At 70.2% G+C, this 115,343-nt stretch carries 98 protein-coding genes (2 of these 98 only partly in view); 56 read left to right on the top strand and 42 right to left on the bottom strand.

Going from position 1 to position 115,343, the window contains the following annotated elements; all coding sequences use genetic code 11:
* Nucleotides 1–205: the 3' portion of a LacI family DNA-binding transcriptional regulator gene (locus UA75_RS24155; RefSeq protein ID WP_075744147.1), read on the top strand. 854 nt of this gene lie to the left of the window's left edge; 205 of the gene's 1,059 nt are visible here — the last part of the coding sequence; its start codon lies beyond the left edge, outside the window; its stop codon occupies nt 203–205.
* 970 nt (nt 206–1,175) lie between these two features.
* On the opposite strand, the gene UA75_RS24160 is transcribed toward UA75_RS24155, so the two are convergent.
* Entirely contained in the window at nt 1,176–1,652 is a 477-nt protein-coding gene (locus UA75_RS24160; protein ID WP_075744148.1) for a histone-like nucleoid-structuring protein Lsr2, read from the bottom strand.
* Nucleotides 1,653–1,974: 322 nt separating this feature from the next.
* Here UA75_RS24160 and UA75_RS24165 point away from each other — a divergent pair, with 322 nt between their 5' ends.
* Entirely contained in the window at nt 1,975–2,316 is a 342-nt protein-coding gene (locus tag UA75_RS24165) for a histone-like nucleoid-structuring protein Lsr2 (protein ID WP_075742219.1), read from the top strand.
* 997 nt (nt 2,317–3,313) lie between these two features.
* Here the strand turns inward: UA75_RS24165 and UA75_RS24170 are convergent.
* On the bottom strand, nt 3,314–4,369 hold the full coding sequence (locus UA75_RS24170) for a LacI family DNA-binding transcriptional regulator (RefSeq protein ID WP_075742220.1): 1,056 nt from the start codon (nt 4,367–4,369) through the stop codon (nt 3,314–3,316).
* A gap of 178 nt (nt 4,370–4,547) precedes the next feature.
* Here UA75_RS24170 and UA75_RS24175 point away from each other — a divergent pair, with 178 nt between their 5' ends.
* Together UA75_RS24175 and UA75_RS24180 are read left to right on the top strand one after the other, a co-directional pair.
* Nucleotides 4,548–5,705, top strand: a complete 1,158-nt coding sequence (locus UA75_RS24175) for a dihydrodipicolinate synthase family protein (RefSeq protein WP_075742221.1) — start codon at nt 4,548–4,550, stop codon at nt 5,703–5,705.
* Nucleotides 5,702–6,526: a sugar phosphate isomerase/epimerase family protein gene (locus UA75_RS24180; protein WP_075742222.1), complete on the top strand. Its 825-nt coding sequence runs from the start codon at nt 5,702–5,704 to the stop codon at nt 6,524–6,526. Before UA75_RS24175 ends, UA75_RS24180 begins: the two co-directional genes overlap by 4 nt.
* A 357-nt stretch (nt 6,527–6,883) precedes the next feature.
* Here UA75_RS24180 and UA75_RS24185 read toward each other — a convergent pair whose 3' ends face one another.
* Nucleotides 6,884–8,113 carry a family 1 glycosylhydrolase gene (locus UA75_RS24185; protein ID WP_157434409.1) on the bottom strand — a complete coding sequence of 410 codons (1,230 nt, stop codon included), beginning with the start codon at nt 8,111–8,113 and terminating at the stop codon, nt 6,884–6,886.
* Nucleotides 8,114–8,715: 602 nt separating this feature from the next.
* On the opposite strand from UA75_RS24185, the gene UA75_RS24190 reads away from it, so the two are divergent.
* The 5 genes from UA75_RS24190 to UA75_RS24210 all read left to right on the top strand — a co-directional run bounded on the left by UA75_RS24190 (nt 8,716) and on the right by UA75_RS24210 (nt 12,503).
* Complete coding sequence (locus UA75_RS24190; protein WP_404799949.1) at nt 8,716–9,348, top strand: class I SAM-dependent methyltransferase; 633 nt, start codon at nt 8,716–8,718, stop codon at nt 9,346–9,348.
* The gene (locus UA75_RS24195) at nt 9,345–10,160 is read left to right on the top strand and encodes a DUF1295 domain-containing protein (RefSeq protein ID WP_075742225.1); all 816 of its coding nucleotides are present in this window, start codon (nt 9,345–9,347) and stop codon (nt 10,158–10,160) included. Before UA75_RS24190 ends, UA75_RS24195 begins: the two co-directional genes overlap by 4 nt.
* A complete protein-coding gene (locus tag UA75_RS24200) occupies nt 10,157–10,636 on the top strand; it encodes a peroxiredoxin (RefSeq protein ID WP_075742226.1) in 480 nt (159 codons plus the stop codon). Before UA75_RS24195 ends, UA75_RS24200 begins: the two co-directional genes overlap by 4 nt.
* 145 nt (nt 10,637–10,781) lie before the next feature.
* Nucleotides 10,782–11,576 (top strand): DUF427 domain-containing protein, encoded by a 795-nt coding sequence (locus tag UA75_RS24205; RefSeq protein ID WP_075742227.1) that lies wholly within the window; start codon nt 10,782–10,784, stop codon nt 11,574–11,576.
* A gap of 291 nt (nt 11,577–11,867) precedes the next feature.
* Nucleotides 11,868–12,503 carry a helix-turn-helix transcriptional regulator gene (locus tag UA75_RS24210; RefSeq protein ID WP_075742228.1) on the top strand — a complete coding sequence of 212 codons (636 nt, stop codon included), beginning with the start codon at nt 11,868–11,870 and terminating at the stop codon, nt 12,501–12,503.
* A 207-nt stretch (nt 12,504–12,710) separates the two neighbouring features.
* Here the strand turns inward: UA75_RS24210 and UA75_RS24215 are convergent, their stop codons facing one another.
* Nucleotides 12,711–13,538, bottom strand: a complete 828-nt coding sequence (locus UA75_RS24215; protein WP_075742229.1) for an SGNH/GDSL hydrolase family protein — start codon at nt 13,536–13,538, stop codon at nt 12,711–12,713.
* Between the two features lie 500 nt (nt 13,539–14,038).
* Here UA75_RS24215 and rocD point away from each other — a divergent pair, with 500 nt between their 5' ends.
* On the top strand, nt 14,039–15,331 hold the full coding sequence (gene rocD / locus UA75_RS24220) for an ornithine--oxo-acid transaminase (protein ID WP_083690884.1): 1,293 nt from the start codon (nt 14,039–14,041) through the stop codon (nt 15,329–15,331).
* A 414-nt stretch (nt 15,332–15,745) separates the two neighbouring features.
* Here rocD and zapE read toward each other — a convergent pair whose 3' ends face one another.
* Nucleotides 15,746–16,816 carry a cell division protein ZapE gene (zapE, locus tag UA75_RS24230; protein WP_075742231.1) on the bottom strand — a complete coding sequence of 357 codons (1,071 nt, stop codon included), beginning with the start codon at nt 16,814–16,816 and terminating at the stop codon, nt 15,746–15,748.
* A 35-nt stretch (nt 16,817–16,851) separates the two neighbouring features.
* On the opposite strand from zapE, the gene UA75_RS24235 reads away from it, so the two are divergent.
* The 9 genes from UA75_RS24235 to UA75_RS24275 all read left to right on the top strand — a co-directional run bounded on the left by UA75_RS24235 (nt 16,852) and on the right by UA75_RS24275 (nt 23,966).
* The gene (locus UA75_RS24235; protein ID WP_083683548.1) at nt 16,852–17,667 is read left to right on the top strand and encodes a pyrimidine reductase family protein; all 816 of its coding nucleotides are present in this window, start codon (nt 16,852–16,854) and stop codon (nt 17,665–17,667) included.
* Nucleotides 17,668–17,945: 278 nt separating this feature from the next.
* Entirely contained in the window at nt 17,946–18,428 is a 483-nt protein-coding gene (locus UA75_RS24240) for an Asp23/Gls24 family envelope stress response protein (protein WP_083683549.1), read from the top strand.
* 154 nt (nt 18,429–18,582) lie between these two features.
* Nucleotides 18,583–18,897 carry a hypothetical protein gene (locus tag UA75_RS24245; protein WP_075742232.1) on the top strand — a complete coding sequence of 105 codons (315 nt, stop codon included), beginning with the start codon at nt 18,583–18,585 and terminating at the stop codon, nt 18,895–18,897.
* A 29-nt stretch (nt 18,898–18,926) separates the two neighbouring features.
* Nucleotides 18,927–19,112 (top strand): hypothetical protein, encoded by a 186-nt coding sequence (locus UA75_RS24250; protein ID WP_075742233.1) that lies wholly within the window; start codon nt 18,927–18,929, stop codon nt 19,110–19,112.
* Nucleotides 19,109–19,615, top strand: coding sequence for an Asp23/Gls24 family envelope stress response protein (locus UA75_RS24255; protein WP_075742234.1), 507 nt, complete (start codon nt 19,109–19,111; stop codon nt 19,613–19,615). Before UA75_RS24250 ends, UA75_RS24255 begins: the two co-directional genes overlap by 4 nt.
* A gap of 84 nt (nt 19,616–19,699) precedes the next feature.
* Nucleotides 19,700–20,236: a DUF6286 domain-containing protein gene (locus tag UA75_RS24260; RefSeq protein ID WP_075742235.1), complete on the top strand. Its 537-nt coding sequence runs from the start codon at nt 19,700–19,702 to the stop codon at nt 20,234–20,236.
* On the top strand, nt 20,233–20,829 hold the full coding sequence (locus UA75_RS24265; RefSeq protein ID WP_075742236.1) for a hypothetical protein: 597 nt from the start codon (nt 20,233–20,235) through the stop codon (nt 20,827–20,829). The genes UA75_RS24260 and UA75_RS24265 overlap by 4 nt, the downstream gene beginning before the upstream one ends.
* Nucleotides 20,830–20,906: 77 nt before the next feature.
* Complete coding sequence (locus UA75_RS24270) at nt 20,907–22,004, top strand: ATP-dependent DNA ligase (RefSeq protein ID WP_075742237.1); 1,098 nt, start codon at nt 20,907–20,909, stop codon at nt 22,002–22,004.
* 393 nt (nt 22,005–22,397) lie between these two features.
* Entirely contained in the window at nt 22,398–23,966 is a 1,569-nt protein-coding gene (locus tag UA75_RS24275) for an alpha/beta hydrolase (RefSeq protein WP_075742238.1), read from the top strand.
* Between the two features lie 1,218 nt (nt 23,967–25,184).
* Here the strand turns inward: UA75_RS24275 and hisS are convergent.
* On the bottom strand, nt 25,185–26,474 hold the full coding sequence (gene hisS / locus UA75_RS24285) for a histidine--tRNA ligase (protein WP_075742240.1): 1,290 nt from the start codon (nt 26,472–26,474) through the stop codon (nt 25,185–25,187).
* Between the two features lie 301 nt (nt 26,475–26,775).
* Nucleotides 26,776–27,804: a non-homologous end-joining DNA ligase gene (ligD, locus tag UA75_RS24290; protein ID WP_075742241.1), complete on the bottom strand. Its 1,029-nt coding sequence runs from the start codon at nt 27,802–27,804 to the stop codon at nt 26,776–26,778.
* 119 nt (nt 27,805–27,923) lie between these two features.
* On the opposite strand from ligD, the gene UA75_RS24295 reads away from it, so the two are divergent.
* The 3 genes from UA75_RS24295 (at nt 27,924) to UA75_RS24305 (ending at nt 29,462) form a co-directional block, all read left to right on the top strand.
* Nucleotides 27,924–28,274 carry a hypothetical protein gene (locus tag UA75_RS24295; protein ID WP_232237392.1) on the top strand — a complete coding sequence of 117 codons (351 nt, stop codon included), beginning with the start codon at nt 27,924–27,926 and terminating at the stop codon, nt 28,272–28,274.
* Nucleotides 28,275–28,351: 77 nt separating this feature from the next.
* Complete coding sequence (gene msrB / locus UA75_RS24300; protein WP_075742243.1) at nt 28,352–28,777, top strand: peptide-methionine (R)-S-oxide reductase MsrB; 426 nt, start codon at nt 28,352–28,354, stop codon at nt 28,775–28,777.
* A 157-nt stretch (nt 28,778–28,934) separates the two neighbouring features.
* Entirely contained in the window at nt 28,935–29,462 is a 528-nt protein-coding gene (locus UA75_RS24305; RefSeq protein WP_083690886.1) for a hypothetical protein, read from the top strand.
* A 108-nt stretch (nt 29,463–29,570) separates the two neighbouring features.
* On the opposite strand, the gene hemQ is transcribed toward UA75_RS24305, so the two are convergent.
* Genes hemQ through hemE form a run of 3 tightly spaced genes read right to left on the bottom strand, consistent with a single transcriptional unit; the run spans nt 29,571 to nt 32,855 of the window.
* Entirely contained in the window at nt 29,571–30,263 is a 693-nt protein-coding gene (gene hemQ / locus UA75_RS24310) for a hydrogen peroxide-dependent heme synthase (RefSeq protein WP_075742244.1), read from the bottom strand.
* A gap of 4 nt (nt 30,264–30,267) precedes the next feature.
* The gene (hemG, locus tag UA75_RS24315; RefSeq protein ID WP_075742245.1) at nt 30,268–31,737 is read right to left on the bottom strand and encodes a protoporphyrinogen oxidase; all 1,470 of its coding nucleotides are present in this window, start codon (nt 31,735–31,737) and stop codon (nt 30,268–30,270) included.
* The gene (gene hemE / locus UA75_RS24320) at nt 31,734–32,855 is read right to left on the bottom strand and encodes a uroporphyrinogen decarboxylase (RefSeq protein WP_075744153.1); all 1,122 of its coding nucleotides are present in this window, start codon (nt 32,853–32,855) and stop codon (nt 31,734–31,736) included. The genes hemG and hemE overlap by 4 nt, the downstream gene beginning before the upstream one ends.
* A 299-nt stretch (nt 32,856–33,154) precedes the next feature.
* On the opposite strand from hemE, the gene UA75_RS24325 reads away from it, so the two are divergent.
* The 6 genes from UA75_RS24325 (at nt 33,155) to UA75_RS24350 (ending at nt 40,757) form a co-directional block, all read left to right on the top strand.
* On the top strand, nt 33,155–33,709 hold the full coding sequence (locus UA75_RS24325; protein ID WP_075742246.1) for a DUF3000 domain-containing protein: 555 nt from the start codon (nt 33,155–33,157) through the stop codon (nt 33,707–33,709).
* Between the two features lie 944 nt (nt 33,710–34,653).
* Entirely contained in the window at nt 34,654–35,370 is a 717-nt protein-coding gene (locus UA75_RS24330) for a response regulator (protein WP_035272912.1), read from the top strand.
* A 153-nt stretch (nt 35,371–35,523) separates the two neighbouring features.
* Entirely contained in the window at nt 35,524–36,768 is a 1,245-nt protein-coding gene (locus UA75_RS24335) for a ribonuclease D (RefSeq protein ID WP_075744154.1), read from the top strand.
* 161 nt (nt 36,769–36,929) lie between these two features.
* Complete coding sequence (locus UA75_RS24340) at nt 36,930–37,208, top strand: PLDc N-terminal domain-containing protein (protein ID WP_075742247.1); 279 nt, start codon at nt 36,930–36,932, stop codon at nt 37,206–37,208.
* Nucleotides 37,209–37,425: 217 nt separating this feature from the next.
* Nucleotides 37,426–38,646, top strand: a complete 1,221-nt coding sequence (locus tag UA75_RS24345) for a thiolase family protein (RefSeq protein ID WP_075742248.1) — start codon at nt 37,426–37,428, stop codon at nt 38,644–38,646.
* 35 nt (nt 38,647–38,681) lie between these two features.
* On the top strand, nt 38,682–40,757 hold the full coding sequence (locus UA75_RS24350; protein ID WP_075744155.1) for a 3-hydroxyacyl-CoA dehydrogenase NAD-binding domain-containing protein: 2,076 nt from the start codon (nt 38,682–38,684) through the stop codon (nt 40,755–40,757).
* 562 nt (nt 40,758–41,319) lie between these two features.
* Here the strand turns inward: UA75_RS24350 and UA75_RS24355 are convergent.
* Nucleotides 41,320–43,197: a penicillin-binding transpeptidase domain-containing protein gene (locus tag UA75_RS24355; RefSeq protein ID WP_075742249.1), complete on the bottom strand. Its 1,878-nt coding sequence runs from the start codon at nt 43,195–43,197 to the stop codon at nt 41,320–41,322.
* A gap of 557 nt (nt 43,198–43,754) precedes the next feature.
* Here UA75_RS24355 and UA75_RS24360 point away from each other — a divergent pair.
* Nucleotides 43,755–44,198 carry a hypothetical protein gene (locus tag UA75_RS24360; RefSeq protein ID WP_075742250.1) on the top strand — a complete coding sequence of 148 codons (444 nt, stop codon included), beginning with the start codon at nt 43,755–43,757 and terminating at the stop codon, nt 44,196–44,198.
* 199 nt (nt 44,199–44,397) lie between these two features.
* On the opposite strand, the gene UA75_RS24365 is transcribed toward UA75_RS24360, so the two are convergent.
* The 4 genes from UA75_RS24365 to UA75_RS24380 form a co-directional block, all read right to left on the bottom strand.
* The gene (locus tag UA75_RS24365) at nt 44,398–45,486 is read right to left on the bottom strand and encodes a mandelate racemase/muconate lactonizing enzyme family protein (protein WP_075744156.1); all 1,089 of its coding nucleotides are present in this window, start codon (nt 45,484–45,486) and stop codon (nt 44,398–44,400) included.
* 235 nt (nt 45,487–45,721) lie between these two features.
* Nucleotides 45,722–46,654, bottom strand: a complete 933-nt coding sequence (locus UA75_RS24370; RefSeq protein WP_157434413.1) for a 5-dehydro-4-deoxyglucarate dehydratase — start codon at nt 46,652–46,654, stop codon at nt 45,722–45,724.
* A gap of 95 nt (nt 46,655–46,749) precedes the next feature.
* Entirely contained in the window at nt 46,750–47,637 is an 888-nt protein-coding gene (locus UA75_RS24375; protein WP_075742251.1) for an NAD-dependent epimerase/dehydratase family protein, read from the bottom strand.
* 48 nt (nt 47,638–47,685) lie between these two features.
* Nucleotides 47,686–48,837: a Gfo/Idh/MocA family protein gene (locus UA75_RS24380; RefSeq protein WP_075742252.1), complete on the bottom strand. Its 1,152-nt coding sequence runs from the start codon at nt 48,835–48,837 to the stop codon at nt 47,686–47,688.
* A 234-nt stretch (nt 48,838–49,071) separates the two neighbouring features.
* Between UA75_RS24380 and UA75_RS24385 the strand changes: the two genes are divergently transcribed.
* The 5 genes from UA75_RS24385 (at nt 49,072) to UA75_RS24405 (ending at nt 54,043) form a co-directional block, all read left to right on the top strand.
* The gene (locus tag UA75_RS24385; RefSeq protein WP_232237394.1) at nt 49,072–50,370 is read left to right on the top strand and encodes an ABC transporter substrate-binding protein; all 1,299 of its coding nucleotides are present in this window, start codon (nt 49,072–49,074) and stop codon (nt 50,368–50,370) included.
* Between the two features lie 63 nt (nt 50,371–50,433).
* Entirely contained in the window at nt 50,434–51,399 is a 966-nt protein-coding gene (locus UA75_RS24390; RefSeq protein WP_083683554.1) for a carbohydrate ABC transporter permease, read from the top strand.
* A complete protein-coding gene (locus tag UA75_RS24395; protein WP_083683556.1) occupies nt 51,400–52,305 on the top strand; it encodes a carbohydrate ABC transporter permease in 906 nt (301 codons plus the stop codon).
* 11 nt (nt 52,306–52,316) lie between these two features.
* Entirely contained in the window at nt 52,317–52,895 is a 579-nt protein-coding gene (locus tag UA75_RS24400; protein WP_157434414.1) for a hypothetical protein, read from the top strand.
* Nucleotides 52,892–54,043 (top strand): Gfo/Idh/MocA family protein, encoded by a 1,152-nt coding sequence (locus tag UA75_RS24405; RefSeq protein ID WP_075742255.1) that lies wholly within the window; start codon nt 52,892–52,894, stop codon nt 54,041–54,043. Before UA75_RS24400 ends, UA75_RS24405 begins: the two co-directional genes overlap by 4 nt.
* A 277-nt stretch (nt 54,044–54,320) precedes the next feature.
* Here the strand turns inward: UA75_RS24405 and UA75_RS24410 are convergent, their stop codons facing one another.
* Both UA75_RS24410 and UA75_RS34980 read right to left on the bottom strand, forming a co-directional pair.
* A complete protein-coding gene (locus UA75_RS24410) occupies nt 54,321–55,706 on the bottom strand; it encodes a polysaccharide lyase family 1 protein (RefSeq protein WP_083683557.1) in 1,386 nt (461 codons plus the stop codon).
* A gap of 49 nt (nt 55,707–55,755) precedes the next feature.
* On the bottom strand, nt 55,756–55,878 hold the full coding sequence (locus UA75_RS34980) for a hypothetical protein (RefSeq protein ID WP_257787486.1): 123 nt from the start codon (nt 55,876–55,878) through the stop codon (nt 55,756–55,758).
* Nucleotides 55,879–56,209: 331 nt separating this feature from the next.
* Here UA75_RS34980 and UA75_RS24415 point away from each other — a divergent pair, with 331 nt between their 5' ends.
* Nucleotides 56,210–57,199: a polysaccharide lyase family 1 protein gene (locus tag UA75_RS24415; protein WP_075742256.1), complete on the top strand. Its 990-nt coding sequence runs from the start codon at nt 56,210–56,212 to the stop codon at nt 57,197–57,199.
* A 150-nt stretch (nt 57,200–57,349) separates the two neighbouring features.
* Here UA75_RS24415 and UA75_RS24420 read toward each other — a convergent pair whose 3' ends face one another.
* From UA75_RS24420 to UA75_RS24430, 3 genes are all read right to left on the bottom strand, one after another.
* The gene (locus UA75_RS24420; RefSeq protein ID WP_083684143.1) at nt 57,350–59,056 is read right to left on the bottom strand and encodes a glycoside hydrolase 43 family protein; all 1,707 of its coding nucleotides are present in this window, start codon (nt 59,054–59,056) and stop codon (nt 57,350–57,352) included.
* Nucleotides 59,057–59,248: 192 nt separating this feature from the next.
* Complete coding sequence (locus UA75_RS24425; protein WP_157434415.1) at nt 59,249–60,529, bottom strand: ABC transporter substrate-binding protein; 1,281 nt, start codon at nt 60,527–60,529, stop codon at nt 59,249–59,251.
* Between the two features lie 358 nt (nt 60,530–60,887).
* A complete protein-coding gene (locus UA75_RS24430) occupies nt 60,888–62,861 on the bottom strand; it encodes a DUF2264 domain-containing protein (RefSeq protein WP_075742259.1) in 1,974 nt (657 codons plus the stop codon).
* Nucleotides 62,862–63,194: 333 nt separating this feature from the next.
* Here UA75_RS24430 and UA75_RS24435 point away from each other — a divergent pair, with 333 nt between their 5' ends.
* Nucleotides 63,195–64,502 (top strand): ABC transporter substrate-binding protein, encoded by a 1,308-nt coding sequence (locus tag UA75_RS24435; RefSeq protein ID WP_198044203.1) that lies wholly within the window; start codon nt 63,195–63,197, stop codon nt 64,500–64,502.
* A 306-nt stretch (nt 64,503–64,808) separates the two neighbouring features.
* Here UA75_RS24435 and UA75_RS24440 read toward each other — a convergent pair whose 3' ends face one another.
* From UA75_RS24440 to UA75_RS24460, 5 genes are all read right to left on the bottom strand, one after another.
* Nucleotides 64,809–66,311, bottom strand: coding sequence for a rhamnulokinase (locus UA75_RS24440; protein ID WP_232237395.1), 1,503 nt, complete (start codon nt 66,309–66,311; stop codon nt 64,809–64,811).
* Nucleotides 66,312–66,917: 606 nt separating this feature from the next.
* Complete coding sequence (locus tag UA75_RS24445) at nt 66,918–67,193, bottom strand: LuxR C-terminal-related transcriptional regulator (RefSeq protein WP_075742260.1); 276 nt, start codon at nt 67,191–67,193, stop codon at nt 66,918–66,920.
* 114 nt (nt 67,194–67,307) lie between these two features.
* Entirely contained in the window at nt 67,308–69,362 is a 2,055-nt protein-coding gene (locus tag UA75_RS24450) for a bifunctional rhamnulose-1-phosphate aldolase/short-chain dehydrogenase (RefSeq protein ID WP_075742261.1), read from the bottom strand.
* 113 nt (nt 69,363–69,475) lie between these two features.
* Nucleotides 69,476–70,657 carry an L-rhamnose isomerase gene (rhaI, locus tag UA75_RS24455; RefSeq protein WP_075742262.1) on the bottom strand — a complete coding sequence of 394 codons (1,182 nt, stop codon included), beginning with the start codon at nt 70,655–70,657 and terminating at the stop codon, nt 69,476–69,478.
* Nucleotides 70,658–70,716: 59 nt separating this feature from the next.
* A complete protein-coding gene (locus tag UA75_RS24460) occupies nt 70,717–71,040 on the bottom strand; it encodes an L-rhamnose mutarotase (protein WP_075742263.1) in 324 nt (107 codons plus the stop codon).
* 266 nt (nt 71,041–71,306) lie between these two features.
* On the opposite strand from UA75_RS24460, the gene UA75_RS24465 reads away from it, so the two are divergent.
* Nucleotides 71,307–72,332: a LacI family DNA-binding transcriptional regulator gene (locus UA75_RS24465; RefSeq protein WP_075742264.1), complete on the top strand. Its 1,026-nt coding sequence runs from the start codon at nt 71,307–71,309 to the stop codon at nt 72,330–72,332.
* A gap of 54 nt (nt 72,333–72,386) precedes the next feature.
* Here the strand turns inward: UA75_RS24465 and UA75_RS24470 are convergent, their stop codons facing one another.
* Both UA75_RS24470 and UA75_RS24475 read right to left on the bottom strand, forming a co-directional pair.
* Nucleotides 72,387–74,474 (bottom strand): beta-galactosidase, encoded by a 2,088-nt coding sequence (locus tag UA75_RS24470; RefSeq protein ID WP_075742265.1) that lies wholly within the window; start codon nt 74,472–74,474, stop codon nt 72,387–72,389.
* Between the two features lie 101 nt (nt 74,475–74,575).
* Nucleotides 74,576–75,904, bottom strand: coding sequence for a Gfo/Idh/MocA family protein (locus tag UA75_RS24475; RefSeq protein ID WP_232237397.1), 1,329 nt, complete (start codon nt 75,902–75,904; stop codon nt 74,576–74,578).
* 478 nt (nt 75,905–76,382) lie between these two features.
* Between UA75_RS24475 and UA75_RS24485 the strand changes: the two genes are divergently transcribed.
* Nucleotides 76,383–76,922, top strand: a complete 540-nt coding sequence (locus UA75_RS24485; RefSeq protein ID WP_075742267.1) for a hypothetical protein — start codon at nt 76,383–76,385, stop codon at nt 76,920–76,922.
* A 143-nt stretch (nt 76,923–77,065) separates the two neighbouring features.
* Here UA75_RS24485 and UA75_RS24490 read toward each other — a convergent pair whose 3' ends face one another.
* Entirely contained in the window at nt 77,066–77,641 is a 576-nt protein-coding gene (locus UA75_RS24490) for a TIGR03086 family metal-binding protein (RefSeq protein WP_075742268.1), read from the bottom strand.
* Nucleotides 77,642–77,834: 193 nt separating this feature from the next.
* Here UA75_RS24490 and UA75_RS24495 point away from each other — a divergent pair, with 193 nt between their 5' ends.
* From UA75_RS24495 to UA75_RS24520, 7 genes are all read left to right on the top strand, one after another.
* Complete coding sequence (locus UA75_RS24495; protein WP_083683564.1) at nt 77,835–78,695, top strand: helix-turn-helix domain-containing protein; 861 nt, start codon at nt 77,835–77,837, stop codon at nt 78,693–78,695.
* Between the two features lie 254 nt (nt 78,696–78,949).
* Nucleotides 78,950–79,273, top strand: a complete 324-nt coding sequence (locus tag UA75_RS24500; protein ID WP_075742269.1) for a YbaB/EbfC family nucleoid-associated protein — start codon at nt 78,950–78,952, stop codon at nt 79,271–79,273.
* Nucleotides 79,273–79,581, top strand: coding sequence for a YbaB/EbfC family nucleoid-associated protein (locus UA75_RS24505; protein ID WP_075742270.1), 309 nt, complete (start codon nt 79,273–79,275; stop codon nt 79,579–79,581). The genes UA75_RS24500 and UA75_RS24505 overlap by 1 nt, the downstream gene beginning before the upstream one ends.
* A complete protein-coding gene (locus UA75_RS24510) occupies nt 79,578–79,898 on the top strand; it encodes a hypothetical protein (RefSeq protein WP_075742271.1) in 321 nt (106 codons plus the stop codon). Before UA75_RS24505 ends, UA75_RS24510 begins: the two co-directional genes overlap by 4 nt.
* A 31-nt stretch (nt 79,899–79,929) precedes the next feature.
* Nucleotides 79,930–80,598 carry a hypothetical protein gene (locus UA75_RS24515; RefSeq protein ID WP_075742272.1) on the top strand — a complete coding sequence of 223 codons (669 nt, stop codon included), beginning with the start codon at nt 79,930–79,932 and terminating at the stop codon, nt 80,596–80,598.
* Between the two features lie 280 nt (nt 80,599–80,878).
* On the top strand, nt 80,879–81,202 hold the full coding sequence (locus tag UA75_RS33415) for a hypothetical protein (RefSeq protein ID WP_157434416.1): 324 nt from the start codon (nt 80,879–80,881) through the stop codon (nt 81,200–81,202).
* 368 nt (nt 81,203–81,570) lie between these two features.
* Nucleotides 81,571–82,368, top strand: coding sequence for a pectate lyase (locus UA75_RS24520; RefSeq protein ID WP_075742273.1), 798 nt, complete (start codon nt 81,571–81,573; stop codon nt 82,366–82,368).
* A gap of 622 nt (nt 82,369–82,990) precedes the next feature.
* On the opposite strand, the gene UA75_RS24525 is transcribed toward UA75_RS24520, so the two are convergent.
* Together UA75_RS24525 and UA75_RS24530 are read right to left on the bottom strand one after the other, a co-directional pair.
* On the bottom strand, nt 82,991–84,298 hold the full coding sequence (locus tag UA75_RS24525) for an exonuclease domain-containing protein (protein ID WP_198042847.1): 1,308 nt from the start codon (nt 84,296–84,298) through the stop codon (nt 82,991–82,993).
* A 1,006-nt stretch (nt 84,299–85,304) separates the two neighbouring features.
* Nucleotides 85,305–86,552 carry a helix-turn-helix transcriptional regulator gene (locus tag UA75_RS24530; RefSeq protein ID WP_075742274.1) on the bottom strand — a complete coding sequence of 416 codons (1,248 nt, stop codon included), beginning with the start codon at nt 86,550–86,552 and terminating at the stop codon, nt 85,305–85,307.
* Nucleotides 86,553–86,640: 88 nt separating this feature from the next.
* Between UA75_RS24530 and UA75_RS24535 the strand changes: the two genes are divergently transcribed.
* Both UA75_RS24535 and UA75_RS24540 read left to right on the top strand, forming a co-directional pair.
* Nucleotides 86,641–90,015: a S8 family serine peptidase gene (locus UA75_RS24535; protein ID WP_083690888.1), complete on the top strand. Its 3,375-nt coding sequence runs from the start codon at nt 86,641–86,643 to the stop codon at nt 90,013–90,015.
* Between the two features lie 428 nt (nt 90,016–90,443).
* Nucleotides 90,444–92,096: a hypothetical protein gene (locus UA75_RS24540; RefSeq protein WP_075742276.1), complete on the top strand. Its 1,653-nt coding sequence runs from the start codon at nt 90,444–90,446 to the stop codon at nt 92,094–92,096.
* A gap of 120 nt (nt 92,097–92,216) precedes the next feature.
* Here UA75_RS24540 and UA75_RS24545 read toward each other — a convergent pair whose 3' ends face one another.
* From UA75_RS24545 to UA75_RS24590, 9 genes are all read right to left on the bottom strand, one after another.
* Nucleotides 92,217–94,280, bottom strand: coding sequence for an alpha/beta hydrolase family protein (locus UA75_RS24545; protein ID WP_075742277.1), 2,064 nt, complete (start codon nt 94,278–94,280; stop codon nt 92,217–92,219).
* Between the two features lie 747 nt (nt 94,281–95,027).
* Complete coding sequence (locus tag UA75_RS24555) at nt 95,028–95,693, bottom strand: response regulator transcription factor (protein ID WP_075742279.1); 666 nt, start codon at nt 95,691–95,693, stop codon at nt 95,028–95,030.
* Nucleotides 95,690–96,964 carry a sensor histidine kinase gene (locus tag UA75_RS24560; RefSeq protein ID WP_075742280.1) on the bottom strand — a complete coding sequence of 425 codons (1,275 nt, stop codon included), beginning with the start codon at nt 96,962–96,964 and terminating at the stop codon, nt 95,690–95,692. The genes UA75_RS24555 and UA75_RS24560 overlap by 4 nt, the downstream gene beginning before the upstream one ends.
* 34 nt (nt 96,965–96,998) lie before the next feature.
* Nucleotides 96,999–97,223: a hypothetical protein gene (locus UA75_RS34115; protein WP_075742281.1), complete on the bottom strand. Its 225-nt coding sequence runs from the start codon at nt 97,221–97,223 to the stop codon at nt 96,999–97,001.
* Nucleotides 97,220–98,245: a DUF418 domain-containing protein gene (locus UA75_RS24570; RefSeq protein WP_075742282.1), complete on the bottom strand. Its 1,026-nt coding sequence runs from the start codon at nt 98,243–98,245 to the stop codon at nt 97,220–97,222. The genes UA75_RS34115 and UA75_RS24570 overlap by 4 nt, the downstream gene beginning before the upstream one ends.
* A 193-nt stretch (nt 98,246–98,438) precedes the next feature.
* Complete coding sequence (locus UA75_RS24575) at nt 98,439–99,284, bottom strand: ABC transporter permease (protein WP_083683568.1); 846 nt, start codon at nt 99,282–99,284, stop codon at nt 98,439–98,441.
* Nucleotides 99,268–100,308 carry an ABC transporter substrate-binding protein gene (locus tag UA75_RS24580; protein ID WP_075742284.1) on the bottom strand — a complete coding sequence of 347 codons (1,041 nt, stop codon included), beginning with the start codon at nt 100,306–100,308 and terminating at the stop codon, nt 99,268–99,270. Before UA75_RS24580 ends, UA75_RS24575 begins: the two co-directional genes overlap by 17 nt.
* A 56-nt stretch (nt 100,309–100,364) precedes the next feature.
* Nucleotides 100,365–101,189, bottom strand: a complete 825-nt coding sequence (locus tag UA75_RS24585; protein ID WP_075742285.1) for an ABC transporter permease — start codon at nt 101,187–101,189, stop codon at nt 100,365–100,367.
* Entirely contained in the window at nt 101,186–101,983 is a 798-nt protein-coding gene (locus tag UA75_RS24590; RefSeq protein WP_232237399.1) for an ABC transporter ATP-binding protein, read from the bottom strand. Before UA75_RS24590 ends, UA75_RS24585 begins: the two co-directional genes overlap by 4 nt.
* Nucleotides 101,984–102,285: 302 nt before the next feature.
* On the opposite strand from UA75_RS24590, the gene UA75_RS24595 reads away from it, so the two are divergent.
* The 8 genes from UA75_RS24595 to UA75_RS24630 all read left to right on the top strand — a co-directional run bounded on the left by UA75_RS24595 (nt 102,286) and on the right by UA75_RS24630 (nt 109,451).
* Nucleotides 102,286–103,074: a nucleoside phosphorylase gene (locus tag UA75_RS24595; protein ID WP_083683570.1), complete on the top strand. Its 789-nt coding sequence runs from the start codon at nt 102,286–102,288 to the stop codon at nt 103,072–103,074.
* A complete protein-coding gene (locus UA75_RS24600; protein ID WP_083690889.1) occupies nt 103,071–104,108 on the top strand; it encodes a dihydroorotate dehydrogenase in 1,038 nt (345 codons plus the stop codon). Before UA75_RS24595 ends, UA75_RS24600 begins: the two co-directional genes overlap by 4 nt.
* Entirely contained in the window at nt 104,105–104,908 is an 804-nt protein-coding gene (locus UA75_RS24605) for an IclR family transcriptional regulator (RefSeq protein WP_083683573.1), read from the top strand. Before UA75_RS24600 ends, UA75_RS24605 begins: the two co-directional genes overlap by 4 nt.
* The gene (locus tag UA75_RS24610; RefSeq protein WP_075742286.1) at nt 104,905–105,468 is read left to right on the top strand and encodes a hypothetical protein; all 564 of its coding nucleotides are present in this window, start codon (nt 104,905–104,907) and stop codon (nt 105,466–105,468) included. Before UA75_RS24605 ends, UA75_RS24610 begins: the two co-directional genes overlap by 4 nt.
* Before the next feature lie 65 nt (nt 105,469–105,533).
* A complete protein-coding gene (locus tag UA75_RS24615; RefSeq protein WP_075742287.1) occupies nt 105,534–105,980 on the top strand; it encodes a hypothetical protein in 447 nt (148 codons plus the stop codon).
* Between the two features lie 38 nt (nt 105,981–106,018).
* On the top strand, nt 106,019–107,323 hold the full coding sequence (locus UA75_RS24620; protein ID WP_075744169.1) for a Zn-dependent hydrolase: 1,305 nt from the start codon (nt 106,019–106,021) through the stop codon (nt 107,321–107,323).
* Nucleotides 107,320–108,183, top strand: coding sequence for a dihydroorotate oxidase electron transfer subunit (locus UA75_RS24625; protein WP_075742288.1), 864 nt, complete (start codon nt 107,320–107,322; stop codon nt 108,181–108,183). Before UA75_RS24620 ends, UA75_RS24625 begins: the two co-directional genes overlap by 4 nt.
* Nucleotides 108,180–109,451, top strand: coding sequence for a dihydroorotase (locus UA75_RS24630; protein WP_075742289.1), 1,272 nt, complete (start codon nt 108,180–108,182; stop codon nt 109,449–109,451). Before UA75_RS24625 ends, UA75_RS24630 begins: the two co-directional genes overlap by 4 nt.
* Before the next feature lie 318 nt (nt 109,452–109,769).
* On the opposite strand, the gene UA75_RS35045 is transcribed toward UA75_RS24630, so the two are convergent.
* The 3 genes from UA75_RS35045 to UA75_RS24645 are packed head-to-tail and all read right to left on the bottom strand — an operon-like array spanning nt 109,770 to nt 112,307.
* Complete coding sequence (locus UA75_RS35045) at nt 109,770–111,158, bottom strand: hypothetical protein (RefSeq protein WP_075742290.1); 1,389 nt, start codon at nt 111,156–111,158, stop codon at nt 109,770–109,772.
* A 12-nt stretch (nt 111,159–111,170) separates the two neighbouring features.
* The gene (locus UA75_RS24640; RefSeq protein WP_083690891.1) at nt 111,171–111,797 is read right to left on the bottom strand and encodes a DUF3558 domain-containing protein; all 627 of its coding nucleotides are present in this window, start codon (nt 111,795–111,797) and stop codon (nt 111,171–111,173) included.
* Between the two features lie 27 nt (nt 111,798–111,824).
* The gene (locus tag UA75_RS24645; protein ID WP_157434417.1) at nt 111,825–112,307 is read right to left on the bottom strand and encodes a hypothetical protein; all 483 of its coding nucleotides are present in this window, start codon (nt 112,305–112,307) and stop codon (nt 111,825–111,827) included.
* A gap of 543 nt (nt 112,308–112,850) precedes the next feature.
* Between UA75_RS24645 and UA75_RS24650 the strand changes: the two genes are divergently transcribed.
* Nucleotides 112,851–115,343: the 5' portion of an AAA domain-containing protein gene (locus UA75_RS24650; protein ID WP_198044204.1), read on the top strand. 2,208 nt of this gene lie beyond the right edge of the window; the window shows 2,493 of its 4,701 coding nt (coding positions 1–2,493); the start codon lies at nt 112,851–112,853; its stop codon lies beyond the right edge, outside the window.

Raw genomic sequence — 115,343 nt, forward strand, 5'->3', positions numbered from 1 at the left:
GGGCTTCGACGATATCGCCACGCTGCGCGACGTCACGCCTGCGCTGACGACGGTGCGGGTTCCGCTGGAGGAGCTGGGCGCCATGGCGGTGAGCCTGGTGCTCGATCCGGAACCCGCCGAGCCTCGCACTCGACGAGTCCGAGGCGAGGTCGTGATCCGGGCCAGCACGCCGAAGGCCGGTCCGGGCACCGACATCGAGGCGTGAGGCGCCTCGGCAGAGGACGACAGCCTGCTCACGATGGAACTCCGGCCGCACGGGCCCGGACTGCGCCGTCCAGGTCGCCTGAGGCCTTCCTGGTCTCCTTACGGGCGGCGGGTGAGGCCGGGCAGCCGGGGTCTCATCGGTTCTCGACGGACGGCGGCTGTCGGTCCACTGGCCGCAGAGCCCCCGAGGCGGTGATCCACGGGCCGCCGCGGAGCGGTCCAGTCGGCGGGGCGGAGCTCGAATGCCGCGCGATTCAGACACCGACTTCCTTCGATCGACCGCATAGGTCCACCGTCATGCCGACGGCCGGTGAACCAGCACTCCGCAGGCAGCGACGGCCACAGACGACGAAGGACTCGGTCGGCGCCACAGTCGCACGGTCTGCCTCCTCAGACCCCGACTCGACGCACGACGTCCCACCCGGTGCGAGTGGCACTCGACAGGCCGGATCGGCCGGGGCCACACCGTTCAGAGGCCGTTCGGGTCATTGCCCGCGTCCGCCGGACCGGCGATGCCGTCCTGCCTCGAACCCGGCGCCGCCGTTCAGGAGAACCGGAGTAGACGGACCGGGACGGCTACCGCTTACCCAGGTGGCGGTCGATCTCGGCCCATCGTCCGGAATGGACGGCAGTAACCGACATTGGGGCGCTACGGGACACCCTGTCCACACAAGAGTGACAAGAAACGCACGTATCGAGTGAGAGAGTGACGGAGCGGTCACCGAGGTCTTCTCCGTCCGGAGATCAGTCTGCCTCCGAAGATGTGCGCCGGGCGGCTTGCGCCGTTCGCCACGCGTCGGGCAATACCGCACGCACTCCACACGGTCGGCTCGAGAACCCGCCGAAGGCCGTCCGACCATCATTCACGGTGCCGGAGATCACCGAGTACAGCTCTCGCGAAGTGCCGCCGGGTCGACGCCGCCGCGCCGCCTCGTGCCGGGAGGTGCGGCCTCCCGGCACGGTTCCCCACGTCAGTTGTTCGCGGAGCTGAATCGCGGGAGGGACACCGCAGGCTTGGACTCCTCCACCTGTGCGGGCTCCTGCGCAGGCTTGGCGACCTCGAGGTTCAATGCGGACACGTCCAGCGGGATCTCGCCGCGTGCCGCCGCCCGTTCCTCGGCCACCCGCCTGACCTCGGCCTCTCTGGCCGCCGCAGCCGCCTCCAGCCGAGCCCGGTGCTGCTCCTTGGAACGCTGGGCTACCGCGCGAATCTGGTCGGTGACCTTCTTGCGCTCGACTCGCTCCTGCACCGGGTCCTCTGTCTCGACGCGGTGTGAGACCGGACGACCGTGCGTGATATAGGGAGCCAACAGTTCGCGCAGCGAAGTAGCGTTGCGTTCGGAGAGGTCGATTTCGTAGTTAACCCCGTCCAAGGCGAACTGCACCGTGTGCTGGGCAGGCTCTCCGTCGAGGTCGTCAACCAGTTCGACGCAGACACGCTCGGCCATGATCACCTAGTCTTTCCCGTGGTACCACGTAGCCGCCGCTTGCGACCTGCGGCGACGTCCCTGATTCTAACCTAATCGACGGGGGCGACCGAAACCGCCGCCGCCACGCTGAGCAGGGTGGAAGTATGCCGCCTCGGCGACCTATAGGCACACCCGCCCGGCGAGCGTGCGACGACCCCGATAGCGGGCTTACACAAGCGGTGAAGCGACATCAGCACCCGACCATGTTTATGATTGTCGCCAGTGGGATACCTTGACGCGCGCGGACCTCACGGTCAACGCATAGGCATCCGAATGACAGACGAACATTTAAGGAGTCCCCGTGGCGCAGAAGGTCACCGTCCAACTACTCGACGACATCGACGGCACCGTCGCCGAGCAGACGGTTAAGTTCGGACTTGACGGCATGGAGTTCGAGATCGACCTCTCGACCACCAACGCCGACAAACTCCGCGAGACTTTGACCCCGTTCATGGACAACGCTCGTCGTACCGGCGGCCGTAAGCGGCCGGGTCGCGGCCGAGTCGCGGGCGCGCCGTCCGGGCAGGCCGACCGGGAGCGCAACCAGGCTATTCGGGAGTGGGCCCGGACCCAGGGTCTCAAGGTCTCCGATCGCGGTCGCATCCCGGCGGAGGTCATCGAGGCATACGACAAGCAGAGCTGAACCAGATTCCAGCAGCGCCCGTCCCGGCACCAGTAGGACATCGCTCGGCCAGCACCAGTGCCGGGACGCGGGCGAGTAACAGGCGTCGCGCGCATCGAGTGACGATCAAACGGCTCCGCCGCATCACGCTGATCCGCTCGCCTGCGGGCAATGATCCGGCGCGGGTAGAGCAGTCGAGCGTTACTCCAAGACGAGTAGCCAAATGAGCGACAGGTAGGCACAGACAAAGCGGACGAGATAAGCCGATCTTCATTGCAGGCCGGTGTCCGCGAGTTCATAACCGGACTCGGTGACCGGTTCACCACCCCACGCGGACTTTGTGCTACATCACACAAGCCCGGTTTCGCGGCCCGCTCGATCGCTATCGGCTAGGCATTGCCTACCCACCGCGATCGGCGGCGGCGGGTGGTGATTGGGAAAATCCCGAGCCCGCCCGAGTGATCTCGTCGCGGCCGGGACCACCGGCAATACAGGGTGCAGGCCGCCGATCGGCTCCGGTTCGACGACAGGCCCATCCGTACCGGGTTCGCCGCCACGCCGGACATCTCTGGCGGCGTGCCGTCGCCGCGAGTGCCCGGCCGTTGGGTTCAGCCGCAGGAGACACGATCGCGGGCCCACGACCCGACGTCGATCGCGATCCCGCCTCGGCCGAGCGCCGGGCGCGCGGTGAGCACTGCGCCTTCGCAGGCGGTGAACATCGTGCCTTCGCAGGCGGTGAGCACTGCGCCTTGTGCAGGGGTCGAGCCCCACAGGGACCTGCCGCCCGGCCGCGAAGCGCCTGCAAGACGCCTCGGGAGACACCGGGCCCGTCAGCGCGCGCAGGCTCGCGGAACCCGGCGCGGGCACCGGGTTCCGCCGCCAGGACACCGACCGACGCACGCCGTGCTCGCACCGGGACGAGACGTGTTCCCCGCCCGCACGCACCGGGACGGCCGGGGATCACCGCCACACCGCGCACGACAGTCCGCAGCCGGGCCGCGCCGTCGTGCCGCAGGGATCACGGCCGCTGTGCCGAGGAGAGTCCTCGTCCCGGCGGGCCAACCGATTCGCGGACGATCAGTTCGGAAGACAGCCACACCAGCCCGTCCGGACCCGGCATGTCGTCCGCCCCGATGGCGAGCTTGCCCGCCCGCGCCGCCGCCTCGCGCAGCGGAAGCCGCACCGTGCTCAGCGCAGGCGCCGCGTCCAGCGCGACGGGCAGATCGTCGAAGCCCGCCACCGAGACGTCCTCCGGCACGCGCACGCCCTGCTCGCGCAACGCGGCCATCACGCCGAGGGCGGTGAGATCGTTGCCCGCCACCACCGCAGTGCAGTCCACGCCCCGCCGCACGAGTTCCATGCCTGCGGCGAAACCCGAGGCGCGCGAGAAGTCGCCGCGCAGAGCCGCCCCCGCCGCCGGGTCGAGCCCGGCGGCCAGCAGCGCATCGCGGTGCCCGGCCGCCCGCGCGCTGGTGGTGGTGTTGGCCTCCGGACCGGAGACGTAAGCGATCCTGCGGTGTCCCATCGCCAGCAGATGCCGGGTGAGTGTCCGCGCCCCTCCCCTGTTGTCGAACAGGATGCTGACCGCCTCGCTGTCCGGCGGGGCCTGCCGACCGCAGAAGACGACGCGGGCGCCGCGTTCGTGACACTGACGGATCAGCTGTGCGACGCGCTCGGCATGGTCGGGGTCCTCTCGGCCGCCGCCGGTGAGGACGATGGCCCTGGCCCGCTGTCGCAGCAGAAGCTGCATGTACTTCAGTTCGTCCTCCGGCGACCCTGCGGTGTTGCAGATCACCGCGAGCAGTTCGGCCCCGCCCGCCTCCCATTGGATCCCGCTGGAGAGAATTCCGAAGAAGGGGTCCGAGACGTCGTTGACGATCACGCCGAGCATGTCCGAACTGGCCGCGGCCAAGGCCCTGGCCGGACCGTTGACCACATAGTCGAGCTCGTGCAGTGCGGCGAGCACCCGAGCCTTCGTCCCCGGCGAGACCGGGTAGTTGCCGTTGAGCACACGAGAGACGGTGGCGGTGGAAACCCCGGCTCTCGCAGCGACATCGACCAACGTCGGCGCCACGCTCGACCTCCGATCACGAACAGTGCCCGCTCGTCCACGCGGTGCGCAGGCTATTGACAGCGCGTACTGGCGCGCTTAGTTTACGGTCACAGTAAGCGCTTTCTATAGCCTTTGTCTCGGTCCTTTTCGCCAAGGAGGCCCCGGGGCGTGGTGACGACGTGGACATGGAGCGGACCCTGTGACTCTGAAGCTGCCCACCTCGACCGGCGAGTTCCTCGACTACGTCCCCAGATCGACGGGCGCCCTGGACGCCAGAGGCCCGAGTCCGACGAGCCGGGTCCTCTACGCGGCCGCGCACGTCGTGGCCGACCCGCTCGCCGACAACACCCCCGGCAGGCCGGCTCGGCCCGACTGGGAGGCGACGATGGCCTTCCGCCGACACCTGTGGGCACACGGGCTCGGCGTCGCCGACGCGATGGACACCGCACAGCGCGGCATGGGGCTGGACTGGCCCACCGCCGCCGAACTGATCCGCCGCAGCGGCGCCGAGGCCAAGGAGCTGGGCGGGCTGCTGGCCTGCGGCGTCGGCACCGATCAGGTCCGTGAGGACACCACGAGCCTCGACGACGTCATCGCGGGCTATGTCGAGCAGGCAGCGGTCGTGCAGGACGCGGGCGCCACCGTGATCCTCATGGCGAGCAGGCGGCTGGCCGCCGTCGCCCGGGGGCCGGAGGACTACCACCGGGTCTACTCGACACTGTTAGAACAGCTCGACTCCCCCGCGATCCTGCACTGGCTCGGCCCGATGTTCGACCCCGCGCTCACCGGCTACTGGGGTTCGACGGACCTGGACCTGGCCACCGAGGTCTTCCTCGACGTGATCAAGGCGCACTCCGACAAGGTCGACGGCGTCAAGATGTCGCTGCTGGACGCCGATCGGGAGATCGGAGTTCGACGCAGGCTGCCCGACGGAGTCCGCTGCTATACCGGCGACGACTTCCACTACCCCGAACTGATCAAGGGCGACGACCAGGGACACAGCGACGCGCTGCTGGGCATCTTCGATGCGATCGCCCCGGCCGCCGCCGCCGCGCTGCGCAGGCTGGACGCAGGCGACGTCGAGTCCTACGACCAGATCATGGCGCCCACCGTGCCGTTGTCCCGGCACATCTTCGGCACGCCCACGTACTACTACAAGACGGGCATCGTGTTCCTCGCCTGGCTGGCGGGACATCAGGAGCACTTCCGCATGGTCGGTGGTCTGGAGAGCGCTCGGTCGGTCCCGCACCTCGCCCGGCTGTACGTGCTGGCCGACGAGGCCGGACTGCTGCCGGACGCGGAGCTGGCGGAACGTCGGATGCGGCAGTTCCTCGATCTGGCGGGAGTGCCGCAATGAGCGACCTGAGCCGACTGAGCCTCAACCAGGCGACCATCAAGTACGCCGGAATGGAACAGGCGGTCAGCGCCTGCCTGCGCGCGGAGATCCCGGGAATCGGGCTGTGGCGCGAGCCGGTCGCCGAGTACGGACTGCGCAAGACCGGCGCGCTGCTCCGGCAGGCGGGCCTGACGCCGACCTCGATGTGTCGGGGCGGATTCTTCACCTCGCCGGATTCCGACCAGCGGATCAAGGACCTCGCCGACAACCGGGCGGCGGTGGACGAGTGCGCCGAACTGGGCGTGCCAGAACTGGTGCTGGTCTCCGGCGGACTCCCCGAGGGCAGCCGGGACGTCGACGGGGCGCGGTCGCTGGTACTGGACTCGCTGGCCGAACTGGCTCCGTACGCCGGTGAGCGCGGGGTGCGGCTGGCGATCGAGCCGCTGCACCCGATGTTCTGCTCCGACCGCTGCGTCGTGGCGACACTGGCCCAGGCTCTCGACCTCGCGAGTCACTTCCCCGCCGAGCAGGTCGGCGTCGTCGTGGACACCTATCACATCTGGTGGGACCCGACCGTCTATCAGGCGATCGAGCGGGCCGCGGGTCGGATCTCGGCGTTCCAGGTGTGCGACTGGATCACGCCGCTGCCTGCGGGTGTGCTCCTCGGTCGCGGAATGATGGGCGACGGCTGCATCGAGCTGCGTCGGATGCGCAAGGCCGTCGACGAGGCGGGCTACGCCGGACCGATCGAGGTCGAGATCTTCAATCAGGAGATCTGGGATGCCGACGCCCTCGAGATCGCGGAGCTGACGGCGGCCAGGTACATCGAGCACGTGCTCTGATCCGCCGCCTGGCCGACGACGCCCGAAAAGGGGCGCACTGGGCGGGTCCGACGGCCGCCACCGTCGGACCCGCCGCAGGTTCCGCTGCACTTCGTCAACGCCCACGGTATGGAGCCGTGATCGGGCTCGACCGGGCCCGCGGCCCGAACGAGCCGAGCGCCGGACCCGTCTGACGTCCAGATCCTCCTCAGCGCCGACGCCGAGCCCCGGGCCGTCGAGGCGATCCGCATCCGCGTTGCGCTCCCCGTGGCCCCCGATCTGGCGGACCGCCGACGCAGCCGCCGCTGCACCCCTCGCGCGGCCTGGCCTCGGCCGCCACCGACCCGGTGCCCCGCCCGTCGGTGGTCCGGGCCGGGCTCAGCCGATCAGCTCGCGCAACACTCGCGCCGACGATCGCTCCCGCCGATGAGCGTCCAACACCCCGAACGGCACGTCATAGCCCGCCAGCCACTCATAGTTGTCGATCGGCGTCCACAGATACGCGCCCGTGAGATTCATGCCGCGCGCCCGTGCCGCACGCAGCTGTGTGTCGACGGCCCGCAGGTACTCCCCTCGCGCGGCGTCGTCGTTCCCGCCGTACCCGACTTCAGCCATTACCAGCTCCCGACCTGGCAGCGCGGTGTGCAGCCGATCCAGCACGATCCCCAGCCCGTCTGCCCAGGGCACGTACCCCAGTGGCCCCGGCGCCCGATCCGCGGGCCACGGCCGCAGCGATCCGTCCCCGGCGATCGCCGCACCGTAGTAGTAGGAGAATCCGATCTGATCAAATGCGGCAGCGGCAGGCAGCCAGGACCACAGCAACGCGTCGAACCGCGCCGTCGCCGCTACGGCCGCCGCGCTGTCGTCCGCAGGCCACAACGGCGCCAACGACTGGTTAGAGGTCACCGGCAGTCCGGTCGCCTCCCGCAACATCACCGCGGCCTGCGCATCGCATCGATGCATGACCTCCAGCGCCCGCGCGAACACCTCCAGGTCCCGCACCCCGGGCGGGAACGTCCCGTTCAGGTATGCCTTCATCGCGTAGGAGCCAGGATTGTTGATCGGCATCCAGCCGTCGACCTCGCCGCCGAAGTCCGCCGCGACCAGTTCGACCCACTCCCGCCACCGAGCCGCCGCGGTCGGCCCGGCGAACCCGCCCTCCTCGGCGAACCACCTCGGTATCGCCGAGTGCAACAGCGTCAACCACATCTGCAGACCCGCCTCCCGCCCCGCGGTCAGGACCCGCCGGACGTGCTCGACCTCCGCCCGGTCCACCCGACCCGGCTCCGGAACCACTCGAGCCCACGACACCGACGTCCGATACCGCGTCACCCCCAGTGACCGGATCAATCGCAGGTCCTCGCGGTACCGCTCCCGGAACCCGGTGCCCGCCCCGGACGCCGGGGCCTTCCCTGCCTCCTCCCACCGAGACCAGTCGTCCCGAGGCGAGGCCCCCTCATCCTGCACAGACGACGAGGCCGCACCCCACCACCAGCCACGATCGCCCGCGACCTGAGTCGTCTCGCCCACCGCCATACCTGTCGCCTCTCCCGTCACCATCCCCGCGACCACCGCCGCAGCACCACCTAGCACAGTCCGTCGCCGCACCGTCACATCGTGACATCGTGCGACGACACGTCCGGCGGCCCCGCCTGGCTCCTACGGTCGTCTGCGTCGTGCAGATCGTCTTCTGCTGCCAGGCGATCCCGTTGGCTCAGTGCTGGCCAACGGACCGTCGAGAGCGAGAGCACCGAGACGACGTCGTGTTGTCCTCCGTAGCCGATCGCCGCCGACAGAGCCTCAGCGGCTCGGCCCCGTGGCCACCGAACGATCCGATCCGGGTCGTGTCCCGAACGTCTTGGAGACGAGACGAAGGAGACGACGTGGTGAACGGCGCGGTGACGACTGGACAGGACTCCACGGCACGACGCATCCGCATGCTGGTCGAGCGGCTGATCGGCACCGTGCCCCCGCTGCGCATTCGCGCCTGGGACGGCAGTGAGACCGGCCCGACCGGGACTCCGGATCGATCTCCGCCGCGCGGGCGACGACCGACGGCGACATCGCCGCACCGGCCGTCGCCCCTACCCCCGACCAGGCCGAGGCCGCGCTGGAGCAGGACCAGTACGACAAGCTGGAGCTGGCCTGTCGGAAGCTGGGGCTCGCATATCCTGCACGCCGCGCGATGGCATGGCGTGCACGTGACCGGCGTGACGCTGTCTCTGTCACAGTTCGATCACGTCGGGGGACAGATCGTCGAACTGGGCATCACCGTTCGGGTGACTGTGCGGCCCCAGGACTACCGGGAGCTTGCTGATCAGCCCTACGATTCCGTCGCCAGCATCGAGATGGGTGAACACGTCGGCGAGGACCAATACCCCGTGTACGTCACCACGCTGCATCGCCTGCTGCGGCCCGGCGGCAGGCTGCTCCTCCGACAGATGAGCCGGGGCGCGAACGCGCCGGGAGGCGGTGCCTTCATCGAGTCCTACATCACGCCGGACATGCACATTCGCCCGTCGGGCAGCACGATCGGACTGTTGGAACGGGCCGGACTGGAAGTGCGCGACGTCGAGTCGCTGCGTAAGCACTACGTCACGACGGTCGACGCCTGGGCCAGGACCTTGGAGACGGACCGGGCTCGGGCGACGCGACTGATCGGGCCGCAGAGCTGCCGAGTCTGGCGGTTGTACCTCGCAGGCGACGGCCTCGCCTTCGCCGAGAACCAGATGGGTGTCGATCAGATCCTCGCGGTGCGGCCGACCCCCGCAGGGGACGGTCTGATGCCCGCCGATCGACGCGATCAGCTGGTGCCGAGCCTGGAACGGGGATTCGCCGCATGAGTCCGGAGGCGGTGGGCCCGCTGCTCCTCACGCTCGGGGTGAACGCGGCCGTCATCGCGGCGGTGATGCTCGGCGCCTTCCTGATCGGCCTGCGGCGCGGACGCCACGACGGCATCGACGTCGTCTGGGGCGCGGGCTTCGTCGTGATCGCACTGGTGACCTTCGCATCGTCGCGGGGGCACGGCGAGGAGCTGACCCGCGTTCTGTCGACCGTGCTCACCTCCGTCTGGGGTCTGCGACTGGCGACGCACATCGCGCGGCGCTCCCGAGGCGAGCCAGAGGACCGGCGCTACGTGGAGATCCGCGAACGCGCGGCGGGCGATCCGCGCCTGCATCTGCTGCGGGTGGTCTATCTGCCACAGGGTCTGGTGCTGTGGCTGGTCTCGACGCCGGTTCAGGTCGGGCAGTTCCTGGCCGATCCGATGACGCCGTTGCTGGTCGCGGGCGTGGTGCTGTGGCTGATCGGCTTCCTCTTCGAGACGGTCGGCGACCACCAGCTCACCCGCTTCCGATCAGACCCGGCCAACGCCCACCAGGTGCTGGACACCGGTCTGTGGCGGTACACCCGACATCCGAACTACTTCGGCGACGCCACCGTCTGGTGGGGACTGTTCCTCGTCGCCTGCCAGGGCTGGCCCGCGCTGCTGACCCTGCCCGCCCCGTTGCTGATGACCTTCCTCCTGGCCGGCGGGACCGGCAAGCCGCTGCTGGAGCGACAGCTTCGCCTGCGTCGTCCCGGCTACGCCCACTACGTCACCACCACGAGCGGCTTTCTGCCGCTGCCGCCGAAGAGAAAGCGAGTCGACAGGTGAACACCGGAGACCTGGTACCTGATTTCACGCTTCCCGACGAACAGGGCACGGCACGCTCCCTGACCGAGCTGCTCGCAGACGGCCCGGTGGTGCTCTTCTTCTACCCGGCGGCGATGTCGAGCGGCTGCACGACCGAGGCCTGTCACTTTCGCGATCTGGGGGCGGAGTTCCGCGAGGTGGGTGCGGTGCGGGTGGGAATCAGCGGCGACTCGGTGAGCAGGCAGCAGGAGTTCGCCGCGAAGCACACCTTCGACTATCCGCTGCTCTCCGATGCCGACGGCGACGTGGCGCGCCTCTTCGGGGTCCGCCGCCGGTTCGGTCCGATGGACATCAAGCGGCACACGTTCGTCATCGGCGTCGACCGGCGGGTGATCGCCGTGGTGAAGAGCGAGATCCGCATGTCGGTGCATGCCGACAAGGCGCTGGCGGCTCTGCGGGCTCACGCGCAGAGCGGGAGTGCACCCGAGGAGAGCTGATCCCCGCTGTCGGGTTCACGACGGGCCGTCGACGCCGCAGGTGCGGCGGCTTTCTGTCGTCCCTATACCGCCGCAGCCGCGTCGTCCCGGCGATTCGCCCGTCGCGAACCGGACAGGAGACCCCTCGGTCACTATCGTCGATCACATGTCACTCACTATGGGCAACGGTCCGTTCGCGAAGCCCCTCGCAGGCGAGTTGAACTTCGATCTGAGTGCCGCCGCGCCGGGACACGTGCTCTACGTGCATGATTTGGATCGCCGGATCAGAGGCGAGTTCGCCGGGCAGATCGTGGTGGACACCGTCCGCGCCAGGATGCTGCACGAGACGAGGCTGCTGCCGCAGTGGTACCTGCCGATCGAGGACGTCGCTCCCGGGGTGCTGGTCGAGAGCGAGCACCGGACGCGGTGTCCGTTCAAGGGCGACGCCCGGTACTGGCACCTGCGCGTCGGCGATCGGGTGGTCCACGACGCGGTGTGGTCCTACCCCGAGCCGGTGCCGGGCTGCCCGGACCTCCGAGGGCTGGTCGCCTTCTACCATGATCGGCTCGACGCCTGGTTCGAGGAGGACGAGCGGCTCCCGGCACACCCGCGCGATCCGTTCCACCGAGTGGACGCACGGAGGTCAGGCAGACGGGTGACGGTGCGCATCCACGACGTGCCGGTGGGCGAGAGCACCGATGCCGTCGTGTTGTTCGAGACCGGACTGCCCGCTCGCTGGTATCTGCCCGCCGATGACGTGGCGACCGAACTCCTGGCCCCCTCCGAGACCGTCACGACCTGCCCGTACAAGGGAGAGGCGAGCTACTTCCACTTCCGGGCCGATGCGGGAGATGCCGACGACGTGGCGTGGAGCTATCCCGAGCCGCTCGCGGAGGCACGACCGGCTGTGGGCATGCTGAGCTTCGCCGGCCCGGCGGTGTCGGTGACGGTCGAGACGTGACCGACGCGGCCTGACCAGCGAACCGGCCCGCACCGACAGCGCCCTTCGACCGGGCCCGACACGATGTCCACCCGCGGTCTGAGCAGCTTCTCGGGCCTGCCCCCGCCGAGCCGTGGAACGACGGCCGAACATCTGGCCGCCGTCAGGCGCAGTGCATACGTCCGACACCAGCCGATTATTTACCGCCGCTTCCTAGTGTCAGGGCCTAACACGGGTTCACGCCGTGTTCGCGGACGAGGCGGGGACGAGGAGTCCTCGGACGCCGCGATTCGATGCGGCCGGGAGGCGCGGGTGTCCGAGACTGCTGTCGTCAACACGAATGCACCGATCACTGTCGTGATCATCCATGACGAGCCCGCGATCACTGCGGGTTTCGCCGCCTGGTACCAGCTCGCGAGCCCCGCGATCTCGGTGGTGGCGGGCGGGCCCGACCCGTCGGTCGCCTGGACCGGTCCGGGACTCAGCGCCGAGGTCGTGTTGTTCGGCCTGCAGCACGGCGAGCCGACGGCACGCGCGGCCGAGGTGCGGCGACTGGCACAGGCGGGACGGCGAGTCCTGCTGCACGCGGGCACCTGGCCGTGGGCCGAGACGGACTCGGCGAGCGTGCGGTGTCTGCCGCGCAGGGTGACCAGGGGCCAGCTGGTGAGTGCCACCCGGCTGGCGGCGCGCGGCGGCACGACGTCGCAGCTGCCGGTGGTCGCGATCCCGGCGCTCTCGCCTCGCGAGGTCGACGTCCTGCGTACCTGGCTGCGCTGCCGGTCGAAGTCCTCGGTGGCCACCGAACTTCAGCTCTCGGCTCGAACGGTCAGCTCCTATCTGGAGCGGATCAGGTTCAAGTACGAGCACGCGGGCAGGCCTGCCTCGACCAAGACCGACCTGCTCGCCAGGGCCCTACAGGACGGGTTGATCAGCCTCGCCGAGATCTGAAGGCAGCGGCGCCTTCGCCCGTCGGACGTCTCATCAGGTGCGTTCACCGAGGCCATGGCGCCGGAGCCCCACAGTAGATCGCGCGAATGTGCCGTCGGCTCCGGTAGCGGAGCCCGACGGCACGTTCCGGCGGTCACGACGGTGGTGGTCGGCGAGGTCGGTCGTTGCCGTCCGCTCGGTGCGTCCTCTCGCTACGTCGTCGCCGGGTCAGCCCGCTGCGAGGACGGCGGTCGAACTCGGCGCGACACTGCTGAACGCGGGCAGGTAGGCCTGGGCGTGTCCGACCGCGTTCGGGTGGAAGGACTCGTTGATCGGCCAGGCGATCGAGTTGATCCACGGAGTGCTCGCGCACACGCCGTGGCCGTCGAACTGGGTCCGCACGTCGGCGTAGGTGAAGCCCGCCGCCCCGGCGCGGGCCGCAGTGACGTCGGCGAGCAGGTCGGCCGTGTCGTTCAGCAGTGCGCGCGACGCCTGGGAGAGGATGCAGGCCCCGGTCGGGTGGAAGAGGCGCGGGTAGCCGAGCACGACCACCGAGGAGTTGGGCGCCGCGCTGCGGATCGCCGCGTAGGTGGCGTCCAACTGCGCGGGCAGCTCCGTCTGGATGTAGGCGTTCGCCTCGGCGGCCGCGTCGCGGCATCCTGCGGTGCCAAGGATCGTGCAGGTGGTGATCACCTCCACGAATCCGGCGTCGTTGCCGCCGATCGAGATGCTCACCAGGTCGGTGTCGGCGTCCAGACCGCCGAGCTGGTTGGCGACGACGTCGTCGGTGACCGCGCCGGAACAGGCCGCGAAGGTGAAGGAGGAGACCTCGTTCGCCGCGGCCCAGAGTTCGGGATAGGCGCCGGGGCTTCGCAGACACGAGCCGCTGTCCGGGTCGTAGTCGCCTATCCCCGTTCCCGAGGCATAGGAGTCGCCGAGGGCGACGTAGTCGACGGGGGCGGCAGGGGCCGTCTCTTCGGCCGACGCGGCCGGTGCCCCCAAGGAGACGGCGATCAGCGCACCGGCAAAAGCGCTGGCTATGCGAGCAAAACGCACGGTTACCTCCGAGTAGATACGTGAGATCACTACGTACCACGCACCTATTCGGGGAGGAAGTTTCCGACACCATGTCTGACCGTCTGGACCAAGGACCACCCGGCCAGGCAGAGATCAGGCGGCGAATCGACCGACAGTCGGTGACACCGCCCCGCTAGGCCTCACCCGTTGAGGGGCTACCTGACTGGGCCATGTGTTGGCAATGTGAAGAGATTATGACAATTGCGGCGGACCCGGATCGGGAACGCCGAGCGGTTCATGCGACACCCGCCGACGGGACCACGGCGATATTCGGCAGGCGCCTGCCCTGCAGGATCGCCTGCGGCGCACCACAGCACCCCCACCGCGGACCGGACGACCTCGCCGAAGCGATCTGCATCGCCGCACGAGCCGATCACACAACAAGGCGTCGCTGAAACGGATGGATACGCAACAGACCGCGCAGGTCAACCGGGATTCGCGAACTGATATTCGCCCGTGCGGCCTCTAGCCTGAGGCGCATGACGGCCACCACCGAGAACTCGGCGATCAGTCCCTCCGGGACCGGCGCCGCCGAGACGCACTCAGCAGCAGCGGGCACCGCCCAGGCAGGCCTCGCCGCCGCCGAGCACATCGCCCTCGACGAGCAGTGGAGCACGCACAACTACCACCCGCTGCCGGTGGTCATCGCCGAGGCACAGGGCGCGTGGGTGACCGACGTGCACGGCAGGCGCTACCTCGACCTCCTGGCCGGCTACTCCGCGCTGAACTTCGGCCATCAGCACCCCGACCTCGTCGCTGCGGCGGTCGAGCAGCTCGGCCGGGTCACACTCACGAGCCGCGCCTTCCACCACGATCAGCTGGGCCTGTTCTGCCGTGAGCTGGCCGAACTCACCGAGACCGAGCTGGTCCTGCCGATGAACTCCGGCGCCGAGGCCGTCGAGTCGGCCGTCAAGGTCGCCCGCAAGTGGGCTTATCAGGTCAAGGGCGTGCCGGACGGTCGGGCCGAGATCATCGTCGCCGGGTCGAACTTCCACGGCCGCACCACCACGATCGTCTCCTTCTCCACCGACCCGACGGCGCGCGCCGACTTCGGGCCGTTCACCCCGGGTTTCGTGGTCGTCGACTACGGCTCGGCGCAGGCAGTGGCCGAGGCGATCACCGAGCACACCGCCGCCGTGCTGGTGGAGCCGATCCAGGGCGAGGCGGGCGTGGTGGTCCCCCCGGCGGGCTATCTGGCCGAGCTGCGCAGGATCTGCGACGACAACGGCGTGCTGCTGATCGCCGACGAGATCCAGTCGGGGCTCGCCCGCACCGGCGAGCTGCTCGCCAGCTCCGCCGACGGGGTTCGCGCCGACCTCTACACCCTGGGCAAGGCGCTCGGCGGCGGGATCGTGCCCGTCTCCGCCGTGGTCGGGCGCCGGGAGGTCCTCGGCGTCCTGCGCCCCGGCGAGCACGGGTCCACCTTCGGCGGCAACCCCCTGGCCTGCGCCGTCGGCCGGGCGGTCATCCGCCTGCTGGCCACCGGCGAGTACCAGCAGCGGTCCCGCGAGTTGGGCGCGCACCTTCATCGGCGGCTCGGCGAGCTGGTCGGGCACGGGGTCAGCGCGGTTCGCGGCCGAGGCCTGTGGGCCGGGGTGGAGATCGCCCCGGAGGGCCCCGCCGGACGGGCGGCGACGGCGGCGCTGCTGGAGCGTGGCGTGCTGTGCAAGGAGACTCAGGACACGACCCTGCGGATCGCGCCGCCGCTGGTCATCACCGAGTCGGAGCTGGACGAGGGCGTCGACGCCGTCGGCGAGGTCCTGTCGCGCTGATCGCGGGAGTGGGGGCGGGCGGGCGAAGCCAGGTTCGGTCGAGTACTGCCGCGCTGCGGCGCAGCCGGTATGCCACTCGATCGATATCTTGCCAAGATCGAACACCTGTTCGATCATCGAATCATGACTGCTCGCCGCCTTCTTCGACTGTTCGACACCCTCCGCACCACGACTGCTGCAGCGGCGGCGCTGATCGCCAACCTGGCGGCTCGCGCGTCGCGGTGTGCGGCTGCGCACCGAGGCGCGACCGCGACAGCGCCGCCCCGCCGGAGAACGCATTCCGACGACCGTCGTCACGATCACCGCCCGCCGCCGACGGCCGAGTCGGGCGGACCGCTGCCCGCCCGACCAGCATCGCCGAGCCGAGCCGCCCTGCCTCGGCCGCGCGCCGATCAGCGGCCGCCGATCCGCCGATCAGGCAGGCCTGCTCCGCCGGGCCAGTGCGGGCGCCGCGTCCTGATCCAGATCGGTCGAGGCCCGAGACAGCGCGATCAGCCTGCTGATCGCCCGCAGGTACTTCTTGCGGTAGCCGCCGCGCAGCATCTCCTCGGTGAACAGCTCGGAGACCGGCACGCCGGAGACCACCACCGGCACCGCCCGGTCGTAGAGCCGGTCGGCGAAGGACACCAGCCGCAGCGCCACATCCTGGCCGGTGGCGGGACGCACGCCCCGCAAGTGGACGACGCTCACGTCGTCGACGAGCCTGCCGTATCGAGAAGGGTGCAGCGTGCCGAGGTGCGTGCACAGCTCGTCGAAGTCGTCGATGCTCGCACCGGCCAGGGCGTCGGCCCGCTCTCGCAGCACGGCATCAGACACCGGCGACGGGGCGTCGGGCAGGCCGCGGTGCCGATAGTCGGCGCCGTCGACCCGCACGATCTCGAAACGCTCCGCCATGGCGTGGATCTCCCGCAGGAAGTCGCCTGCGGCGAAGCGCCCCTCGCCGAGACGGTCCGGCAGCGTGTTGGAGGTCGCCGCCACGCAGACCCCGCCCGAGGTCAGCTCGGCGATCAACCTGGTGACCAGCATCGTGTCACCGGGATCGTCCAGCTCGAACTCGTCGATCGCGAGCAGGCTGTACTCCGAGAGCCTGCGCACCGTCTCGCCGAAGCCCAGCGCTCCGACCAGGTGGGTCAGCTCCACGAAGGTGCCGAAGGCCTTGGGCTCGGGCACCTCGTGCCAGATCGCCGCAAGCAGGTGCGTCTTGCCGACGCCGAAACCACCGTCGAGATACAGTCCTGGCCTGCCCGCCTGTGGCCTGTCGGCTCCGGTGAGCGCCTGCCACCACGACCGGCGCGCGCGGCCCGCACCGACTCGGCCTGCGAACTCGCGGCAGGCCGTCAGCGCCGCCGACTGGCTCGGCTGCGCCGGGTCGGGCAGGTAGGTGTCGAAGCGGACGCCGTCGAATCTCGGCGGCGGACACATCGCCGCCACCAGCTCGTCCGGTCCGACCTCAGGGGAGCGGTCGGTCAGATGGGTGGCGGGCATGCCCTTGAGCCTAATCCTCGCACCAGGATGGAATCGTGCAGAGCCTCTTCATCGCCACGACGGAGACCCCCAGCACCACAGTCGGGCCCGGCGCCGCCCAGGCCGCCGAGCCGGGCCGGGCACTGTCGGAACTCGACGTCGAGGCCGTCTACGCCTATCCGGAGCCGCTGGACCGGCCCTGGCTGCGGGTCAACTTCGTCACCAGTCTCGACGGCGCCGCCAGCGCGGTCGACGGCCGCTCCCGCTCGCTGTCCAGCCCGGCCGACCGCCGGATGCTCGCCCTGCTCCGTGACCTCTCGGACGTCATCCTGGTCGGCGCCGGGACCGCCGTGGCCGAGGGGTACCGGGCGGTGCGGCCGCAGGAGAGCCGGGCCGAGCGACGCGCCAGGCTGGGGCTTACCTCCCTCCCGCCGATCGCCGTCGTCACGGCCACCGGTGATCTGGACCCGGCGAGCGGGCTGTTCGGCGACGCCTCGGTCGACGCGCCGACGATCGTCTTCACCACGGACGCCGTCGGGCGGGACCGCCGACGCGCGCTGACGAGCGCGGGCGCCGACGTGGTGATCGTCGGGGACCAGGCCGTCGACCTTGTCGCCCTGCTGGCTGAGCTGGACGGGCGAGGCCTGCGCCGCGTCTGCTGCGAGGGCGGTCCTCGGCTGTTCGGCTCGTTGATCGCCGCCGACGTCGTGGACGAGCTGTGCCTCACCGTCGCACCGCTGTTGGAGGGCGGCACCGCGCCCCGGATCTCGGCCGCCGCGCCGACCGTCCGGCCGCCGAGCGCGATGACCCTGCGCTCGGTACTGCACGCCGACGGCCAGCTTTTCCTCCGCCACGCGCGGACTCAGGGCTGATCCGGCCGTCGGCTCATCGCCTCGCCCGGCGCGGCTCGATGCCGATGCCGATGCCGGGCAGCCGGCCTCGCCCTGGGACACCGCCGGCCGCTTCGCAGGCGCCCTTCGGACGGGTGAGTCCGGGACCACCCGATGGGGTGGGGTCGGGTAGGTCTGGTCCCTCGCGGGCACCACGGGCGGACAGACCATGCGCGCCCTGCCTCGGTGGAAGACCGGTGTCAGCCCGGCCCCGGCGAGGCGGCACCGGGGCGCGGTCGGGCGACGAAAGGACCACTGCCATGGCAGCGAGCAGCGGGGTGACTCGCAACGACGAGCCGGGCACGATCGATGTGAGCCTGCTGTCTGGGCCGACGCATGCCTGGGCGGCCGGCGAGCGACAGGCGGGCAAGACCAGCATCTCCCCCGCCGTGGTGCAGAAGGTGGCGGGCATCGCGGCCAGGGAGATCGCAGGCGTGGCCGCGATGGGCGGCGGGGTGTCCCGTGCGTTCGGGGCGCTGCGCGAGCGGATTCCCGGCGGCGGCACCTCGGCCACCGCAGGTGTGCAGGTCGAGGTCGGTGAACGGCAGGCGGCCGTCGACCTGGACATCATCGTCGAGTACGGCATGTCCATCGCCGAACTGGCCAGGGCGGTGCGTCGCAATGTCGTGACCGCCGTCGAGCGCATGACCGGGCTCGACGTGATCGAGGTCAACATCGCGGTGAACGACATCCGGCTCCCCGAGGAGGAGAGGCCGGAGCCCGCCTCTCCCCGAGTCGAATGACCGGGCCGTCCGCCGGGCCGCCCGCTGCAGCGCCATCGGCATCGCACCTGCGACGCGCGGATCGAGCGGACGGCTCGACCCGGCGCCGACGAGCGGACGACGGTCCCGGTGGTGCGCCGCCGTCCGAGAGGCCCAGAGCCGATCGGAGCCGCCGATGACCGCCCGGCGGCCTGCGTCGGCGGAGCGGGCGGCACTCCGCGCGTTCGTCCGCGAGCACCATCCCGACCTCGGCGGCGATCCCGACCGATTCGCCGAGGGCCTGCGCAGCCTCCAGGAGGCCCGTCGCCGGGCCGAACTCGGCCTCGAGGCGTCCGGACGTCATCGCGCCGACCCCGCAGGCAGGCCCTCGCCCGCTGATCGCTTCGACGCCCCCATCGTCGTTCGCAGGCGCGACACGGCCGGCACCAGGCTGATGCGTCGCCTCCGCTGCTGGGCGGGCAGGCGACGGCGCCCGTCCCGCGTCCGATGAATCCGGTCCCGCCCGTCAGGAGGCTCCCCATGACCACCACCCATACCGGGCTGATCGCCGGCCTGGTCCTCGGCCTGGCCGGTTCCCTCGGCGGCTTCTCGGCATTCGTGATCTGCCTCGTCGTCGGGGCCATCGGCCTCTTCGTGGGGCGGGCCCTCGACGGGGAGCTGGATCTCCGGGAGATGCTCGGTCGGGATCGAGGCGAAGAACGGTGAGCACCGTCGCGAGCCGAGGCGACGGGCGTCCGGTCCGGCACCCCGTGCACCGGGATGCTGGCCGCGACGACACTGGGTCGGCGGGCCTGCCCGGCGACCGAGGTGCCCTGACGATCGCTCCGGTCGTCTTCCGCAAGCTGGTCAGGCACGCCGCCGAGGAGATCCCCGAGGTCCTGCCCGACCGCCACGGGAATCGAGGCGTGCGGGTCCGGCACCACGGCGGCCCGGCGGCCGGTTCCCGTGGACGACGCGGCGGCAGGCGTGATCGACGTCGAACCGCCGCCCCGTCGCGCGGCGGCGACGGCCCGCGCACCGAGGCAGCCGACGCTGTTCGAGTTCGACTGAGCCTGGCGCTGCGGTATCCGTGCTCGATCCGCGAGACCGCCTGGCGAATCCGAGAACGCGTGATCGCCGAGGTCGGCAGACTCACCGGAACCCCTGTTCATTCGGTCGACATCATCGTCCACGGCCTTCGCGGCAGGACCGTCCCCCGAGTGCGCTGAGCCGACTCGCCCAGCCTCCGTCCGTCGCCGACGTCGGACGAGGCCGTGCACCGCCGAAGACCTCGACGCTGGGAGGCCTGGTCGATGCGACTGCTCGTGCGACTGCTCGCCACACTCGTCGGGCTGGGGCTCGCCGTCGCGGGCGTGCTGCTCGTCGTCGAGGTCAGCTGGTCCTGGCTGCGGCCGGGCAGCGCGCCGCTGCTTGTGCCCTGGCGGACCTGGCTCGAGCACGGCACCCGGCTCGACTGGGCCGATCGGGAGGTGCTGGCCGGTTCACTGCTGACGATCACGGCCGGTCTGCTGCTGTGTACGGCGGCGTCCGCCGCGCGGCGACGCGAGCTGCCGCTGGCCGATCTGCGTCCGGAGGTGTCGGTCACCACGTCGAGTCGGTCGGTGGCGCGGCTCATCGTGCATCGTCTCCGCGCCGAGGGCGACGTCGCGGACGTCGCGGTGCACGCCGACCGCCGCCGGATCAGGGTGCGGGTCGTCGGCTCCCGGCCGGGGTCGCGCGAGCTGCGCCCCCGACTCCTCGACGTGACCCGCAAGCTGGTCGCCGACCTCCCGCTGCGAGAACAGCCTCGGATCGCGGTGGACGTGCGCGGCGAGCGGCAGCCCCGATGAGCCGTCGACGAGGTCCGCTCGACGCCTGGTCGGCGGACTGGGAGCGCGCCGTCGTCTGGACTGCGGGACTGCTGGGCGTCGCGATCGGTCTGATCGCTCTGCTCACGGGCGGCGGGCTGTTCGGCGTCTTCCGGGGCCGACGACCGCTGGCCGATCCGCTGGCACTCGACTGGCTCGGCGCGCACCCGACCGGTGCCAGGACGGCGGCGATCCTGCTGGGACTGCTGCTCCTGCTGACCGGCGTCGGCGCGGTCTTCATCGCCCTGCGGCCCGAGCACCATCCCGACCTGGTGTTCACCGACGACAGCCGGGACCGGCTCGTGATCACCGCCTCCGCCGTCGCCGAGGCCGTCCGCGCCGACGCAGAGGCGATCCCCGGTGTCAGTCGGGCGCGCGCGGCCGTCGTCGGGAGCACGCGCCGTCCCACGCTGCGCCTGACGCTGGCGCTGCGCGAGGGCAGCGACCTGCCGACGGTCTGGACCGAGCTGGATCGTGGCGTCGTCGAGCGGGCTCGCCGTTCGCTGGGGGTGAGCGTCCTGCCTGCGGCCGTCCACCTGGAGTTCGACGCGGCACCGGTCGCCCGCGTGACCTGACCAGGCACGAGGCGAGGTCGTCGACCACGGCGTCGAGTCGAGATGCCAGGCGCCGTCCGCCGGGAGACGATGTCGGGATGGCACTGCCGTTGAGGTCGCCGATCCAGCCGATGCTGGCGAGTCCCGCCGCCGAACTGCCCGCCGGTGACTGGCTGTTCGAGCCGAAATGGGACGGCTTCCGCTGCCTGGTGTTCCGCGAGGCGGACGAGATCCTCCTGCAGTCTCGCACCGGCCGATCGCTGAACCGCTACTTCCCCGAGGTGATGCGGCGTCTCGTCGAGATCCTGCCCGAGGAGATCGTCCTGGACGGAGAACTGGTGGTGGCCAGAGGCGGCAGGCTCGACTTCGACGCGCTCGGCGAACGAATCCATCCCGCCGACAGCAGGGTCCGCATGCTCGCCGAGACGACGCCCGCCGAGTTCCTGGCCTTCGATCTGCTGGCGCTCGGCTCGCGCGATCTGCTCGCCGCTCCGCTCCATGAGCGCCGCGAACTGCTCGTGGAACTCGGATCGCGGGGAGAACCCGCCGGACTGCGGATCACGCCCGCGACGACCGACCCGGACACCGCCATGACCTGGTTCGACCTGTTCGAGGGCGCAGGCCTGGACGGGATCGTCTGCAAGTTGTTGGACGGCGCCTACACACCCGGCCGCCGGACCATGATCAAGCTCAAGCACGAGCGCACGGCCGACTGCGTGGTGGCCGGGCTGCGCTGGCACGCCAAGACCGAACCGGGCACCTCGGTGGGCTCGCTGCTGCTCGGGCTGTACGACGATCGGGACGTCCTGCATCACGTCGGCGTCGTCGGCGCCTTCACCGGCGCCGTCCGGCGCTCGCTGGCCGCCGAGCTGGCCGAGCTGCACGTGGCCGACTCCGAGGAGCATCCCTGGCTCGGCGAGCAGGCCGCCGACGGGCAACGGGTGCCCGGGGGCGAGAGCCGCTGGCGCAAGGCGAGCGCCGACTGGGTGCCCCTGCGGCCGGAGCGCGTGGTGGAGGTTGCCTACGACCACACCGAAGGCGCCCAGCCCGCCCGCTTCCGCCACACGGCCCGGTTTCGTCGCTGGCGCCCGGATCGTGATCCGGCATCCTGTCGATACGATCAGCTCGACGAGCCCGTCCGCTACGACTTGGCCGGAGTGCTCGCGGGCGAGGTCCGGCAGCCGGGTTCTCCCTGAGCCTGCGTCGGACTTCGGAGCGGACTCCGCCTGCATCGTCACCGACTGCCCAGCCTCCCGACGGCCCGCCGTGCGGCTGCTCGACGGCGGCGCTGATCACATGACCATCGGCCGTTATGCGCGCCTCACGAGGAGACAGGCAGGCTGACTGCGTAGCCTTGGGCTCGGACGAGTCCGAGCCCGCCGAGCCGACCCGGAAGACAGCGGTGTCGGCAGGCCGAGTGCCGCAGCTCGGCGCCGCAGCCAGGCTGAAGCAGCCGCAGGGTCCGGCCGCCCCGTGCGACCGGCCGAGACCGACGACGACACCCGACCGACGTCAGGCGAGGTCCGGGCACCTCCCGACATCGCCGAGATCCCAGACCTTGACGACCGCCTCGAGAGCAAGGAGACGCCGTGCCGCGCATCGACCGGACGGTCGCCGTGCTGTGCGCCGCGCTCGCCGTGATCCTCACCGCCGCCTCCTGCACGGCGGGCGGCTCCGAGCGACCGCCGGTGCCGCTGTTGATCGAGGGCTCGGACGACGCGCCCGACGCCGCAGGCCCGGACGGCCAGGTGCCCGTCCCCGAGCTGGAGACGCCCGCCGGCATGCTGGCGTGGTCGGACTGCACGGCCGCGACCGTCGACCGGCTCGGCACCGCCGCAGGCACCTCGGCGGAGTACCAGTGCGCCCAGCTGGTGGCGCCGCTGGAGGCGCCGGGGGTTCCCGGTCTCGGCTCGACCCCGGTGAACCTGCTGCGGGTCGGCACGGGTCCGACGCCGCTGGTCGTGGTCAACGACGCCGCAGGCGTGCCAGGCACGCTGTTCGCGGCACAGCTGGCCGAGAGCCTGTCTCCGGAGATGCTGACGACCTTCTCGCTCATCGGCGTCGACCGGCGCGGCACCGGGACGTCCTTCGACACGAGCTGCGTCCGCCCGCAGGACCGGGAGACCGTGCTGTCCTACGACCCCGCCGCGACCACCACCGAGGAGCTGCGAGCTCTCCAGTCGGCCACCGAGAACGCGGCCAAGGAGTGCACCCTCGTCCTGGATGAGCTGACCAGGGCGTTCGACGGGTTTCGCACGGCAGGCGATCTCGAACAGCTGCGCGGCGAGCTGGGCCTGGAGAGACTGCACGCCATCGGCCGGGGCGAGGGGTCGCAGACGTTGACCACCTACGCCCAGCGCTTCCCCGGATCGGTGGGGAGGCTGGTGCTCGACGGCGTGCCGGATCCGAATCTCGATGCCGTCGGGCTGGCCGAGGAACAGGCCAGATCCGCCGAGTCCGCGCTGGACGCCTTCCTGACCGACTGCGCGAACGGCCCGGACTGCGCGCTGGGTCCGGACCCTCGGCAGACACTCGACGCGCTGCTCGACGAACTCGCCGCGAGCCCGGCGCCGACCGAGGGAGCGCCGCTGACCCGAGGTCTGGCGACCAACGCGATCCTGCTCGGGCTGGCCGACCGAGCAAGCTGGCCCGAGCTGGCCGACCGGATCGCAGGCGCGGTCGACGGGCGAGGACAGGACCTGGCTGCGCTGGTCGAGCCGCTCCTGACGTCGGCGGGCGGCGATCAGCCCCGCTTCGAGGCGATGCTGATCAGCGGCTGCAACGACACCCGGGACCGCATTCCGCCCAACCGGGTGGCGGAGCTGGCCTCCGAGTGGACGCAGCGCCATCCGTACTTCGGCGGTCTGGCGGCGCAGCGCCTCATGCTGTGCAGCTCCTGGCCGATTCCCACCGACGAGCCCGAGTCGCCGGACGTGGACGGCCTGCCGCCGATCCCGCTGATCGCGACGGCGCTCGACCCGGTCACTCCGGGGCTGGGCAGCGCGAAGGCGGCCGAGGCGCTCTCGGGTTCCGTACTGGTGGACTGGCAGGGCGCGGGACACGGCGCACTGGGCGTCTCCACCTGTGCCACCAGGGTCGCCGAGGACTATCTCCTGCACGGCGAGGTGCCTGCGGACACGGTGGTCTGCCCGCCGTGACGGTTCGGCGCCCACGACGGGTCACGACATCGCCTGCCTCGGTCGGCGGCCGGCTCCGGGTGAGGAGCGTCGACCATCGTGCGTGGTCCAGTCGAGCCCTTCGGGTGTCCCCCCGAAGGCACTCGATCCGCGACCCGGCGCGCAGCAGATCGGGGACCTCGGAGTCGCAGCGGGCGGGGACGAGACCACCGCACGGCACGAGGCCGCCGGGTATGAGCGATCCGTCTCCTCGGCCCTGACACCGCCCGGCGGGCGGCGAAGCCGGAACCGAGGCTCACCGCCGTCGAACCGGGGCAGGCGGTGAGCGCGGGAAGGGCCGCGCCCGCCGCCACGTCTCGTCCGGGTCCGACAGCAGGCCTGGCGCGGGCTCGCGGTCGGAGACAAGTCGGCCGGCCGGTCAGCAGCCCTTGCAGCAACCGCAGCCGGGTCCGGTGCACCCGGAGCAGCATCCGCATCCATCGAGACCGGGCGGCAGGGTTCGAACACTCTCCATGGTGACCTCCTGGGGACGCTGGTGTGCCGGACGCCTGTCGATGCTGCTGTACGCACCGAAGGCCCCGGCACCACCGCCAGATTGAAGAGGTGCCACGTCGGAGTCGTCGAACCTGCCACACACCGTGACATCGCCCCGCCCCTGCCGTCTCACCATTCGGACGCAAGGTCGAGCCGCAAAGCAGGCCACGATGTCGGATCAGCGCGTTGAACTGGCCTTTCGGCGTCAGCGTGATCCACCGGACCGGGTGGCGATACGGGCCATCAGCTTATGCGTATGAGTGAATGCGGGGCGGGATCGATCACCGAGCGCGCGGGCCTCGGCAGGCAGGGTCGCGGGCCAGCGACGAGGCCCGACCGGGCCGCAGAACGCGCCGGAGCAGCGTCCTCCGCCTGCCTGCCGATGATCGCGAACCCGGCTCGGCGTTCGAGGAGGCAGGGCGGCGGGAGGGGCCGACACCTGTCGTCGCAGGCTCGATCGGTGCGGGCGAGGTGTAGCGCGAGGCGGCCGCCCACGCTCGGCACCACACTCGCGGCCGCCGGACCCGACCCGCCTTGTCCTCGATGCGTCGCACCGTGCCGAGTCGGCTCCGCCGGACTGTCGGGACAGGCGACCGGCCACCTCGACGCGACCGGGCGCCGAGCGGGCGGCCTCGCGCCGGTCGCCAAGGCTGGCATGCCCGGCCCGCCCGACAGTGCGGATCGGGCGGGCCGGGCCGGGCCGAGTTACCGGTTCTGCTGTTCGCCGAGCGACCGCTCCGCCAACGGCGAATCGGGGTCACGACGGCTGCCGAGGTGCACGAACGACGTGAATCCCCATTCGGTGAGTCGGTCGAGCTGGGCACCGAACTTGCCGCGCCTGCGGACCGGAGCGGCCGGTCTCCCCGCCGCCCGCAGCTCGCGCGCGACGGCCAGCACCTCGGCCGACTGGACCTCCGACTCGTGCAGCACCGCCACCTGCTCGCCACGCCGGGCCCCGCCGAGCAGGTCCACGATCCGTTCGAATCCGATGGAGAAGCCGCAGGCGGGCACCTCCCGGCCGAGCGACCGTCCGATCAACCGGTCATAGCGCCCGCCGCCCGCCAGCGACGACGCGCTGTCCGGGTGCACGATCTCGAAGACCTGCCCGGTGTAGTACCCCATCCCCCGGACCAGCGTCGGGTCGAACTCCCAGGTCGAGCCGGACGACTCGGCCAGCGGGGCCAGACCCGCGATGGTCGTGCCGAGGTCGGCCAGGGTCTGCTCGGCCAGGGCCGGCAGGGCGTCGGCCAGGGTGTCCACCACGCTGTCGATGGGCACGGACTTCAGCCGCTCGATCTGGGTGCGCACCACCCCGACCGCCTCGGCCGCCAGGCCACGGGACTCCACCAGTTCGGCGGTGACGCCGTCCCAGCCGATCTTGTCGAGCTTGTCGAGGGTGATGAAGAAGCCGTCCCAGGTCTCCGGCGGCAGCCCGACGTGCTCGGCCAGGGCGGCGAGCAGCCTGCGGTCGGAGATGCGGACGGTCGTGCCCGCCAGGCCGATCGCGTCCAGCGCCGCCACGGTCGCCTCGATCAGCTCGATCTCGGCGAGCACGCTCTCTTCACCGATGATGTCGATGTCGCACTGGTAGAACTGCCGGTAACGGCCCTTCTGCGGCCGCTCCGCCCGCCAGACCGGCCCGAACTGGAACGATCGAAACGGCAGCGGAAGCTGGGCGTGGTGCGCGCCGTAGAAGCGGGTGAGCGGAACGGTGAGGTCGTACCGCAGCCCCAGGTCCACCAGGTCGGCCAGCCCGACGCCCTCGGCGAGCGGCTCGGCGAGGCCCCGCCGCAGCACCCGGTAGATCAGCTTCTCGTTCTCGCCGCCCTGCCCGCCGGTGAGCCTGCCGATGTCCTCCAGCGCCGGGGTCTCGATGCGGTGGTAGCCGTGATGCCGGTAGACCTCCGTGATGGCCGCCAGCACATGATCGCGATCGGCGACGGTGGCGGGAAGCAGGTCACGGGTGCCCCTCGGGGGGCTGTTGTCAGATTTCACCGATCATCCTTGCGCTACGAACCAGGTCATGGCGCCTGCCGCGACACCGGGCGGGCACCGCGCTGAATCCTAGGCCCTGACGTCGGCGCTCCCTCCGTGGCGAGCACGCAGCGGCGGTCGCCGAACCCTGCCGAACCCGCCGGGCCGCCCGTCGGCGGAGACGGGGCGGGGGCAGGCGATGCGGGAGACGGACCCGATGCACCGGCTGCCGCCGACGGCGCGGCGCTCGTGGTCCGCAGGCGGGCGACTGCTCACGACGGCGACCGCCCGGCCCGGCCGCGTGCTCGGCCTCGGGCGCGGGTCAGCTCTTCGGCGGGCGACGCTCCCGGCTCGGCTGCACCCTGGGCGGCTCGCCCGGCATCTTGGGGTGGTCGGGCGGATAGGGCAGGTCGCCGAGCCCGTGGTCTCGGGCATCACGATCCGCCCACTCCAGCAGGGTGTCGATGGCCTGCGGGTGATCATCGAGGTCCGCATGCGCGTCGCCGTGCTCGGCCAGCCAGTCGGGCACGGTGCGCAGCGTGAAGTCGGCAGGCTGCACCGAGTCGAGCTGATCCCAGCGCAGCGGCGTGGAGACGGTCGCACGCGGGGTGCCGCGCACCGACCAGGCCGAGGCGATCGTGCGGTCCCGTGCCGTCTGGTTGAAGTCGAGGAAGACCCGGCGGCCCCGCTCCTCCTTCCACCAGGAGACGGTGGCCAGGTTCGGAATCCGCCGGGTGACCTCGCGCGCCAGGGCGATCACCGCGCGGCGGACTCCGACGAAGTCGTGCTCGGGACGAATCCTGGCCAGCACGTGGACGCCCCGGCCGCCGGAGGTCTTGGGATGGCCGACGACGCCCGCGTCGGCGAGCACCTCCGCCAGTACCAGCGCCACCCGGACGGCGTCGTCGAAGGTGGTGCCGGGCTGCGGATCGAGGTCGATGCGCAGCTCGTCCGGGCGGTCCACGTCGGAGCGGCGGACCGGCCAGGGGTGGAAGTCGAAGGTGCCGAGGTTGGCGGCCCAGGCGAGCACGGCGGGCTCCGTCGGGCACACCTCCACGGCGGTACGGCCCGAGGGGAAGGTGATCTCCACGCCCTCGATCCAGCTCGGCGCGCCCTTCGGCACGCGCTTGGCGTAGAAGGGCTCCCCTTCCACTCCGTCGGGGAACCGTTTGAGGGTCGTCGGCCGATGCAGCAGCGCGGCCAGCAGCGGCTCGGCGACCGTCAGGTAGTAGTCGACCAGCTCACGCTTGGTGATCCCCGGCTCCGGGAAGTACACCTTGTCGGGGTTCGTCACCCGCACGCGTCGGTCCCCCTGCGGCCCTGGGACGACGATCTCGACGGCATCGGCCATCCGGCCAGCGTAAGTGCGGTGTGCGCACCGCGCGCCCGGAGCGGGCGTCCCCCGCCGTGGAACGGAGGAGCCGGTGCACGTGGCGGGCGGGAAGCGGCGAAACCGCTACCGTGGGAGGCATGGGTGAGAGCAGTCGGCCGAGGGACTCCGACGACGGCGGTCGCCGCGAGATGAGCGCGGGCGGCCCGACGACACCCTCGGACCGTTTCACGGAGGACCTGATCGGACTCGACCCCCACGATCCGGAGGCGAAGGCCTTCGCCGCACATCTCGACCGGATGGAACGCGACCGGCCGAGCATGACGATCGAGGGCTCGCTGGCGGCGCTGCGGGAGTTCACCGACTCGGCCAATCGGGTCGGCGGCGGCAGACGGCTGGTCGCGGTGGTCGTGGTCACCCTGATCCTGACGGCGTTCCTGCTGCTCGTCTGGCACATCCTGGTGCTCGCCGCCACCGTCTTCCTCGGGTGACCTCGGCCTGCCTCGGGTGACGACCACCGCAGCCGCGTCACGCGCCGACCGCGGCCGGACAGGGTTATTTTGTAGGCATGGAACCAGTCCGGGGCACCACTCCCAAGGTCGTGAAGTCCGACGAGGAGTGGCGGGAGGAACTCACGCCGGTCGAGTACGCGGTGCTCAGACAGGCGGGCACCGAGCCCGCCTGGACCGGCGAGTACACCGAGACCAAGACCAGGGGCGTCTACGTCTGCCGTGCCTGCGGCGCGGAGCTGTTCCGCAGCGAGACGAAGTTCGAGTCCAACTGCGGCTGGCCCTCGTTCTACACCCCCTCGGACGCCGACCACGTGATCCTGCGGGAGGACCTCAGCCACGGAACCCGCCGCACCGAGGTGCTGTGCGCCACGTGCCACAGCCACCTCGGGCACGTCTTCGAGGGCGAGGGCTACCAGACCCCGACCGACCAGCGGTATTGCATCAACTCGGTGTCCATGCGGCTGCTGCCCGAGGGCGAGTAGTCGCCGGGTAGGACCCCGCCGGACGGCGCGACGCCGCGTCGAGCGCAGGTCGCCGCCGCCGGCCGGACGAGCCCGCTCGACGGCAGGACCGGCGAGCGCGAAGGTCGAAACCCGCTCCCGATGCAACGAATCGACGCGGCGGCCACGTCTGACCTCCATGAGGAGATCGTCTCGGCCGCTGCTCGTCGCGCTCGGCCTGATCGTTCTGACCGGCTGCGGTGCGCCAGGTTCGGGCATCGGGATGGAATGCACGGCCATCGGAGCCCGCACCGGCCTAGGCCTGGACATCGCCGCCGAGCTCGCCCCGGACGTCGACGCGGCGGCGGTGCGGCTCTGCCAGGACGACGATTGTACGGAGACCGACCTGCCCGCCTGCGGGGACGACTGCGAGATCGACGGTCTGCGGCCCGGCACGGACACGGTCGACCAGGGCTGTGCGGACGGCGTCTGCTCGGCTTCCTCGGTGCCCAACGGCGAACTGCACGGCTTCGTCGAGCTTCCCGAGCTGGTCTCGGGGCCCGCGGAGGTGTCGGTGACGCTCCTCGACCAGGCAGGCACGGAGGTCCTGACCGAGAGGATCACGGTGACCGTCGAGGACGTCTACCCCAATGGTCCCGAATGCGGCGTCGGCGGCGCGGCCGCCGGGGTTCGGGTCACCGAGGAGCACACGCTGGTCGAGGTCTGAGCGCGAAGCGCCGCCGGACCGCGGCGCCCGTCAGACATTCCCGCCCGAACAACGCTCCGCCGGAGCAGCCCCGTGCCGCACTCGCACGGGACCACTCCGTGGTGCAGATCAGGGCAGCCGGTCGACCAGTTCGCCGACGGAGACGCGGACGCCGGTGTAGAAGGGCAGCTCCTCACGGACGTGCCGACGTGCCTCGGTGGCTCGCAGCTCCCGCATCAGGTCGACGATCCGGTGCAGCTCGGCCGCCTCGAAGGCCAGCAGCCACTCGTAGTCGCCGAGCGCGAACGAGGACACGGTGTTGGCCCGCACGTCCGGGAAGGGCCTGGCCGCCTTGCCGTGGTCGGCGAGCATCGTGCGCCGCTCGTCCTCCGGCAGCAGGTACCAGTCGTAAGACCGCACGAAGGGGTACACGCACAGGTACTTCTGCGGCTCCTCCCCCGCGAGGAACGCGGGGATGTGCGACCGGTTGAACTCGGCGGGCCGGTGCAGCCCGACGCTGCTCCACACCGGCTCGCTGGCCTGACCGAGAACCGTGCGCCGCAGGCCGGTGTAGGCCGCCTGCACGGCCTCGACGTCCTCGGCGTGCCACCAGATCATGAAGTCGGCGTCGGCCCGCAGCCCGGAGACGTCGTAGACGCCCCGGACGACCACTCCCCGTCCTTCGAGCCCGGCGAGGTACTCCTCCGCCTCACGGGCCGTCTCAGCCCGATCGACGGGCAGCGCGCCCTGTTCGATACGGAAGACCGACCACATGGTGTATCGGATGGACGAGTTGATCTCAGCCACGTTCACGCCAGACATGGGCTCATCCTCGCACCGGGTCGCGCAGGATCGTCGTGGAGGTCAGCTCCGCCGCCAACGCGGCGGCGGCCCGGCGGGCGCCCCCCACACAGGCGGCCAGGCCGATGCCGTCGAAGGCGGCCCCGGTGACCTCGAGGCCTGCCAGCCCGGCGACCTCGGCCCTGATCCGCCGCACCAGGTCGATGTGACCGACGCCGTACTGCGGCAACGCACCGCCCCAGCGCGTCACCAGGGTGTCGACCGGTTCGGCACGGGCGCCCGTGAGCTCGGCGAGGTCCGCCCGGACCGCGCCGATCAATTCGTCGTCGTCGCGCTGCATAGTCTCGATCTCGCCGAACCGGCCGATGGAACCGCGGACCAGCAGCGGCGCCGAGGGATCGCGGTCGGCGCCGAGGTGACCCCATTTGCGGCTGGAGAAGGTGAAGGCCTTCGCGGTGAAGTCGGTCCCGTCGTCGTGCCGTTCGCCTCGGGCGATGAGGACCCCGCTGGCGTCGGGCAGCGGCACGCTCGGCGGCAGCGCCAGGCTGACCACGACGGTGGAGGCGACGTCGATGGCGCTGTAGGCGGTGGCGGCCGCCGGGGCCGTCACCGCGAGCAGCCGCCGGGCCGCAGGCGGCGGCACGGCGAGCAGCACGGCGTCGACCTCGAGCAACTCCGGGCTCGGCACCGCGCCGAACGCCAACCGCCAACCGACGTCGCCCCTGGTCAGCGCGTGCACCGGCAGGCCGAGTCGCACCGTCGCGCCCGCCGCCTCCGCCAACCGGTCGATCAGCCGGATCAGTCCGCCGCGCAGCGTGCCGAACACCGGCTTCCGGACCGCGCCGGACGGCAGGGCGGGCGGAAGCAGGGTGGCGGCGGCGTGCAGGACCGAGCCGCCGCCCTCGTCGATGGCGCGGGCGAGAGCAGGCATCGTCGCGCGCAGGCCCAGCCGGTCCGCGTCGCCCGCGTAGACCCCGCCCAGCATCGGATCGACGAGACGGTCGGTCAGCTCGTCACCGAATCGCGCCCGCAGCATCCTGCCCAGCGAGACGTCACCGCCGCCCAGCCGCAGCGGCGGGGCGGCAGGCTCCTCGGCCACCGTCGCGAGCGCCTGCTCCGACAGCACGCCGTGCAGCGCCTCCACCGAGCCGGGCACGCCCTGCACGGTGCCGCCGACCGGCATCGGCACGGTGCGGCCGCCCGCCCGGACCGTCGGTCCGGCCGTCGTGGGGTGGACCATCTCGCTCATGGCGCCCAGGTCGCCGAGGAGATCGAGAACCTCCGGCCTGCGCACCAGGAAGGCCTCGGCCCCGACGTCGAAGGCGCCGCCGCCGAGCTGCGCGGTGGAGAGCTTGCCGCCCAGACGACGGCTCTGCTCCAGCACGGTGATCCTGGCGGCTCGACCGAGCAGCCTGCGCAGTTCGTAGGCGGCGGTGAGGCCGGACACCCCGCCGCCGATCACCGCGATGTGCGGTACCTGCTGCGGTCTGGTCACCGAGTTTCGGCTTCCACGCCCGCCCCGTCGGACTCGACCGAGCTGACGCCGCGCTCATGAACCAGCTCGACGACCCTGGTGATCATGTCCGGGTCGGTGTCGGGCAGGACCCCGTGCCCGAGGTTGAAGACGTGCCCGCCGGTCCGCCGTCCTTCGGCGAGGATTCGGTCGACCTCGCTCTCGATCGCGGGAACGCCCGCGAAGAGCACGGCCGGGTCGAGGTTGCCCTGCACCACCGGAGCGGGTTCGGCGGGAGCCGCGGCGACCAGCCTGCGCGCGGCGGCGTCCAGCGGCGTCCGCCAGTCGACGCCGACCACGTCGGCACCCGCCTCGCGCATCGCGGGCAGCAGCTCACCCGTGCCGACGCCGAAATGGAACCGGGGCACGCCTGCCTCGGCCAGCCCGCCGAGCACCTTGGCCGAGTGCGGGAGGACGAACTCGCGGTAGTCGCGTTCGCTCAGCGCACCCGCCCAGGAGTCGAAGAGCTGGACGGCGTCCACGCCTGCGGCGATCTGCGTGCGCAGGAAGCTCAGGGTGAGGTCGGCAAGCCGGTCGAGCAGGGCGTGCCAGGTCTCGGGCTCGGCGTGCATCAACGCCTTGGTCCGCTCGTGGTTGCGGCTCGGGCCGCCCTCCACCAGGTACGAGGCCACGGTGAACGGAGCGCCTGCGAACCCGATCAGCGGCGTGCTGCCCAGCTCGGCGATGACGAGCCGGATCGCCTCGGCGACGGGCGCCACCTGCTCGTCCTGCAAGACCGGCAGCGCGGCGACGTCGGCGGCCGAGCGCACCGGATCGGCGATCACCGGGCCGGTGCCTGGCACGATGTCCAGGTCGACGCCTGCGGCGAACAACGGCACCACGATGTCGCTGAACAGGATCGCGGCGTCGACGCCGTGCCTGCGGACCGGCTGAAGAGTGACCTCGCAGGCCAGCTCGGGGGTCAGGCACGCCTCAAGCATCGGGATCCCCGCGCGCACCTTGCGGTACTCGGGCAGGGATCGACCGGCCTGCCGCATGAACCACACGGGCGTACGGCTGGGACGACCGCCCTGTGCGGCGATCAGAAACGGGGCATCGGAGAGGTCCCTACGAGCGGGCACCAGCGCAGCGTTCGTCATCTCGCCGACCATTTTCCCACGAGGCGTCCAGGCCGTGCGGCACGACCGGCACCGAATGTGAGGTAGGGCGCTCACCCGCGTGACGCGCGGGCCCGCGCGCCTGCGCGCAGGCCCGCGCCGGGCGGACCCGACCGTGTTCGGGTGACCAGGGGGCGATTCGGGGCGGACCGGCGGTTCTCGGCCACCCGATGCCGATGAGATCGCGAGGGGCGTTCCGCCGCGGTCCGCCGAAGATCGACGGGGTCCCTTCGGCGTGGCGAACCCCGCATCATCCCCGATTGCCTCTACAGTCGCGATTCGTGACCGGGATGACTCCAGTACCTGAGGTGTTCCGGCACGCCGTGAGCACCTTGAAGTCGGTCCGACCTCGGTCGGAGTTGACCTTCGAGGAGGTCCGGCCGCCGCAGCGACTCGCACCGTGGGCCTATGCGTTGAGTGCCGAGGTGACGGGTCCCACCAACGAGTTCGCCTCCGGCAGGCTCGTGGTGCTCCATGATCCCGACAACATCGATGTCTGGAACGGCGAGCTGCGCGTGGTGGTGTACCTCCAGGCGGAGCTGGACTCGGAGTTCGCCAGCGACCCGCTGCTGCCGCAGGTGGGCTGGTCATGGCTCACCGACGCGCTCGAAGGCTGCGGGGCCCGCTGGACGACCTTGGGCGGCACGGTCACCGTGACGTCCTCCGCGCGATTCGGCGAGATCGACGGCCCCGCCCACACCCACGACCTGGAACTGCGGGCGTCCTGGACGGCGTCGGACTCCGAACTGGCCGCGCACGGCGAGGCGTTGTGCGAGGTGCTGGCCAGTGCGGCAGGTCTGCCGCCGATCGGCGTGGTCGAACTCCGGCCCCGGTAGGCGGCGGAGAACATCGCTCGACGTCTGGTGCATCCGCGAGCGCGCGGCGCAGGCTCGGGCGTCGAATCTGCGGGATGGCGGTGGTCCCGACCGGCGATGGCGCAGCCGCGCGAGAATCACGACACGTCGACGGGTGCGGCCGAACGGATCGATCCCGGACCTGATCCCGACGGCCTCTTCTGATCGCTCGGCCGGGCTGCCGCACCGGGCCGTTCTCCTCCCGACTGCGATCCATCGGCGTCGTTGATCAACGACTGCGGTGATCAGTGACTGCGGTTGATCAACGACGGCGGCTGATCAACGACAGTGACCGATCAACGACGGCGACCGATCGGCGGACGCCCCGACGGCTCCGCAGCGGTGGACGATGCCTGCCGCCTGCGACCCCTCGGACGCCGCCCTGCCCCGACGCGGAGAGCCGCTCGGCCCGCCGTGCCCCGTCATCGACGGTCGGCCGACCGCCACGGGCGCCCGGACGGCCCTGCGTGCGGCAGATAGTCGGCTGCATCACACTCGGCCGACCGGCCTAGCGAAGGAGCCTGCTGCTGCCGATGGTTCCTACAGGGCGCGAGTGGACGGGCTGCGACGACAGACGCCGAGGTCACTGGTCCGGTCGGCGGAGGCCCGACTGGGCTCATCGGGTGGCCGCCAGGACTCCCTGCGGACCGTTCTCTTCTCAGGTCTGAACCAATGCCAAACCCTGAATGTCGCATGAACACTGCTCGGTGTTAGCAAGCCACGGGCTTGTACCCCGATCGTGTTATCACAAGCCACCCTTGTGACAACCCGATCGGGATAGATCGCACATTGATCGTCCCGCTGGCGCCGTTTGGCGGCTACGCTGCCCCAGTCGACACCACTTTCGGTCGATCAGTGGCGCGGCTGATTGTCCGAGAGTCCCGGTGCCGGTCGGGGGGCACGACCGACTCCAGGGAGGTAGTGACGTGGCTGCCGTCGGCTTAGGTCAGGCCGTTCGTACCACGCCAGCCGGTGCTTTGCCGGCCAACATGGTCCCGCACCCGCGGGAAGAGCTGTTCTCGGTATTGGTGGTAGACGACCATCCGCTACTCCGAGAGGCGATTGCCGCTCGGTTGCAGCAGATGGGCGCAGGCACCGTGCACGAGGCCGCATCGCTGGCCGAGGCCAGGGCGCGAGCCCTGGCGACAGGTCCGTGCGACCTCGCGATCCTCGATCTCGGGCTCCCGGACGGGAGTGGCATCGACCTGGTCACGGAACTCCGTGGCCACGGTTGGCCGCGGATCGTGGTCCTGGCATCCTCCGACGACCCCTATGCGGTCCGGGCGGCGTTTCAGGCAGGCGCTCAGGCGTACCTGCTGAAGTCCGCCTCGCCGATGGTGGTCACCGACGGGGTGCGCAGGGTCCTCGACGGCGGCGTCTATGCCGACCCGAGCGTGGCACCGGTCCTTGCTGCGGGCACTCGTGTGCCGGGCACGGACAACACGCCGCGTGAGCTGTCCGCACGCGAGGTCGAGGTGTTGCAGTTAGTCGCCGACGGTCGATCCAACAAGGAGATCGGCGAGGCGTTGAATCTGTCCGCACTCACAGTGAAGAGCCATCTGTCGCGGATCGGCCGGAAGCTGGGCACGGGAGACCGTGCGCAGATGGTCGCTCTGGCAATGCGCGCAGGTGTCATCAGATAAGTCCGGCGCCTTCTGGAGTCCGTGCGGTGTCACGCGACTCCAGAAGGTGCTCGCACCTCGTGTCGATCGACCTTGCGCGCCGTCGTCGACGACTTCGACGTAGGGTCAGCGGCCGTGGATGCACACCGTTCCGAACCCGCCGCCGAGCCCGAGATCGAGCCTGGGCGGGACGTCCGGGAAGTCCCGGGGGTCACCGAGCTCACCGCGCCCGCCGAGGGCGTGCCGCCGGTGGTGACCGACCCCGCCGCGTTGCGAGTGGCCGCCGAGGCCCTCGCGGCAGGCACGGGGCCGATCGCGGTGGACACCGAGCGTGCGTCCGGGTACCGGTACTCCGCTCGGGCCTACCTGGTGCAGCTGCGCCGGGCGGGCGCGGGCACGGTGCTGGTCGACCCGATCCCGTTGCGCGGCAGGCTTGCGCCGCTGATCGACGCCATCGGGGGCCAGGAGTGGGTGCTGCATGCGGCGTCCCAGGATCTGCCGTGTCTTGCCGAACTCGATCTTCGTCCCTCCGCGCTGTTCGACACCGAGCTGGCGGGCAGGCTCGCCGGCTATCCGAGGGTCGCGCTCGGGGCACTGGTCGAGCAGCAGCTCGGGTACCGATTGGAGAAGGGCCACGGCGCCGCGGACTGGTCCCGACGTCCACTGCCTGCCGACTGGCTGAACTACGCGGCCCTGGACGTCGAACTGCTACTGCAGCTGCGGGAGTCCCTGGAGGCCGAACTCGTGGCTCAGGGCAAACTCGACTGGGCATTGCAGGAGTTCGAGGCCGTGCGCACCGCGCCGCCGCCGGGACCGAGGCCGGAGCCGTGGCGACGCACCTCCGGCATCCACCGGCTCCACGCACCTCGCAAGCTGGCCGCCGTCCGTGCGCTGTGGCAGGCGCGGGACGAGCTGGCCAGGACCAGGGACATCGCGCCGGGCCGCGTGCTTCCGGACAAGGCGATCATCGAAGCGGCCCAGACCCAGCCCGCCGACTCCACGGCGCTGGTGGCGCTGCCGATCTTCGGCGGCCGGGCCCAGCGTCGTCGGGCCGACGTCTGGATGGCGGCGCTGCGCGAGGCGGCCGAGCTGCCGAACTCTGAGCTGCCTGCCTCCTCGCCGCCCTCCGACGGCCCGCCGCCGCCCAACCGGTGGGCCGATCGTGATCCGGAGGCCGCCGCGCGGCTGTCGGCGGCTCGAGCGGCGTTGACCGCCTTGGCCGAACGACACACGCTGCCCGTGGAGAACCTGCTCCAGCCGGACCTGGTGCGTCGGACGTGCTGGACGCCGCAGGAGGACCGCTCCGTCGAGGGCACCGCCGCCGCGCTGCGGGCGGGCGGCGCACGCCCCTGGCAGATCGAGCTGGCCGCCGAGCCGCTGAGCACGGCGCTGGCGGCCCCTGCACCGCCCGCCGCCTGATCTTCGCACCGCCGTCGACGGCACGGGGCCGCCCGGCAGGCCCCTCCGAGCGGGGCGGCCTGCACGCTGGTGGGGCATGGACCTCGCGGACCGTTTCATGATTGTCTCAGCGGGGTAGACATCAAGGTCAAGACCACGGTGTCCGGTACACAGACGATGCCGTGTCCGAACACGTCGACGGGAGAGTCATCGTGGACACCTCGGCACTCGTGATCGCAGGGCTGGTCAGCGCAGGCGGCGCGCTGATCATCCTCGCGCTGTTGATCGTCATCACGACCGATCGATGGAACGTGCTGCAGACGTTGATCTGGGCGCTGGTCGTGCTGGCCGTGCCGGTGATCGGCGCGGGAGTGTTCCTCGTGGTCGATCATCAGCAGAAGACGGCGCGCCGGGAGGCAAGACGGGGTGAGGCCGTGGGCGACGTCTCGACACCAGGTTGACCCTCGTCACGCAGGACCCTCGTTCGACCTGCGGAAAGCCTCAGAGCTCACGGTGGTCGGCGCGGGGAGTCGTGGAATCTCGACTGCCCCGGGTCCAGCCACTGGTTACCAGTCGGTAGCAGCGGCTAGAGTGATTGTTACCGGCGGGTAGCACAGGTGGCCTCGGTCGCGGTGCCGTCCGCCCAGCCGACCCCCGAGCTTTCAGGAGGAGCACGCCGTGGCCGCAAACGTCGCAGGACGTGCACTTCGGGACGTGGTCTTCGTCGACGGCGTGCGTACGCCGTTCGGCAAGGCAGGCCCGAAAGGCATGTATGCGGAGACCCGAGCCGATGACCTCGTCGTCAAGGCCATCAGGGAACTGCTCCGCCGCAACCCCCAGCTTCCGCCGGAGCGCATCGACGAGGTCGCCGTCGCGGCGACGACGCAGATCGGCGATCAGGGTCTGACCATCGGCCGCACCGCCGCGCTGCTGGCCGGGCTGCCTCGGTCCGTGCCGGGCTTCGCCATCGACCGGATGTGCGCCGGGGCCATGACGGCCGTGACCACCACGGCGGGCGGCATCGCGCTGGGCGCCTACGACATCACCATCGCGGGCGGCGTCGAGCACATGGGCCGTCACCCGATGGGCGAGGGCGTCGACCCCAACCCCCGGTTCCTCGCAGACAAGCTCGTCGACCCCTCCGCGCTGGTCATGGGACAGACGGCGGAAAACCTGCACGACCGCTTCCCCACCATCACCAAGGCCCGCACGGACGCCTACGCCGCCGCGAGTCAGGAGCGGTTCGCCGAGGCGGTCAAGGCCGGGTCGATCAGCCAGGACCTGGTTCCGGTCGCGACCCGCTCGGCCGAGCTGGGCTGGGGCCTGGCCACCGAGGACGAGTCGCCCCGCCCCGGCACGACGGTGGAGGCGCTGGCCACGCTGCGGACGCCCTTCCGGCCGCACGGCCGGATCACCGCGGGTAACGCCGCAGGCCTCAACGACGGCGCCACCAGTGCCCTGCTCGCCGCCGAGGACGTCGCACGCGAACTGGACCTGCCGGTCGGGATGCGACTGGTCGGCTACTCCTTCGCGGGTGTCGACCCGGAGGTCATGGGCGTCGGGCCGGTCCCCGCGACCGAGAAGGCGCTGTCCCGTGCCGGTCTGAGCATCGAGGACATCGGACTGTTCGAGATCAACGAGGCCTTCGCCGTCCAGGTGCTGGCCTTCCTCGACCACTTCGGCATCGCCGACGACGATCCGAGGGTCAACCAGTGGGGCGGCGCGATCGCGTGCGGCCACCCGCTCGCGGCCTCGGGAGTTCGGCTGATGACGCAGCTCTCCCGCCAGTTCGCCGAGCGCCCCGACGTGCGCTACGGCATCACCACGATGTGCATCGGAATCGGCATGGGCGGCACCGTGATCTGGGAGAACCCGGCCTGGAACGGGGGCGACAAGTGAGCACCACACTGTCCATCGAGGACCTCAAGGCCGCGATGCCCGACGAGGTGGTCACCAGGGCGATCACCCGCCTGGTGCGCGTACCCGGCCTGGAGAAGCCGATCGCGCTGATCACGATCGACAACGGCCACGACCACACCAGGCCCTCCACGCTCGGCCCGCAGGGCCTGGTCAGTCTGAACGACGCGCTGGACACGGCCTTCGCCGCCGAGCCCGCCGCGATCGCGGTGACCGGAAAGCCGTTCGTCTTCGCCGCAGGCGCCGACCTCTCGGGGATCGGCAGGCTCACCGCCTGGGAGCAGTCGAACTGGATGGCCGAGACCGGCCACGCCGTCTTCCGCAGGCTGATCGACTCCGCCGTGCCGACCTTCGCCTTCGTCAACGGCGCGGCGCTGGGCGGCGGCCTCGAGCTCGCGCTCTCGTGTCACTACCGCACGGTGGCCTCCAACGCGGGCGTCATCGCCCTGCCGGAGACCTTCCTCGGCCTGTTCCCGGGCTGGGGCGGCACCCAGCTCCTGCCGAACCTGATCGGCCCGGACGCGGCCGTCACCGTCATGGTGGAGAACGCCCTCAACCAGAACCGGATGCTCAAGCCCGCCCAGGTAGCGAAGCTGGGCATCGCGGACGTGCTGCTGGACTCCGCCGACTACCTCGAGCAGTCGCTGTCCTGGGCGGCGCAGGTGGTACGCGGCGAGATCACGGTCGAGCGGCCGGAGATCGACCGGGGCGCGGGCTGGGACGCGGCGGTGGCGCGAGCGCAGGCCCTCGTCACGGGCAAGACCCAGGGCGCCGCACCCGGCCCTCAGCACGCCGTCGACCTACTCACGCTGGCGCGGGAGAACGATCTCGACGCCGGCTTCGCCGCCGAGACGCGGGCGCTGTCCGACGTCCTGATGTCCGACGAGACCCGCGCCGGGCTCTACTCCTTCGACCTCGTGCAACGACGGGTGAAGCGTCCCGCAGGCGCGCCGGACAAGTCGCTGGCCCGCAACGTCAGCAAGGTCGGCATCGTGGGCGCGGGCCTGATGGCCAGCCAGCTGGCGCTGCTGTTCGTGCGACGGCTGAAGGTGCCGGTGGTGCTCACCGACGTCGATGCGGCCAGGATCGACAAGGGCGTCGGCTACGTCCACGCCGAGGTCGACAAGCTCCTCGGCAAGGGCCGTGTCTCCCCCGACGAGGCGAACCGGCTCAAGGCGCTCGTCTCCGGCTCGCTGGACAAGGCGGCCTTCGCCGACGCCGACTTCGTCATCGAGGCCGTCTTCGAGGAGCTGTCGGTCAAGCAGCAGGTCTTCGCCGAGCTGGAGGAGCACGTCTCCCCCGAGGCGGTCCTGGCGACGAACACCTCCTCGCTGTCGATCACCGAGATGGCCGCCAAGCTCCAGCACCCCGAGCGGGTCGTGGGCTTCCACTTCTTCAACCCGGTGGCCGTGCTGCCGCTGCTGGAGATCGTCCGGGGCGAGCGCACGGACGACGCGGCGCTGGCCACGGCCTTCGCCACCGGCAAGAACCTGAAGAAGTCCTGCGTCCTGGTGAAGGACGCGCCTGCCTTCGTGGTGAACCGACTGCTGACCCGGTTCCTCGGCGAGGTCATCAAGGCCATCGACGAGGGCACCCCGTTCGACGTCGCCGATCGCGCCCTGGCGCCGTTGGGGCTGCCGATGAGCCCGCTGGTGCTGGTGCAGCTCGTAGGTCCCGCCGTGGCCACTCACGTCGCGGGGACCCTGCACGAAGCCTTCCCGGAGCGCTTCGGCGTCAGCGAGAACATGCAGCGGCTCGTGGCTGCGGGCAAGGCCGCCGTGTGGACCTGGGACGAGCAGGGCACCCAGCGCATCGACCCCGAGGTCGCCGATCTCTGGCAGCAGGGCTCGACGGTGCTCACCGAGGAACAGGTGCGGGACAAGGCGCTGTCCGCGCTGGCCGAGGAGTCCCGGATCATGCTCGACGAGGGTGTGGTGGCCGAGGCGCAGGACCTCGATCTGTGCATGATCCTCGGTGCGGGCTGGCCGTTCTGGCTGGGCGGCATCACGCCGTATCTCGACCGGAGCGGCATCGCCGAGCAGGTCAACCAGGCTCGTTTCCACGCGCCGGGGGTGGCGTCGGCCGCAGGCTGACCCACGCATCGCGCCGTCGCCGCCCGGATCGGGTGGCGGCCGGACTGCCGAGAAGCCCCGTCCCCGCCCGAGATCGTGGTGGGGCGGGGCTTCTCGCCGTCTCGGCACCTGATCCTGGGCACCTGTTTCCGCTGCGTCGGGGGGAGCCGACGGGTAGCGGGCCGAGGCAGGGGGTCGGCCGCAGGCAGGCGGCCCCGCTGGTCCTCGGGCGGTTCGTCCCGCGGAGTCGCGAGCGGCTGGCGGTGGATGCGGCCGGTCGCGAGCCGGTCGGCGACTCGGGCCTGGATCGCAGGCGCCGTGCGCGCTCCGCGGACCGGCCTCCCTCGAATCAGCGGCGCACGGCCGACCGTCAGAGCGTCCGAGCCGCCTCGAAGTCGTACCAGGGCGGGAGCCGACAATCCGAGCGCGCCGAGCCCGACCGCCCCGCCGCGCGGACGGCGGCAGGCCCTCTCGACCCGACTGCCGGCGCTACCAGACACCGGGTGGCCTGCTCACCGCAGCGACCGCGCCTGCGGCCGGCCGTCCCCTCAGCTCGGTGCGTCCCGCTGTCCCGTCCCGATGGTCATTCGTTGAGGTCGCGCAGGAAACGTTCCGCCGCAGCGGTCGCGGGCCCGCCCGCGTCGCCGCCGTCCTCGACGAAGCTCGCCAACGCCACGTCGCCCTGCCAGCCGACGAACCAGCTGTGGCTGCGCGGCGGGTCCTCGGTGCCGTACTCGGCCGTGCCGGTCTTGCCGTGCACCGGGTCGCCGGGCACCTCGGCCAGCCGCGTCGCGGTGCCGTCGGTGACGACCTCGCGCATCATCGTGTGCAGGGCGTCCACCGAGTCGGTGTCCAGCGGCTCGCGGGTCTCTACCGGCGTCTCGGCCTGTTCCGGCTCGACGACCAGCCTCGGCTGCTTCCACTGTCCCGCGGCGACTCCGGCGGTGGCGGCGGCCATCGTCATCGGGCTCACCGTGGTCTGGCCCTGGCCGAAGGCCGAGGCCGCCTGTGCCGACGCGCCGTCCGCCGGGGGCACCGATCCGGTGGAGACTCCCACCCCGATGTCCCAGTCGCCGCCGATGCCGAGCTTCGCCGCCGCATCGGTGAGCCCGTCCGAGCCGAGGTTCGGCGCCAGCGCGACGAAGGCGGTGTTGCAGGACCGGGCGAAGTTCTCGCGGAACGGCACCTCGCCCAATGCCTCGGGGAAGGCGTTCTTGACGGTGTGTCCGTCCACCTCGATCGTCGACGGGCAGTCGACGGGCTGGTCCAGCGTGACGTCGCCCCCGTCGAGCAGCGCCATCGCGCTGACCATCTTGAACGTGGAGCCCGGCGGAACCCAGCCGTTGAGGGCGACATCGCCGCTGCCGCCGTCCGGCCCGCCTGCGACCGCGAGAACGTGGCCGTCGCTGATCCGCACCGCCACCAGTGCGCTGGCTCGGGGTTCCGCCGCCAGCGCGCGATCGGCGGCGTTCTGCACGGCGGGGTCCAGCGTCAGCGTGACCGTCTCCCCCGGCACGGGCTCTGAGCTGAACAACTCGCGCTCGGTGCCGTCGATGACGACCGCGACGCCCCCGGTCCCCCGCAGCCGGTCGTCCAGAGTGCGTTGCAGGCCGCTGAGGCCCACGATGTCCCCGACCCGATATCGGCCGGGGTCGTCGTCCATGATCTCCTGGGTGACCGGGCCCGCGCTGCCCAACAACGCCCTGGCGAACTCGCGGGTCGGGGCCAGCTCCCTGGTCTCCTCGCGGAAGACGGTGCCGGGCAGCTCGTAGACCTGCGGGCGCACCTCCTGATAGCGCTCCTCCCGCAGGGTGACGACCTCGACGAAGTCGTCCGGGCCCGCCGCTGCGATGCGATCGGGCAGCCCCGAGGTGTCCACCCCGTCGTCGGCCAGCGCGCTGCCCAGGGTCTGGGCGAGCCCGGCCGGGTCGGTGACGTTGGCCGGCTGCACGCCGACCACGACCACCGGCCGGGCGGTGACGATGGGCTCGCCGTCGACGTCGACGATCTCGCCGCGCTGCGCGGGCGTGTGCCTGCTGCGCAGCGTCTCGCCCTCGACGAGATCGGGGTGCACGGCGCCGGGATCGAGGACCACCTGCCACTGGTCGCCCTGTTGACGCAGGTCCAGTGTGGTCTGGTACTCCCATTCGTCGCCCGAGGCCAGCTCCCAGGAGACGTCGAGCCGGGCCTCGCCCGCCGCGTCCTCCACCGTGACCTCGCCGACGGTCACCTCGCGGACCTCGCCCGCCACGCCCTCGGTGATCCCCGTGTACCACTCCTGGGCCTCGTCGCCCGAGACTTCGGCATACGAGATCGTGCCGAGGTCGCCCGACTGCCAGGCCTGGGCGAACTCCGTCGCCGCCTCCTCGGCGGCCGCCCGGCCGTTCGAACAGGCGGCCAGGCTGCTGCCGGCCAGCACCGCGACCCCGAACAGGACCGCTGTCCGTCTTCCGATGCGCATGTGGACCTCTCCTCGACAGCCGGATCGCCAAGGCCGTGCAGTGGCCGGATTCCGGTCATGCAGGCCGCTATCGTGGATCGCCCCCGAGCGAAAGCACGATCTCCCTGACAAGCACTAGACGCGCGGGACCGACGACCGGTGGGCCGGGCCAGGGTTACCTGTACCACATCTGATCGGACGTCGAGCCGGTTGCGCGTCACCTACGTTAGCGAGCCGGACGGGTCCAGAACGGATCGCCACGGCGGGCAGGCGGTGGCCCGATGCGGTGGGCGGACCGGACGCGCCACGACTCGCGAGGACTGCCGCCATCATCGTCGAGGCGCGACGGCCCCGTCAACGCACCCGTTCTCGCCTGCCGCCGACCCGGTGACGAGTGAGGGCGGCAGGCGGCGCACGATGCGCGCGGCGTCCCGGCAGGCAGGGCAGGCCGCCGGTCGTCGAGATCATTCCCGAGCGCAGCCGGAGTCACGGCCGCCAAGCTCGGAGGGAACGGGCTCCGCACCACGGCGGACGACGACGGCCCTAGGCTGGGCCGTCAATCGAGCAGAGGACGTGGCATGGCAGAGCAGTGGTCGACTCCCGACGCGATCGCGACCGCCAGGGGCCTGCTGGAGCAGGCACTACCGGGATGGCGGCGCCCCGCCGCATACGGCCTCGGCCACCTGGTCGACGGGGACGCCGTGTTCCCCGTGGTCAACGTCGGAGAGCACTTCCTCCCGGCCGTGGTGCTGGCCACGGTGTGCGGGCACTCGGCGGGCACCGCGGTGTACGAACTGGACGCGGCCGGCCTGGACGAGGCGATCATGATGCTGAGCCCCGCAGAGGCCTGCTCCGACTACGACCACCCCAATCTCGCCGCGTGGCGCGACATCCGAACGGATCTGGCGCACAACGACGGCCAGGCGATCGCGGTGTTCGTCGGCGACCTCGAGGATCCGACGGTCGACGACCGCGATGAACGATTCCGGGCAGCGGTGAAGTCCGCAGGCCAGGACGGCTGACCGGACGCACCCGCCGACGACGGTCTCCTGGCGGCCCGCTTCCCCGGCCCGGCCTGCGCCACCACGCCCCGCGTCGGACCTCGCCGGATCTGCGGAAAGGTCCGGCGGGAAGGCCCCGCCGCGGGCGAACCGACCTGCGCGCACTGCGCCGTGGTCTGCGACCTGGCCCGGCGACCCGACGCGGCGACCCGGCCGGGCGCTAGCCGACGAGCGGCGTGAGCTTCTCGGTGGCGAAGACGAGTCCGTGGCCCGGTGCGGTCGCGGTGTGCGCCGACGGCGGCTCCAGGCGGACCCCGCTCGGCTCGGCCAGCGCGCCGAGCGCGCCGAAGGAGGCGCGATCGATGTCCTCCACCATGGACACCGAGCCCACGCACATCGCCAACTGCGCGGACAGCTCCGGCAGCAGGTGCGGGGCGGTCGGCACGCCGAACGTCGCGGCCAGCTCGGCGATCCGCAGGAACGGCGTGATGCCGCCGACCCGGACCGCGTTGGGCTGTACGAAGTCGACCGCGCCCGCCGTCAGCGCATCCCGGAACTGATACACGGTCCGCAGGTTCTCGCCGACCGCGATGGGGACGTCGACGGCCGCGCGGAGTCGGGCCAGCCCCGGCAGCTCGTCGGCGAGCAGCGGCTCCTCGATCCAGTAGGGGTCGTAGGCGGACAGGGCACGGATCGCTCGCACCGCCGTGGGGTGGTCCCAACGCTGGTTGGCGTCGATCATCAGCAGGCGGTCCGGACCGAGGATCTCGCGCACCGCGGCGACCCGTTCGAGGTCCCTGGCCAGTTCCGGGGAGCCGACCTTGATCTTCACCGCCCGATGGCCCGCCGCGACGAACCGGCGGACTTGGTCCGCAAGCTCGTCGAGCTCGTAGAAGAGGTTGACGCCGCTGCCGTAGATGCCGACGGTCTCACGACGCCTACCGATGAAGTCGGTCAGCGGCAGTCCGGCGGCCTTCGCCCGCAGATCCCACAGGGCGATGTCGACCGCCGCGAGGGCCATGCCGGTGATGCCGCCCGAGCCGCCTTCGTGCAGACCGGCCCACAGGCGGTCCCACCACACCCCGGCGGGAGCCGTCTGTCCACCCACGATCAGCCTCGGCAGATCGTGCTCCAGCATGGCGAGCACCGCGTGCGCCCCGACCAGCGGCGTCCAGCTGAATCCGGTGCCGGTCGAGCCGTCCTCGGTGCGCAGGGTCGTGACGATCAGGTGCTGCTGGTCGACCCCGGGCCCCCAGGGCCGGTCCAACGGCACGGTGAACGCCTCGCTGGTCAGCTCGGTGATGCGCATCGGATCGCGTTCCCTTCCTTCTTCTGGCCCGTCCGCCCGGCGTCGTCCCGGTGCGACGGGCTTCGTCATGTGCTCGGCGGCGGTCGAGGAAGCCGGCTGCCGACACGCCGGCGACCGGCCGGGACCGACGGCCCGGCCTGCTGCGAGCCTCGGGGGCAGCGAAGCGGATTCGGCCGACGCCACGCCGGTCATCGAGACAGCGGCAGCCGGCCAGGCGGCAGGATCGTGCCAGGACTCACTCCGGCTGCCTCGGCCGAGCGTCCACCAGGTCGAGTCCGGTGGCCAGGATGGCGCGCAGATCCTCGAGGTGTGCCTCGGTGAGGTCGACCAGCGGCGGCCGAACGCCCCCGACGTCGAACCCGCGCAGTCGCTGGCCCGCCTTGACCAGGGCGACCGCGTAGCCGGGCACGGCGTCGCGCAGTCGCCCCAACGGCTGGTAGAAGCCGCGTAACAGCGCATCCACCTGGGCCGATCCGGCGGCGAGGGCCCGCTGGAACGCCGAGGCCACCTCGGGGGCGAAGGCGAAGGCAGCCGAGGAGTAGAGCTCGACGCCGATCCCCCGGTACGCCGCGGCCGTCAGCTCGGCGGTCGGCAGGCCGTTGAAGAACAGGAAGTCGGGTCCCATCGCCGCTCGGACGGCGATGACGATCCCGTGCATCCGGTCGAGATCGCCGACCCCGTCCTTGATGCCGATGACGCCGGGGATGCCTGCGACGGTCACCGAGGCGGCGACGGAGAGGACCGCGTTGGCCCGTTGATAGAAGATCACCGGCACGGGACTGGCCTCGGCCACCGTCCGCACGTAGGCGATCAGACCGGCCTCCGGGCCCTTGACCAGGTAGGGCGGCAGCAGCAGGATCGCATCGGCGCCCGCCCGCGCGGCATTGCGTGCCTGAGCGATCGCGACCGGCAGCGGTCCGCCCGCTCCGGCGATGACCGGGACGGCCGCCGCAGGTTCCTCGCCCGCCACCGCCACGGTGGTGCGGACGACGAGTTCGTGTTCCGCCACGGTCAGCGCGTGCAGCTCGCCGGTACCGCAGGCCGTGAAGATCCCGCCTGGTCGGTGGGCCAGCCCGGCACGCAGGCTCTCCGCGAGTCGCTCGGTCGCGACCGTGCCGTCGGCGTCGAACGGGGTCGTCGGGAAGAAGAGAACGCGCTCCAGCCTCACCGTGATCTCCTCCTCAGTCCGCGACATCCGTCTGCCGGGCTCGGTGGGCGGCCCGGTGCCGAGCGCTCGTCCCACCGTTGCGGGGTGGCGAGGGCTCACCGAAGCTCGGTGCGCCAGCTCCGCTTCGCCCGCCAGCCGAGCAGTCGCTCGGCCTTGGCACTGTCGAAGGCCGGGCTCGACCCGGTCAGCCCCGCCGCCTGCGCGGCGGGCACCCCGGCGTGCTCGACGAGCAGCTCGGCCAGCGGCTCCCTCGCCATGGCGTCCGGTGCCCCGACGAAGAAGACCTCACCCGGCGGGATGTCTTTGGCCCTGCCCAGCAACGCGGCGACGAAGTCGCCTGCGTCTCGGGCGTCGAGATAGTTGAAGAGGGACACGGCGGCCAGTTCGGGCCGATCGAGTCGATCGAGGATCGTGTCCCCGGTCTGGGTCGGCGCCCCGTCCCACTCCTCCGGCGAGACCACGAAGCACGGACGGAACGCGTGGCAGGCGATCCGGTCCGGCCAGCGGCGTGCGAAGGCCTGGATCGTCTCCTCCGCGACGACCTTGGACAGCCCGTACGCGTGCCACGGCCGCGTCGGGTGTGCCTCGTCCAGCGGCAGGTAGTCCGCCTGCCAGCCTGCCGGATTCCCGTAGCCGATCACGGTGGGGCTGCTGGCGGCGAGCACCGTGCCGACGCCGAGATCCGTCGCCGCCTGGCAGACGTTGAAGACCATCTGCGTGTTGGTGCGAAAGGTCGCCACGTCGGTGCGCAGGAACGGCACGGGCACCGCCGCGAGGTGCACGATCGCGTCCGGCCGGTAGCGGCCGACGACGCTGTAGCACTCGCCGGTGTCGAGCAGGTCCACCGCGAAGGACTCGTAGGGGACCTGCCCGGCAGGCGGACGGACGAGGTCGACGCAGACGGGCTCATGGCCTGCTTCGGCCAGCGCCGCCAGGACACTGCGCCCCAGCCTGCCGCTGCCTCCGGTGACGAGCACCCGCACTGGTCGACCTCCTGATCTCGTGGCTGACGAAACGGACCGGTCAGCCCGTCACGTCGTGATGGGCTCGATGGCGACGCGACTGCCGATGCGCGAGGACTCCAGGCCCGCCTCGGCGAGTTGCACGCCCCTGGCTCCGGCGAGGAAGTCGTACGGGAACGGCGCGTCCTCGCAGACGTGGCGGACGAACATCTCCCACTGCACGCGGAATCCATTGTCCTGCTCGCCGTTGTCCGGCACGACCTGCCACTGATCGCGGAACTGCTCCGACTGCGCGACGTCCGGGTCCCACACCGGCATCGGCGTGGCCGAGCGATGCTGCACCCGACAGGAACGCAGTCCCGCGACGGCGCTGCCCTCGGTGCCGTCCACCTGGAACTCCACCAGCTCGTCGCGATTCACCCGGACCGACCACGAGGAGTTGATCTGGGCGATGATGCCGCCCGCGAGCTCGAAGATGCCGTAGGCCGAGTCGTCCGCGGTCGCCTCGTAGGCCTGGTTCTGCTCGTCCCAGCGCCGGTCGATGTGCGTGACCGCCTTGGCAGTGACCGCCTCGACCGTGCCGAACAGGTCCTCCAGCACGTAATGCCAGTGCGGGAACATGTCGACGACGATGCCGCCGCCGTCCTCGGCGCGGTAGTTCCAGCTCGGTCGCTGCGCGCGCTGCCAGTCGCCCTCGAAGACCCAGTAGCCGAACTCGCCGCGCACCGACAGGATGCGGCCGAAGAAGCCGCCGTCGATCAGGCGCTTGAGCTTCATCAGGCCCGGCAGGAAGAGCTTGTCCTGCACGACACCGGTCTTCACCCCTGCCTCGGCGGCCGTCCTGGCCAGGGCAACGGCCCCCGCCAGCGAGGTCGCGGTGGGCTTCTCGGTATAGACGTGCTTGCCCGCCTCGACCGCGCGACGCACCGCCTCCTCTCGGGCACTGGTCACCTGCGCGTCGAAGTAGATCGACACGTCCTCGGCGGCCAGGGCCTCGCCGAGGTCGGTCGTCCACCGATCCAGCTGGTGCCGTCGGGCCAGTTCTCGGAGCTTCTGTTCGCTGCGACCGACGAGGATCGGCTCGGGCATGACCCGAGTCCCGTCGGACAGCGTGACGCCGCCCGCCTCGCGGATGGCGAGGATCGAGCGGAGCAGATGCTGGCGATAGCCCATCCGTCCCGTGATCCCGTTCATCGCGATACCCAGCACTTGACTGTCCATGCGTCCTTACCTCTCGACCAGGAAAGCGCTTTCCACCGTAACCTGTGCGCGGCCGTGCGCCAAGCCCCTAGTTCACAGCCGCTCGGCAGGCCCGTCACCAGCGCTGACGTTTGAGTTCGTCCGGTTTCGGCCGTGTGATTGACACCACCGGAGATGACGCCTACTTTTCGGTAAACGCTTTCCAGTGAGTGCTCGGTCACCCTGGCCGGCACTGTCCAGATCAGGAGGCCCGGGATGGGTGCGCAGAGACGCTCACCGTTACAACGGGGTAGATCTGTTTTGGCCCTGGCCATGGTGGCCGGGCTGGTGACGGCCTGCGGTGGTGCCGGCGGCGGAGACGCCGACGGCCAGGTAGAGCTTCGGTTCACCTGGTGGGGCAGCGACGACCGCGCCGAGATCACCGAGGAGGCGATCGCGTTGTTCGAGGAGCGGAATCCGAACATCACGGTCAACACCTCGTATGCGGCGTTCTCGGGGTACTTCGAGCGGTTGGCGACCGAGGTCGCGGGCAACAACGCGCCGGACGTGATCCAGATGGACTACGCGTATCTGCGGGAGTACGGGGATCGGGGCGTCCTTGCCGATCTCCACGAGTTCGACGAGGATCAACTGGGCACCGAGGGCATCACGCCGTTGCTGGCGCGTTCCGGTGAGATCGACGGCAGGATGTACGCGCTGCCGATGGCGCAGAACACCCATGCGTGGGCGTACGACGAACAGGCCTGGACGGAGTCCGGGGTGCCGCTGCCCGAGGCGGGCTGGACGTGGGAGGACCTGCTGAGCAGCAGCCAGGCTCTGACCGAGTCCACCGACGGCGAGCGCTACGGGACCACCGACTTCGGCTGGTCCTGGGAGACCTTCCAGGTCTGGCTCCGCCAACAGGACAAAGACCTCTATACCGACGCAGGCGAGATCGACTTCGACCGCGAGGACCTCACCACCTATCTGGAACTCCTCGAGGAGTTCCGCACCACCGAAGCCGCCACCCCGGCCAACATCACCTCCGAGATCGACGGCGCCGTGGAGAACTCGCCGCTGGCCAGGGGCTCGGCCTTCGCCGACTTCACCTGGGACAGCACGGCGGTCAGCTTCTCCTCCGTGCTGCCGGACGGCGTCGGCCTCGCACCGATGCCGCGCATCGAGGGCAGTGACCGGGTGGGCCAGTTCGCCAAGCCGGGCATGCTGATCAGCATCGCGGCGAACAGCGAGCATCCCGAGGAGTCGGCCGCCCTGGTCGACTTCCTGCTCAACGACGTCGACGCGGGCCTCATCCTCGGCACCTCGAGAGGCATGCCCGTCAACAACGACGTCCGCGAAGCCGTCGGCGCCGAACTCGAAGGACCCGACCAACTCGTCTACGACTACGAGGAAGCCCTCGCCGACGAACTCGAAGAACCCCCGTCCGCACCACCGCCGGGCAACAGCGCACTTAAACGAGAATGGCAGCGCCTCAACTCGGTGATCGGATTCGGACAACTGTCCATCGACGACGCAGTGGATCAGTTCCTAGAACGCGCTGAGCAAGAACTCTGAGGAGAGTCCGTTGTGCGGGTGCGGCCGCCTGAGAACGGCCGCACCCCCAGGATAGGTAAGGTCATGGTCGCGCAACAAGTCAACGAAGTGGCATCGCCGCAGCCCGGCAGGACTGGATCGGGCCGCGCCCGCAAGGGGTCGAAGAGCAAGGAGCAGACAGGCATCGCCTATCTGTTCCTGTCGCCGTGGATCGCGGGCGCCGTGCTGCTCACCATCGGTCCGATGGTGGCCTCGCTGTACCTGTCCTTCACGGACTACAACCTGTTCACCGCGCCCGAATGGGTCGGCCTGGACAACTACATCCGGCTGTTCACCCAGGACGACAGGTTCATGTCCTCGGTGGGGGTGACCTTCCAATACGTCTTCCTGTCGGCGCCGCTGAAGCTGGCGGCCGCACTGGGAGTCGCCCTGCTGCTCAACCGCCCGAGGAAGGGCCAGGGCTTCTACCGGTCCGCCTTCTATGCCCCGTCTCTGCTGGGTGCCAGCGTCGGCATCGCCCTGGTGTGGCGGTCGCTGTTCACCGACGACGGCGCGGTCGACTCGCTGCTGAGCTCCGTCGGCATCAACACCGGCGGCTGGATCAACCAGCCCGACTACGCGATGTACGTCATCGTCATCCTGGCGGTCTGGCAGTTCGGCGCGCCGATGGTCATCTTCCTGGCAGGCCTCAAGCAGATCCCGCAGGACCTCTACGACGCCGCCGCCGTGGACGGGGCGAGTACGTGGAAGACCTTCACCTCGGTGACGCTGCCGATGCTGTCCCCGGTGATCTTCTTCAACCTCGTGATGGAGATCATCCAGTCGTTCCAGTCGTTCACGGGCGCGTTCGTGGTCAGCAACGGCCAGGGCGGACCCGCCGACTCCACGCTCTTCTACACGCTGTACCTGTACCAGCGCGGATTCCAGGACTTCCAGATGGGCTACGCCTCGGCGATGGCCTGGCTGCTGCTCCTGACGATCGCGCTGTTCACCGGACTGGTCTTCAAGACATCCGGCCGGTGGGTGTTCTACGCCGGAGAGGACAAGTAGATGAGTACTGCGACGCTCACCGCGCCGGAGGACCGGGGTCAGACACCCGTGACCTCGCCGAAGCGCAAGAAGCCCGGCCGGGTACGCACCGTCGCCTGGCATGCCGTGATCCTGGCGTTCATCGCCGTGCTGCTCTACCCGATCGCCTGGCTGCTCGGCGCCTCGTTCAAGCCCGCGAACGAGGTCATCACCAGTCTCGCGCTGCTGCCGGAGAGCCCGACCTGGCAGAACTTCGTCGACGCCGTGGCGGGCATCGGCGGCACCAGCTTCGGCACGTTCCTGTACAACTCGCTGTTCATCGCGGGCGGCTCGGTCATCGGCAACGTGGTCTCCTGCGTGCTGGCCGCCTACGCCTTCGCCCGGCTGCGCTTCAAGCTGAGCAAGCTGATGTTCGGCTTCATGCTGATGACGCTCATGCTGCCCCACCACGTGGTGCTGATCCCGCAGTACATCATCTTCCAGAACATGGGCATGGTCGACACGTTCTGGCCGTTGATCCTGCCGAAGTTCCTGGCCACCGAGGCGTTCTTCGTCTTCCTGATGATCCAGTTCATGCGTGGCCTGCCCCGCGAACTGGACGAGGCGGCGACGATCGACGGCTGCGGCCCGCTGCGGCTGTTCTACTACATCATCCTGCCGCTGGCCCGGCCCGCGCTGATCACCACGGCGATCTTCACGTTCATCTGGACCTGGAACGACTTCTTCAGCCAGTTGATCTACCTGAGCAGCCCTTCGAACTACACGCTGCCGCTGGCGCTGCGGTTGTTCATCGACCAGACCAGCGTCTCGGCCTACGGCCCGATGTTCGCCATGTCGGTGCTGACTCTGGTGCCGATCGCGCTGTTCTTCTTCGCCTTCCAGCGCTACCTGGTCCAGGGCCTGGCGACCTCCGGACTGAAGGGCTGATCATGGCCTCCGTGACCACGGGTGGGCGAGCCGGGATCTTCGGCGGACGGTTCGTGCTGTTCGCCGACGTCCTCTACCTCGGTGTACTGGTGTTCCTCGCTTCCCTGCCCGTGGTCACCGCCTTCGCCGCGGTGACCGCCGGGTCCGGCCTGCTGCGCGACCGGATCCGCCAGGACAGCACCTTCACCATCGGCCAGTACTTCCGGCGGGTGGGCGAGGTCGTCCGGGCGCAGAAGGCCGTGCTGCTGGCCCCGCCTGCGGTGCTCGTCGTGGTCCTGCTGAACACGCTCGCCCTGGCGGCGGGCATGCCGGGAGCCGAGTTCTACCGGCCGTTGCTGCTGGGCATCGCCGCGATCGGGGCGGTGGTCGGCCTCCGGGCGGCCCTGGTCTGGTCCGAGGGGTCGAGCTGGACCACCGCGCTGCGGGACGGCGCGACGACCTCGCTGCGCGATCCGGGCGGCAGCGCGCTGCTGGTGGGCGCGCTGGTGGCGGCGATCGTGATCATCGGACAGACCTGGTTGATGCTGCCGTTGGTGACCGGCATGGTGCTGTTCGCCTCGGTGGCCGTGTCCCTACGGGAGCGGACGTGAACGGCAAGACGGTGACGGTCCTCCAGGTCGGTGCGCACGGCTACGGCCGGGTGCACCTGGACCACCAGATCGAGCTGGCCGAGCAGGGCGTCGTGCGCGTCGTCGGCGTCGCCGACCCGAGGCCGCCGGACCCCGAGCTGATCAAACGACTCGGCAGGCCGGAGGTGGCGGACTCGCCGACCACGCTGTTGGCGAAGCACTCCCCCGACGTCGTGGTGATCGCCACTCCGATCCACACGCACGTCCCGCTGGCCGTGCAGGCGATGCGGGCCGGTTCGCATGTCCTGGTGGAGAAACCGCCGACCGCCACGCTCGCCGAGTTCGAGGAACTGCTCTCCGTCGCGACGGAGACGGGCCGCAGCTGCCAGATCGGCTTCCAGAGCCTGGGCTCCACCGCGCTGGATCGCGCCCGCGAGCTGATCGCCGACGGCAGCATCGGCGAGCTGCGCGGCGTCGGCGGCGCGGGAACCTGGATTCGAGACGCCGCCTACTACGCCCGCTCCGCGTGGGCGGGCAGGCTGGTGCTCGACGGCGTCGCCGTCACCGACGGCGCGTTGACCAACCCCTTCGCCCATGCCGTGGCCTCCGCGCTGCGGATCGTGGGCGCCGAGGAACGCGGCAGCCTCCGATCGATCGAGGTCGAACGGTTTCGGTCCCGCGCGATCGAGACCGACGACACCGCGTGCGTGCGAGTGGTGACCTCGACCGGAGTGCCGGTGACCATCGCCGTCACCCTGTCGGCGGCCACCAGCCGGGACCCGGTCCTGACGCTGCACGGCAGTCGGGGCATCGTGCGACTCTGGTACACCCGTGACGAGCTGCGGCTGGAGATCGACGGTGTCGAGCAGGAGAGCGGCAGCTGGCCGAGGTCCAGCCTGCTGCGCAATCTGGCGGAGCACGTCGCCGACCCCTCGGTGGAGCTGCTCTCGCCCGCGACGCGCTGTCACTCGTTCATGTCGGTCCTGGAGGCGATCCGGCTCGACGGACCGGCGGCGGCACTGTCGCCCGAGCACTACCAGATGATCGGGGAGGGCACCGCTGCGCACCCGGTCGTCACCGGCGTCGACGACGCGGTGTTCGCCAGTGCGGAGCGGCTCGCGCTGTTCTCCGAGCTGGATCTGCCCTGGGGTGCGAAGCGGCCGGGCTGACACCGGCGGGCTGAGGCAGCCGGGCTGAGGCAGGCCTGCTCGCTCATGGCGCCCGGCCCTGCTGCTCCGCCGGTCGGCCACGATCGGCGATGCGCACGCCGAGTCCGGCGCGACCAAGTCCCGCGCAGCCGAACTCCCAGCCCTGCCCTGTCGAGGCGCCCTGCCCCGTCGACGCGGCGTCCGTCCCGCGAGGACAGCACGGACGCCACGTCGACCGAGGACGACCAGGGCTCGGCTCACGGCGCTGCCGCGTTCCCGCAGCCCTGGTCAGCGGACCTCAGCGCAGCCGACCCGAACCCGCCTTGGCACCGACCAGACCGGGCACCGAACGGGCCGGATCGATCCTGGTGTGCAGGGTGGGCGTCCAGCCGACGTCGGCGGAGAACTCACTGTCGTAGGCCTCGTTGTGCGCGGCACGCAGATCGACCAGGCGGCGCCCCTGCTCGTCGGCGACCAGATCGCCCGCACTGTGCACGGTGGTGCCGCCCCAGTCGTAGAGGACGTCCGAGGACGGGACGCCGGTCAGCCGGAAGAAGTTCTGCTCCGATCGGATCGCAGACTCGACGCCGACGCCGAGGCTGTACTCATAGCCCTCGCCCGCTCGGATCACGTAATGGTTGTTGTAGAGGTGCACCTGTCCGAACCGGACCCTCGGCGCACGTTGCAGGATGCCGTCGAAGACGTTGTGGTGCAGCGTGACGCGGAGCCGACCTCGATCGGTGAACCGAGTGTTCGACGAGCCGATCAGCATCGTCTTGTCGTGGTCCCGGAACACGTTCCACGACACCGTGACCAGGTCGGAGCCGTTGGTGATGTCGGCGAGTCCGTCATGGACCTGGTAGGGCACGCCGAAGTAGTCGGGCTGGGCGCTGTCGGGGTAGCGACCGTCGTGGAAGGTGTTGTGGTCGATCCACACGTGGGTCGTCTCGGTCAGCGAGATCGCGTCGTACTCCGAGTTCCACGCGCCGAGTTCGCCGTCGGTGGGGTCCCATTGCGGGAAGCAGTCGACCGGCGCCTCGAACTCGATGTTCCGGATGATCACGTTGTCGACGCCTGCCAGCCGCAGGCTCACGCCGCGCAGCTCGGCGCGACGGCCCAGGCCGATGATGGTCGTGTCGGAGGGGACGTCGAGGCGAATCCGGTGCGCCTGGGCGGCGGCCGATCGGACTCGTGCCTCTTCGAGCGGGCCGCTGGGGTCCTGATCCCCCCAGGTTTCCGGGTCGTAGGCCGCCAGGTAGCCGTCCAGGGTGTAACCGGGATCGGCGTCGTCGGCACAGGTCACCGCGGCGCCGTCGGCGTCGATGTTCGCGTCGACCACGCCGTCGATCTCGATGATGCTGGGCCTGCCCTCGCTCGCGCTCAGCGCCTCGGCCAGCTCGGCGTGATCGGAGACTCGATGGACGTCGGCCCGGGCGGCCCTCGAGCCGCCGGTCGTGCCGCCGTCGGCGGCGGCCCAGCCGTCGCGAGCCGGGAGGACCTGTCGGGCGAGGCCGCGGGAACCGCCCGCCGACTCCGGGGCCGCACCCGCACCGCCGCCCGCCCGTTCCGGCCCCGATGCCGGGGCCGCCCGTACAGGCTCGGCCCAGCCGGCGGGCTGGACGGCGACCACGCCCGTTCCGGCGGCGAGCACCGCCGCGACGAGGATGCCGATCGATCTTCGCATGTTCTGCTCTCCTACTCGTCGACCCGCCGATCGAATTTCTCGAGAAAAATCATCGAATCATTTCGACGATAAAACTCGACGATGAATTGACCGGCACCTTCCGCGTTTTCTCCAGGCCTGCCGTCGCGCCGGAGCGAGGCGACGTGAACTCGACGACGAAGAACGGCTCCACCCCGTCGGATCACTCCTTCATCCGGCTTGCCACAGCATGAGAAAGCGCTTTCCACACACGGTATTCCGCGTTGATGACCTGGTCAACACCTGACTACCCTGGTAGCTGACCGCTTCCCATCTGGACCGATCCGTCGTCGGCTACACCCGGCGGCCGCCCAAGTTGGACTATTCGGCGCATTGAGGCTTCTCGGCGGGCGGTGGTAGGAATGACACCACTTGGATAGCGCTTTCCAAGTCCGCCTCACCCACCTCGAGTCTCCCGCACAGACGCTCGTCGGCCGAAGTGGGTCGAGCACTGCCCCCAATCACGACCCGGGAAGGGATTGACAATGTCGTCTTTCTCAACGAATACGTCGAAGTCCGCCAGGAATCGGACGGCCCTGTTGGCCGCAGCCGGCGCCCTGCTGCTCACCATGACGAGTGTGACCGCCGCCGCAGCCGACCAGGCCGTGCCCGCCGCCGACCCCGGCATCCTGCAGTCCGGCCCGATCGGCTGGGCGTCGCAGAACGGCGGCACCACCGGCGGCGCGGGCGGCTCCACCGTCACGGTGACCTCGGCCTCCGCGCTCATCAGCAACATGCAGGCGTCCGGCCCGCGCATCGTGCAGGTGAGCGGCACGATCAATCTGAGCGGGATGAACGACATCGCCTCCGACAAGACCCTGGTCGGCATCAACAACGCCCGGATCAACGGCGGCGGCATCGACGTCGACGGCGCGCACAACGTCATCATCCGCAACATCACCTTCGCGGGCGCCACCGACGACTCGGTCAACGTGCAGGACGCATCGACCAACATCTGGATCGACCACAACACGTTCCTGCCCGGCTACGACGGCTCGCTGGACATCAAGCGCGAGTCCGACTTCGTGACCGTCTCCTGGAACCACTTCGACGGGACGGACAAGACCTCGCTGCTCGGCCACAGCGACAGCTTCAGCGCCGACGCCGACAACCTGCGGGTGACGTACCACCACAACTTCTACGACAACACCAACACCCGGAACCCGCGCATCCGCTACGGCCGGGGCGTGCACGTCTTCAACAACTACTACCTGAACAGCAACGAGTACGGCATCGCCTCAACGGAGAATGCGTCGGTGCTGGTCGAGGCCAACTACTTCCAGGGCGTGGACACGCCCACCGAGGTCGGCTACGCCAGCTCCGACCCCGGCGACCTCGTCGAGCGCAACAACATCTACTCCAACTCGGGCACGCCCAACACCAGGGGCAGCTTCGTCGGAGTTCCGTACTCCTACAGCCCGGCCTCGGCGTCGAGCATCCCGTCACTCGTGAGCAACGGCGCGGGCGTCTCGTGATCTGAGGCGTCCGACACCCGGCCCGCAACGCTCCCGATGCGTTGCGGGCCGGCTTGCTGCCGGTCAGCCGACTGTCGACGGACCTCGAACCCGTCAGGCCGTCGCGATGGAGGCCGTCACCGGTCGACGGCCGTCACCGCTTCACTCCCATCACCGGTCGGCAGACTCCGCGAACCGAGGCCGCAGGGCCGTGACCACGATCCGATCGACGGCCAGGTATGCCGAGTCCTCGGCGGCACCCGGTGCGGAGGCGGCGGCGCCGCCTGCCCCAGTTTCGGCCACCGCGAACACGCCGACCTTCGCCCCCACCCAGCGGCCCGCCGTCGCAGCGAAGCTCGCGTCCGGCCCGGTGCCGAGCCGGTGGAACACGCCGTCGCCGTCGGCCACGCCGAACCGACAGCGGCCGCCCGACGACACCTCCAGTCGCATCCGCAGCGTCGCCGTGGTCACCGGACCGAGATCACGGGCCGCCAGCTCGGTCTCGGCGCCCTCCCCGGCCAGCCTGCGCCGCAGCACCAGGCGCAGGCCCGCCTGCCCGGCCACCACGCCCAACCAGGCGTAGTCGTCGCCGAGGACCGCGAGTCCGCCGCGCCACTGCTCGTCCGAGCTGCGCCCGACCGGTCGCAGGTCCACGGTGACCGCGAACTCCTCCGCGGGCCAGCGCCGAGTGAGCACCTGTCCGACGGCCCGCAGGTCGCCTGCATCCCGGTCCGGCCGGGCGAACAGCCGCAGCGCTCCCGGTTCCTCCGTCAGCGAGAACCAGGACGGCACCGGGTTCGCCTGCCAGGACCACTGCGGGCCGAGCCCCTCCGGGGTGAAGCGCTCGTCCACCGAGTCCTGAGCACTCGGCACGGTCGCGTCCGCCCCGGCCGAGGCGGCGGGAAGCGCGGGCTTGGGATGGGTCAGGACCGGCCTGCCGCAGCCGTTCTCATCCGGGTCGACCCCGATGACCGGCCAGCCGTCGGCACCCCAGCTCATCGGCTGGAGGTGGACCACCCGGCCGTAGACGCCCCGATCCTGGAAGTGCAGGAACCAGTCCTCGCCCGTCGGCGTGTCGACCCATGCTCCCTGATGCGGCCCGTTGACCTCGGTGTCCCGCTGCGCCAGCACGATCCGGTGCTCGTAAGGGCCGTCGATCGACCGAGCCCGGAACACCGACTGCCAGCCGGTGGCGACGCCGCCTGCGGGGGCGAAGACGTAGTACCAGCCCTCTCGCCGGTAGAGCTTGGGGCCTTCCAGGGTGTGGCAGCCGGGGATCTCGTCGCCGTCGATCAGCGTCCGGCCCTCGTCGAGGAGCTCGGTCGCATCGGGGGACATCCGGTGCAGGGTGAGCCGGTTGCTGATGCCCGACCGGCTGGCCGCCCAGCCGTGCACGAGGTACGCCGAGCCGTCGGCGTCCCACAACGGACAGGGATCGATGAGTCCCCGGCCTGCCTTGATCAGGTGCGGAGCCGACCACGGGCCGTCCGGCCGCGTCGCGGTGAGCACCCGGATGCCGAAGTCGGGGTCGCCGTAGAACACGTGGTAGCGGCCCGCGTGGAACCGCAGCGACGGCGCCCAGACGCCCTTCCCCGGCTGCGGTCGCGCGAAGACGTCGGCCGGTTCCTGGGCGGGCAGTGCATGACCGGTCAGCCGCCAGTCGACGAGGTTCCGCGAGGTGGCCATGGTCAGTCCCGGCGCGGCCGCGAAGGTGGAGGCGACGAGGTGGAAGTCGTCGCCGACGCGGATGACGTCCGGGTCGGACAGGTCGGTGCACAGCACCGGATTGCGATACGTCCCGTCGCCCTGATCGGCCTGCCACGGCGGGCCGTCGTCCTCGCTCGGTGCCGCGATGCCCTCCTCGGCAGCCGATGACATCGACCCTGGACCGTTGGACACGACGCACGCCTCTCGCTCGACGAGACGGCCGGGCGTTCGCGGATCGACTCCGGACACCCGGCGATCCCGGATGGTGTTCACTGTCGTGGCTGACTCGACCGCTCGTCGAATCAGTTCCTGCCGCTCGTCCTCGGCGGCCGGGCCGGACCCGACCGCCGAGGACAGACCGGCTCAGCCGTCGAGGGACTGGCGGGCCTCGTTCATGAGCTGGGCCGCCGCATCCTCGACGGACATCCCGCCGAAGTTGTACGAGTCGTAGATGACCGTGAACGATCGCTTCACCGAGCCCGCGCCCGTGGGCGGCGCGTTGGGCGCCTCGCCCATCAGGTCGGCGACGCTCTCCTGATAGTCGAAGACCTGCTGGTTGGCGCCGTCCAGATCGGTGCCGATCGCCTCACGGACCGCCGCGTTCGGCGGCATGCTGCGCACCACGCCCAGGGCCTGACCAGCCTCGACGTCGTTGACCAGGAAGTCGATCAGCATCGCCGACTCGACCGGGTGATCGCTGGAGCTGCCGATGCTGTACATCGAGGCGGAGGCGGCGAGCATTCCGGTGCTGTCGGTGTCGGTCGGCCACGGGGCCAGCTCGACCAGGCCGTCGGACGAGGCGTGGTAGCTGGGCGCCGAGGAGTCGTAGTTGAACTCGGCCGCCGACCGTCCCAGGACCAGGGGCGAGGTGTCGATGCTGCCGTTGAAGGTGGTCGTCACCTCGGCAGGCGTCACCACGCCGCTCGCCTGGAGGCTCTTGGTCCAGGTCCAGAACTCGACGAGGTCGGCCTCCTCGAATCCGAGGGCGCCTTCGGGGTCGTACAGCGACTTCCCGTCCTGGCGGAGCCAGAAGTCGAACCAGTCGGAGAATCCGCCGAAGTCGCTGTAGCCGTAGACCTCGCCGTCCGTCGCCTCGTGGATGCGGCTGCCCGCCTCCTCGAAGTCGTCCCACGTCCAGCCCGCCGAAGGCGGCTCGACCTCGGCCGCCTCCCACTGCTCGACGTCGTACAGCAGCGTCTGAGTGTTCTGCCCGGCGGGAATCGCGTAGAGGACGCCGTCGATGCTGGCACCATCGATCAGGCTGGTCGGGAGGTCGCCGGTGTCGATCTCGCTGCCGACGTGCTCACCGAGGTCCGCGAGCACACCTCGGTCGGCGAACTCACGCAGGAACGGCATGTCGGTCTGCACGACGTCCGGGCTGTTCCCGCCTGCCACCTGCGTGGAGAGACGTTCGACGTAGGCGTTGTAGTCGGCGAAGGACACCGAGACGGTGATGTCGGGGTTCTCGGCCATGAAGAGATCCACGGCGGCCTGAGTGGCCTCAGCCCGGTCGTCGTTTCCCCACCAGTGGAAGGAGATCTCGACTGCGCCGTCCTCGGCGGTGTCTCCACACGCGGTCAACGTGCTCCCCACGGCTAACGCGATCACCATCGCACCAGTCCGCTGCCATCGTGATCGAGACACGGCACCTCCTTCTCGACACAAAGTCGAAAACGATTCGTTTTGTCTAAGGTCACCGATGCTAAGCAGCGACCATGTGGGTTCCACGACCGGGAGCGGATGTAACCCGTTCGTGTCATTTCATCGGCGGGAAACCCACCGAAACCTACGCCGAATGGATCAACCATTCATAACCCATAGTCACAATTAGTGTGATGGGTGTGCGAAAAGGTGACTCCGAGTAGGCCGATCGGACCGGATCGACTCGCCCTCGGTAATCCCGCACTCAGCGCGGCACCGTCGTCGAACCGCAGTCGCCGCCCGCGCTGCGCGGTTCTCGGCGAGGGCGGGTTCGGCTGCGGTCGCGGCGGCATCGGACGTCTCACACCGGCCAGTCGAAGGACTGCGCGACGCCGTCGCTCCACCGCACGGTGACGGCGGGCGTCGCCCCGGAATCGCCTGCCGCCGCGACGTCCACCCCGGCCACCGACAACCCCGGCTCAGCCTGCTGCCCGGCCAGACCGAACGCCGCGGCATAGATCCGTCCCGGCTCCACCGGACCGACACTGACCAGTGTGGACACCGCGGAGAACCGGCCGACGGCCGAGACGCCCTCTAGGCGCAGCGGAGCGCCGCCGACCAGCCCGAGCAGACCGACGGCACGGCCCAGCAGCCCGCCTGCCAGGATCACCTCGCCCTCGGGTGCGGTCTCGATCTCGGGTGGCGTCTCGCTCGCCAACGGCCACCCACTGACCCGTAACCGCAGTCCGGCCGAGGTGACGGACTCCTCGGCCTGATCCTCGCTTCCGGTCGGCTCTTCGACCCGGACCAGCCGGACCTCCCACGATCCGCGCAGCACCGAGCCCACCGTCACGGTCGGACCGACCCGGAAGGTCTCGGCGGCCGGGTCGACGGGCCAGTGCGCACGGTGCCGGGAGAAGGCGACGCCGTCCACCACGCCGAGCGGGCGCACCGGCGGACGCATCGAGGGCTCCCCCTGCGCATCCAGCAAGACCACCGCCGAGTCCGTGGGGATCGCCTCCAGTCCTCGACCCCGCCGCAGCTCGACCGCAGGGTCGAGATGGACCGCGGTGTGGGTGGAGAAGGCGAAGGCCGTGTAGATCGGCAGCTCCGGCGCGAGTCGCTCGTCCGATGCCCGGTCGGTCCCGTGATTGACCACCCGCACGACGCCGTCGGCCTTCGTGCCGGAGACCAGCCAGCCCGGCCCCGGCAGGTCGAGTTCGTAGTCACCCTGCTCCACCGGCAGCGGCGCCTCCACCGACGTCCACACCGGATGATCCTCTGGCAGGAGCAGCCCGAGCATCCCCTTGCTCGCCCAGTACGGCGAGGCGGGCCCGGAATACCACTGCGCCAGCGCCGGGAACGGCCCATGCCAGCCCGTGGTCAACACGTCGGCGCCGTCCAGCGCCCCCCGGTCGAGGAAGTACCGCAGCGTGCCGCTGGCCCAGCGTCGCAGCACACCGGGATCGAACGGCCCGGAGTCGAACACGGCGGCGGCCCAGACCGGTGCGAGGGCGGCCCACCGGTAGATGAGCGACCGCCCCTGGAACAGCGGGGCGCCGTCGGCGCCGAACAGTGCGGCGTGATCGGGCAGGAACTCGGCGAGCCGGTCGAGGTAGACCGGGCGGTACTCCTGCGCGAGCGGCAGATCCGGCGACATCCGACACCACCACAGCGGATAGAGGTGGAACGCCCATGCGGTGTAGAAGTCGTGCTTGCGCAGTCCGCCGTCGGTGTACCAGCCGCCGCCGCGATGCCACGACTCGGTCAGCTCACAGTTGCGATCGAGGTCGGCCTGCGACCAGGGCCCGTCGACCGATCGAAGGAAGGCCTCGGTGACGTTCTGGAACCAGATCCAGTTGTTGTCGATCGCGGGCTCGCCGACCTGGCCCGCCAACCAGGTCACCACCCGCTCCTGAACGCCGCTGTCGAGCCGATCCCAGAGCCACGGTCGTGTCTCGTGCAGTCCGATCACGATGGAGGCAGCCTCGACCTTGGCCTGGCCGGCCTCGGCGAACGTCGGCCAGCGCTCCGGGTTCGTCGGGTCCGTCCCGGCGGCCAGGCCCGCCGCATAGCGACCGAGGAAGTCGTGCGGATCGACGCCGCCGCTGCCCGCCACCCGGAAGGCCGCGGTGAGGAAAGTCCTGGCGAAGCCCTCCAGACCGTCGCTCCACTCACCCGACCGCGACGGCGACCCCGGCAGCCGAAGAAGGGCCTGGGTCGGTGAGGCATGGGGACGGACGCCGAGCAGCATCCGATCGGCCGCCGCAGCCCAGTGCGTGCGGGTCCAACCGGTGAACGGCGACAGTGCGCGGTCCTCGTCGGGCAGTGACAACAGACGACCTCCTCAAGGCTTCCCGCGATGGTGCCTCCCCGACCTGCTCCGCAGTGGCGAGACGTCGGGTCGCGACCGCATCCGGTCATCTGCTCGACAGACCGGGGTCGGATGTCCTCCCATCTAAGGGCCTGTCTTTGGTCCCCCTCCATCGTGAGCGGGATCAGCGTGGATGAGCTGCAAGGCGGAGGAAAGAGACATAACGGAGTTATGTTGACTGACGACAACGCCGCAGATCGCCGCGGTGGCCCCGCGCAACAGGAAAGTGGGGATAAAAGACAGGCGCTAGGGCAGCGGTCTCGACGTCGAGACCGCTCGACGACGTGGAGGGCGATGATGCCGACCAGAACGCGGGACAGCCGAGTACGCGGCCGAACCCTGGCGACCGGGGCGGTGTCGCTGTTAGCTGCCTGCGGTGTCCTCGCGGGCTGCGGCGGGTCCGGGTCCGGCGACGGCACGGTGTCGCTGGACTTCACCTGGTACGGCAACGACAGTCGCGCCGAGGCCACCCAGGAGGCCGTCGACCTGTTCGAGGAGCGCAACCCCGGCATCACGGTGAACACGTCGTTCTCCGGTTTCGACGCCTACTTCGAGAAGCTGTCCACGCAGGTGGCAGGCGGCAACGTTCCCGACGTGGTGCAGATGGACGCCGGCTACCTGCGGGAGTATGCCGAGCGCGGAATGCTGCGGGACCTCGACGAGCACGTCGGCACCGAGATCGACATCGAGTCCGTCGACCCGGCTGGCCTGCGGTCGGGAGAGCTGCCTGCGGGCCGATTCGCGGTGCCGCTGGGTCGCAGCACCCAGACGATGGCCTACAACCCGACCATCTGGGCCGAGGCGGGGCTGGACGCGCCGGAGGTCGGCGACTTCACCTGGGACGACCTCATCGAGGCCTCGGAGATCATCAGCGACAGCACCGACGGCGAGGTGGTCGGCCTGACCGATCCCGGCTGGGCGGTGGACTGGTTCCAGTTCTTCATCCGCCAGCAAGGCCGGGAGCTGTACACCGAAGAGGGCATCGCCTTTACCGAAGAGGACGTCGCGGACTACTGGAACTTCACCCAGGGGCTCCGGGACGCGGGTATGGTGACCTCTGCCGAGGTGACCAGCCAGGTCAACGGCTCGGTGGACACCTCGCCGCTGGTGTCCGGCAGGTCCGCGGCGGAGCTGAGCTATCTGGGCAGCTCGGCCTCGCTCTTCCCGACCATGGGCGAGGACGTGGCGCTGGCCCCGTGGCCGAGCAACGAGGAGGGCGAGACGGGCATCTATGCGTCGACCTCGATCCAGATCGCCATCGGCAGCCGCTCGGAACACCCCGAGGAGGCCGCCCGGCTGATCGACTTCCTGATGAACGACGTCGAGGCGGGCCAGATCCTGCGCACCGTCCGAGGCACTCCGCCCAACAGCGAGGTCCGGGCGGCCGTGGCCGAAGACCTCGACGGGGTCGACAAGATCCTCTTCGACTTCGAGGAGAGCATGGCCGACGAGCTGAGCGATGCGCCCTCCGCGCCGCCGCAGGGCTGGGGCTCGGTGAAGCGGACCTTCACCCGGGTCTACGACTCGATCAACTTCGGGGAGCTCACGGTCGACGAGGGCGCCGCCCTGCTGATGAACGAGACCGAGCAGCTGATCAGCTGATCGCCGATTCCGTCGCCCGCCCCACGAGAGTGTGGGGCGGGCGACGGGCGGCGACGGGACCGGCACGTCGGCGGGTCTGCCGACCGGTGGCTGCCGCGAGGCAGGCTTGAAGGAGTCACCGGCCGCACGCCTCGGTGTCTCGTCGTGGCCGGACCGGCACGGCGGGCCTGGCGGATCGATCACCGCCGCCGAGGTCGGACCACTGAACCGACTGCCGGTCAACACCGCGGCAGAATCCCGGGACTGCCGGACACGGGAACCATGCGGGTGGCAGCAGACGACGCCGAGGCCCCGACCGAGGACGCTTCAGTCCAGTCTGCGGGCCGCGGCGTCGAAGTCCGAGGCAGCTCCGCTCGGGGCGTACTCCCGCACCTCCTGCGTCGCGGCGACCAGCGCACGCATCGCCGTCAGATCGCCGACGCCGGAGCCGCCCGCCGCCCTGGCCTGCACCAGCAGGTTGCCCAGCGCCGTGGCCTCGACCGGCCCGGCCACCACCGGAATCCCGCACGCATCGGCCGTCAACCGGCACAGCAGCTCGTTGCGAGAGCCGCCGCCGACGATGTGCAGGACGTCGACCTCCCGACCGGACAGTGCACAGGCCTGTCGCAGGGTGCGGCGATAGGCCAGGGCGAGACTCTCCAGCACGCAGCGGACGAGCTGAGCCTGGGTCTCGGGGACCGGCTGCCCCGTCTCCCGACAGGCCTGGGCAATGCGCGCGGGCATGTCGCCGGGGGCGAGGAACCTCGGGTCGTCGGGGTCGACGATCGAGCGGAAGGGCTCGGCGCGGGCCGCGTCGGCGAGCAGTCCCGAGAGCTCGGCGGGTCGACCGGCGTCCGCCCAGGTGCGCAGGGACTCCTGGAGCAGCCACAGCCCCATCACGTTGCGCAGGTATCGGGTCGTGCCGTCGACGCCGAGTTCGTTGGTGAAGTTGGCGGTCCGGCCTGCCTCGGAGACCACGGGCGCGTCGAGTTCGAGTCCGACCAGCGACCACGTTCCGCAGGAGACGTAACCGAAACGCCGGGTGACGGTTGGCACCGCGACGATCGCCGACGCCGTGTCGTGGGAGCCGACCGCCACCACCGGCAGCTCCCCGCCGCCGAGTTCGGCCCGAGCCGTGCCGTCGACGAGTCCGATGCGCTCCCCCGGTTCCCGCAAGGGCGGCAGCAGCGTCTCGTCGATGCCCGCCGCGCGCACCAGCTCCCAGGCCCATTCCCGCCTGCGCACGTCGAGCAGCTGGGTCGTGGACGCGTTGGTGACCTCGGCGCCACGCTGTCCGGTGAGCCAGTAGCAGAGCAGGTCGGGGATCAGCAGGAGGCTCGACGCGGCAGTCAGGGCGGCCGTGTCTCTGGCGGCGACGAGTTGAATCAACGTGTTGATCGGCATGAACTGGATGCCGGTCGTCGCATAGATGCGCTCGGCGCCGAGGGTGGCACGCACCTGGTCCAGGACGCCGTCCGTCCGGGAGTCCCGGTAGTGGATCGGGTTGCCGAGCAGCTCGCCGTCCGCGTCGAGCAGCCCGTAGTCGACGGCCCACGAGTCGATGCCGATGCTGTGCAGCTCCGCCGACGCCGACGCGATGCGCAGGCCCGCGAGGATGTCGCGGTAGAGCCCGAGGACGTTCCAGTGCAGCCGATCCCGTCCCGCGCCGCGCGCGATGCGGATCGGGGTGTTGTCGAAGCGGGCGACCTCGGTGGTGCTCAACTCACCGGCGCCGACGCGCCCCAGGATGACCCGTCCGCTGGACGCGCCGAGGTCGACTGCCGCGCAGGTCGCCGTCACCGCGCCGCCGACCGCACCCGATGTGCTCACCCCTGATCCTTTCCGCTCGCCTGCTGCTGCCGTGTCGTTGTACACGCGGCCCGCCGCCGGGTGGCCGCGCGGACCCTGCGCTGCCGGTCGGTCTCCTCGACGGCGGTCGTCCTCGCCGCGCCGGTACCGACCCGCACCGAGGGCAGGCGACCGACATCGCCGTCGGAGCCCTCCGCCTGCAATGCCCAGAACCCGGAAGCCGTTCAGCTGGTGGCTGCCACGCGCCACGATCTGACCGCCGCGCGCCGGCCCGCCGCCGATGCGGTGGGCATCGGCCGTCGCGTGCCAGCCGAGTGCATCGACGCCGCCGCCCGCATCGGCCGCCTTCGAGGCGAACCGGCCGACGTGATCGAGTCGAGCCGACGACCGTCTACGCGGCCACGGCGCCGCCACGCGCGGCCCTGCCACCACCGCGCCCGACCGGAACATCCGCCGGGCCCGCACCGTCAGCCGAGCGCGGCACCACTGGTGAGCCGCCATCGGGCAGCGCACCACGAGCATCGACGCCGACCCGACGCCTCGGACGAGCGGCCGAGGCCGTCACCCGGAGGCTCGATCGTCCGCCTCGCCGAAGCGGCGACGAGCAGGAGCGACCGAGAACCGCCCTCAGATCAGACCTCGCCGCGCCGCCCACGCCACCGCCTGGATCGGCGTCTGCACGCCCAGCCGATCGCACACCCCGCGAATCCGCCTGCGCAGGGTCCGGTTCGACGTGCACATCCGCCTGGCGATGCCGTCGAGAAGATAGCCGTCCGCGAGCAGCGCGAGGATCATGCGCTCCTCCCTGGTCAGCCGGACCTCGATGACCCGCTCGGGCCGGGTGAGCCTGCTCTGGCTCCGATCCGAGTCGGCCGTGATCGGCCGTACCGCCAACGCAACCATGGGGACCTCCTTGTCCTGGGCCTTCCCTCGCCGCCGTTCGTCGTGCTGCGGTCGTCATGTCGCTGTCGGGATCGGCGTGCTGCGGTGCCGTTCCCGGTCGCGGGCATCCCTGAATCAGCGCAGGAAGGCCGCGGCGACGCCCGCGTCCACCGGGATGTGGAGTCCGGTGGTGTGCGTCAGGTCGCCGCCGGTCAGTGCGAACACCGCCGCCGCGACGTGCTCCGGCAGCACCTCCTGCTTGAGCAGAGTGCGCTGCGCGTAGAAACTGCCGAGCTCGGACTCCTCCACCCCGTAGACGGCGGCGCGCTGCGCGCCCCATCCGCCGGAGAAGATGCCCGAGCCGCGCACCACCCCGTCGGGATTGATGCCGTTGACCCGAATCCGGTGTCCGCCGAGTTCGGCGGCCAACAGCCGGACCTGATGAGCCTGGTCCGCCTTCGCCGCGCCGTAGGCGACGTTGTTGGGACCGGCGAACACGCCGTTCTTGCTGGCGATGTAGATGATGTCGCCGCCCATCGCCTGCGCGATGAGCACGCGGGCCGCGGAGCGGGACACGAGGAAGGAGCCGCGCGCCATGACGCCGTGCTGGATGTCCCAATCCGCGTCGGTGGTCTCCAGCAGCGGCTTGGAGATGGACAGCCCCGCGTTGTTGACGACCAGGTCGACGCCGCCGAAGGCCAGGCTGGCCTCGGCGAGCGCGGCGTCCACGGCGGCCGAGTCCGTGACGTCGACGGCCACGGAGATCGCGACGTCGGCAGCGCGGTAGGCGCCTGCGCCGAGCTCCTCGGCCGCCTCGCGGGCCCGGTCCGCGTCGCGGTCGGCGACGACGACGCAGGCGCCCTCGGCGACGAGCCTGCGCGCGGTGGCCAGGCCGATGCCGGAGGCACCGCCGGTCACCAGGGCCACGCGGGTGGCCAGCGGCCTGGCCTTGGGCCGGCGCCGCAGTTTGGCCTCCTCCAGCTCCCAGTACTCGATGCGGAACTTCTCGCCCTCGTCGATGGGCTGGTAGCGGGAGATCGCCTCGGCGCCCCGCATGACGTTGATCGCGTTGACGTAGAACTCGCCCGCGACCCTGGCGGTCTGCTTGTCGGCGCCGAAGGAGAACATGCCGACGCCGGGCACCAGCACGATCGCCGGATCGGCACCGCGCATCGCCGGGGAGTCCTGGGTGGCGAACTGCTCGTAATAGGCGCGGTAGTCGGCGCGGTACTGCTCGTGCAGTTCACGCAGTCGATCGATCACCGTGTCCAGCGGCGCGTCCGGCCCGAGGTCCAGCACCATCGGCCGGACCTTGGTCCGCAGGAAGTGATCCGGGCAGGAGGTGCCCAGGGCCGCCAGCTCCGGCATCCGCTCGCGCGAGACGAAGTCGAGGACGGCGGGCGAGTCGGTGAAGTGGCCGATCTGGCGTCGATCGGTGGAGGCGAACCCGCGCAGCACCGGGAACAGCGCCGCCGCCCGCTCCCGCCGCTGTGCCGAGGGCAGCGCCGACCGGCCCTCGACGACGGGCCCGAAGGGCTCGGCCGTGCCCCGTGTCTCGATGAACCGCTCGGCGGTGTCGATGATCTCCAGCGAGTTGGCCTGGCACTCCTCGGCGGTGTCACCCCAGGCGGTGATGCCGTGGCCGCCGAGGATGACCCCGATGGCGGAGGGGTTGGCGCGCTTGATCTCGGCGATGTCCAGGCCGAGCTGGAAACCGGGCCGACGCCACGGCACCCAGGCCACTCGATCACCGAAGCACTCGGCGGTGAGCTTCTCGGAGTCGGCGGCCGTGGCCAGCGCAATGCCCGCATCGGGGTGCAGGTGGTCGACGTGCGCCGCGTCCACCAAGCCGTGCATGGCCGTGTCGATGGAGGGTGCCGCCCCGCCCTTGCCGTGCAGGCAGTAGTCGAAAGCCGCCACCATCTCGTCTTCGCGGTCCACCCCGGGGTAGACGTCGATGAGCGCGCGCAGCCGGTCGGTGCGCAGCACCGCCAGCCCCGCCTCTGTCAGGGTGCCGAGGTCGCCGCCCGATCCCTTGACCCACATGAGTTCGACGGGCTGCCCGGTCACCGGATCGACGTCGTCGGCCTTGACCGACGCGTTGCCGCCCGCGTAGTTGGTGTTGCGCGGGTCCGAGCCGAGCTCGTGACAGCGCTGGAGCAGCTTCTCGACTTCTGGGTGTGTGGTCATCTCTCGTCTCTCGTGTCCACGGGATCGGCGGGCGGGTCGTCGTGCGCGGCGCTGGCGCGGTGGCGAGTCACGTCAGGTCCGGCGGCACCGGATCGATCCGACGGGCGGCTCGGTCAGGCACCCCAGCCTGCGGCGTTCCCGCCGACGCGCTCTGCCACGATGCGCTGCTGGTAACCGGAGCGGTGGTAGGCGGCCATCGGGTCGGGGTCGATGCCCATGTCCTGACGCAGCTCGGCGAGCAGGGGTCGGACGTCGGTGTTGTAGGCGTCCATCAACACGGCGTTGGCCCCGAGGACGTCGCCTTCGGCCTGCGCCGCGCGCAGTGCGGCGGAGTCGACCAGCAGCGCCTTGGCGGTGGCCTCCTGGACGTTGCACACCGAGCGGATCATGGCCGGGATCTTCGGCTCGATGTTGTGGCACTGGTCGAGCATGAACTCGACTCCGGTGGCCCGGTCGAGGCCGCCGCCCTGCGCCACCTCGTGCATGATCCGGAACAGCTGGAACGGGTCGGCCGCACCCGCGATCAAGTCGTCGTCGGCGTAGAACCGCGAGTTGAAGTGGAATCCGCCGAGCCGCCCGGCCCGTAGGAGGAAGGCCACGATGAACTCGATGTTGGTGCCGGGGGCGTGGTGCCCGGTGTCCACGAGCACCTGCGCGGCGGGGCCGAGTTCGAGACAGTGGGCCAGCGAGGTCCCCCAGTCCGGGATGTCGGTGGCGTAGAAGGCCGGCTCGAAGAACTTGTACTCCAGGAGCATCCGCATGCCCTCGGGCATCTGGCCGTAGACCTCGCGCAGTGCCTCGGCGAGCCGGTCCTGCCGCGCGCGCAGGTCGTCCTGCCCCGGGTAGTTGATGCCGTCGGCGAACCACAGCGACAGCACCGAGGAGCCGGTCTGCTCCGCGACGGCCACGCATTCGAGCAGGTGATCGACGGCCTTGCGACGCACCCCGGCGTCCGGGCTGCACACGCTGCCCAGCCGGTAGTCGTCCTCCTGGAAGACGTTGGGGTTGATCGCGCCGAGCGTGATGCCGACGCCGTCGGCGTGGGCACGCAGGGCCGCGTAGTCGTCCACCCGGTCCCACGGGATGTGCAGCGCGACGCTGGGGGCGATACCGGTCAGCTCGTGAACCTTGGCGGCGTCCTCGATCTTCTCGACCGGGTTCCTCGGCACGCCGTCCTGCGCGAAGACCTTGAAGCGGGTCCCGGAGTTGCCGTACGCCCAGGAGGGCGTCTCGATCCGCTGGGTGCGCAGGACGTCGAACAGCGCCGCACGCCGGGACGGGTCGATGTCGGTCATCGTGCTTCTCCTCGAAGGACTGCCGGGGATCGTCGTCGACCCCCGAGAAGGCTGGCTGGTCACGGCAGGTGGAAGACCTCGGGGATCGCCTGCATCCCGGCGTCGGCGTTGCCACCGTCGAGGCCGACGAAGAACTCGGCCATCTCGGCCTGCCAGCGCGCGTTGACCTCGGTGGCGTCCATGGCCGCCTTGGCGGCGGCGAAGTCCTCGCACTCCAGGTAGCCGACGAGCATCCCGTCCGGGCGCAGGAAGAGGGAGTAGTTGTGCCAGCCCGACTCGGATAGCGCTTTCCGCATCTCCGGCCAGACATCGCGGTGCCGCTCGCGGTACTCCTCCAGGCGATCGGCTCGCACCTGGAGCACGAAGCACACCCGTTCGGTCACTCTCGACTCCTCCTCGGCGGTGTCGGCCCCTCGGCGATTTCAGCCGGGTTAATGAATCGTTTCAAGCCGTCATCTTGGGCCAAGCTTGCGGCACGGGAGCGAGGACCGTCAACCTTTTCCGACAAGAACCGGACAGATTTCAGGTTGGTCACGATGATCTGAGGCATACTCCTCGCGGAGCATCCGCCGCACGTTGACACGTTTCAACATCACATCGGGCGCCGCGCTCCGCCCAGGACACGACGATTCAGATCGAGGGAGACGCGGTGAACCCGACAGCGAGTATCCGGGAGGTCGCCGCCGCCGCGCGGGTCTCCGTCGGCACGGTCTCCAACGTGCTCAATCGGCCCACCGTGGTGGCGCCCGCGACCAGGGATCGGGTGCTCGCGGCCATCGAAGAGCTGGGTTTCGTCCGTAACGAGTCCGCAAGACAACTCCGCTCCGGCACCGCGCGGACGATCGGCCTGGTGGTGCTCGACGTCGGCAACCCGTTCTTCACCGACGTCGCCAGAGGGGTGGAGGACTCCGCCACCGAGGCGGGACACGTCGTGATCCTCTGCAACAGCGACGAGTCCAGCGCACGCGAGAGCCGCTACCTGGACCTGCTGACCGAGCAACGGGCCCACGCCGTCCTGATCACGCCGGTCGGCGACTCGCTCGACCCGGTACGACGACTCCAGCGCAGAGGCGTCTCCGTGGTGCTGCTCGACCACCCGACCGCCTCGCAGGACGTCTGTTCGGTCTCGGTGGACGACGTGATCGGCGGCGATCTCGCCACCACCCACCTGCTCGCGGGCGGCCATGAGGACCTCGTCATGGTCACCGGCCCCGAGTCGATCCGGCAGTGCGCCGACCGGCTCGCCGGGGCCCGCCGCGCGCTGGCGCGAGCAGGCAGGCCTGCGGAGACGCTGCGGGCCGTCGAGGTCCCCGCGCTGAACGTCGTCTCGGGTCAGCGCGCCGCCGAGCAGCTCCTCGCCGGCCCCGCCCTGCCCGACGGCGTGTTCTGCGCGAACGACCTCCTCGCGCTGGGCCTGCTCCAGGTGCTCATGCGAGCAGGCATCCGGGTTCCGGAGGACGTCGCCCTGGTCGGCTACGACGACATCGACTTCGCCGCCGCAGCGGCCGTCCCGCTGACCTCGGTCCGGCAGCCGCGCTATCTGATCGGCCGCACGGCCGCCGATCTGGTCATCGCCGAGACGCTGGCACCGGAGCAGCACACCCACCAGCACACGGTCTTCACCCCCGAACTGGTCGTCCGCGACTCCAGCCACCCGCGCCGCCACCGCCCCTGACGCCGAGGGGCTCGGCGTCAGGTGGCGGGCGGCGCGCCGCAGTCGCGCGAATCGCTAGTCCGGCGAGGACGTCAGCACCGCGACGCCGTGCCTGGGCAGCCGAATCTCGATCATGGGCGAAGCCTCGGGCCCGGCGGTCCGAGCGAGGACGTCGGTCATCGGCTCGGGCAGCGCCACCTCCACAGGCTCGCCGCCGTGATTGAGCAGCAGCAGGAAGCGGGTGCCGTCGGCAGCGTGCCGGGTGACCGCCTGGACGCCTGCGGGCAACGGGAGGTCGGGCCCGACGCCTGCCGCCTCGCGGACGACGTCCAACAGGCCGCGCATCGAGGTCGCGTCCAGCCGGGTGCCGAGGTACCAGGCCGTGCCCGCCCCGAACCGGTGTCGGGTGATCGCAGGCGAGCCGCTCAGCTCGCCGTCGGCGAACTCGGCCAGTGACTCGGCACCCGCCAACCGGATCAGCTCGGACCAGATCCGCCCCGTCACGGGCGCACTCGTCGCGCCGGAGTCGGCCGCCGCAACCGCTCCGACTCGATCCGCCCCGAGCCCGGTGACGGCGATGGTGCCCGCCTCGGGCAGCGGCCAGAACTCCTCCACCCAGACGCCGAGGGTCTCCCGCAGCGCCGGAGACATCCCGCCCGCGTGGACGTGGTCGTTCTCGTCGACGATGCCGGAGAAGAAGGAGACGACGAGGTGCCCGCCGCCCCGGACGTAGTCACGGAGCCGCTCGGCAGCCGCGTCGCTCAGCAGGTAGAGATTGGGCACGACCACCAGCCGGTAGCCGGACAGATCCCGGTCCGGGTGCACGACGTCGCAGGTCACCCCCGCCTCGAACAACGGGGCGTAGTGCGCCATCTCGGCCTCGTGCCGCGTGACGTCGACGCTGGGATGCGAGTCGCGTTCCAACGCCCACCAGTTCGACCAGTCCAGCAGCAGCGCGGTCTCCGCGCGCACCCGACTGTCGACGAGCGCGGGCACCGAGGCGAGTTCGGCGCCCAGCTCGCAGACCTCACGGAAGATCCGGGTGTCGGTGCCGGTGTGCGGGACCATCGCGGCGTGGAACTTCTCGGTGCCGCCTCGCGAGGCGCGCCACTGGAAGAACATCACCGCGTCCGCGCCCTGTGCGACGGCCTGCCAGCTGCCCAGCCGCATCGCGCCGGGCAGCTTCATGGCATTGCGCTCCCGCCAGTTCACCGCCGCAGTGGCCTGCTCCATGAGGAACCACGGCTGTCCATGGCGCAGTGACCGCATCAGGTCGAAGTGAAAACCCGCGGCGATGTGACTGTCTGCCTCGAAGGGGTCGGGGTAGGCGTCGAAGGCGATGAGATCCTGATGGCCTGCCCAGTCGAAGAGGTCGATCGCGGGACCGTCGGTGATGAAGTTGGTGGTCACCGGCACGTCAGGCGTCAGTCGGAAGAGCACCTCCTTCTCCGCGAGGAAGCAGCCGAGGAACGCATCCGAGGTGAAGCGGGCGAAGTCGACGCTCTGCCCGGGATTCGGGTGATACGGCGCCAGGCTGGGCACCCCGATGTCGGCCCAGTCGGTGTAGCCCTGCGACCAGAAGTCGGTGTACCAGGCCTGGTTGAGCCGATCGAGATCGCCGTAGCGGTCGCGCAGCCAGTCACGGAACGCGGCGGCGGAGACGTCCGAATAGCAGGCGTTCATGTGACAGCCGTACTCATTGTTGACATGCCAGAGCGCCAGCGCCGGATGATCCCGATATCGAGTGGCGATCTGCTCGACGAGCCGGACGGCGTAGTCGCGGTAGACCTGGCTCGACGGACAGAACTGCTGGCGGGAGCCGGGAGCGAGGCGGACGCCGGTCGAGGTGACCGGCAACGTCTCCGGATGCAGCCGGGCCATCCACGGCGGAGGCGAGGCGGTCATGGTGGCCAGGCACGCGCCGATGCCGTTGGCCGCCAGCAGATCCATCAACCGGTCGAACCAGCCGAAGTCGTACTTACCGGGCCTCGGCTCGATCTTCGCCCAGGAGAAGATGCCGATGCTGACCAGGTTGACCCCGGCCTGCCGCATCAGGCGCATGTCCTCGGCCCAGACCTCCTCCGGCCACTGCTCCGGGTTGTAGTCACAGCCGTAGGCAGGCCCGCCGAGACGTCGACGCAGCGCGGTCAGATCCGTGCTCATTGCCTGAAGTGCTCCTGTCATCGCCGAGCGGTGTCGTCGAGGTGTCCCGGTCGCCCGACCGCGACGACGGTCGAACCGTCGTCGCGGCGGGCCGTCGTCGATCAGATCGGGAGCAGATCGCCGATCCGCACGAGTCCGCCGGTGCCGAAGGACTTCGTCGCCGCCAGACCGATCGCCAACGCCCGTGCCCCGGCGATGTGGTCCGCGCGCAACCCGAGCGGGTCGGCGGCGGGCGGGCCGAACAGCGCGTCGAGCATCAGGTCGTCGCCGCCGCCGTGACCGGGGCGCATCGGCTCGTCCAGCAGGACCTCGGCAGGCTGGAACAGCGGACGCAGCGTGATCGCCGTCCGCGTTGGCGCGACCTCCTCCACCGAACCGGGCGACACTCCCATCCGCGAGCCGTGCTCCAGCGGCGACCGGGCGTAGTCGTTCTCCAGGACGTCGAGCTCCAGCCTGCCCTTGGTGCCGTTGAACGACACGCGATATCCCTCGTAGGGCGCATAGGCGGTGAGCTGATAGGTCAGCGAGGCCCCGCCCCGGTACCGGGCCAGGACCGACATGTCGTCCTCGATGTCGATGTCACCGGCGAAGACGTTGCGGTCGCGCTGATAACCGTCCTCGTGCTCGGCGTCCAGGTACAGCTCGGTGAGTCGGGGGGACGCGGCCATGTCCAGGGCGAAGGGATCGGTCGCAGCGGCCTGCGAGCCCGCAGCCCGCAGGTAGTCCTTGGCGTAGCCGTTGCGCGCGCCGCCCTCGGCGCCGTAGAAGAAGAGGTTCCCGAGTCCGACCACCGAGTCGGGTGCGTCGTCGAGCCACCAGTTGACCAGGTCGAAGTGGTGGCTGGACTTGTGCACGAGCAGGCCGCCGGAGTTCTCCCGGTTGCGGTGCCAGCGCCGGAAGTAGTCCGCGCCGTGCTGCACGTCGAGCAGCCACTCGAAGTGCACGGAGCCGACGTCGCCGATCACCTGCTCGGCCAGCAGCTCACGAACCCGCTGGTGGACGGGGTTGTAGCGATAGTTGAAGGTGACCTCGATCCGGCCGCCGGTCCGCTGTTGCGCCGCCAGGATGCGGCGGGCCTTCTCGACGTCGGTGGTCATCGGCTTCTCGGTGACCGCCCGCAGTCCCGCCTCGACGGTGGCCACGAGATAGTCGTCGTGGGCGCTGTCGGTCGTGCAGACCATCACCGCGTCGACCCGCTCACGAGTGAGCATCTCGGTGAAGTCGGCAGGCGCATACGTCGGCAGGGCGGCCAGCCCGTGCTGCTCGCCGAGCCGACGATTGTGCACCCGCATCCGCGTCTCGTTGGTGTCACACAGGGCCACGAGCTGTGCGTTCGCGGGAAAGCGGGTAGCCAACGCGTCGACGTACATGTCCGCCCGCGATCCGGTTCCGACGACCGCATAGCGAACCGGCGTCACACCCTCGCTCACCTGCACCACTCCCCTGTTCACCTCGGCCGTGTCCCGGCTGCACGCCTGTCCTGACAGGCCCGGTCGACCCCGTCGGATTCAACCGGCCGACCTTCGGACCACGCAAGCGTGTGCCGGGTGCCGGGCGAGAAGCGACCCATTACGGCCGGCAGTACGGGTCTGTCCGCGTGCCCCGGCGGAGCCGAGGGCGCCCTCGCGTCACCGGCCGGCCGCACGACGCTCGCTGAGCGACCTCGCCAGCATCCTGGACACGGATTCCCGACGTCGGTCCGAGGTATCGACGACCCGGGTCGGGTCCACAGGCGGCCAGACGCGCAGGCGGGTCAGCAGGACTCCGGACCAGCGGGCAGCCGAGGCGAGACAGCGAAGTCCGTCGCCTCCCGTGGACCGGACGCTAGCCGGCGGGATCACCGAGTGAAACGATCGAAGTCGACTCCCCCGGGCAGCTCCGGACGCTCGCCCAGATCGGGGTACGACGATGAGACGACGCCCCAGCACTCGGCTCGCCGTCGCCGCGCTCGCCGTCGCCGCGCTAGTCCTCGCCGCCGCAGGCTGCGGCCGTCCCGAGCCGCCCGCAGGACCCCTGGTCACCACGCTGAGCCTGGCGGCCACCGAGGCGGCGCGCCGAGGCACGATCGAACTCTCGGCCACGGAGATCGAGTCGCTGCCCCGCAGCCAGGCGCGCGAGGACAGCCCGCCCGACGACGTGGTGGCGATGCCGTGGGAGCTGATCGCAGTCGACGCGGACGACCGCAGCGTCGTGATCCGCTACCTGCCCTCCGTCGTCTGTCATCGGGCGGCGGGCATCTGGGCGCGACCCGACGACGATGGCGTGCTGATCGCACCGCTCGCCCGCGCTCCGGGTTCGGCGACAGCCTGCTCCTTGGAGGCCCAGCCCGTCGTCACGACCGTCGTCGAACTCCCGATAAGCATCGGCGAGCGCGAACTTCGTGCACTGCTGGTCGACGACGAGCTGGCGCGAAGACTCGATGAGGAGCCTTTGTCTGCGCCCTCGTGACTGTTGTCGTGCGCGCTTCGCTGCTGCTCCCGTGCCGCGACGGGGCACCAACCACGACCGCCGACTACGTTCCGATGCGACGACGACGCAGCCCAGGACGAGATCACGCGCCGACCGGTCCACCGCCCCAGACCGGTGTCCTCTCAGGCGGCCCACTGCGGATCGCGCCCGCTGAGTCCGAGGACCCGGTCGAACGACGAGGCCGAGTCGTGCACGGCGATCTCCGGTCCGAAGGAGCCCGATGCCCGGCCCTGTTCGGCCAGCCTGCCCATCACCGCCAACGCGGCATCGGCCGTCGCGGAGCCGCAGTCGTACGGCAGTCCCGCGGCGCGGGCGAGGTCCCAGCCATGCAGGATCAGCTCCACGAAGGCCAGCTCGCCCGCGAAGGTTGCCGGGAACTCGGAGCCCCCCGCGATCACCGTCGTCCCCGTCCAGGCCGCAGGCTCGCTCCAGGCCTTCGCCGTCTCGGACAGCCCGTCGGAGAGCCGCGCCCGCCAGTCGCCCGTCATCTGGTCCTCAGACCAGTCGACGTCGGTGGGAAACGGTTCCTTCCGGCCCGCGAGGCTCAGGATTCGCGTGGCCCAGATGACGTGGTTGAGCAACGCCCGCACGTCGAACTCCGCACACGGCGTGGGCGACGCGAAGTCGGCAGGCTCGATCCGCTCGGCCACTCCACGAAGCTCGTCGGCGCCGGCCGCCAGCATGGGGTGCAGTTCCATGTCTCTCCTCATCGCTATCGCACGGGGGGTGCGCCTGCGACAGTAGGAGCCGGTGGGGTCGGGATTCTTGAACAAAGACGTCAGCCGCCGGGTCGGTGCCGCCGGACCGCTCCAGAGCCGGACCGGTGTCCGGACGCATCCCGCACCGCGGCGGCCCAGGGAAACCGTCCGACCGGGGACATAAGCTGCCGACATGACCATCACCGCAGGTCAGCGACACTCGAGCCAAGGGCGCCCCGGTCTGTCTCCCGCCGCGCCGGTCCGCAGTGCGGGCGTGCTGTACCGGGCCGTCGCCCACGAGAGCTTCCGACTCGGCAAGCACCTGCCCGCGCCCGAGATCGCCCCGTTCGTCGAGTACTACTGGACGATTCACTGGGACCTGCCCGACGGGCGGTCCCACCGGCAATGGGTGATCCCGCACCCCACCGTGCATCTCGTCTTCGATCCGGCGGGCTCGGCGTTGTACGGGGTGATGCGCGGCCGCTACTCCCGGCTGCTGTCCGGCACCGGCCACGTGCTGGGCGTGCGATTCCGCCCGGCGGGCGTCCGACCGTTCCTGACCGGCCCGGTCTCGGCGTTGACCGACCGGGTCCTGCCGGTGGCGGAGTCGTTCGGTCCTGTGGCTGACCAACAGGCACGGGCGGTGCTCGACGTCGCCGAGTCGAGTGCGCTGGTCGCGGCAGCGGACGAGTTCCTCCGCCCGCGACTGCCCGAGAAGGACCCGATGACTCCGGTTGTCGCCGAGATGGTGCGGTCGATCGTCGAGGATCCCGGCATGGTCCGCGTCGACGCGGTGGCGGAGCGATTCGACATCGGCGTGCGCACCCTGCAACGCCTGTTCGCCGAGTACGTGGGCGTCCCGCCGAAATGGGTGCTCCTGCGCTCCCGAGTGCACGAGGCCGTCGAGCGAGCAGGCGACGGTGACATCGTGAACTGGGCACGGCTCGCCTGCGATCTCGGCTACAGCGACCAGGCACACCTGACCCGGGACTTCACTCGCGCCGTCGGCCAGTCGCCTGCCCGCTATGCGCGGGACTGCCGTTCGGGAGAATGACTTCTCCCTTTGCTGCGCCATTCGAGTGAGTGGCGAATCACGATTGCACCGCTTGGCGTAATGCACGATCGGCTGCCGACACCAACAGTCGACAGCCTGCGGCAAACAAGAGCTCTCAACCCGACCTGTTCGCGGCGCGCTGACCAACACCGCTAAGCTGCCCACCAGTGACGACCGATGCAGCCACGGCGAGTTCGGCCACGCGGTCGCATACTGCTGCCATCGAATGGTGCAATAGATCGCAGGGGGAGAACATGGTAGACGCGGTAGCGGATACCCAGGCAGTACTGGAACGGCTGGCGGAACGACGAGACAAGGTCCGAGAGCTTCGGCTGGGCGCAGCAGAGAAGCGGCACGAGTCGACGACCGCCGACGGACTCATCACCGTCGTAGTGGACGGCGCCGGACACATCATCGACATCACCATCAAGGACGCCGAGGTCCGCACCCCCCATCCCACGAAGATCGGTGGTCGGGTGCTCGCAGTCATTCAGGAGGCCCGTCGCGCGGCCGCCGACGAGAGTCGGGCGGCCCTGGCCGAGATCATGCCGGGCTTCCTCGAGGACGAGGACCGGTGATGGACTCCTCCGAACAGATCAAGGAACGTCTTGTCCTGGCCCAGCAGAAATATGAGAGGGCGAAAGAGAAGGCGGCCCGACTCGCGAAAACGACTGTTGTCGAGGACCTCGAAGGAGACCTGGGTGCCGTCGTGGTGAGTGGTTATGGCCAGCTCAACGAAATCCGGATCAATCCGGCGGAGCTTCGTTACACCAACGGCCGGGGTCTGTCCGCCGCGTTGCTTCGATCCATCAAGCGAGCGGAGGCCAAGGCCGAAGCACTTCGCCAGGAGACTTCGACCGATGCCAGGGAAGGGCACCGACGATGACTGATTTCGAAGTCGTCCCGGAGGCACTGCGCAACAGCGTGCGATTCCTTCAGGAGGCGGCGGACTCCTGGGCGAGCGCACGCGACGACCTCACGGGGCAGGAACTCTCCGACACGGGCCTCGGTCTGCTCGGCAGCGAATCGGGAGCCACCCGAAGGTACGGAGAAGCATTGACCGAGGCGATGAGTCGACTCGGCGAGGGATCCGAGATACTGGAGGCTGCGGCCACCGCGCTCAAGGACGTGGCCGACGATTACGAGAGTCGGGACGCCGAGTTCTATGCGCAGTTCGACTACTTGACCAACGAACTGCCCTGATCGCCGGACGCCGACGAAATTCGAGGTTGTCATGAGTTACGAATCTCTGGACCCTTTCCCCGAATCGGACGCCGATAAAATAATCGAGTATGCCAACAAGGTCGGCGAACGCGCAGTCGAAGACATGATCAACACAATTCGAGACACCTTCGGACACCCGGAGGCAATTGAAACTCGAGTCGACGCCTGGGGATTTCACGCAAAACAGAAGCTCGATCAGTCACTTGACTCGATATCGAATTGCAGAGCAGACCTGAGCGCCTACTGGCAAGGTGGCGCATACGACAGCTTCACCATCTATCTGGATCACCTCGAAGGAATCTTCCAAACCGCAGTCGATGTTTTCAAAGAAATGTCAGAGCACCTCAAGGACATTGCCAGCACCATGACTGACGTATACAATGAGGGAATCAGCTTCATCTACACCTGTGCAGGAATCATCGTCGAGGCGATGGGCGGGTTCGCTTCCGGAATCACAGAATTGTTCTTCGGCGTCGCCGAGGTAATCTGCGATGCTATCGCAGATTTTGTTCGAAAGTGCGGAGAAACCATAACAGTACTCAACACTGCAATTAGCGAATATCGAAGGACTGGCCAGAGTCTGCTTCATGGCGTCACCGACATCAGGGTTCCAGAGACAATTCCGCAATCTTCGGTGGACATTGGGGGGTGGAATGTCCGCGATCGAGTCACGCCCTAGAAGCCAGAGGACAACTCGTGCCGCGCTCGTCGGCGGCCTCTCGGTAGTTCTGATGGTGTCGTGCACGACAGGCCCCATGCCAGCGCAAAACCAATCGACCGCCGATTTTTCGGAGCTGCCTTCTTCATGTGATCTGGTGCCGATAGAGCTGCGAGATCGGCTGGTGCCTGGCGCGCCAAGCGAGCCGGGTCGAACGACGAACATGGACTCATGCAGATGGGATTACATTTCAAAACCGGCGGTCGGTTCCGAAGACACCCCCACCAGGAACAGACTACACGTGTCCTGGCTGATTCACACTCCACCAGAATCATCAGATCTGAGCGCAGTCGCGATCGCAGATTCCGCCTTCAACAGAGCGCGGAATAATCAGGCAGATCCGCCGCCAGTAGATATCGCCGACCTGGGTGACGATGCATACGCCACGCCACTTGAGAACAGCGGGCGCTCCATCAACTTTCGGCGCACGAACGTTAATGTGACCATCTCCTACTCTGTGCGTCGGACCGATCAGTCCAATAATGATCAACCGGAAGAGGACCCGACACTCGAGGTCGCCCGCGCTGTCGATCAGGCCTTGCTGGGTCATATTGAAGGCGAGTAGCCCGAGTTCATCGAAAAGAAGGGGGTGTAGCGCTCAAAGAGGTCGGTGGGGGCATCTTGTCGTACTTGTGGAGCCGTGATCCTTGGCCGGACGTCACACGACGGCGCAGCCGATGCCGACCACGCCGTTCAGATAGCCGCCCCACCGATCGTGAAAATCTCCCTCCACAACGTCGGACGAATGCTCATTCGATGATCCCTCGTCGAAGTGCCATCGACGAGTCGTCGAATACCAAGCTTCCGATAGTTAGTCACCAACATATTGCCTACAGTGTTGACAGGACCAATAACGATTGTCTAACATAGGCGGCGGGAAAGCGCTTTCCGGATATCGATCCGATAAGAGCGCAGAGTAAAGGAGCCCCAGCGATGTGGTCTTCTCCGACGGCTTCTCATCGAACACGATCAGTGCTGGCAGCGCTGATCACCACCCCGCTCGCCGCTGCCGCGCTGGTCCTCAGTCCGGCAGCAGGCGTGGCCGAGCCGAGCACGACGGCCCTCGACGAGCCGGTGTCCGAGACGATCGTGCTCACCGAGGATTTCGACGGCGGTGGCACCAGGTATTACGGCGAGGGCGACCTCGGTGACGGCGGACAGGGTGAGGGCGGCGACCCGCTCTTCGAGCTCGAAGACGGAGTCACCCTGAGCAATGTCGTGCTCGGCAGCCCGGCGGCGGACGGCGTCCACTGCGAGGGAAGCTGCACCCTGCGCAACGTCGTCTGGGAGGACGTCGGCGAGGACGCCGCCACCTTCCGTGCCGACTCGGCGTCCGCGCAGTTCCGGGTCGAGGGCGGCAGCGCCGCGGCAGCCGAGGACAAGGTGTTCCAGCACAACGGCCCCGGCACCCTGACCGTCACCGGCTTCACGGTGGAGGACTTCGGTGCGCTGTACCGATCGTGCGGCAACTGCAGCAGCATGTACGAGCGGCATGTGGTCCTCGACGACATCACCGTGAACACGCCGGGGGATCGCCTCGTCGGCATCAACGAGAACTACGGCGACACCGCGACGCTGTCGAACATCACGATCATCGGCGATGACGACCGCGACATCACCATCTGCCAGCGGTACGAGGGCAATGACGACGGCGACGAGCCGGACGAGACCGGCGAAGGTCCGGACGGCACGCACTGCCTCTACGAGGAGTCGGACATCACCTACCAGTGAGCCGACCGGTCCGACCGGCCGTGACGGCCCGGCCGTGACGAACCCGATCGCGACGACTCGACCGCGACGACTCGATCAGGGCGACCGTCGACGTCGCCGGTCAGCCGAGGACACCCGCCCGCATCGGGCGGGTGTCCTCGTCGGCGCCCAAGACACTCCACTCGATCGATATCTTGCACTGATCGAACACCTGTTCGATCATCGTGTCATGGTCATCCACCGCACCCCGGCAACGTGCCCAACCCTCGTCTCCCGCCGCTCACAGGGCCGCCCCTGCCCCCCGGACCGTGAGCCGTCCTCATGCCCGACGTGGCAGGCGGACGAAGCGCGGCCCGGAACGGCGTCTGTCAGCTCGGTGCGCAACCGCACCCGCGCTCGCTCCAGGCCCCTTGCCGGTGCCCGCACCGACGTCCCGGCACGGCTCCGCTCAGCCGCCGCCGGGCCCGCCCGCCTCGCCGTCGAACCCGCCGCACGGCTCGCATCGGTGGCACGCCGCCTGGCCGCGCCGCCGGACCGGTTCCGAAAACTCCGCCGACGGTCGATTCATGTCCTGGGAGCCGCAATGCGGCAACTGCTCCGAGCCGTCGCCAGACCGCAGGCTCCTCCGGACGACCACCCGGCGTCACGCGCCGCCCGCAGGCCGAGGCTGCCCGGCGGACATCATGCGGTCCAGCAGCAGTGCGAAGGCGTCCTCCGTGACGATCGGGATGCCGTAGTTCCTGGCCTTCCTGGCCTTCCCCGACAACGAATCCGGGTCGGCCGCCACGACGAGCCGCGTCTTCCTCGTCACGTGCCCCACCTCCACGAGGCCTGCGGACGTGGTCCGCAACGTCCACCGTTCACGCGGTGCCCGCGTCTGTCCGGTGAAGACGATGCGGTCGCCTGCACACAGGCGGAACCGACCCCAGCTCGGCCCGGTCCTGGCCTCGTCGACGACGTCCGAGTCGTCCTGGGGCGCGCCATCCGGGAACACCTCCGGCGTAGGCGGCGGCACGGCAGGCGGCACGATCGAGCCGCGCAGTGCACGGTCCACGTCGGGCTCACGAAGGCCGATCAGGGCGGCGATCCTCATCAGGTCCGTACGGTCCGCCTGCGAGGCGGCGGCGCGGGCGACCACGGCGAGATACCGACGGTGCGCACCGAGGGCTTCCACACGGCTGAGCCCGGCCGCCAACGCCAACTCCACCAGGCAGTCCTCTTCACTGAGCGAGAGATGCCGGTCCACCAGCGCGGCGTCCAGCATGGTCAGGTAGTCCTCGACAGAGCCCAGGTCGGCAGGATGGCCGCCGAGGGCAGGCAGCCTGCTGAGGAAGTGCTCGCGTGGGCCTGCGGCAGCGCCACGGCGGGCGACCCGACCGGTCGCAGGCGGCAGCCGGGGCCAACGCCAGGCGGCGGCCTCCGAGAGCAGATCTCGCCAAGGCTCGGGTGTTCCGGCAGCCTGGAGATACCCGACCAGCAGCCCGGCCGCCGCATACGCGTCGTGCAATGCCGAATGTGCCTCGGTCAAGGGCACGCCTGCGGCGGCGCAGCAGGCCGCCAACGATCGGGCAGAGGCTCGCAGATAACGATTGGCGAGTCGCATGGTGCACAGACCTGGCATCACCGCCAAGGGAACGTCGAGCCCGACCCGTCCGTACTCGGCGGCCAGGAAGTCCACGTCGAACGACAGGTTGTGCGCGACGACGACCCGTCCCGCCAACCGGGCGGCCAGGTCACCGGCGATGTCGGCGAACACCGGCGCATGCCGAACGTCCGCCGAGGTGATCCCGTGCACATGCTGCGGTCCGAGGTCCCGTTCGGGGTTGATCAGTGTGCACCACTCGTCCACCACCGTCCCGTCCTCATCGAGCTGCACGACGCCGATCTCGACGACCCGATGCCAGCCCGGCGTGAAGCCGGTCGTCTCCGTGTCCAGTACTGCATATCCCACTGTCCTCACTGCTCCCCCCGCGTCGATCAGTCGCGACGCCCAGCCCACGGGAATTCGCCCATAGCCGTGATCATCCCTGGGGGGTACGACGAAGAGCGTGCCGACGACACGGCACGCCACCCGATCGACCTCGGTGAGGAGACCACCGTCCTCATCCGGGGGTCTCCGTCGTCAACGATCACCTGCGAGCCCTACCACGGCGTACCCGCCGGGTGTATACGCCGAAGTCATCGTCGATCTCGCTTGAGGGGGCGACGCAGGAAACCTCGTTTCCTGAGGGCAACCGGAGCAGGCGATGAATGGTTGGGCGAGCAGCCGGTGATGACAGCAGAGCCCCTCGCTCCAACGCGCAGACAGAGCCGGGACGACTCGGCGTTCGGGTCCCGCCCGAGTGGTCCCCCGAACAGATCTGCGCCGGCCAAGGACCATCCAGACGAATCCCGACCGCTGTGGAGATCGTTCGAGCTGCCAAGGACCCGCTGAATTTGATCCTCCGTCTCCATGGGCCGGCGATCTCGTCGAGAAGACTGGGGCCGTTACGACTGCCCACGCAGCGCGACCGTGATCGCACTGGGCCATGTTCACGTGGTGAGCGTGTCTGCACTCGCGTTCCGCCTCGTTGAGCGTGCTGCCGACGTGCGTCGTCTTGCGAACCACCTGGCGCACCGACGGCTCCTCGATGCCCATGACGACCGGCTAGTCGTCAGCCGCCGCCGCAAGAAAGGATCAGCTCAAGGTGACGATGAATCTCCTCTTTCCCGGCCCGACGGACCTGAAGAAGAGGCCAGAATTCATGGGTAATGAAGCTACGGCATCCACAGTTTCAATACGAGCAGGGCGGAGAGCAGACCTTTACCTCGAAATAGCAGCGAGGGCGCCGCACCGCTGAGAGGGGCGCCTGCGTGAGGCTCTCACCAGGCTGCTCATGACGGGGCGGAATCAGACTCGCAGCCTGGTGAGAGCAGCAGAAACCAACCCGGTGAACCGCCTTGATCCCGACGGGTGCTCATTCGTCAGTCGCCCCCGCCAACCACCCCTGCCGCTGCGCCATGACACCGGCCTGGAACCGGGTGCGGGAGTTCAGGACGTCGAGCATGTCCGCGACGCGGCGACTGACAGTACGGGTGCTGACGCCGAGCTGACGAGCGATGGCCTCATCTTTCAGCCCGGCGGCCAGCAGCGTCAACAGTCGTTGGTCGGAGTCGATGACGACGGCAGAGTCGTCGTGGACTTCAGCGTGCGCCCACGGGCGGCCGACTTCCCCTGGAGTCCCCGTGCCGCCGACGAGGCTCGCCATGACACCGATCTCCGACGCACCCCTCAACGGACCCGCCGCATCCGCCTCCGCACTCACCACAGGACGGTTCACCACAGAAGGACTCACCACCGAAGCAGGCCGGGGCCCGGTACCCGCCACTGTCCTTCGCTGTCCCGAGATCGGGCTGCACATCCCCGCCGTGACCCGAGAAGCCGCGTCGCCCCTCCCCCGCCGCGCGCCCGCCCCCGACCCCGCCAGAGGCACCGCCAGCTGCCAGACCAGTTCGAACAAGGCGACCAGCGCATCCAGGAGGGCGGAGGAGTGCACGACCAGCGCACTGTCCATCTGATCTTCGATCACCAACGGCAACAGGGCCGCCCGACGGTCGAAGATGGCGAGTTTCATCGGGATCGCGGGGTGCATCCGGGATTGTTCGCCGAGCCTGGCCGCAGCCAGCGCCGCTTCTAGGGCGCCCGGCAGCTCCATCGACTCCGGGGTGTAGACGCCACGCACCGTGGTTCCGACATTCAGGAGCCCGACCACCTGCCGATTGCTTCGATCATAGTCACCCGCATACGGGGGCCGGTCGAACACCAGCAGCTCTTCGCGAGTCGTCTGGAGAAGCTGGGCGAACCGGGCGGACACTGCAGACCGGCCCGCCAGGATCTCCACGAGCTGATCGGGGCGATGCTGCTGATCGGCGGGCATCTCGCTCAGCAGTCGCCGGGCCTCCAGTCGCACCTGGCCCAGTTCCTCCCGTCGTCGGGCGACCAGTGCATCCACGGCGACGTCGGGGCGGGCAGCGATCAGCCGGACCGGCCGACCGGCCACTCGGCTGGCCAGCCCGAGGCGTTCCAGGGCGGTCGTCGCGCGCCGTACCGCGTCGGTGCCGTGCCCGCAGCGCCGCGCCAGTTCGGCCACCGTCTGTCTCGGCGCAGACAACAAGGCCCGGTAGACCGCCTCCTCGATCGGACTGACACCCACGGCTTCCAACATCTCGACATGCTGGCGAGTAGCTGCCGTGGCGACAACACGCCAGCCGATTTCGTATCAGATTCGATAGGCGGCCAGGTACGAAAACCCCATGCATCTTGGCCGATCACCACGCCGACTGTTCGCCGGAATCGTGTGTTCCGCCATCGCCGTCTCGACGCTGCCCGCCATGGCCGCCGCGCAGCCCGAGAGCTCTACCACCGCGATCTCGGAACCGAGCATCACCCACGCGGCGGTCACCCTGCTCACCGGAGACGTCGTCGCGATCGACTCCGCAGGCACCGGGCAACCCACCGTGACGATCCATCCCGCACCGCGAACCGACATCGGCGTCGGCTTCCAGACCTGGCACTCCGACGAGGGTGACACCTTCGTCATCCCCCATGACGTGGCCGCGCTCGTCCCCGATGTGCTCGATCTCGCCCTGTTCAACGTCAGTGGGCTGATCGCCGCAGGGTATGACGACGCGAGTCGCGACACGCTGCCGCTGATCCTGCAAGGCCGGGATTCAGGGGCCGTTCACACGCTCAACGCTGCCGAAGTCCTCCCCGCTGTGGATTCGACACTGTCGCTGCCGGTGATCGACGCCGTAGCCGCCGAGGTCACCAAGGCGACTGCGCCGGAACTCGGGGACACGCTCGCCGCCCTTGCCGACGGCTCGGGAGCCTCTGACCCGGCCGTCTCGGCGGCCACGGCGATCGAGAAGGTATGGCTGGACACCGCAGTCGACGTCGCGGAGTGGGACCGCAACCTGGATCAGATCTCGGCCCCGACCGCCTGGGACACCGGGCTGAGCGGTACGGGTGTCAGCGTGGCAGTGCTCGACACCGGCGTGGACATCGAGCACCCCGACCTGACAGGGGTGGTGACCGCAGCGGAGAACTTCACCGCCGCGGATTCAGCTGCGGACGGACACGGGCACGGCACGCACGTCGCCTCGGTGATCGCAGGCAGCGGTGCCGCGGCGGACGGCGCGCGGCGAGGCGTTGCGCACGGCGCGCAACTGCTCGCCGGGAAGGTGCTCGGGGATGACGGCCGCGGGCAGGTCTCCTGGTTGATCGAGGGCATGCAGTGGGCCGTGGACCAGGGCGCCGACATCGTCAACCTCAGTCTGGGCACACCGGCGGGCGACGAGGATGACCCGGTCGCCCAGGCGTTGGACCGACTTGCGCAGGAGAGCGACACGCTGTTCGTCGTGGCAGCAGGTAATTCCGGTCCCGATGCGGGGACCGTGGAGTCGCCGGGCATCGCCGCACACGCGCTGACCGTCGGCGCGGTCGACGCCGACGACCGTCTGACCGGCTTCTCCAGTACCGGGCCGACGCGGGGCTCCGGTCGTCTCAAACCAGAGATCGTCGCGCCCGGCTCGGAGATCGTCGGCGCTCGCGCGGGCGGCGGGACGGCCGAGCCGTACACCGCGATGTCGGGGACCTCGCAGGCCGCGCCGCATGTGGCGGGCGCTGCGGCGCTACTGCGGGAGCGACATCCGCACCTTGGCTGGGCACAGCTTCGCTCCGCTCTGGTGGGCACCGCCGTCCCGGTCTGGGGGTCCCGCTGGCAGCAGGGCGGCGGACGGATCGATCTCGAATCGGCGGTCACGACGTCCTTGGTCGCCGATGTGGACACCCTCGATCTCGGCGTGCTGCGGGCCGAGTCCTCCGATCCGATTCGAGTCGATGTCACGCTGACCAATCTCGGTGAGGAGCCTGCCGAACTGACGGTGACGGACGAGATCGCCGATGCCGACCTGGTGACCGTCCCCGCCGAGCTGGTGACCGTCTCCCCGGCGACCGTCGCACTCGCACCGGGCGAGTCGACGCAGGTCACCGTCACCCTCGCCCAGGAGGGTCTCGGCGCGGGCCAGTTCAGCGGCACGGTGACCGTGTCGGGCGCCGACGGGGCGATGCTGCACATCCCGACCGGGTTCCTGATCGAGCCCGAGCGTCACGAGCTGCGAGTCTCGGTGCTGGATCGGCGCGGCGAGCCGCTGTCGGGCGGCGTCGTCGAGGTGTTGCGGGGCGAGGACTTCGTGGGCGGATTCTTCCCGGCGGCCCGGCTCGACGAGCACGGTCAGGCAGTCCTGGACGTGGTGCCGGGGCATTACAGCGTGATGGCACGGGTGACCACCCCGGCGCGCGGCGGCGAGGCTGAGACGCTGTCGGTGGCCGGAACGGCAGAACTGCTCGTCGAGGAGGACACCGAATACGTCGTGGACGCACGGCGTGCGGAGCGGATGAGAGCGATGACGGTGCAGGGCGTGCCCACCACGCCGCTGGAGGGCATGCTCGGGTACAGCCGGGGCGACGGCAGCCGCAGTTACACCGCGCTGATGTTCCCCGAGTTGAGCGCCTTCGCGGGCGGGCAGGTCTTCGCGCAGCCGACCAGACCCGTGACCAGCGGCATGTTCCGCACCGAGGGCCGCTGGCGGTTGGAGAGCCAACGTCGGCTCGGCGATCGGCAGGAGATCTACGACCTGGTGTCGGTGGAGGATCACTATCCCAGTCCGCCCTCCTCGGTGCTGACCTGGCGCGAGTCGCTGCGGCTCGCGCGAGTCGAGACCGTGTTCGAGGCACCTGCTGAGGCGGAGTATCTGGAGTACCGGTCGTACCACACCCCGTTCGGCGGGACGGCGATCATCTGGCTGCACGATCTTCCGGTGCCGGGGCGCCGGACCGAGCTGATCAGTGTCGACCCGTCGGTGACCTGGCAGCAGTGTGTGATCGATCCCGCCGAGCTGACCCGGCGGGTCTGCGATCGGCATGATCCGGCGTACCGGGAGGGTGAATGGCGTACGTCGACGTGGCGGTCGCGGTTGACGCCGGTGACCAGGTCGGTGTGGCAGGGCGACGCCGCCCTCGTCGCGGACATCCACTTCGGCAACGGTGCGCATGGCGGGCTGCTGGAGCACGAGCAACTCGAGGAGACCACACTGCGGCTCTATCGAGACGAGGAACTGGTCGGCGAGCGGCAGAGCACCTACGGGCATTTCTTCACCTCTCCGGAGGAGGCATCGTTCCGTCTGGAGCTGGACGCGACGGTCGCCGACGGGGTCCTACCGGCAGGCGCCCGAACCAGCACCGCATGGGAGTTCCGCTCACACGGACCGACCGAGGACACCATGACCGGCTTCAGTCCTGCGCTGCTGGACCTCGACTATCGCCCCGACGTCGACGAATTCGGCCGCGCGAGATCAGGGCGGGCGCTGCCGATGTCGTTGCGGGTCGACTCGAGCGGACCGGATCGTGCACGGCCCGCGATGTCTCGGGTTCGGCTGTGGATCTCGACCGACGGCGGTCGGCGGTGGCATGAGCAGCTGCTGCTGCCGGGCCTGGACGGAGCCAGGCACACGGTGATCCCGGCACTCCGACTCCGCAACGCCGATGCGGTGTCGACCAGGGTGGCGGCGACGGCCAAGGATGGTCGCACCATCGAGCAGACCGTGATCGACGCCGTACCGCTGTACTGAAAGGCTGCGGCCCGACTCCGAGGGGGCGCGGCGGCGCCTGCGACGGGCCTGCTTCCACAGGACGGCAGGAACCGATCGAAGCCATCTCCGAGTCGGCCCGCCGGCCTCCGCCCGGACGACCGGCCCGACCACGACCTCTAGGACGGCGCCGCTGCCGATGTCGTCTCCGGACCTCAGCTGGATTCGACGGCATCGCGTGACCGGAGCACGACATTCGCCCAAGATGATCACCACATCGGGCGACTTGACTACGGCTGATCGGGGGACGAAGTACTTGATATGACGTGGAACGAAATCGACGACGGCGTCGAAATCGGCGCCAGGGACCGACGATGACGGCAATGGCGGCCTGCCCGCCGGAGACGTCGTCCGTCCCCTGTGCCGAGGAGTCGACGGAAGGGAGGCCCCGGCACGCGGAATCTGTCCCCGTGACGGGACCCCGACACGCGAGTTCGGACCGGTACGGCCTCCCCGTGATCACCTTCGCGGTGCTGCGAGAGACGATCACGCAGCGGTTAGCACAGTGTCGTGCCGACGAGACGCCGGAGAGCTGGCGCGGACTGCTGGACATCGTGGCGAGACTGTCCGAGAACGACACAGCTGCGGCCCGCATTGCCGACGCCGCCCCCGGGGCCGATGCGGACACCGCAGGCCGCACCGAGGCGGGCGGCCCGGTGCCCGGTCCGAGTCCCGCAGCCCACTCCGAGGACAAGCCGCCGGCGTGTCTGCTCAAGCCGGTGGGAATGGACCCGACGTACCCGGTGTCTTCGGGCCGGTCGAGGTTCGCCCCTCCTGCGTCAGCGCATCGAGGCAGGCGGATCGGTGACGGCCGCGACCGACCGGCCGGGATGCCTGCGCTCGGTCCCTCGGTCACCGCAGTGCGCACCGCGGTGGAAGAGTCGATACGACAGGCGCAGGAAGCGCTGTCGGAGTTCCACCGCGGTTCTGACCAGGCGCGGCGCGCGCTGGCGCAGGCCGACGGTCGTCACGCCCGACCGAACGTCCCCCCGCTGCCGTTGCCGACCTGGCCGGATGCCGACACCGACATCGATCGCTGGTGGTTCCGGGCTGGCCTCGCCGCTGAGGCCCGCGCCCTGCCGCAGCTTGCGGGTGATCTGGAAGAACGGGCCCGCCGGATCGCGCGGCAGACGCTGGCGGCGATCGCGGCATGGGAACGGCCGGCCGGGTATTCGAAGCAGGTGGCGGCAGGAGCGCCGCAACGGCAGCAGACTCCACCGTCGATGCATGTCACCGTCGGCGACGGCATTCACCGCTGCCGGCGGATCACGATCTTCGGCGCTCCGGTACGCCTGCCCGCCGATCCGGCGGGCGACGGCTGTGCGCGCGAAGGCAGCAACGCGGCCGGCTACGGAGATCTCGCCACGGACACAGAGCGCGGCCAGGGCATGAACGTGGAGAACGATGACGGCGCAGGCGACGGCCTCCGCAGCCCGCATGACCTCGGTTCCGGCGCAGCCGACGGGGCGGGCGCTACGGAGGATCACGATCACGGCTGGCTCACCCGACTCAACGGCGACGCCTCCCTGGCGAGCCTGCGCTCCGCTGAGGGTAGGGACCTCCGGAACGCCCTGGCGGACCTCGACGCGTTGGTGGCCTTCGAACTCATGCCGGTCGACCGGCTGACGATCGGATCGAACGGGGAGTCCGCGCTGCCGGACGGGCTGATCACCCGATTCCTGACCAGCGAGTCCCGGCTCGGCGGTGATCGGCTGCTGCGGGAGTCCGCCGGGGAGTTGTGCGACTTCCTGCTGTCTGCGAGGTTCCCCGCAATGGTTCGGGCCGCGCACGATCGGCTCGATCGCGACCGGCGTTGGCAGGCCGACCGCCGCGCCGCATTGGCGCCGCTGCTGACGGCGGCCCGGTCATACGGCCCCGAGGCCCGGCTGTTGCGCCGCCGGATCGAGATCGGAATGCGGTTCATGGCGCTGGAGATCGAGTTCACGGCCGCGCGGGCCCGGATTCGTGCGGGCAGTACCCGGCACGGCGCCGAGAAGGCGGCCGTAGACGTCGACCCACGTCCGAGGATCATCGGTCCGTGCAGGCCGCTCCCCCGGCGTTGACTACAAGATCGACGCGGGACGGATCAACGTCACGTCGACCGCGACCGCCGGAGTCGACGTGACGTCCTCCGCGTCACCCGGCAGCGGAGGAGGCGGCCGGCGAGGCTGCGGGACCCTCCCTCACCCGAGCAGCGTCGGCCGCACCCACTCCCTGCCGTGCACATGCTGGTCGAGGAACGCGAAGACGGTGGCGTACCAGGCCTTCGCATGATTCGGCGTCAGGATCCAATGGTTCTCGTCCGGGTAGTACAGGAACTTGTGCGGGTTCGGCGTGTCGCCCGAGGTCGAGTGCACGAGCAGGTCCCGGAAGAGACGCAGGGACTCCCCGACCACCGCCCGGTAGTCCTTGTCGCCGTGGATGACGAGCATCGGCGTGGTGATGGCATCGACGAAGTGATGCGGCGAGTTGGCGTCCGCCGTCTCGGGCGTCATCTCTCGGACGAACTCGTAGGCGATGTCGCCGACCTCGTTCGCGTCCTTGAGCATCCAGTCCGAGGCGTGGGTGACGATCGCGGCGAACCGGTCCGTGTGGCCCGCCACCCAGTTGGCCATGTACCCGCCGAAGGAACCGCCCATCGCGGCGATGCGATCGGAGTCGATGTCGGAGCGCTGCACCGCCGCGTCGGTGGCGGCCATCAGGTCGGTGTAGGGCCTGCCACCCCATTCGTTCCAGCCACGTCGAATGAAGTCGAGGCCGTAACCGGTGGACAACGCGGGGTCCGGTTGCAGCACCGCATAGCCCTGAGCTGCGGCGATCCAGGGGTTCCACCGCCACGACCACGAGTTGCTCGACATGACCGGTCCGCCGTGGATCCACAACAGCAGCGGCGCGGGTGTCGCCTCGCTTGCGCCCGTGGGCAGGCTGAGCCAGGCCCGCAGCCGCGTGCCGTCCGCCGCGGTGGTGACGACCTCGGTCACCGTGCCGGGCAGCGGGGCGACCTTGCCCAGCGCCTCCGCCGGGCCGGGCAGGGGCTCCACCGTCCGTCCGCCCGGCAGCGGGACCCGGACCACGGTGGGCGGACTGTCGACGGCCGACCGCAGCGCATAGACCCACTGGCCGTCGGGTGACACCTGGAGGTCGGTGTACGAGCCGTCGTCGGTGAGCCGGGTGGGCGTGCCGGTGGTCGCGTCCAGCCGCCACAGCGGGGCACGACCGTCGTCGTCCGCGACCACGATGAGCGCGGTGCCGTCGGGCGTCCACTGTGCCGAGCGCGGCCAGCGGTCCCAGTCCTCGCCGAGCATCCGCAGCGGCCCGCCCTCGACGGGCAGGACTCCCAACGCCAACTCGTAGGGCCGCTCCGGTGTGGAGCGGCGGTGGACGACCACGGCGATGTGCCGTCCGTCCGGGGAGATCAGCGGCGACTCGTACTCGAAGTCGGCGTCGTCGGCGAGGGTGCGACGCTCGCCGGTCTCGACGTCGATCGCGACCAGGGTGTAGCGCTGCGACGCCCGAGGCTCCGCCACCGCCCAGCCCGTCACCACGGTGCGCCCGTCCGGGGTGATGTCCCAGACCACGTCGTCGCCCAGGGCACGGCCGACGTGTCCGGTGAGGTCACGCAGCGGCCACCGGCCGTCGGCGTCGGCGAGGTCTTCGCGGCCGTCGGCGATGATCAGGCGGTTCCGATCCGGACCGAGGTGGTGATCCCAGTGCCGGATCGGGAACTCCTCGTGAAGGATCACCGACACCGTCGTGTCCTTGCGCAGCGCCCGGATCTGCGCATCCTGGGCCAGGTCTGCGGCCGAGGGCATCACCGAGGAGCCGAACAGCACCGTCCCGGCCGGGGTGACGACGACGTCGTGCGCACCGCCGGGCGGCGCGGCCACCACGTGTGCGTCACCGTCGCCGGGCAGGCGCCACAGGGCGGCCGCCGAAGCCGGTTCGTCGTCGTCGGGACCGGGCCGGGTGGACAGGAAGAGCAGTTCTCCGGACGGGGTGAAGCCAGCCGCCGACTCACCCTGGGCGCTGCGCGTGAGACGGCGAGCGGGTCGAACGCCGGTCGGGTCGACCTCCCACACGGCGGAGACATGCCGCGTCCTGGCTGAGTTCACCGTGGTCACGCCGACGACGAGCCTGCTGCCGTCCGGGGCGAGGCGGAGCCCCGCAAGCCTGGGCAGGTCCAGATAGTCGTCGAGGTCGGCGAAGGGCGTGTCGGGGCGCTCATTCCGGCCGGGGTCAGTGGTCACACGCTTTCTTAGCACTGCCGTTCCCCCGAAACCAGGGACGGCAGGCGGGGATCGGGTCAGGCGCGGAAGTCCTCCCCGCACCCGGGAAAGCGGGCCATGGCAGGCCGACAGGACCGGCGGCCCGCCGTCGCAGGGCGGGCGGCCGGTCGCGAAAGCTGGGATCGGTAGGTGATCGAGCGAGCCCAGGATCGACGGCGACGGGCCTACTCAGCGACGGGGGGCGGGCGGCCCCCTCGCATCGCCGACACCGCGAAGGGAACGAGTCAGCATGGGACTGTTCGGCAGGAGGAAGAGCCGTGCGAAGAAGACCGTCGAGATCACCGACAAGGTGGTCAGGGGATTCTGCGGCAGGCCGAGCAGGTCGTTCCTCGGCGCGGAGAATTCGTCGCCGTCCGGGAGTCGGTCGGCGCGTGGCACGCGGGCGCCGATGCCGAGCGGGCTGAGGCGATGAGCGCTCCGACGATGCTCACCCCGGTCGTCTCGATCACCGACGCGGGCGGCTGGTCGACTTCGATCCGATCGCCGGGCTCGTCGGGCTCCCGGAGACCGGCAGCTGGCGATGCAGAGTCTCGTGCCCAAGCTGCAGCTCCCTCGTCCGGGAGAACGCGTGCTGTTGGTGGCCGCCCCGGCGCACCCGGCGGCTGGCTGTACGCAGACGTCACACGCTGAGGTCCGGGCGGGTACGGACCGGGGTGGCTGCACGCCTGCCGGGCGGCGCACACGCCAGATCCGGCGCGCGCCGCTGCGTCATCTCGTCTCCCCCGCACCCGGGGTGATGATCCCCCGTTCGTAGGCATAGATCACGGCCTGCACGCGATCACGACCGCCGAGCTTGGCGAGCAGGCTGCCGACGTGGGTCTTGATCGTCGACGGGCTCACCACGAGCTGCTCGGCGATCTCCGCGTTGGACAGACCCTTGGCGACCAGCAGCAGAGTCTCGTACTCGCGCGTGGTCAACTCCGTCGGCGGCGGCGCAGGCTGGGGTGCAGGCAGAGATCGGGCGAACTCCGCGATCAGCCTGCGGGTCACCCGCGAGGCCACCAGTCCCTCCCCCGATGCCACGACGCGAACGGCCGCCACCAGGTCGTCGGGTTCGACGTCCTTGAGCAGGAAACCGCTCGCGCCTGCCCGCAGTGCGGCGAAGACGTACTCGTCGAGGTCGAAGGTCGTCACGATCAGGACCGGGATGCCGGTCTCCCCCACCAGCTCGCGGGTGGCCGCGATCCCGTCGAGGCGCGGCATCCGCACGTCCATCAGGACCAGGTCGGGACGCAGCGTTCGAGCCGCGTCGATCGCCTGCCTGCCGTCGCTCGCCTCACCGACCACGACGATGTCCGGCTCGGCCTCCAAGATCGTGCGAAATCCCGCGCGGACCACAGCCTGGTCGTCGGCCAGCACCACCCGAAGGGTCATGTCACCCCCGATTCGCCGAACGGCAGACGTGCGTCGATCTGCCATTCTCCGGCCGCCGTCCGGCCCGCCGACAGCCTGCCGCCCGCATGGGCCACCCGCTCGCGCATCCCCACCAGGCCGTGCCCGTCACTCACCGAGGGCAGTACCACGGGCTCGGTGCCGGGTCCGTTGCGGACCACGACACGCAGCTCGGCTCCGGAGTATCGAAGCAGCACCGACACCGCCGCGCCCGGCGCGTGCCGCCGTGCGTTGGTCAGTGCCTCCTGCACGAGGCGGTAGGCGGCCAGATCGACCACGGTAGACAGCGGCACCGGCTCGCCCTCGGTGGTGGACTCCACCGTCATCCCCGCCCGCCGGGCAACGGCGATCAGGTCCGCAAGTCTGGACACGGTCGGCTGCGGCGCAAGCTCCGCCGGGTCCTCGGACTCGTGTGGTCCAGAGGCTCGCATGATGCCCGCCAGACCCCGCAGCGCCGTCAGTGTCTCCCTGCCTTGGGCGCGGATCGCCCGCAGCGACTCCCTCGCCTTCGCCGGATCTCGTTCGACGAGCCGGTCCGTCGCGCCTGCCTGCACGACGATGGCCGACAGGTCGTGTGCGGCGACGTCGTGCAGTTCGCGAGCGATCCGACGGCGCTCTTCGGCGACGGCCTCCCAGGCTCGCAGCTCCCGCTCGGCGTCCGACCGCTCGAGCCTGGCTGCAAGTTCGGCGATGTAGACACGGCGGGTCTGGATGTACAGGCCGAACAGGCCAGGAAGGCCGTAGGCGAGCAGCGACGCGAGGACCAGGTCGGTCGGCGTGCTGCCATCGTTTCCCAGGAACGTGATCAGAGTCGACAGACTGCCGCCGAGTGACACTGTGATCGCGCCGCCGACCGCGTGGACAAGACCGAACCCGATCAGACTGGTGAGAGCGCTCCGCCGAGACAGCAGCGTCCCCGCTGAATAGGCGCACACCAGCACACCGATGCCCGTCCCGGCGAATGCCGTCGGCAGCGCCGAGCTCGCCAATACCACGGCCGTCGCCAGCCCCAACGCGATGCGAGGAGCCCGCCGACGGATCGCGATCGTCGCCAGATCCGCGACCGTCGGCAGGTTCGCCACCACGAACAACGGCCACGAACCGGGAAAGGTCCCCCCGCCGGTGACCAGACCGAACACCGTGCGCACCACCAGGACCAGCACGATCGCCACGACGGCCGCCGCCGTGTCCCGACCCCACGGCGTATGCCCGCCGAGGCTCCCCGGCCAGCGCAGGAAGTCGATCATCGGCATCGGCGCCGTTCCGGTTCGAGCGGGAGTGTGTGGATCACGCGAACTGGGCGCGCAGCTCGACGGCGGGCTCACCGGGCTCGGAGCGGTGTGGGGCACGGCCACCACTGTGCCGGGTGCGGCACGGCGTCCCGCCGCCCACCCGGTCATCGGCACGACGACCGTAGCCGTCCACCTCGACGACGCAGGTCCAGGTCCGATCCCCGTGACCGGACGCCGAGCCGCGCCGGGCCTCGGCTGCGTTGCCGCCGTGCCTTCTCATGCTGCGCCGACGTCTGTCCGCGGCCGGATCTCGTCGACGTCCGAGGAGACGGCGGGCCGGATGGGCAGCAGCCGCCAGTAGGTGACACAGCGCCAAGCCCACTCCAGCGGACCGTAGCGGAAGCTACGCAGCCACAGCGGACTCCACACCGCTTGCACGACCAGGATGGCCGTGCCCAGCAGCGCGGCCGTGCCCCAGTCGTCGGAGCCACGCAGGCCTAGCAGCGCGCCGAACGTCACGAAGAGCACGGTCGCGGAGAGATAGTTGGTGAGCGCGAGCCTGCCGAGCGGGGCGAACAGTCCGGAGAGCACCGGCCCTACCGGGGTGCGCAACAGCAGCAGGAACAGCGAGGCATAGGCCAGGGACATCGTCAGCGAGAACACCAGGCCGAGTCGCTGGCCGACCACGGCGGGCACGACGCCCACCACGAGCCAGTAAGAGGCCCCGGCGATCACGGCGAACACCGCCGCCGCCCCGGCTAGCGTGCCGGTGCGGCTCGGCAGTTGTTCGGCAGTGCCAAGTGTGGCCATCGCGAAACCCAGGGCGAACAGCCCCGGCAGCAGGGCGAGCCCGCCGACACCGGCAAGGAGCCCCACAGCGGTGAGGAGCAGCCCCAGGACGAGCGAAAGCCTCGCCGTCGCGAAGCTCAAGGGCAGCAGGACCACCAGACCGGTGATCGCGAAGGGCAACAGCACCTCCCCCGGTTGCATCAGATGGTGTGCCGCGCCGGCCACGGCCAGTGCCAGGAGACGACGGATCAACAGGACGCGAGGTCGGTCGCTGCGCCGGGCAGCCGAGCGGAGGAACAGTCCGAAGCCGACGCCGAACAGCAGGAAGAAGATCGGGTAGAACCGGCCGAGGACGAAGACACGCAGCCCGTCGGGCGCGGAGGAGAGATCCGGCAGCATGTCCAGCGTCTGCGGGATGTTGATGAAGATGATCCCGCAGAGTGCGAAACCCCGTAGCGCGTCCACCGCGTCGATCCGGCGGCCGGGCTGCGTCGGCCCGGGTGTGTTCGACATGACCGATATCGTGCCGCTGACGAGCACAGCCCGCATCGCCTGCGAGGCCGGACCCGGGCGGGCCCTACGGGGGAGAAGACTCGACCGCCTTCTCCACCCGCAGGAGGAGTCCCTGCGCCGCTGCCGTGGTCGCCGACCGTCCGACGTCGGCGCGCAGGCTCCGACGCGACCACGGCAGCGACTCGGCCGAGGCTCAGCCGCCGAAACGCCGGGTCAGTCGGCGTTCCAGCAGTCCGACCAGTGAATAGAGCAGCCAGCCGATCAGGCACAGCAGGATCAGACAGATCATCACGACCTGGACGTCGTCGTTGTCCTGCGCCTGCTTCTCCAGGTAGCCAAGCCCTGCGGTGGCACCGATGAACTCACCGATGACGGCGGCGGTGACGGCCTGGAGCACGCCGACGCGCAGCCCGGCGGCGATCGCGGGGAGGCTGTAGGGCAGCTCGATGGTCAGCAGTCGGCGGGTTCCGCCGATGTCGAGCACGTCGGCCAGGTCGTGCAGGGACTCCGACATGCCCCGCAGCCTGGTGACCATGGTGATCAGGATCGGGTAGAAGGTCACCAGGGCGATCAGAGTGATCTTCGATCCGATGCCGAGCCCCAGCCACAGCACGATCAGCGGGGCGATGGAGATCTTCGGCGTCACCTGCACCACGACGATGACGGGCATGAGCAGGCGCTCCACCCACTGGACCCGGACGAACAGCACGGCGATCAGGACGCCGATCACCCCGCCGATGACCACGCCCTGGAGCACCTCGGCCAGCGTCTCCAGCAGGTGGATCGCCAGGCCGCCCGTCTGCCAGAGGGAGACGGTCCTCGTCAGCAGTGCTCCGGGCGTCGGAAGCATGTGGTCTGGGACGCCGGAGAACGCGGCGATCAGCCACCACAGTGCGACGCCGCCTGCCAGGGACAGGGCGCCGACGAGCACCGGAGCAGGTCCGCCGTGATGGGCGTCGCGCGCGGGCCCGCTGCGGCCGGACCGGCCGCCGCTCCGCTTCGTCAGCCGATCGTCGACGCGGTCACTTGTCGATGTCATCTGCGTTCCTCACCAGGTCGGCGGCGTCGAAGGTCTCCTCGATCAGGCCGAACTCCGCCTGGGAGTCGATGGCGGCCTGCCACCGGTCCAGGTCGCCGTGGCCGAGGCCGTGCTCCCTCGTCTGATCGGACTGCCACAACTCGGCGACGAAGACCTCCCGCACGACGTCGGCGATCTCCGCGTTCTGTCCCTCGAAGGTCGGCGCGTACTTCTCGATCGCCATGTCGACGGTCTCCTCGACGTTGTCGATCGTGTGCTGGATGCCCGCGTCGAGCGCACGGGCGAAGCCGCCCGCCACCTGCGGCCGCAGCGAGGCCGTCTCCGGCCCGGTGATCAGGACGTTCCCGAAGGACGGCAGGTACTCGTCGCTGAGGATCTGTCCGACGTCCACTCCCGCCGTCCGCAGCGCGAAGTAGCGGAGTCGCGAGAAGGCGATCGCGTCGACCTCGCCGTTCTGCAACGCCTGGACGATCGCGCCGGTCCCGATGGTGCGTAGCTGGACGTCGTCCAGGCTCAGCCCCTCTCGGGCGAGCATGGCCTGCAGCTGCGCATAGTTCGGGCTGCCCAGGTCCGTGACCGCCACCGAGCGACCCGCCAGGTCGGCGGGCGAGGAGATCCCGGAGGCGTTGTCGAACAGCAGCGCGCCGATGCCGCGCTGGTAGGTGGTGTGCACGACGGAGGTTCGGACGCCGTTCGCGCGGGCGGTGATCACCGAGTCGGCGTTGGGGAAGCCGAAGTCGACGTTGCCCGCCGCGACGTTCTGCACGATGTCCGCGCCGTTGGCGTAGCTGAACTCGACGTCCAGCCCCTCGTCGGCGAAGTAGCCCTGCTCGACCGCCGCGTACAACGGGGCGTAGTAGGGCACCGCCGAGCCGTCGATCTGAATCGTGACGGCGGTCGTGTCACCCCCGCCCGCCAGCGAGGAGTCCCGCAGCATCGCGGCGGGACTGCACGCGCCGACCGCCAGCGCGGCGACGACGCCGAGCGCGGCCACGACGCGCGCGCCGAGTCGAGGAAGGTGCATCGGTCGGGTCCTTTCGGCAGGTCGCGACGGCCCGGCAGGTCGCGACGACGGTGCGGTCATCGCCATGGCAGCGCTCGCTTCTCCCACGCCGCAACGAGGGCGAATCCGGTGAGTCCGACGATCACGGTGAGGACCACCGCCGCCAGGAGCTGCGGGGTGTCGTAGGTGCTGCGGCCCTGCACCATCAGGAAGCCGAGGCCCTGCTGCGCCGAGATGTACTCGGCGAGAAAGGCGCCGGTCATGGCGTCGACGACGGCGATCCTGGCCCCGGAGAACAGGGCGGGCAGGGCGGTGGGGAGCTGGATGACGGTGAAGAAGCGCCCAGGACCGAGATCCAGGACCCGCCCGAGGGCACGCTGCTCGTCGGTGACCTCACCGAGCCCGAGCATCATCGCGATCATCATCGGGAAGAAGGCGAGCAGCACGATCAGGGTGAGCTGCGAACCGAGACCGAGGCCGAACCACAGCACCAGCAGCGGCGCCAGCGCGATCTTGGGTGCGGCCTGGAGGATCACCACGTACGGCGCGAGCACCATCCGCACGGTGCGGAAGGAGCTGAGCAGCCAGCCCAGCAACGAGCCGATGACCACGCCCGCCGCCAGGCCGATGACGATGTTGCGCAGGGTGTAGAAGAGGTGCGGCCACAGCTCGCCGCTCGTCATCAGGCCGCCGATCGAGGCCAGGACGGCCGTCGGTCCGGGCAGCAGGTAGGCGGGCACGTCCGCGACGGTGACGTAGAGCTGCCAGAGCAGCAGGACGACCGCGAGATACCCGAGGCCGACGGCGACGCGCCGCGCAGGGGACCGCTTCACCGGGGGGCCGGGTCGTCGGACTCGTGCCCTGCGCTGCGGGGCCGCGATGCGCTGTCGAACCGCGGTCATCGCAGCTCACCTCGCAGCATGCCGACGAAGCGGGCGAACTCGGGAAGCTCACGGGTGGCAGCGGACCGGTTCCGGTCCAGCGGCACGTCGTGCACCGCCTGCAGCCGTCCCGGCCGAGGCGACATCACCACGACGCGGTCGGCCAGGTAGGCGGCCTCCTCCACGCTGTGCGTGACGAACACGATCGTCTTCCTGGTCTCCTCCCAGATGCGCAGGATGTCGTCGTGCAGGCGGTCCCTGGTGATGGCGTCGAGCGCGCCGAAGGGCTCGTCCATCAGCAGAATCCTCGGGTCGTAGGCCAGGGCACGCACGATCGCGACCCGTTGCCGCATCCCGCCGGACAGCTCCTTGGGGAAGGACTTGGCGAAGCCGCTGAGTCCGACGAGTTCCAGCAGGGTGGCGACCCGCTCGTCGGCCCGGTCGAGCCGTTCCTTCTGCACCTCGATGCCCAGGCGCACGTTGCGCTCGACCGTGCGCCAGGGCAGCAGCGCGGGCTCCTGGAACACGAAGCCGATGTCCCGTCCGGGCCGGGGCGGCCGTTCCCAGACGATCTCGCCGTCGTAGTCGTCGTCGAGTCCGGCGAGCATGCGCAGCAGAGTGGACTTGCCGCAGCCGGACGGGCCGATGATCGCGATGATCTCGCCCTCGTCGACCGTGAGGTTGACGTCGTCGAGTGCGTGCACGGTCTCGCCGTGCAGGCTCGTGTAGTCCTTGCTGACGCCCCGGACCGCCAGCAGGCCGCGCCCGGTGTCGGGCGACGAGGGCGGTGGGCTCGCATAGGCGTTGTGCGTCACGGTGCAGCTCCAGGGGATCGTCGCAAAACCTGGTCACAAATCGCGTTCGGTGCTGATTGAGCGTCGACGATAGGCATTGCTTCCGCGTTACGGAAGTGTTTGCCCGAAATTAGATCCGGCGAGATGCCCGCAGCCACGTGAGGTGGATCTCCGACATACTCGCGACGTCTTGGCTGATCAGAGCGGAATGTATGCGATCCGTCACGGAGAAGAACGAGTCGGGAGCGGTTGACTCCAGACCTCGACCACCCGCAGACTGTGCGATCTGAACAATGCTCTTCCATCTGACGGAAGGATGACCGGTGACTCGGAGTGCCGCTGATCCCTGGCTGAACGGCAGGCCCCCGCACCTCCCGATCTCCTCGGAGGAGGGCCTGCCCGCGATCTGTCTGCTTCCGGGCGACCCGGCTCGAGTGGACCGCGCCGGTCAGGTGCTCGACGACTTCCGGCTGCTCGGCCAGAACCGGGAGTTCCGCCTCGGTGTCGGCCGCGTCGGCGCCGTCGAGGTCGCGGTGTGCTCGACCGGCATCGGCGGACCGTCGACCGAGATCGCGCTCGTCGAGCTGGCCAGGCTGGGCGTCCACACCGTCATCCGGACCGGCGGCATGGGCGCGCTCGCCGCGCACATCGCCCCCGGCGACCTGTGCGTGGTGACCACGGCGGTACGGGACGGCGGCGCCGCCGCGTGCTACGCCGATCCGGCCACGCCCGCACAGTCCTCGCCCGAGGTGAGCGCGGCGCTGCGCGCCGCCGCGGCCTCCGCAGGGGAGACCCCGCACGACATCGGCGTGATCTCCTGCGACTCCTACTACGTCGGCGAGGGCAGGCCCGTCCCCGGCCTGGAAGGTCGAGCCGCCGCCCGGCTGGCCGAGATCGAGTCCCGGTCGGTGGACGGCATGGACATGGAGTGCGAGACGGTGCTCGTCGTCGGCGCCGCACTCGGACTCCGGGTCGGCGGCATCCTCGTCGCCCATGCCTCCCGAGCCACCGACCAGTGGCTGGAGGACTACGAGCCCGCGCAGCTCCGGATGCTGCGCGTCGCCGTGACCGCAGCAGGCGAGCTGGGCCGGGCTCCGACGGAGGCCCGATGAGTGCTTCCCCCGCACACGTCCTGCCCGATGAGGACGGCGTCGCCGGGCACCACGGCGACGCGCGCGACCGGTTCTTCGCCGATGCCGCTGCGCTCGACGTCGACATGTCGGTGGACCTCGGGCCGCTGCGGCTGCGCAATCCGGTCATGCCCGCCTCCGGCTGCTTCGGCCCCGAACTCGCGCCGCTGGTCCCGATGCACGAGGTCGGCGCAAGCGTCACCAAGACGGTCTTCTCCGGGCGGCGTGGCGGGAACCCGGCCCACCGACTCACCGAGACCAGCACGGGGATGATCAACAGCGTCGGCATCCCCAGCCTGGGCACCCCGACGTTCCTCCGCGACGTGCTGCCCCGGTACCGGGCGCTCGGCGTGCCCGTCGTGGTCAGTCTCGGCGGCCTGACGGTCGCGGAGTACCTGACCGTGGCGGAGGAGCTGACCGACGCGGAGGGCGACACGGGAACGGCGGAGCCGCCCGGCCGGTTCGAGGCCGTCGAGGTGAACGTCTCCTGCCCGAACCTGGAGGGCGGCGGCCTGGAGATCGGGACCGATCCGGCGGCGGTCGCCGCGGTGGTCGCCGGAGTCGTGGCCCGCGTCGACGTGCCCGTGCTGGTCAAGCTGACCCCGATGGTGTCCTCCATCGAGGAGGTGGCCCGCGCCGCCGAGGAGGCAGGCGCGGCCGGGCTGACCGTCGCCAACTCCTTTCCCGGCATGGTCCTCGACCGACACACCCGACGTCCCGTGCTCGGCAACCGGGTCGGCGGCGTGTCCGGACCGGCCGTGAAGCCCCTCGCACTCCGGCTCGCCTGGACCGCGGCACAGGCCGTCGACATCCCCGTCATCGGCTGCGGCGGCATCGAGACGGCCCACGACGCCCTCGACTTCCTCGAAGTGGGCGCCGCAGCCGTCCAGATCGGCACCGCTCACTTCACGAAGCCCTACATCATGGTGGAGATCATCCGTGAGCTCGCCGCCATGACCAGGGCGGCGGGCGCGACACGGCTCACCGACTACGTCCAAGGACTGGGGCGCAGATGACCGCCGACAAGCCCATGCAGGTCGTCGTGAGAGCACTCGACGTACTCACGTCGCTCACCGAATCGGACCGAGGGAAGACCCTCCAAGACCTGCACGAGGAGCTGGGCATCCCGCTGGGCAGCCTGCACCGGCTGCTCGCGACGCTGGTGGATCGGTACTTCGTCAGCCGATCGCCCGTGAACAAGCGGTACTTCCTCGGCCCGGCCGCACGGAAGCTGGGCGGCTTCGCCGCAGGCGGCGGAAGCAGCCTGGTCGCGCCGCCGCCCGCACTGGCCTCGGCGGCGGCCGAGAGCGGCGAGACCGTCTTCGCCACCGAGATGATCGGACGGGAACCGGTGTGCGTCGCGCTGGTGGAGGCCCGCCACCCGCTCCGGCTGTTCGTCCGCATCGGCCAGGAGATGCCACTGCACGCGGCGGCGGCGAGCCGATCGATCCTCGCCTTCCTGCCGGAGGACCTCGTTCGATCCTTACTGGAGTCGACCACCCTGACCGGCTTCACCACCGACACCCCGCGCACCGTCGACGAGGTGATGGCCCACCTGAAGACGGTGCGGGCACAGGGGTACGACGTCTGCTCCGACGAACTCGATCGGAACGTGTGGGCGGTGGCCGCTCCGGTGATCGCCGCCGACCAGACGGTCACATCCAGCGTCACCCTGGCGGCGGCGTCCTCCCGGATGACCAGTCCGTTGGCCAGGACCCGCGCCATCGAGATCACCCTGCGCACGGCCAGGGAGCTGTCGCTCGGCCTCGGCTGGTCGGACGAGGAGGCACTGGCTATGGAGAGAGGACGGCAATGAGCACCCGAACGGCACCGGACGCCCCGACCCGCGTCGCCATCGGACCTGCCGGGTCCGGCGCAGGCGCGCACGGCGGATCAGACGGGCTCGACCTGACCGAACTCCGGGCAGACCTGCTCGCCACGGCCGTCGTCCCGGGCCCCACCCCGGAGCAGACCCTGGCCCGCACCCTCGACGACCCCGGCTGGGTGGTCCGGCCCTCGCTGCTGCGCCGCGCCGCCGAGGTGCTGGCGCGCGAGCTGCCCCGATCCGTCGATCGCGTCATCGCCCCGCGACCGGCGGACGCCGCACTGGCCACGGCCGTCTCGCTGCACACCGGTCTCCCCTTCGCGGTGCTGGGCACGGGGGCGGCGATCGGTTCGCCGACGTCGACCGGCACCGAGCAGGCGCCATCGGCCGCCGACGCGCCTGTCGTGATCCTCGGCGAGGTGCACGGGCTCGAGACCGTCGCGCTGATCGGAGCGGTCCCCGCCCCCGCGAGGTTCGAACTGGAGAGCTGGGTCGCCCGGCAGCGCCTCACCGTCGCGCGCTGGTCGACCCTCCTCCACGCGCTGAGCTGACCGCGAGAACCGCCCGTATCGCGATCCCCACCACAGATCGCGCCGCCGTACGAGGGAGAGAACCGATGAACAGTCCCATCCCACGCGCCGACGTCGTGGCCGCGGCGCGCGAGCTGATCGACACCGCCGAGGATCAGACCGGCGCCACGCTGGACCTCTCGCGCTCGCCCGCCGCAGCCGAGCGGCTCGGCCGGATCGCGGCCGCCGAACTGCGCAGCCACGCGGTGGACCTCGTCGTCGCCTGGGACGACGCCCGCGACGCCGTGCTGAGCCACATCGCGGCGCGGGAACTCGGCGTGGCGCGGGTGACGGTGTACGAGGATCTCGGCCAGGTGATCGTCGCGGCGCACCGTCTGCACGGGGCACGACTCGGCGTGGTGTTCGCGACCGAGGACGATCGACACGATCTGGGACCGCTCACCGCGATCACGACCCGCGGCGGCGGCGAGGTCGTCGCGACCGTGGTCGCCGTCCGGTCCGACGAGCTGGCCGCAGCATCGGAGCGGTCGTGACCCCCGTCGGGCCGCCTGCCACGGCGGCCGTCGAAGCAGTGAGCGAGCCGACCGGCACGCCTCGTCGCCTGGCCCCCCGAGCCGATCGTATTCGCGCCGACCTCGAGCATTTCGCGACGCTGAGCGAGCCGGGACCTGGCGTGACCAGGCTGGCCTTCACGGAGCTGGAACGGGCGGCGCACCGGTACGCCGCCGAGGAACTGGCGGCGCTGGGCTGCCGGGTGCACACCGACGTCGCAGGCAACACGATCGCCGAGCTGCCGGGCTCCGTGGCCGGGGCGCCTGCGATCGGCAGCGGGTCCCACCTGGACAGCGTCCCGTCGGGCGGGCGCTTCGACGGCATCGCGGGCGTGGTCGCCGCCGTGGAGGTGGCCCGGCTGCTGGCCGAATCCGACATCCGACTCCGTCACCCCTATCGCGTGGTCGTCTTCGCCGCCGAGGAGGGCGCCCGCTTCGGCCAGGCCTGCACCGGCAGCCGCATCGTCGCCGGGCTGACCGACTCGGCCGACCTTGATCGGCTCACCGATCACGAGGGGACCACGATGGCCGAGGCGATGCGCTCGGTCGGGCTGGCCCCGGACCGCGCCGCCGAGGCCCGGTGGGACGCCGCCGACTGGCTGGCCTTCCTCGAACTGCACATCGAGCAAGGCAGCGTGCTGGAGTCCTCGGACCTGCCGTTGGGGATCGTCGACGTGATCTCCGGCAGCACCCGGCTGGAAATCACGCTGAGCGGGGTGGCCTCGCACACCGGCGGAACGCCGATGCACCTGCGGTCGGACGCCCTCGCGGCGGCCGCCGAACTGGTGCTGGCGGCGGAGTCGTTGGCCTGGGACTCCCGGCATCACGGCACCAGGGCCACGGTCGGACGGCTGACGGTGCTGCCGGGCGCGCTGACGACCATCCCCGGCTCGGTCGTCCTCGGCGTGGACGTCCGCGACGTCGACAGCGTCCGGCAACGGGCCACCGTCCGCGAGTTCCTCGACCATGCGGCGGGTGTGGCCGTCCGGCGCGGCGTCGGCTTCTCGCATCGTCTGCTGGCCGACACCTCCCCCGTCGTCCTGCCCGCCGGGCTGCGGGCGCAGCTCATCGGCGCGGCGGAGCGCACCGGGACGGCGTATCGCGTCATGCCCAGCGGGGCCAGCCACGACAGCCAGATGGTCAACCGCGTCGTGCCTGCCGGGATGCTCTTCGTGCCGAGCCGCGACGGTCTCAGTCACACCCCCGCCGAGTGGACGTCGGTGGAGCAGATCGTCGAGGGCACCGCCGTACTCGCCGAGGCGGTCCTCGGCATGGACTCGGCAGACGGCCTCGAACCAGGACCCGCCCAGGACGGCGGATCATGACGGGCCCCGTGACCCCCCGGGGAATCGTGGACCGGATCGCTGCCCTGCCCGAGGCGACGCGGCCGACGCCGACCTGGGACGAGTGCGCGGTGCTGCGCCACGAGCATCTCGGGGACGCGCATCACCGGCTGGTCCTCCGCTCTCCGACGATCTCCGAACGCACTCGGGCCGGCCAGTTCGTGATGGTCACGATCCCGGCAGGGGTGGCGGCCCGCTCGGTGCTGCCCAGGCCGATGGCCGTGCATCGCAGACGGGCATCCGACGACTCCTTCGAGATCGTCTACCGGGCGGGCGGTGCGGGCACGCGGGCGCTGACCGCCGTCCGCCCCGGCGAGTCGCTGCTGATCACCGGCCCGCTGGGGCAGGGATTCACGCTGTCGCCGGAGACGGATCGACTGCTCGTGGTCGGACGCGGCATCGGCGTCTGCTCGATCATGACGGTGGTCGAGGAAGCGGTGCGACACGAGGTCGCGGTGACCGGCGTCCTCAGCGCCAGGACCGAGGAGGCCCTGGTGGGCGGCGCGGACCTGGCGGAGCTGGGCATCACCGAGGCGGTCACCGTGACGGACGAGGCGGGGACGAGCGACGTCGACCGCCTGGCGAGCAGACTGCGCACGCTGCTCGACGAGCGCCCGCCGCAGCAGATCATGGTCTGTGGATCGGATCGGCTCGCGCGGCTCTGCGGCGAGCTGGCGGCCCGCTGGGGCTCGACGGTGCAGGTCTCCCTGGAGGCGCACATGGCCTGCGGACTGGGCTACTGCCACGGCTGCGCGAGCGCCGCAGCCACCACCGAGGGCGAGAGCCCGCTCATCTGCGCCGACGGCCCGGTCTTCGCGCTGACCGACGGGGAGCGGACGTGACGAGCCTGCGACTACGTCGAGTACGGCCGTTGGGCGGGCCGGCCGTGGACGTCGAGGTCACCGCCGGGCGGATCAGTGCGATCGGGGAGCCGTCGACGGGCCCGCTGGGGGCCGGGGAGATCGACGGTCGGGACGCAGTGCTGCTGCCCGGCCTGGTCGACCTGCACACCCACCTCCGAGAGCCGGGCGGGGAGGACGCCGAGACCGTCCGCTCCGGTACGGCGTCCGCAGCGGCGGGCGGCTTCACCGACGTGTTCGCCATGGCCAACACCTCGCCGGTCACCGACACCGTCGCCCGCGTGGAGCAGCTCGCCGACCTCGCCGACGGCGCCTCGACCCGGGTGCACCCGGTCGCCGCCGTGACGGTCGGGCTCGGCGGCGACCGGCTCACCGATCTGGCGGCGCTGCGAGCCGCAGGCGTGCGGATGTTCTCCGACGACGGCCACTGCGTCGACGACACGCGTCTGGTCGATCAGGCCCTGCGACGGCTCGGGCCGCTGGGCGGCGTCCTCGCCCAGCACGCCCAGAGCGAGGCGCTGGCGGCAGGCGGCCAGATCGATGCGAGCATCGCGGGCGCACTCGGGCTGACCCCGTGGCCGATGGTCGCCGAGGACATCGTGGTGGCCAGGGACGTCCTGCTGGCGATGGAGCACGACGCACCGCTGCACGTCTGCCACGTCTCCTCCCCCGGCACCCTCGCGGTGCTGGACTGGGCACGGCGACGCGGCGCCCGCGTCACGGCCGAGGTGACGCCCCACCACCTGCTGCTCGACACGGACGCCTGCGCCACCGCCGACCCCTCGGTGAAGGTCAATCCGCCGCTACGCCCGCCCGCCGTGCCGCCGCTGTTGCGGCAGGCACTCCGCGAGGGCGTCATCGACGTCGTCGCCACCGATCACGCTCCCCATCCCGACCACCGCAAGCGTGGTGCGTGGGCGGCGGCGGCCTTCGGCCTGACCGGTCTGGAGACCGCGTTGGCCGTGGTCGCCGAGGTGTTCACCGAGGAGTCCGGAGTGGACTGGACGGGCGTCGCCCGCGTCCTCTCGCACCGACCCGCTGTCATCGGCGACATCGCCGACCGCGCGGGCCGCCCGCCTGCCGTGGGCGAAACCGCGAGCTTCTGCCTGGTCGCCTCGGACACGCCGTGGGAAGTGCGGGCGGACGAGACACGCAGCGCCTCCCGGAACTCTCCGTTCATCGGCCGCGTCTTCGCGCACCGGGTGACGTTGACGGTCTGTGCGGGGCGAATCACCTTCTCGGCCGACTGAACCCACCGCGAGGCTTCAGCCGTCCGGGGCGGACGACAGGCCGGATTCCGACCCTGCGGGCGGAGTCTCGGCGAGGTCACGCCCGCCTCGGACTTGCGCGGCTGCGGCGGCACCGCAGGCGCTGCCGCCGCGAGGTCGACACGCCTCACGGGACGGCGTCCCGCCGACCACCAGGCGAGCCAGACCGGCGTCCGGCGAGGAGACGGCCTCCGACGATCCTGCGCGCGCCGAACGAGGAAGGCGGTCTCGGTGCCGCAGGGCGCGAGTCGTCACCCGGCGGCCGCCCGACGATCTGCGGCTACGGTGTCCGGCTGTCTCTCAGGCGCCGAAGACCGGCGGGGCCACCTTGCGGTCGTCACCGAAGACATCGGCGTCCTCCAGCAGATAGTCCGCGCGCTGGTGTTCCTTGTCTTCCTCGCCGTCGCCGCCACGCCCACCCGCGCCGCCGCCTGCCATGCCCGCACCGCCTGCCGCACCGCCGCCTGCCGGGCCGAACCCGCCGCCGGGCAGTCGGCCACCCGAGGAACCGCCGACACCGCTCGGCCCGCCAGGACCGAAACCACCGCCGGGACTACCGGGACCACCAGGCCCGAAACCAGCACCCGGGCCGAAACCACCCGGCATCCGCCCCCCGTTGAGGCCACCGGGCACCCTGCCGCCGGGGCCCCCGCCCGGGCCGAAACCGCCAGGCCGGCCGCCAGGAGGCCCACCAGGTCCACCCGCTCGTCCGCCACCCGGAACTCCAGGACCGCCGAACCCGCCACCCGGGGCGAAACCGCCTTGACCAGGCGGTGGTCCACCGGGTGGGTAGCCGCCGGGATGGGGAAGGTTGCCGCCGGGTGCGACGGGAACGCTCGGGCCGCCGCCAGGGGCGTTCGAATCCGTGCCGATGCCCGGCGCGGGCGCCGGTCCGTATCCGCCGGGCCGTGATCCACCGCCATTGGAACCGTCGGGGCCGGCGATGCCTCCCGAGCCGCCGCCGAAGCCGGAGCCGCTGCCGCCGGAGCCGCCAGAACCATCAGGTCCAGCGGGGAGCGCGTTGTTCGGCGACGTCCAGCCACCACCCGGCCCGCCGTCGTTCCCACCCCCAGGAGAACTCGGGCTCAGCGACGGATCGCCGTTCTCCAGCGGAGTCGCGATCGCATCACTGCCCAATGCGTAGTCGGCAGGCGGCGGCGGAGCGAAGGCCGGGATGCTCTGCAGACGCGCGTTGGACTCGTCCTGGTAGGCGGACATCGCCTGGCGAGCGACTCGGTTCTCCTCCTCATAGACGTCGACCCGATCGGAGTGTCCGGTCCATTCGGAAGGCAGGAAACTCTCGAAACCCTCCTTGGCGGGCGGTCCGGCAGCGGGGTTCTCCGGTGTGTCCCAGCGGACGCTCCGGTGGGCGAGGCCTTGCACCGAGACGGTGCTGCCGATCGCCAATGCCTGTTCCCGCGCCTGTCGGGTGTACTCGGCGAGCGGCGTGACCGCAGCCTGTGAGGCATCGGCGGCCGTCCCGGTGTGGGCGGCGGCCGCCTTCTTGATCGCCGTGTCGAGGTACTCCCCGATCCGATCGAAGTCGGCGGCGACATCGCTCCATTGGCGGAACGCCTCGTTGAAGTCACCACCGTGCCCCTGCGCATCCAGCTGCTCGCGCAGCTGGTGCGCAGTTCTGCCCTCGAAATTCGCGTTCGTCGTTCCAAGGCGCTCCGTGTTGCCATTCACAAGTTTCCACCCTCACGCTTCCGGAATGCCCGGGACCACAGCCTCAGCCAAGCGAACTGCTTGTTCACAGGGATTCATGGTGTCCGGCTGATCAAGCCCTCGGGATGAACGGAACGACAGGTACTGGTCATCAGACAGCCCAATGAATATCCCACAGTATCCGTCGCCCCACACGGCGCGTGTCGCCTGCAATGCAGGATGACCGGCGATCTCGAACTCTCGGAAGTCAGCATACTGATCACGCTGACCATAGATATTCGACAAACCGCCACTGGAGTCATTTACCTCCACGCTGACACCGGCGGTCCGATCTTCTTCGGCAGCCCAGACGCAGGCGTCAAGAAGCCCACCGCTGTCCAACACTCCTTCTGGAGCGAAGCCAGCAGCAACGGCGACATCGTGTGGAACCAGCTCACATATCTCCAGTGTCGTTGCGTCCTTCGGATTGGCGACCGCAGGAGCCAGCGGGTCATCGTCTGCCGATGAACTCGGCACACCAATATCACCTGCAGATTCGGTGCCGGTCGATGGATCTGTGCCATGCGGCGATGCCTGTCCATCGACTTCCGAGCTACACGCGACCGACACCAGGAAAATCAAGGCTGCACCAACCAAGACTCGACCAACGCTGGCTTTCATTTATTTTCCATTCACCGGTAGTGTTGATCATACTGCAGTTGGGCCGCCGCCTGGACTACGCTGACCGTTTCGCTCAGCTTGACGCTCCCAGTAGTTTGAGACCTGGGGCAGCTCGGCAGCCGGGAGATCGTAATCGGGAAGTTGATTTACGTCTTCAAGATCCAGGTAGTCCGCCAGCATTATCTTAAACTTGTCTCGCGTCTCTCCAATGGCATCCACCATCTCCCGCTGAGTTTTCGCCAGGGATCCGATCGATTCGTCGATTACGATGCGGTTGAGTTGCACTGCCGCATTTATGCTGACTTCATCGGAGCCATTACCTGGTTTGATCTCCATGAGCTGGTCTACCCGGTTCCGCAGACTCTGCGCCGCCATATACGCCTCTTCCAGGTCGGCTATCGCCTGGGGCAGCTTCTCCGGATCGAGCTCATAGGCGTCCGCCACGTCCATCCCCCTCCCGCCGACGGGGTCCCACCCCTCCGGCCTCACGCTGTGCCACAGCTTAGCCACGAAGCGCACCACCGTCTGTGAATCAAGTGAGTGATCCGCCAGAACGCAACGGAGATCACTTTCCCCTTCCCCCGGACACCGCACCAGCCTGCCGTGATCAAGCCGACGCGACGCTGCGACCGACCCACCGCACGACCGGGGGCACCGTGGCTCACCATGACGAGACCGACGACCACGACCAGGTCGAACCCTGGATCACCAACCGACGACAAGCGGCCGCGCCACCGGCCACCGACGGCGATCGATCACCGGAGACGACCAGCACACGAAGCGGCCTGATCACCGTCGTCAAGGGAGCAGACGGCGGTCGCGAAGCCACCGCCAACACCCGCCGACGGCCGGGCGTCTCCCACAGCCCTCTACCATCGCAGCCGACCCTTGACCAGCTTGTAGCACCTGCGTGATCATTGTTCCGCCGAACGGGTGACCGACCGACCGACCGGCAGGCCCGGCCCTGTCTCCTTCGACGATCGCCCGCCGGTCCTGCTTACCGAGCAGTCCGCGCACATCGCGATCAGCTCACGGCTTTCGAGGATGACCTCATTGCTCAATCGACGGAACGACCCTGCCCTACGCGACAAGGTCTCCCGGCTGATGGCCTTCATGCGTCGTCTCTCCATCGCCCGATCCCAACCCGTCCGCCATGTCGATCGACATCCGAGACTGCTGTGGCTGGAGCAGATCCGCGACATCGGCGGCGTCACCGTCGCCGTCGACGCCGGACCGGGCGGGGTGCTGCTGCGGGTGCCCAACACCGCGCAGCAGCCTGAGCCGCCGACGCCGGACGACCTCCAGGGGTGGGTGCAGCGGCCCCTTCCGTCCGGGTTGACACCGCCGGAGCCGACGCTGCATTCGCAGGGCAGGCCGCCGGGTTCGGCCGCGGCGGTGCCGATCTCGCAGGCACCAGAGGTCCCGCTCGGCTTCGTGAAGTGGTTGGAGCGCACCTGGCGGCCGTGGGCGAGTCGGGAGGCGGTGCGGCAGCTCCACATTCGACTGTTCGAGCTGCACCAGCTGAGCAACGACCAGCCGGAGTCCATCGAACTGGTGCTCGCGGGCGGCCTGCTGCACCTGCCCGGCGTCGAGGACGAGCCGCCGCTGCACATCCACCTGCTCAGCCAGCCGGTCCGCATCGAGCGGGATCAGGAGACCGGCGACCTGCTGTGCACTCTCGACGTCGAGACGCCGGTCCGGCTGGAGGCCGACGAGGTCCTGCACGGCGAGAGGTGGTTCGACCAGACCCGCGATCCGGTGCTGCGGCATCAGCTCGTCGCCGGAGTCGGCTCGGTGCTCGATCCGGCACTGCCGGAGTTCCTGCGGTCCTGGGCAGAGCAGGCCGCGCAGATCGAGGTGTCCGTGTCCGACAGGTGGGAGCCGCCCACCGGGCAGGCCCCGCTGCTGTCATTGGCCCCCGCCCTGCTGGCCCGCAGACGCGGTGCGTTCGCGCTTCAGGAGTACTACCACCGCATCACCCGGGCGATCGACGATCCCATGACGCCGATCCCGCTGGGACTGGCGCAGTTGATCGAGCCGATCGAGACCGAGGATCGGGTGACCTGGTTCGGCGAGTCGGCCGCGCCGGTGTCCGATCCCGTCGAGGAGCCGCTGTTCCCGCTGCCCGCCAACGCGGAGCAGCGCAAGATCATCGACGGTCTGTCCCGTGATGACGGCGTGGTGGTGGAGGGTCCGCCCGGCACCGGCAAGACCCACACCATCGCCAACCTGGTGAGCGCCCTGCTCGCCAGGGGACAGCGGGTCCTGGTGACCAGCGAGAAGAACCAGGCACTGCGGGTACTGCGGGACAAGCTGCCGCCGGAGATCCAGGATCTCTGCGTCGCGCTCACCGGCGACACCGCGCGCGGAGACGCCGCCTTCGACCGGAGTGTCAACACCATCGCGGGCCGCAAGAGCGACCACGACCCGCAGGCGTCGGCAAGCGAGATCGAGGAGCTGACCTTCCTCCGAGAGGCCTTACGCCGCCACCGTGCCGACCTGCTCGACCAGATCCGCGCGCTGCGGGAGTCCGAGCTGTTCGAACATCCCGAGGTCGCGCCTGGCTATCGCGGGACCCTGGCCGCGATAGCCAGGACGCTGACCGCCGATCCCGAGTGGGTGCGCTGGGTCCCCGGCCCCGCCGAGGGGCCGCCCCCGCTGAGCACCGGCGAGCTGCGCGAGCTGATCGACCTGTTCGCCACCGCCGATCCGACGCGGGAGTCGCGACGCACCCAGCAGTTCCCGCCTGCGGACATGCTGCCCGCCGACGCGCGAGTGGCGGAGCTGTCCGATCTCGTCGAGATCGGCCGGGCCGCGAAGACCGGCGAGACCGGGGCGCTGGTCGAGACCCTCGGCACCCTCGACGACGACCGGCTGGACCGGCTCGGCCCGGTCTGTCAGCGGGTCATGGACGCCTGGGCCGAGCTGGACAGGCTGCCCGCCGATCGAGAATGGGCGCTGGAGCAGGTGGACCCCCTGCTCAGCGGGACCTCGCTGCACGGCTGGCAGCGGGCCGCCGAGCGACTGGCGCTCGTCGAGAAGGCCGAGGAGGCCGAACGGCGACTCGACTTCGTGCCCGTGCAGATCACCGAGGGCGTCGATCCCTTCACCGCAGGACCGGCGTTCGAGCGCTGGGCCGAGCATCTCGGCGCGGGCAACCGCCCCAAGCGGCTGCTGCGCAGCAACGAGCAGAAGACCGTCGAGCAGTACGCCGCCTCGGTCCTGGTCAAGGGCGAACCGGTGTCCGACGCCCGCACCGCGAGCATCGCCGCCGCCTACCTGCGGCTGCTGGCGATCGTGCAGGAGATCACTGCCGCCTTCGTCCCCATCGGGCTCACCCTGGTCGTGCCCACCGAGCCCGGTGCCGCCGTGCAGCGACTCCTGCATCTGCGCACCGCCTGTCTGCGGCTCAGCGCGCTGCTGAGCGCCAGGAACGATCTCATCGACCTGCTGAGCGGCATCCCAGTCGTCCGGCGGCCCCGGCTGGACAGCCTGGCCGGGGTGCGGCGGACCTGCGACACAGTGCTGGCCGTGGCCGAGCATCGA

The organism is Actinoalloteichus sp. GBA129-24 (assembly GCF_001941645.1).
GTDB lineage: Bacteria > Actinomycetota > Actinomycetes > Mycobacteriales > Pseudonocardiaceae > Actinoalloteichus_A > Actinoalloteichus_A fjordicus.

Coding starts and splice junctions, on each gene's coding strand:
- UA75_RS24160 (WP_075744148.1), bottom strand. CDS start 1,652: ATGGCCGAGCGTGTCTGCGTCGAACTGGTTGACGACCTCGACGGAGAG.
- UA75_RS24180 (WP_075742222.1), top strand. CDS start 5,702: ATGAGCGACCTGAGCCGACTGAGCCTCAACCAGGCGACCATCAAGTAC.
- UA75_RS24195 (WP_075742225.1), top strand. CDS start 9,345: ATGAGTCCGGAGGCGGTGGGCCCGCTGCTCCTCACGCTCGGGGTGAAC.
- UA75_RS24205 (WP_075742227.1), top strand. CDS start 10,782: ATGTCACTCACTATGGGCAACGGTCCGTTCGCGAAGCCCCTCGCAGGC.
- rocD (WP_083690884.1), top strand. CDS start 14,039: ATGACGGCCACCACCGAGAACTCGGCGATCAGTCCCTCCGGGACCGGC.
- zapE (WP_075742231.1), bottom strand. CDS start 16,816: ATGCCCGCCACCCATCTGACCGACCGCTCCCCTGAGGTCGGACCGGAC.
- UA75_RS24240 (WP_083683549.1), top strand. CDS start 17,946: ATGGCAGCGAGCAGCGGGGTGACTCGCAACGACGAGCCGGGCACGATC.
- UA75_RS24245 (WP_075742232.1), top strand. CDS start 18,583: ATGACCGCCCGGCGGCCTGCGTCGGCGGAGCGGGCGGCACTCCGCGCG.
- UA75_RS24250 (WP_075742233.1), top strand. CDS start 18,927: ATGACCACCACCCATACCGGGCTGATCGCCGGCCTGGTCCTCGGCCTG.
- UA75_RS24260 (WP_075742235.1), top strand. CDS start 19,700: ATGCGACTGCTCGTGCGACTGCTCGCCACACTCGTCGGGCTGGGGCTC.
- UA75_RS24265 (WP_075742236.1), top strand. CDS start 20,233: ATGAGCCGTCGACGAGGTCCGCTCGACGCCTGGTCGGCGGACTGGGAG.
- UA75_RS24270 (WP_075742237.1), top strand. CDS start 20,907: ATGGCACTGCCGTTGAGGTCGCCGATCCAGCCGATGCTGGCGAGTCCC.
- ligD (WP_075742241.1), bottom strand. CDS start 27,804: ATGGCCGATGCCGTCGAGATCGTCGTCCCAGGGCCGCAGGGGGACCGA.
- UA75_RS24295 (WP_232237392.1), top strand. CDS start 27,924: ATGGGTGAGAGCAGTCGGCCGAGGGACTCCGACGACGGCGGTCGCCGC.
- msrB (WP_075742243.1), top strand. CDS start 28,352: ATGGAACCAGTCCGGGGCACCACTCCCAAGGTCGTGAAGTCCGACGAG.
- UA75_RS24305 (WP_083690886.1), top strand. CDS start 28,935: ATGAGGAGATCGTCTCGGCCGCTGCTCGTCGCGCTCGGCCTGATCGTT.
- hemQ (WP_075742244.1), bottom strand. CDS start 30,263: ATGTCTGGCGTGAACGTGGCTGAGATCAACTCGTCCATCCGATACACC.
- hemE (WP_075744153.1), bottom strand. CDS start 32,855: ATGACGAACGCTGCGCTGGTGCCCGCTCGTAGGGACCTCTCCGATGCC.
- UA75_RS24350 (WP_075744155.1), top strand. CDS start 38,682: ATGCCCGACGAGGTGGTCACCAGGGCGATCACCCGCCTGGTGCGCGTA.
- UA75_RS24355 (WP_075742249.1), bottom strand. CDS start 43,197: ATGCGCATCGGAAGACGGACAGCGGTCCTGTTCGGGGTCGCGGTGCTG.
- UA75_RS24360 (WP_075742250.1), top strand. CDS start 43,755: ATGGCAGAGCAGTGGTCGACTCCCGACGCGATCGCGACCGCCAGGGGC.
- UA75_RS24365 (WP_075744156.1), bottom strand. CDS start 45,486: ATGCGCATCACCGAGCTGACCAGCGAGGCGTTCACCGTGCCGTTGGAC.
- UA75_RS24380 (WP_075742252.1), bottom strand. CDS start 48,837: ATGGACAGTCAAGTGCTGGGTATCGCGATGAACGGGATCACGGGACGG.
- UA75_RS24385 (WP_232237394.1), top strand. CDS start 49,072: ATGGGTGCGCAGAGACGCTCACCGTTACAACGGGGTAGATCTGTTTTG.
- UA75_RS24390 (WP_083683554.1), top strand. CDS start 50,434: ATGGTCGCGCAACAAGTCAACGAAGTGGCATCGCCGCAGCCCGGCAGG.
- UA75_RS24395 (WP_083683556.1), top strand. CDS start 51,400: ATGAGTACTGCGACGCTCACCGCGCCGGAGGACCGGGGTCAGACACCC.
- UA75_RS24410 (WP_083683557.1), bottom strand. CDS start 55,706: ATGCGAAGATCGATCGGCATCCTCGTCGCGGCGGTGCTCGCCGCCGGA.
- UA75_RS24415 (WP_075742256.1), top strand. CDS start 56,210: ATGTCGTCTTTCTCAACGAATACGTCGAAGTCCGCCAGGAATCGGACG.
- UA75_RS24420 (WP_083684143.1), bottom strand. CDS start 59,056: ATGTCATCGGCTGCCGAGGAGGGCATCGCGGCACCGAGCGAGGACGAC.
- UA75_RS24435 (WP_198044203.1), top strand. CDS start 63,195: ATGATGCCGACCAGAACGCGGGACAGCCGAGTACGCGGCCGAACCCTG.
- UA75_RS24445 (WP_075742260.1), bottom strand. CDS start 67,193: ATGGTTGCGTTGGCGGTACGGCCGATCACGGCCGACTCGGATCGGAGC.
- UA75_RS24450 (WP_075742261.1), bottom strand. CDS start 69,362: ATGACCACACACCCAGAAGTCGAGAAGCTGCTCCAGCGCTGTCACGAG.
- rhaI (WP_075742262.1), bottom strand. CDS start 70,657: ATGACCGACATCGACCCGTCCCGGCGTGCGGCGCTGTTCGACGTCCTG.
- UA75_RS24470 (WP_075742265.1), bottom strand. CDS start 74,474: ATGAGCACGGATCTGACCGCGCTGCGTCGACGTCTCGGCGGGCCTGCC.
- UA75_RS24485 (WP_075742267.1), top strand. CDS start 76,383: ATGAGACGACGCCCCAGCACTCGGCTCGCCGTCGCCGCGCTCGCCGTC.
- UA75_RS24490 (WP_075742268.1), bottom strand. CDS start 77,641: ATGGAACTGCACCCCATGCTGGCGGCCGGCGCCGACGAGCTTCGTGGA.
- UA75_RS24495 (WP_083683564.1), top strand. CDS start 77,835: ATGACCATCACCGCAGGTCAGCGACACTCGAGCCAAGGGCGCCCCGGT.
- UA75_RS24500 (WP_075742269.1), top strand. CDS start 78,950: ATGGTAGACGCGGTAGCGGATACCCAGGCAGTACTGGAACGGCTGGCG.
- UA75_RS24505 (WP_075742270.1), top strand. CDS start 79,273: ATGGACTCCTCCGAACAGATCAAGGAACGTCTTGTCCTGGCCCAGCAG.
- UA75_RS24510 (WP_075742271.1), top strand. CDS start 79,578: ATGACTGATTTCGAAGTCGTCCCGGAGGCACTGCGCAACAGCGTGCGA.
- UA75_RS24515 (WP_075742272.1), top strand. CDS start 79,930: ATGAGTTACGAATCTCTGGACCCTTTCCCCGAATCGGACGCCGATAAA.
- UA75_RS24520 (WP_075742273.1), top strand. CDS start 81,571: ATGTGGTCTTCTCCGACGGCTTCTCATCGAACACGATCAGTGCTGGCA.
- UA75_RS24530 (WP_075742274.1), bottom strand. CDS start 86,552: ATGTTGGAAGCCGTGGGTGTCAGTCCGATCGAGGAGGCGGTCTACCGG.
- UA75_RS24535 (WP_083690888.1), top strand. CDS start 86,641: ATGCATCTTGGCCGATCACCACGCCGACTGTTCGCCGGAATCGTGTGT.
- UA75_RS24555 (WP_075742279.1), bottom strand. CDS start 95,693: ATGACCCTTCGGGTGGTGCTGGCCGACGACCAGGCTGTGGTCCGCGCG.
- UA75_RS24560 (WP_075742280.1), bottom strand. CDS start 96,964: ATGCCGATGATCGACTTCCTGCGCTGGCCGGGGAGCCTCGGCGGGCAT.
- UA75_RS34115 (WP_075742281.1), bottom strand. CDS start 97,223: ATGAGAAGGCACGGCGGCAACGCAGCCGAGGCCCGGCGCGGCTCGGCG.
- UA75_RS24570 (WP_075742282.1), bottom strand. CDS start 98,245: ATGTCGAACACACCCGGGCCGACGCAGCCCGGCCGCCGGATCGACGCG.
- UA75_RS24575 (WP_083683568.1), bottom strand. CDS start 99,284: ATGACATCGACAAGTGACCGCGTCGACGATCGGCTGACGAAGCGGAGC.
- UA75_RS24580 (WP_075742284.1), bottom strand. CDS start 100,308: ATGCACCTTCCTCGACTCGGCGCGCGCGTCGTGGCCGCGCTCGGCGTC.
- UA75_RS24585 (WP_075742285.1), bottom strand. CDS start 101,189: ATGACCGCGGTTCGACAGCGCATCGCGGCCCCGCAGCGCAGGGCACGA.
- UA75_RS24600 (WP_083690889.1), top strand. CDS start 103,071: ATGAGTGCTTCCCCCGCACACGTCCTGCCCGATGAGGACGGCGTCGCC.
- UA75_RS24605 (WP_083683573.1), top strand. CDS start 104,105: ATGACCGCCGACAAGCCCATGCAGGTCGTCGTGAGAGCACTCGACGTA.
- UA75_RS24610 (WP_075742286.1), top strand. CDS start 104,905: ATGAGCACCCGAACGGCACCGGACGCCCCGACCCGCGTCGCCATCGGA.
- UA75_RS24615 (WP_075742287.1), top strand. CDS start 105,534: ATGAACAGTCCCATCCCACGCGCCGACGTCGTGGCCGCGGCGCGCGAG.
- UA75_RS24625 (WP_075742288.1), top strand. CDS start 107,320: ATGACGGGCCCCGTGACCCCCCGGGGAATCGTGGACCGGATCGCTGCC.
- UA75_RS24640 (WP_083690891.1), bottom strand. CDS start 111,797: ATGAAAGCCAGCGTTGGTCGAGTCTTGGTTGGTGCAGCCTTGATTTTC.